At 64.7% G+C, this 97,447-nt stretch carries 78 protein-coding genes, 1 tRNA gene, 1 pseudogene and 1 riboswitch; of the genes and pseudogenes, 43 read left to right on the top strand and 37 right to left on the bottom strand.

What is annotated here, in order from left to right; all coding sequences use genetic code 11:
* Positions 1-216 precede the first annotated feature (216 nt).
* Both sucC and sucD read left to right on the top strand, forming a co-directional pair.
* The gene (gene sucC, locus RF638_RS10045) at positions 217-1,386 is read left to right on the top strand and encodes an ADP-forming succinate--CoA ligase subunit beta (protein ID WP_368841948.1); all 1,170 of its coding nucleotides are present in this window, start codon (positions 217-219) and stop codon (positions 1,384-1,386) included.
* Positions 1,387-1,418: 32 nt separating this feature from the next.
* Positions 1,419-2,336, top strand: a complete 918-nt coding sequence (gene sucD / locus RF638_RS10040) for a succinate--CoA ligase subunit alpha (RefSeq protein WP_095796908.1) — start codon at positions 1,419-1,421, stop codon at positions 2,334-2,336.
* A gap of 103 nt (positions 2,337-2,439) precedes the next feature.
* Here sucD and purU read toward each other — a convergent pair whose 3' ends face one another.
* The 6 genes and pseudogenes from purU to RF638_RS10010 form a co-directional block, all read right to left on the bottom strand.
* On the bottom strand, positions 2,440-3,312 hold the full coding sequence (gene purU / locus RF638_RS10035; RefSeq protein WP_368841947.1) for a formyltetrahydrofolate deformylase: 873 nt from the start codon (positions 3,310-3,312) through the stop codon (positions 2,440-2,442).
* Between the two features lie 707 nt (positions 3,313-4,019).
* Positions 4,020-5,189: a VIT1/CCC1 transporter family protein gene (locus tag RF638_RS10030; protein ID WP_095796906.1), complete on the bottom strand. Its 1,170-nt coding sequence runs from the start codon at positions 5,187-5,189 to the stop codon at positions 4,020-4,022.
* Positions 5,190-5,313: 124 nt separating this feature from the next.
* The gene (locus RF638_RS10025) at positions 5,314-5,670 is read right to left on the bottom strand and encodes a benzoate/H(+) symporter BenE family transporter (protein WP_368841946.1); all 357 of its coding nucleotides are present in this window, start codon (positions 5,668-5,670) and stop codon (positions 5,314-5,316) included.
* Between the two features lie 31 nt (positions 5,671-5,701).
* Positions 5,702-6,439: pseudogene (locus tag RF638_RS10020) on the bottom strand (benzoate/H(+) symporter BenE family transporter); the annotation flags it as partial.
* Positions 6,440-6,628: 189 nt separating this feature from the next.
* On the bottom strand, positions 6,629-7,174 hold the full coding sequence (locus RF638_RS10015; protein ID WP_368841945.1) for a hypothetical protein: 546 nt from the start codon (positions 7,172-7,174) through the stop codon (positions 6,629-6,631).
* A gap of 156 nt (positions 7,175-7,330) precedes the next feature.
* The gene (locus RF638_RS10010; RefSeq protein WP_368841944.1) at positions 7,331-10,324 is read right to left on the bottom strand and encodes a DEAD/DEAH box helicase; all 2,994 of its coding nucleotides are present in this window, start codon (positions 10,322-10,324) and stop codon (positions 7,331-7,333) included.
* 151 nt (positions 10,325-10,475) lie between these two features.
* Here RF638_RS10010 and RF638_RS10005 point away from each other — a divergent pair, with 151 nt between their 5' ends.
* From RF638_RS10005 to RF638_RS09990, 4 genes are all read left to right on the top strand, one after another.
* Positions 10,476-13,613, top strand: a complete 3,138-nt coding sequence (locus tag RF638_RS10005; RefSeq protein WP_368841942.1) for a hypothetical protein — start codon at positions 10,476-10,478, stop codon at positions 13,611-13,613.
* Positions 13,614-13,786: 173 nt separating this feature from the next.
* The gene (gene betT, locus RF638_RS10000; protein WP_095796902.1) at positions 13,787-15,949 is read left to right on the top strand and encodes a choline BCCT transporter BetT; all 2,163 of its coding nucleotides are present in this window, start codon (positions 13,787-13,789) and stop codon (positions 15,947-15,949) included.
* Complete coding sequence (locus RF638_RS09995; protein WP_368841940.1) at positions 15,946-17,439, top strand: aldehyde dehydrogenase family protein; 1,494 nt, start codon at positions 15,946-15,948, stop codon at positions 17,437-17,439. The genes betT and RF638_RS09995 overlap by 4 nt, the downstream gene beginning before the upstream one ends.
* Before the next feature lie 52 nt (positions 17,440-17,491).
* Positions 17,492-19,081 carry a GMC family oxidoreductase gene (locus RF638_RS09990; protein WP_254049269.1) on the top strand — a complete coding sequence of 530 codons (1,590 nt, stop codon included), beginning with the start codon at positions 17,492-17,494 and terminating at the stop codon, positions 19,079-19,081.
* A 60-nt stretch (positions 19,082-19,141) separates the two neighbouring features.
* On the opposite strand, the gene RF638_RS09985 is transcribed toward RF638_RS09990, so the two are convergent.
* On the bottom strand, positions 19,142-19,438 hold the full coding sequence (locus tag RF638_RS09985; protein WP_095796899.1) for a hypothetical protein: 297 nt from the start codon (positions 19,436-19,438) through the stop codon (positions 19,142-19,144).
* A 20-nt stretch (positions 19,439-19,458) separates the two neighbouring features.
* Positions 19,459-19,600, bottom strand: a riboswitch (SAM riboswitch).
* Positions 19,601-19,696: 96 nt separating this feature from the next.
* Entirely contained in the window at positions 19,697-20,851 is a 1,155-nt protein-coding gene (locus tag RF638_RS09980; RefSeq protein ID WP_259917401.1) for a glycosyltransferase family 1 protein, read from the bottom strand.
* A gap of 102 nt (positions 20,852-20,953) precedes the next feature.
* On the opposite strand from RF638_RS09980, the gene RF638_RS09975 reads away from it, so the two are divergent.
* The 3 genes from RF638_RS09975 (at position 20,954) to purH (ending at position 25,632) form a co-directional block, all read left to right on the top strand.
* Entirely contained in the window at positions 20,954-22,933 is a 1,980-nt protein-coding gene (locus RF638_RS09975) for a DUF6350 family protein (protein ID WP_368841939.1), read from the top strand.
* A gap of 444 nt (positions 22,934-23,377) precedes the next feature.
* On the top strand, positions 23,378-23,971 hold the full coding sequence (gene purN / locus RF638_RS09970; RefSeq protein WP_095797002.1) for a phosphoribosylglycinamide formyltransferase: 594 nt from the start codon (positions 23,378-23,380) through the stop codon (positions 23,969-23,971).
* Positions 23,972-24,021: 50 nt separating this feature from the next.
* Positions 24,022-25,632, top strand: coding sequence for a bifunctional phosphoribosylaminoimidazolecarboxamide formyltransferase/IMP cyclohydrolase (gene purH, locus RF638_RS09965; protein ID WP_368841938.1), 1,611 nt, complete (start codon positions 24,022-24,024; stop codon positions 25,630-25,632).
* A 99-nt stretch (positions 25,633-25,731) separates the two neighbouring features.
* On the opposite strand, the gene RF638_RS09960 is transcribed toward purH, so the two are convergent.
* A complete protein-coding gene (locus RF638_RS09960; RefSeq protein ID WP_368841937.1) occupies positions 25,732-27,378 on the bottom strand; it encodes a substrate-binding domain-containing protein in 1,647 nt (548 codons plus the stop codon).
* 250 nt (positions 27,379-27,628) lie between these two features.
* On the opposite strand from RF638_RS09960, the gene RF638_RS09955 reads away from it, so the two are divergent.
* Entirely contained in the window at positions 27,629-28,006 is a 378-nt protein-coding gene (locus tag RF638_RS09955; RefSeq protein WP_315277296.1) for a hypothetical protein, read from the top strand.
* Positions 28,007-28,100: 94 nt separating this feature from the next.
* Here RF638_RS09955 and RF638_RS09950 read toward each other — a convergent pair whose 3' ends face one another.
* Positions 28,101-28,652 carry a gamma carbonic anhydrase family protein gene (locus tag RF638_RS09950; protein ID WP_095796892.1) on the bottom strand — a complete coding sequence of 184 codons (552 nt, stop codon included), beginning with the start codon at positions 28,650-28,652 and terminating at the stop codon, positions 28,101-28,103.
* A 40-nt stretch (positions 28,653-28,692) separates the two neighbouring features.
* Positions 28,693-32,046: a beta-phosphoglucomutase family hydrolase gene (locus RF638_RS09945; RefSeq protein WP_368841935.1), complete on the bottom strand. Its 3,354-nt coding sequence runs from the start codon at positions 32,044-32,046 to the stop codon at positions 28,693-28,695.
* A gap of 282 nt (positions 32,047-32,328) precedes the next feature.
* Between RF638_RS09945 and glyA the strand changes: the two genes are divergently transcribed.
* Positions 32,329-33,615 carry a serine hydroxymethyltransferase gene (glyA, locus tag RF638_RS09940; RefSeq protein ID WP_095796890.1) on the top strand — a complete coding sequence of 429 codons (1,287 nt, stop codon included), beginning with the start codon at positions 32,329-32,331 and terminating at the stop codon, positions 33,613-33,615.
* 2 nt (positions 33,616-33,617) lie between these two features.
* Complete coding sequence (locus RF638_RS09935; protein WP_095796889.1) at positions 33,618-34,508, top strand: bifunctional methylenetetrahydrofolate dehydrogenase/methenyltetrahydrofolate cyclohydrolase; 891 nt, start codon at positions 33,618-33,620, stop codon at positions 34,506-34,508.
* Between the two features lie 108 nt (positions 34,509-34,616).
* Here the strand turns inward: RF638_RS09935 and RF638_RS09930 are convergent, their stop codons facing one another.
* Positions 34,617-36,074 carry an MFS transporter gene (locus RF638_RS09930; RefSeq protein ID WP_259917492.1) on the bottom strand — a complete coding sequence of 486 codons (1,458 nt, stop codon included), beginning with the start codon at positions 36,072-36,074 and terminating at the stop codon, positions 34,617-34,619.
* A 121-nt stretch (positions 36,075-36,195) separates the two neighbouring features.
* On the opposite strand from RF638_RS09930, the gene RF638_RS09925 reads away from it, so the two are divergent.
* The 5 genes from RF638_RS09925 (at position 36,196) to RF638_RS09905 (ending at position 40,582) form a co-directional block, all read left to right on the top strand.
* Positions 36,196-36,729, top strand: coding sequence for a hypothetical protein (locus tag RF638_RS09925; RefSeq protein ID WP_238663090.1), 534 nt, complete (start codon positions 36,196-36,198; stop codon positions 36,727-36,729).
* 72 nt (positions 36,730-36,801) lie between these two features.
* Positions 36,802-37,641, top strand: coding sequence for an exodeoxyribonuclease III (locus RF638_RS09920; protein ID WP_259917495.1), 840 nt, complete (start codon positions 36,802-36,804; stop codon positions 37,639-37,641).
* 111 nt (positions 37,642-37,752) lie between these two features.
* Entirely contained in the window at positions 37,753-38,781 is a 1,029-nt protein-coding gene (trpS, locus tag RF638_RS09915; protein ID WP_315277305.1) for a tryptophan--tRNA ligase, read from the top strand.
* Positions 38,782-38,832: 51 nt separating this feature from the next.
* A complete protein-coding gene (locus RF638_RS09910; RefSeq protein ID WP_095796886.1) occupies positions 38,833-39,390 on the top strand; it encodes a 2'-5' RNA ligase family protein in 558 nt (185 codons plus the stop codon).
* 16 nt (positions 39,391-39,406) lie between these two features.
* Complete coding sequence (locus RF638_RS09905; protein WP_368841934.1) at positions 39,407-40,582, top strand: YihY/virulence factor BrkB family protein; 1,176 nt, start codon at positions 39,407-39,409, stop codon at positions 40,580-40,582.
* Positions 40,583-40,784: 202 nt separating this feature from the next.
* Here the strand turns inward: RF638_RS09905 and RF638_RS09900 are convergent, their stop codons facing one another.
* The 4 genes from RF638_RS09900 to sdhC form a co-directional block, all read right to left on the bottom strand.
* Positions 40,785-41,561, bottom strand: coding sequence for a succinate dehydrogenase iron-sulfur subunit (locus tag RF638_RS09900; protein WP_095796884.1), 777 nt, complete (start codon positions 41,559-41,561; stop codon positions 40,785-40,787).
* Positions 41,561-43,312 (bottom strand): succinate dehydrogenase flavoprotein subunit, encoded by a 1,752-nt coding sequence (gene sdhA / locus RF638_RS09895; RefSeq protein WP_095796883.1) that lies wholly within the window; start codon positions 43,310-43,312, stop codon positions 41,561-41,563. Before sdhA ends, RF638_RS09900 begins: the two co-directional genes overlap by 1 nt.
* Positions 43,313-43,416: 104 nt before the next feature.
* On the bottom strand, positions 43,417-43,902 hold the full coding sequence (locus RF638_RS09890; protein WP_095796882.1) for a succinate dehydrogenase hydrophobic membrane anchor subunit: 486 nt from the start codon (positions 43,900-43,902) through the stop codon (positions 43,417-43,419).
* Between the two features lie 4 nt (positions 43,903-43,906).
* The gene (gene sdhC / locus RF638_RS09885; RefSeq protein ID WP_016996138.1) at positions 43,907-44,284 is read right to left on the bottom strand and encodes a succinate dehydrogenase, cytochrome b556 subunit; all 378 of its coding nucleotides are present in this window, start codon (positions 44,282-44,284) and stop codon (positions 43,907-43,909) included.
* Between the two features lie 329 nt (positions 44,285-44,613).
* Between sdhC and RF638_RS09880 the strand changes: the two genes are divergently transcribed.
* From RF638_RS09880 to RF638_RS09850, 7 genes are all read left to right on the top strand, one after another.
* The gene (locus RF638_RS09880; protein WP_259915209.1) at positions 44,614-45,729 is read left to right on the top strand and encodes a mannose-1-phosphate guanylyltransferase; all 1,116 of its coding nucleotides are present in this window, start codon (positions 44,614-44,616) and stop codon (positions 45,727-45,729) included.
* 64 nt (positions 45,730-45,793) lie between these two features.
* The gene (locus RF638_RS09875) at positions 45,794-47,047 is read left to right on the top strand and encodes an amidohydrolase (protein WP_129700409.1); all 1,254 of its coding nucleotides are present in this window, start codon (positions 45,794-45,796) and stop codon (positions 47,045-47,047) included.
* Positions 47,048-47,145: 98 nt separating this feature from the next.
* Positions 47,146-48,237 (top strand): BMP family protein, encoded by a 1,092-nt coding sequence (locus RF638_RS09870; protein WP_095796879.1) that lies wholly within the window; start codon positions 47,146-47,148, stop codon positions 48,235-48,237.
* Between the two features lie 31 nt (positions 48,238-48,268).
* Positions 48,269-49,837 (top strand): ABC transporter ATP-binding protein, encoded by a 1,569-nt coding sequence (locus RF638_RS09865; protein ID WP_095796878.1) that lies wholly within the window; start codon positions 48,269-48,271, stop codon positions 49,835-49,837.
* On the top strand, positions 49,834-51,042 hold the full coding sequence (locus RF638_RS09860) for an ABC transporter permease (RefSeq protein ID WP_095796877.1): 1,209 nt from the start codon (positions 49,834-49,836) through the stop codon (positions 51,040-51,042). The genes RF638_RS09865 and RF638_RS09860 overlap by 4 nt, the downstream gene beginning before the upstream one ends.
* On the top strand, positions 51,039-52,349 hold the full coding sequence (locus RF638_RS09855; protein ID WP_173674274.1) for an ABC transporter permease: 1,311 nt from the start codon (positions 51,039-51,041) through the stop codon (positions 52,347-52,349). The genes RF638_RS09860 and RF638_RS09855 overlap by 4 nt, the downstream gene beginning before the upstream one ends.
* 2 nt (positions 52,350-52,351) lie before the next feature.
* Complete coding sequence (locus RF638_RS09850) at positions 52,352-52,744, top strand: cytidine deaminase (protein ID WP_095796876.1); 393 nt, start codon at positions 52,352-52,354, stop codon at positions 52,742-52,744.
* Between the two features lie 188 nt (positions 52,745-52,932).
* Here the strand turns inward: RF638_RS09850 and RF638_RS09845 are convergent, their stop codons facing one another.
* A complete protein-coding gene (locus tag RF638_RS09845) occupies positions 52,933-54,741 on the bottom strand; it encodes a cholesterol oxidase substrate-binding domain-containing protein (protein ID WP_368841931.1) in 1,809 nt (602 codons plus the stop codon).
* A 476-nt stretch (positions 54,742-55,217) separates the two neighbouring features.
* Between RF638_RS09845 and RF638_RS09840 the strand changes: the two genes are divergently transcribed.
* The 6 genes from RF638_RS09840 (at position 55,218) to RF638_RS09815 (ending at position 61,920) form a co-directional block, all read left to right on the top strand.
* Positions 55,218-57,230, top strand: coding sequence for a hypothetical protein (locus tag RF638_RS09840; RefSeq protein WP_368629149.1), 2,013 nt, complete (start codon positions 55,218-55,220; stop codon positions 57,228-57,230).
* 3 nt (positions 57,231-57,233) lie between these two features.
* Positions 57,234-58,373, top strand: coding sequence for an adenosine deaminase (locus tag RF638_RS09835; RefSeq protein ID WP_368841930.1), 1,140 nt, complete (start codon positions 57,234-57,236; stop codon positions 58,371-58,373).
* Positions 58,370-59,140: a MazG nucleotide pyrophosphohydrolase domain-containing protein gene (locus RF638_RS09830; protein ID WP_368841929.1), complete on the top strand. Its 771-nt coding sequence runs from the start codon at positions 58,370-58,372 to the stop codon at positions 59,138-59,140. Before RF638_RS09835 ends, RF638_RS09830 begins: the two co-directional genes overlap by 4 nt.
* Positions 59,141-59,216: 76 nt before the next feature.
* On the top strand, positions 59,217-60,500 hold the full coding sequence (eno, locus tag RF638_RS09825; protein ID WP_129700421.1) for a phosphopyruvate hydratase: 1,284 nt from the start codon (positions 59,217-59,219) through the stop codon (positions 60,498-60,500).
* A gap of 188 nt (positions 60,501-60,688) precedes the next feature.
* Entirely contained in the window at positions 60,689-61,279 is a 591-nt protein-coding gene (locus RF638_RS09820; RefSeq protein WP_129700423.1) for a septum formation initiator family protein, read from the top strand.
* Positions 61,280-61,365: 86 nt separating this feature from the next.
* Positions 61,366-61,920 (top strand): DUF501 domain-containing protein, encoded by a 555-nt coding sequence (locus tag RF638_RS09815; protein ID WP_129700425.1) that lies wholly within the window; start codon positions 61,366-61,368, stop codon positions 61,918-61,920.
* A 130-nt stretch (positions 61,921-62,050) separates the two neighbouring features.
* Here the strand turns inward: RF638_RS09815 and RF638_RS09810 are convergent, their stop codons facing one another.
* The 9 genes from RF638_RS09810 to RF638_RS09770 all read right to left on the bottom strand — a co-directional run bounded on the left by RF638_RS09810 (position 62,051) and on the right by RF638_RS09770 (position 72,303).
* Positions 62,051-64,774, bottom strand: coding sequence for a cation-translocating P-type ATPase (locus tag RF638_RS09810; protein ID WP_368841927.1), 2,724 nt, complete (start codon positions 64,772-64,774; stop codon positions 62,051-62,053).
* A 72-nt stretch (positions 64,775-64,846) separates the two neighbouring features.
* Positions 64,847-65,383, bottom strand: a complete 537-nt coding sequence (locus RF638_RS09805) for a Na+/H+ antiporter subunit E (protein WP_259915181.1) — start codon at positions 65,381-65,383, stop codon at positions 64,847-64,849.
* Entirely contained in the window at positions 65,380-67,182 is a 1,803-nt protein-coding gene (locus RF638_RS09800; RefSeq protein WP_368841926.1) for a proton-conducting transporter membrane subunit, read from the bottom strand. Before RF638_RS09800 ends, RF638_RS09805 begins: the two co-directional genes overlap by 4 nt.
* A complete protein-coding gene (locus RF638_RS09795; RefSeq protein WP_368841925.1) occupies positions 67,179-68,753 on the bottom strand; it encodes a complex I subunit 5 family protein in 1,575 nt (524 codons plus the stop codon). Before RF638_RS09795 ends, RF638_RS09800 begins: the two co-directional genes overlap by 4 nt.
* Positions 68,747-70,387, bottom strand: a complete 1,641-nt coding sequence (locus RF638_RS09790; protein ID WP_259915169.1) for a complex I subunit 5 family protein — start codon at positions 70,385-70,387, stop codon at positions 68,747-68,749. The genes RF638_RS09795 and RF638_RS09790 overlap by 7 nt, the downstream gene beginning before the upstream one ends.
* On the bottom strand, positions 70,384-70,686 hold the full coding sequence (locus tag RF638_RS09785) for an NADH-quinone oxidoreductase subunit K (protein ID WP_259915167.1): 303 nt from the start codon (positions 70,684-70,686) through the stop codon (positions 70,384-70,386). Before RF638_RS09785 ends, RF638_RS09790 begins: the two co-directional genes overlap by 4 nt.
* The gene (locus tag RF638_RS09780) at positions 70,686-71,678 is read right to left on the bottom strand and encodes a hydrogenase subunit MbhD domain-containing protein (RefSeq protein ID WP_259915164.1); all 993 of its coding nucleotides are present in this window, start codon (positions 71,676-71,678) and stop codon (positions 70,686-70,688) included. Before RF638_RS09780 ends, RF638_RS09785 begins: the two co-directional genes overlap by 1 nt.
* Positions 71,675-71,983, bottom strand: coding sequence for a monovalent cation/H(+) antiporter subunit G (locus RF638_RS09775; protein ID WP_259915162.1), 309 nt, complete (start codon positions 71,981-71,983; stop codon positions 71,675-71,677). The genes RF638_RS09780 and RF638_RS09775 overlap by 4 nt, the downstream gene beginning before the upstream one ends.
* Positions 71,980-72,303, bottom strand: a complete 324-nt coding sequence (locus tag RF638_RS09770) for a hypothetical protein (protein ID WP_259915158.1) — start codon at positions 72,301-72,303, stop codon at positions 71,980-71,982. The genes RF638_RS09775 and RF638_RS09770 overlap by 4 nt, the downstream gene beginning before the upstream one ends.
* 224 nt (positions 72,304-72,527) lie before the next feature.
* Between RF638_RS09770 and RF638_RS09765 the strand changes: the two genes are divergently transcribed.
* The 5 genes from RF638_RS09765 to RF638_RS09745 all read left to right on the top strand — a co-directional run bounded on the left by RF638_RS09765 (position 72,528) and on the right by RF638_RS09745 (position 77,042).
* Entirely contained in the window at positions 72,528-73,478 is a 951-nt protein-coding gene (locus tag RF638_RS09765; RefSeq protein WP_259915155.1) for a Ppx/GppA phosphatase family protein, read from the top strand.
* A gap of 75 nt (positions 73,479-73,553) precedes the next feature.
* Positions 73,554-74,933 (top strand): S8 family serine peptidase, encoded by a 1,380-nt coding sequence (locus RF638_RS09760; protein WP_368841923.1) that lies wholly within the window; start codon positions 73,554-73,556, stop codon positions 74,931-74,933.
* A gap of 81 nt (positions 74,934-75,014) precedes the next feature.
* Positions 75,015-76,400: an NAD(P)/FAD-dependent oxidoreductase gene (locus RF638_RS09755; protein WP_129700430.1), complete on the top strand. Its 1,386-nt coding sequence runs from the start codon at positions 75,015-75,017 to the stop codon at positions 76,398-76,400.
* A gap of 69 nt (positions 76,401-76,469) precedes the next feature.
* A tRNA-Leu gene (locus RF638_RS09750) sits at positions 76,470-76,546 on the top strand.
* Positions 76,547-76,901: 355 nt separating this feature from the next.
* The gene (locus tag RF638_RS09745; protein ID WP_158222903.1) at positions 76,902-77,042 is read left to right on the top strand and encodes a hypothetical protein; all 141 of its coding nucleotides are present in this window, start codon (positions 76,902-76,904) and stop codon (positions 77,040-77,042) included.
* A 62-nt stretch (positions 77,043-77,104) separates the two neighbouring features.
* Here the strand turns inward: RF638_RS09745 and RF638_RS09740 are convergent, their stop codons facing one another.
* The 6 genes from RF638_RS09740 to RF638_RS09715 form a co-directional block, all read right to left on the bottom strand.
* Entirely contained in the window at positions 77,105-78,526 is a 1,422-nt protein-coding gene (locus tag RF638_RS09740; protein ID WP_129700432.1) for an FAD-binding oxidoreductase, read from the bottom strand.
* A gap of 253 nt (positions 78,527-78,779) precedes the next feature.
* The gene (locus RF638_RS09735; RefSeq protein ID WP_129700434.1) at positions 78,780-79,568 is read right to left on the bottom strand and encodes an enoyl-CoA hydratase/isomerase family protein; all 789 of its coding nucleotides are present in this window, start codon (positions 79,566-79,568) and stop codon (positions 78,780-78,782) included.
* Between the two features lie 210 nt (positions 79,569-79,778).
* A complete protein-coding gene (locus RF638_RS09730) occupies positions 79,779-80,978 on the bottom strand; it encodes an acyl-CoA dehydrogenase family protein (RefSeq protein ID WP_259915142.1) in 1,200 nt (399 codons plus the stop codon).
* Positions 80,975-82,735, bottom strand: coding sequence for a fatty acyl-CoA synthetase (locus tag RF638_RS09725; protein WP_368841922.1), 1,761 nt, complete (start codon positions 82,733-82,735; stop codon positions 80,975-80,977). Before RF638_RS09725 ends, RF638_RS09730 begins: the two co-directional genes overlap by 4 nt.
* A gap of 49 nt (positions 82,736-82,784) precedes the next feature.
* Positions 82,785-83,933, bottom strand: a complete 1,149-nt coding sequence (locus tag RF638_RS09720) for an acetyl-CoA C-acetyltransferase (RefSeq protein WP_259915138.1) — start codon at positions 83,931-83,933, stop codon at positions 82,785-82,787.
* A 51-nt stretch (positions 83,934-83,984) separates the two neighbouring features.
* Positions 83,985-84,743, bottom strand: a complete 759-nt coding sequence (locus RF638_RS09715; RefSeq protein WP_095796860.1) for an SDR family NAD(P)-dependent oxidoreductase — start codon at positions 84,741-84,743, stop codon at positions 83,985-83,987.
* 223 nt (positions 84,744-84,966) lie between these two features.
* Here RF638_RS09715 and RF638_RS09710 point away from each other — a divergent pair, with 223 nt between their 5' ends.
* A complete protein-coding gene (locus RF638_RS09710; RefSeq protein ID WP_095796859.1) occupies positions 84,967-85,770 on the top strand; it encodes a Bax inhibitor-1/YccA family protein in 804 nt (267 codons plus the stop codon).
* 126 nt (positions 85,771-85,896) lie between these two features.
* Here the strand turns inward: RF638_RS09710 and RF638_RS09705 are convergent, their stop codons facing one another.
* Positions 85,897-86,499 carry a nitroreductase family protein gene (locus tag RF638_RS09705; RefSeq protein ID WP_095796858.1) on the bottom strand — a complete coding sequence of 201 codons (603 nt, stop codon included), beginning with the start codon at positions 86,497-86,499 and terminating at the stop codon, positions 85,897-85,899.
* A gap of 75 nt (positions 86,500-86,574) precedes the next feature.
* On the opposite strand from RF638_RS09705, the gene RF638_RS09700 reads away from it, so the two are divergent.
* Together RF638_RS09700 and ilvA are read left to right on the top strand one after the other, a co-directional pair.
* Positions 86,575-87,933, top strand: a complete 1,359-nt coding sequence (locus RF638_RS09700; RefSeq protein ID WP_095796857.1) for an AI-2E family transporter — start codon at positions 86,575-86,577, stop codon at positions 87,931-87,933.
* A gap of 174 nt (positions 87,934-88,107) precedes the next feature.
* Complete coding sequence (gene ilvA, locus RF638_RS09695) at positions 88,108-89,340, top strand: threonine ammonia-lyase (protein ID WP_259915216.1); 1,233 nt, start codon at positions 88,108-88,110, stop codon at positions 89,338-89,340.
* An 11-nt stretch (positions 89,341-89,351) separates the two neighbouring features.
* Here ilvA and RF638_RS09690 read toward each other — a convergent pair whose 3' ends face one another.
* The 3 genes from RF638_RS09690 to RF638_RS09680 form a co-directional block, all read right to left on the bottom strand.
* Positions 89,352-89,567 (bottom strand): hypothetical protein, encoded by a 216-nt coding sequence (locus tag RF638_RS09690; protein WP_259915131.1) that lies wholly within the window; start codon positions 89,565-89,567, stop codon positions 89,352-89,354.
* 96 nt (positions 89,568-89,663) lie between these two features.
* Positions 89,664-90,161 carry a transcription elongation factor GreA gene (greA, locus tag RF638_RS09685; RefSeq protein WP_095796855.1) on the bottom strand — a complete coding sequence of 166 codons (498 nt, stop codon included), beginning with the start codon at positions 90,159-90,161 and terminating at the stop codon, positions 89,664-89,666.
* A 188-nt stretch (positions 90,162-90,349) separates the two neighbouring features.
* Positions 90,350-90,811, bottom strand: coding sequence for a DUF4307 domain-containing protein (locus tag RF638_RS09680; protein WP_095796854.1), 462 nt, complete (start codon positions 90,809-90,811; stop codon positions 90,350-90,352).
* A 142-nt stretch (positions 90,812-90,953) separates the two neighbouring features.
* Here RF638_RS09680 and mca point away from each other — a divergent pair, with 142 nt between their 5' ends.
* The 3 genes from mca (at position 90,954) to RF638_RS09665 (ending at position 94,432) form a co-directional block, all read left to right on the top strand.
* Positions 90,954-91,880: a mycothiol conjugate amidase Mca gene (mca, locus tag RF638_RS09675; RefSeq protein WP_095796853.1), complete on the top strand. Its 927-nt coding sequence runs from the start codon at positions 90,954-90,956 to the stop codon at positions 91,878-91,880.
* 12 nt (positions 91,881-91,892) lie between these two features.
* The gene (locus RF638_RS09670; RefSeq protein WP_238663095.1) at positions 91,893-92,255 is read left to right on the top strand and encodes a hypothetical protein; all 363 of its coding nucleotides are present in this window, start codon (positions 91,893-91,895) and stop codon (positions 92,253-92,255) included.
* 122 nt (positions 92,256-92,377) lie between these two features.
* On the top strand, positions 92,378-94,432 hold the full coding sequence (locus RF638_RS09665) for a thioredoxin domain-containing protein (RefSeq protein ID WP_368841920.1): 2,055 nt from the start codon (positions 92,378-92,380) through the stop codon (positions 94,430-94,432).
* A 35-nt stretch (positions 94,433-94,467) separates the two neighbouring features.
* Here the strand turns inward: RF638_RS09665 and RF638_RS09660 are convergent, their stop codons facing one another.
* The gene (locus tag RF638_RS09660) at positions 94,468-95,181 is read right to left on the bottom strand and encodes a hemolysin III family protein (RefSeq protein ID WP_368841919.1); all 714 of its coding nucleotides are present in this window, start codon (positions 95,179-95,181) and stop codon (positions 94,468-94,470) included.
* 144 nt (positions 95,182-95,325) lie between these two features.
* Between RF638_RS09660 and RF638_RS09655 the strand changes: the two genes are divergently transcribed.
* Together RF638_RS09655 and RF638_RS09650 are read left to right on the top strand one after the other, a co-directional pair.
* Positions 95,326-96,087, top strand: a complete 762-nt coding sequence (locus RF638_RS09655) for an isoprenyl transferase (RefSeq protein ID WP_095796849.1) — start codon at positions 95,326-95,328, stop codon at positions 96,085-96,087.
* A 123-nt stretch (positions 96,088-96,210) separates the two neighbouring features.
* Entirely contained in the window at positions 96,211-97,446 is a 1,236-nt protein-coding gene (locus tag RF638_RS09650) for a PhoH family protein (RefSeq protein ID WP_368841917.1), read from the top strand.
* Position 97,447 lies beyond the last annotated feature (1 nt).

The following is a 97,447-nucleotide window of genomic DNA, read 5'->3' as shown; positions in this document are numbered from 1 at the left end:
CCTGGAAGACCTCGACCCCTACCCGGCCAGCGACGCACCTCGACCGTCTACACCGTCAACTGCGATGAGCCAGTTATCTACTCAATGGACTAAAATCACCCTGAGGGCAGTATTGCCGTGCGCACGTGCGGCCTACCCCGATCTATCAGGTCGATCCGTTGAAGCACTGAGCTTGAGCGGACCGACACAACACCTCGACGCAAAGGACACTTATCCGTGGACCTGTTTGAGTACCAGGCACGCGACCTGTTCGAAAAGCACGGTGTTCCCGTGCTGGCCGGCATTGTCGCCACCACCCCCGAAGAAGCCAAGGCAGCAGCAGAGAAGATCGGCGGCGTGACCGTCGTCAAGGCACAGGTCAAGGTTGGCGGTCGCGGCAAGGCCGGCGGTGTGAAGGTCGCCAAGACTGCCGATGAGGCCTACCAGTACGCCAAGGACATCCTCGGCATGGACATCAAGGGCCACACCGTTCACCGCGTCATGATCGCTGAGGGTGCGGACATCGCCGAGGAGTACTACTTCTCGGTGCTGCTGGACCGCTCCAACCGCTCCTACCTCGCCATGTGCTCCGTTGAGGGCGGCATGGAGATCGAGCAGCTGGCCGTGGAACGTCCCGAGGCCCTGGCCCGTGTGGACGTGAACCCGGCGGAAGGCATCACCGAGGCCAAGGCCCGCGAGATCGTGGAGCAGGCCAAGTTCGACGCCGAGACCGCTGAGAAGATCGTGCCCGTTCTCGTGAAGCTGGGCGAGGTCTACACCAAGGAAGACGCCACCCTGGTGGAGGTCAACCCGCTGGTCAAGACCGGCAACGGCGACGTTCTGGCTCTCGACGGCAAGGTCTCCCTGGATGACAACGCTGAGTTCCGTCACGAGGACCACGCAGCCCTGGCTGACAAGTCCTCCGCCGATCCCCTCGAGGAGAAGGCCAAGGAGAACGACCTCAACTACGTCAAGCTCGACGGCGAAGTGGGCATCATCGGCAACGGTGCCGGTCTCGTGATGTCCACCCTGGACGTCGTTGCCTACGCCGGCGAGAAGCACGGCAACGTGAAGCCCGCCAATTTCTTGGACATCGGCGGTGGCGCTTCCGCAGAGGTCATGGCCGCCGGCCTGGACGTCATCCTCAACGACCCCCAGGTCAAGTCCGTGTTCGTGAACGTGTTCGGCGGCATCACCGCGTGTGACGCGGTCGCCAACGGCATCGTGAAGGCCCTGGAAATCCTGGGCGACTCCGCCACCAAGCCCATCGTGGTTCGTCTGGACGGTAACAATGTCGAAGAGGGTCGCCAGATCCTCGCCGACGCCAACCACCCGTTGGTCACCTCCGCGGAAACCATGGACTCCGGCGCCGACAAGGCCGCCGAGCTGGCCCACTCCGCCAAGTAATCGCCCACGCGTAGATCTATCAGGAAGAAGACATGTCGATCTTTTTGAACAAAGACTCCAAGGTCATCGTTCAGGGCATCACCGGCGGCGAAGGCACCAAGCACACCGCCCGTATGCTCGCAGCCGGCACCCAGGTGCTCGGCGGTGTCAACGCCCGTAAGGCCGGCACCACGGTGAACCACAAGGACAAGGACGGCCAGGACGTAGAGCTGCCCGTTTTCGGTTCCGTCACCGAAGCAGTGTCCGAGACCGGTGCGAACGCGTCCATCGTGTTCGTGCCGCCGGCCTTCTGCAAGGACGCCGTGATTGAGGCCATTGATGCCGAGGTCCCGCTCATCGTGGTGATCACCGAGGGCATCCCGGTTCAGGACTCTGCTGAGTTCTGGGCCCACGCCAAGGCGAACACCGGCGCGGACGGCAAGCCCAAGTCCCGCATCATCGGCCCCAACTGCCCCGGCATCATCTCCCCCGAGGAGTCCCTGCTGGGCATCACCCCGGCCAATATCACCGGTAAGGGCAAGCTGGGCCTGGTCTCCAAGTCCGGCACCCTGACCTACCAGATGATGTACGAGCTGCGTGACCTGGGCTTCACCACCGCCATCGGTATCGGCGGTGACCCGGTCATCGGTACCACGCACATCGACGCTCTGGAAGCCTTCGAGGCGGATCCGGAAACCGAGGCCATCGTGATGATCGGTGAGATCGGTGGCGACGCAGAGGAGCGCGCCGCTGACTTCATCAAGGCCAACGTGACCAAGCCGGTCGTCGGCTACGTTGCTGGCTTCACGGCTCCCGAGGGCAAGACCATGGGCCACGCGGGCGCCATCGTCTCCGGCTCCTCCGGAACCGCTCAGGCCAAGAAGGAAGCACTCGAGGCTGCCGGCGTGAAGGTGGGCAAGACTCCCTCTGAGACCGCCCAGCTCATGCGCGAGATCTTCGAAGGCAAGTAAGCGGCGCGCGGCCGGTTGACCCGGCCCGCACACAACGACGCCGCTCGCCCACCTTAGTGGGGGAGCGGCGTCGGCGTTTATGCGGAGACTTTGGGGGCCTGGGTCAGGCGAGCACGATGGTGCGGTTGCCGGAGATCACCACGCGGCCCTCCGCATGCCATTTGACGGCTCGCGACAGTGCCTGGGTCTCGGCGTCGGAGCCAACGGCCACCAGGTCACTGGGGGTGTGCGCGTGGTCCACGGGGATGACCCGCTGGGCAATGATGGGACCCTCGTCCAAATCAGAGGTGACGTAGTGCGCGGTGGCGCCCACCATTTTCACGCCGCGGTCGTAGGCCTGGTGGTACGGCTTGGCACCCTTGAACGAGGGCAGGAACGAGTGGTGGATGTTGATGCACTTGCCGGACAGGGCGCGCGTGAGATCGTCCGAGAGGATCTGCATGTAGCGGGCAAGCACGACCAGCTCGGTGTCGTAGTGATCCACGAGCTCCAACAGCTCGGCCTCCGCCTGGGGCTTGGTGTCCTTGGTGACCGGGACATGGTGGAACGGAATGCCGTAGAAGTCCACGAGCGGCTGGAGATCGGTGTGGTTGGACACCACGGCCACGATCTCGATGGGCAGCGAGTTGACCCGCTGCCGGTGCAGCAGGTCCGCGAGGCAATGCGAAACCTTGGAGACCATGATCAGTACGCGGGTCTTCTTCCGTGCATTGACCAGACGGAATCGCATGCGGTGTCGATCGGCGACGGGTTGGAACCCCTCGGTGAGAGATTCCGTGGTGACCGTTCCCGGGTCACTCATGGTGTGGCACCGGATGAAGAACTCACTGTTGTGACGGTCGGAGAAATGCTTGACGTCGAAGATGTCGCAGCCCTGATTCGTGAGGTTCGACGCCACAGCGCTGACCAATCCGTAAGCCTCGGGGCAGTGGACGGTCAAGATGTGTTCATCGGGTGTGGACAGCGGGGCGAACATCAGTGGGATCTCCTAGGACAACAGTGACAACGGCACGTGAGAGGGCCGTAGACGATCCTATCGGTGAGTCCGGTCCCCAAGCCATGCGGACGATGTCCGTGAGAGCGATATCTCGCGATTGATGCGCGGCGAGCGTGTGCCGCACGGGGGGGCGTTTACAACCGGTGGCCACCAGAGCGGACGGTAGGAGCCCGTCCGGCGCGGGGAGAGGTGCGCCTCTGTTAGAGAACCAGCAGCCACCGGCAGGCGTATACGCCTCAACGGGATGAAGCCGTGGGCTGAGCGGCTATCAACGCAGGGCATCAGCCACAAAGCACCCCCCAGTGCAAGTGTGGTGATTTATCCCGTGCGAAGTCTCCCGTTGTGGTGGTTTCGAGAACCACAGGTCAAAGAATATCGGAAATATGCGGTCACCAGTAACCTGCCGATCGATCTGTGCAGCGAACGCGTACGTTCTACCCCACCGGTGAATTGTTTGGAATGGACTTGTTACCAAGTCGTAACCATTCGCGGGCTAGGGCCAATGTCAGTCCTCGCCCGATGATAGGAGAGTTACTGCAGACCAGAGCATGAATATGCATATTACATCCGCGCAATTTGTGGGCCAAAGTGGGGACAAGTCATGTTGGGTCGTTTAATACAACGCGCGAGTTCGGAAGCTTGCGTTTCGTAAACCACCGGCCCAGACCCCTGCCAACCAAACCTCGTTATGCAACGGTGGTATTAAAAGCCATCCCCAGGAGGTACGTCGCGATGGCTGCGCCGTAGCCGATGGCCAGCTGTCGCAGTCCTCGCTTGAGCGGAGATGCACCGGAGAGCAGACCCACGCAGCCACCGGTGAACAGCAGCGCAAGGCCCACGAGGAACATGCCCACGAGCAACGCCATGCCTCCGCCCAGTCCGAAGAAATACGGGAGGATGGGAATGATCGCGCCGGATGCGAAAAAACAGAAACTCGAAGCGGCCGCTCCCAGGTCCGTGCCGAGAGCTTGGTTGTCGTCCGATCCCCTCGGGTCGTCGTATTCGACATTCTGGTCACGGCTGAGCGCGGCGCGCGCCTTGGCGTCCTGGAAGGACAAGGACGGGTCACAGTCGCACTCGAAGTGGCCGAGCCGCTCGGCAGCGCGGTGTTCCGCGGCTTCCTCGGTCATGCCCCTGGCCCGATAGATCAGGGTCAACTCGTTGGCGTCGAGATCGAGTTCCGGGGCGACCTCGAGGGTCACCTGCGTGGGGCGCGAGGCATCCAGGAGTTCGCGTTGTGAGCGGACGGAGACGAACTCTCCCGCACCCATGGACAGCGCACCGGCCAGCAGGCCCGCAATGCCCGAGACCATGACGATCGAACTGGACACACCCGTGGCACCAATGCCCATGATGAGGGCCAAGTTGGAGACCAACCCGTCGTTCGCGCCGAAGACCGCTGCGCGGAAGTTGCCGGACAACCTGGTGCGGCCGTCGGTGGCCAGGGCCCGAATGATCTCCTCGTGGACGGCCTCGTCCGCGGCCATCGCCTCCGAGGCGTCCGGGTCCTCACGGTACGGGGACCGGGATTCTGCCCGCTGCAACAGCGCGAGAACGAAGACCGTGCCAAAGTGCTTGGCGAGGAACATGAGCGCACTGGCGCGCAGTGACGGTCGCCCGGGTTTGTCAGCGTACGGACCCAGGAGCCTCCGCCAGTGCTCCGCGTGACGGCCCTCGGCCACGGCGACCTGGTGCAGAATCTCACCTTGCTGGCCGGATGCCCGATCCGCAAGGTGCTGGTAGATCGCCGCCTCCGCCAATTCGTCGGCCAGATAATGGCGCCAACGGCGGATTTGTGCGGATGTGGGTTCGGTGGACGGCGTGTGGTCGGAATGGGGTGATTCTGAAAATCCCATGGGGCAAGATCTTACGCCGCTGCCTCGATTCCGGGTTTCGGGAATCCGAAAACAAGCCAACCGCGACCGAAACCTGGGTCGCGGTTCGCACGTGGGCCTCATTCGGGCCACGTAGGCTGCGTGGTCAGCGCGGACGACGCCGCAGGATCGCGGAGGCGGCCACGCCCACCAGAATGCCCCAGAAGGCGGACACGATGCCGAACGGCTGGATGCCGGACACCGTGACGACCAGAGTGATCAGGGCGGCCTCGATCACCGCGGGTTGGTGATCACCCTGGTGCATGGAGTCGAACATGGAGCCCTGAAGCGCCCCGAGCAGTGCGACGCCCGCCAGTGCGGAAATGAGTCCGGGCGGGATCGCGGAGAACAGAGTGACGATCGTTGAGGCGAAGGCGCCGAACAGGATGTAGAAGGCACCGCACGCAATGCCGGCGACGTAGCGGCGTCGATGTTTCGGGGTGGGCCTCGGGGCTCGTGGCAATACCCGCGGTGACCGCGGCGAGGTTCAGCGCGTGCGATCCGAACGGCGCGAACAGGATGGAGGCGATCCCACTCGCGCCCAGGAGCGCACGGTCGTTGGGCGGGAAATCCGCGGTCTTCATCATGGCCAGGCCCGGAGCGTTCTGGCCGGCCGCGGTCACGATGAGCAGAGGGATGGAAATTCCGGCGATCGCGGCCCACGAGAACGTGGGCATGGTGAACTCCGGCACCGTCAATCCGAAGTCGGGGGAGACGGCGTTGATGGCTCCGGTCAGCCAGGCCACCAGGACACCCAACCCCATCGCGACGAACACGGCGTAGCGGGGAATGAAGCGCTTGCCCAGCAGGTAGCCGATGACCAGTGCGCCTGCGGGGGCGGGGTTCTCGACGACGGACGGTGCCACCTGAATGGAGAAAGGCAGAAGCACGCCGGCGAGCACGGCGGCCGTGATGGGCTTGGGAATCGCGTCCAGAATCTTGCCGAACCACCCGGTGACGCCCAGAATCAGGCCCAACACGGCGGTGACGATGTAGGCGCCGATGGCGTCCGAGAACGAGAAGTTGCCCAGCGATGTGATCAGTAGAGCGGCACCCGGGATCGACCATGCGACCATGACCGGTTGTCTGAACCACCAGCTGCACAGCACGCAGGTAATTCCCGACCCCACGGAAATCGCCCACACCCACGAGGCAGTTTGTTCGGAGTTCAGTCCCGCCGCTCGAGCGGCCTCCAGCACCACGAGGAGCGGACCCGCGTAGGAGACGACCACAGCCACGAACCCAGCGAGGGTCGCTGACAGGGACCAGTCCTTCCCGAGCGAATACTTCGGGGCGTTCTGCGACGGCCGGGTTGAGGTGCTCACGGTTCTCCCGCTGGTGAGGTGGTGTGCTGGGCTCAGCTCACCATATGGGGAAAATCACAGTGAGGGAAATATGAATGCTGCGTGACTTAATCTGAATTACATATCAGTGTCGGTGGGGCACTGCTCAGGATCGATCACGGTCAACGTGCCGGTGCGCCCCTCGGGGACGGGGAAGCTGCCCGTACCCCAGTGGAAGGCGTACGGATCGTCGCACGAGCGACCGTCGCGCAGCGCGGTCAATACGCGGTGGGCGGCCTCTTCGGGTTCGTGCGGTCCAGAAGTCCACGGCTGATCCGGGGCCAACGGAAGGTTCCAGCCGGCGTTCTCGAAGTATTCGGTGCGGTGGGGCCACTCCTCCGGCGGTAGCTGGTGCGCCGAGCTGACGGCGCATTCGGCGCCGCCTGGGCCGGTGCGGACCCAGGCGGCCGGCGTGTCAGAACCAGCGGGGGCGCCGTCGTATTCGAGGACGAGGAAATCGTTCCACAGGAGGTCGACAATGGCTCCGGCGAACAGCGCCTGGAGTTTCTCCCACTCGGCGGCCGAATGGCATGGTTCCGTGATGTCAACCACACCGATGCCGGCCCGCTCGAGTCTGTGACGGCCCACGGGGACTGGCGTCTCCGGGTTGACGGTGGGGCACATGAATTTCACTCCGAACGCAAGAAAACGGCGGCCGATCAGGGAGAACAATCCTTGAGGATCATTCGCAGCAAGGTGTGCTGCTGATGCTTACGGTAACTATCCACGTGTGCCCGGTCGATACCCCGCGCGATTATGACTCCACTGCCCGCGCACGAATCAGGGTGACAGGAGAGAACGAATGTCGTTGGCGGTGATGGCGGAGGAGAACGCGCGGTCGTCGTCGAGCACCGCGGCGAACAGATCGGCCTTGCGCTGCTTGAGTTCCATGACCTTTTCCTCAATGGTGTTCTCAGCCACCATCCGGTACACCATGACCTTCTTGGACTGTCCGATGCGGTGCGTTCGGTCCACGGCCTGGTTCTCCGTGGCGGGGTTCCACCACGGATCCAACAGGTAGCAATAGTCGGCCTCGGTTAGGTTGATACCGAAGCCACCGGCCTTCAGGCTCACCAGGAACACGGGCGCTCGGCCACTGCGGAACTTGTCGAGTGCTCCCGCGCGATCCCGCGTGGAACCGTCCAGGTAGCTGTACGGGATCTTGGCCTCGTCCAATCGCGCGGCAACCAGTTTCAGGAAGCTCGTGAACTGGCTGAACACCAGCGGGCGGTGGCCCTCGGCCACGATCTGGGGTAGCTGTTCGAACAGTGCGTCGAGTTTGGATGAGGACGCCGTGGACTCCGGATCCACGAGGGCGGGGTCCAGCGCGAGCATGCGCAGCGTGGTCAGCGACTGGAAGATCGTGAACCGGTTCCGGTCGAAGTTCTGCAGCAGACCCAGAATCTTGGCCCGCTCCCGCTGCAGGCGCCGGTCGTAGGCGGTGCGGTGAGCTTGATTCAGACCCACGTGCTGGGTGTGCTCGAGCTTGGGGGGAAGCTGCAGGTCGACGTCGTCCTTGGTGCGGCGGAGCATGAACGGTCGAATTCTCGAGCGCAGCCGTGACAGAACATCGGGGTCCTGTGCGCGTTCAATGGGCGTCTGATAGTGCTCCGTGAACTTCTTCTTGGACGGGAACAGGCCCGGAGCCGTCAGGGAGAACAGGGACCACAACTCGGAGAGGTTGTTCTCCATGGGGGTGCCGGTGATGGCCAGTTTGAACCGGGCGGAGAGATCTTTGACCGCCCGGTAGGCCTTGGTGCGCGGATTCTTGACGAACTGGGCCTCATCCATGATCACGCCGGCCCAGGGGAGGGACTGGTAGAGATCGGCCTCCAGCCGGAGCAGAGTGTAGGAGGTAAGCACAACGTGAGCGCCGCTGGCCGTCTCGGGCAAGTGCTGGCGCGTGGAGTTCATGGTCTCGATGGTCAAAGACGGCGCGAATCGCTTCAGCTCGGACGTCCAGTTGGCCACCACGGACGTGGGCGCCACCACGAGGAAAGGTGGTAGCTCGGGGTCCAGCTCGCGAGCTCGGAGGATCGCGGCAATCGTCTGGACGGTCTTACCCAGGCCCATGTCGTCCGCCAGGATGCCGCCCAGGGAGTGATCCCACAGGAAACTCAGCCAGCGGTAACCCTCGTACTGGTACGGGCGGAGGTTGGCCTGCAGCGACTCGGGCTTCGCGGGCGCGGGGATCTCCTGCAGGTTCGCCAGTGCTCGCACGCCGGTGCGCCACTGGTCGGCCTGCTGGGTGTCGGTGGCGATGTCCTCGAACTGTTCCCACAACCCGGCCTGGTACCGGTTCAGCGACAGCGGCGCGTTCTTGTCCTCCTGGAGCGAGCGGGCCTCGGCGATGAGCTGTTTGAGTCGCAAGAATTCGGGGCGGTCCAACGGGAAGTAGGAACCGTCAGGCATGAGCATGACGTCTTGGCCCACGTCCAGGGCCTGGAAGATGTCCGAAAACGGTACGTAGTGTTCGCCCACCTTGATGGTGACGCCCAGTCCGAACCAGTCACGGTGTTCCGTGGGTGCGGTGGACACGGTGATTTCCGGCGCGCGGGTCACTTCCTGGTACGCGGGGAGCCCGCCACTCTCCTCGATGCGCAGGTCCGGGACCTTACGCAGCAGGGGGAGCCACACCCGGATGAAGCGCAGTGCATCCGCAGCGGCATAGGAGCTGCGCTTGAAGTCCAGGTCCGGGATCCTCCTGTGCACGGCTTGCACCACCGAGGACTCCCAGCGGGACTCGCGGTTCACGGGTTCGTCAGCGAGCGGATTCAGCGGTCGGAACGGCAACCGGATCCGTTCGCGCCCCTTCTGATACTCCCACTCCCACTCCACACGCTCGGTGAGGTCGTCGTGGTGGACGGTCAACACCATTTCCGGGTCGGCCACCTGGGGTAATTCGAGGGAACGGTCCTTGGCGGTGACGTCCATGCTCTGGTGCAATCGCGGGAAGTACCGTTCGAAGAACTCGTCCACCCCGTCCCGTGGAATAGTCAGTTCTTCCGCGCGGTCCAGGAACGATCGTTGCTGTTGATTCAAGCGCGTGGCCAGCGGGACCATGTGCAACGGGAACTGGTTGAGGTCGTCCGCCAGCTCGAGTTCGGGGGGCTGGGCCTCGGGGAAGAACAAACCGTGCCCCGGTTGTCCGATGATCCGGGTCCAGTGCAACGGGACCTCGCTATCGCCCATGACCAGGTGCGGATACAGCTTGAGGGCGCCGTTCTCGTCCGAGCTGACGCTGACCTCGAACCGCCCGGCGGGGCCAACCTGGACCGGTTGGCCGGTGCCCTGGGACACGAGAGGAATGCCGAGTGACTCGGCCCGATTCAGAATGGGCCACAGCAGGGGAGAGGTGTAGCGCTCCATGTGCAACTGATGGCGGTCCACGGCATAGGAACCCCGGTGGGATTCGGAGAGCGCTCGCAGTTCCTCGAACCAGTCGAGCTGGTCCTCGCTGAGCCGCCCCGACCTGGCGTGGTTGGCCAGATTCCCCCAGTCGATGCCGGTGTGGATCCATCCGGAGCGTTGGCCGCGCAGCACCGGCCGGGCGGTCAGGGTGACCGGCACGGCGTTCTGGTCCTGCTGCCAGGCCCGAGGGCCGCGGTGTTGGACACGGGACAGGTTCAGTTCCAGCGCGACCGAGGGGCCGTTCTCCGGGTCCGTCACCACGCGATCGTGGTCGGAGCCGGGGACAATGCGGGACAGTTCGCTACGCCAGTCGGTTGTGAGCCCAGTGGGCCGAGCGCTCGCGAAATGTACGTCACCATCCATGCCAATTACCGTACCGCCCTCGGGCGACACGCAAAGTCCACGTGTGGTGAGGGCGACTGTCACACGGGCGTCCCGCAGCGGCGTCGGAAACCTATAATCAAGACGAACCTGATTTATTTTCACGGCGCCGTAGGGCGCAGACGGAGGATTTGTGGCAGACGCCGCCGGGCTCCACACGGGAGACCACGCCATTGCATCGGGACCCCAAGAAGTTGAGTATCTACGCTGGAACGACGCTGTGGCCAGGGCTTTCTTTGGCACACAGGCATCCGGTGAACTGGTCCACTTGGACCTGGACGACAAAACCCTCGAGAAGATCGGCGCGGAATTCGGCTTGGACGGGCCCTCCGCATTGCGGGCGATGGCCGATTCCGTCACACCATTGCTGGTGGCCGACGGATCTCGCCGTTCCATGTTCGACGCGTTCAACAAGCTAACGGAAGCCTGGTACCGCGCATCGCGGCGTCAGCTCAACGATCTCAACAGGATCGGCCCGCCGCCCGTGGTGGCCCTGCTGGCCCTGTTCTCGCTGGCCGGACGACACATGTCCGCGCTGGCCGCGCGCACGGGAAACAAGTCGGTGTCGGCGTTCTACCTACCGTTGGCCGTGCTTTTGCAGGCCGGTCAGGACAACGCGAAGGCACTCGAAACGGCCGTCCGCAAGGATTCCGAGATGTACTGGGACGCCCTGCGTTACTGGCTGGAACTGTTCGACGGTCAGGTCGGTCTGCCCTCCGCGTACGCCGTGAACCACCGCCCGGTGGGTCTCGCACTGTCGCAGACGATGTTCGGCGAGGCCGAGCTGCGTCAGCTGCACCGCATGTTCGAGGACCTCGAACTGACCACGGCGCAGGGAATGAGCGCGCAGGAGCTGGGCATCTACGTAGACTTTTGGCTCGACATCGCGGACACGGACGTGTCCAAGGGGATGCGCCGGATCTGGTCCAACCCGCTCACCCGCGACGCAGGCCTGCAGGTCGCGCTCGCCCAGTTGGGTGCGTGGGAATCTTCCCGCGACGACGACGCCACCATCGCGGTTGCCACCGAACGGCGAGCGTCTCGTCACCTGGGCCCACGTAGCGTCAGCCTGTCGATGACGGACGGCACGGACTACGTTGGCAACCCGATCTTCGAACTCGGATTCGTGGTGCCCAAGCGTCTGATCTCCGGGCGTGAGGTCGAGCTGGCCACCGAGGCCGGACCCCGCACCATGTTCCTGTCCTACATCGGGGACGCCTACCTGGGGATTTCCGCGTACAACTCGCGGATGTCCAGCGAAACACTGCTCTCCGGTGAGCTTGAGCTCAGCAACGGGGATACCGCCATCACCCGTAACCCGCGGCCGGTCGTGGTGTTCGCCAAGGACGCTTATTCGGACACGTTCATCTCGGTGGACCACATTCCCGCGGCGTGGCCCAGCCGCATCATGGTGCAGAACAAGCCCGAGTGGGTTGAGCAGATCACGGCGATCCTGGACGACTCGGCGTCCCCGGATTACCGCATCGTCGGTCCCGGCGAGAACGGTCTGCCGGAGGACTGGGTCCTGTTCGACGACGTTCAGGTGCTGCGCGCCGGTGATCCCATGCTCACGGTCAACGACAACTTCTCGGGGCTCGTCCCCCGACTGGTGCCGGCCGTAACACTGTCCGGTGGCCTGCGAATCCCGGGTGACGTGGACCGGTTCTCGGCGCTGCGCCCGCCGCAGATCACGGTGACCTCAGATTCGGACGCCCCGTTGTCGTTGGAATGCGAATGGCGCAACCCCCACTCGTTCAAGCTGATGTCCACCAAGCTCTCCGCGCCCAGGGTGCCACCGTTCCAGGTGAGCCTGGAGGGCTCGGACCTGATGCGGGACAACAAGACGCTTAAGCCCAACGATTACACGCTGGTTCTCAAGGCCGGTCGCACGGTGAAACAGCGACTGGAATTCCGGGTCCGTGACAGCTCCTTCTACATCACCCAGCGCTCACTGGGTTACGAGGGCGAAATGGTGCACGTGGCGCAGGAGCCCTTGTGGCCCGTCACGGCCACCACGTTGGACGAACTGCCGGACGAGTACGTGCAGGGTTCTTTCGACAACATGGACTCCGTTGAACTGGATCCCGAGTCGCTGAACGTCGAGGTCCCGGAGGTTGCGGGTTGGCATTCTGCCGAGGGACTCATGTTCCCCGAGCGCAGTAACGAGCTGCCCGCCCCGGAGGGCGCGTCCTGTCTGATCACCGGCAAGCACAAGGTGATTCTGCCGCCCATGGACCCCAAGGCAAAGGCACCGTGGATTTTCGGCCGCTGCCGCCACTGCGGGTTGACCAAGCGCTATCCCGGTCGACTCACCAAGCTCTCCGCCGTGGGTCAGACCGGTTCGGTGGAATCGCTGCAGTTCATCGGCCCCGATTACAGCGACTATCCCGAGTCGTGGGCGCCTCTCAAGGACGCCCTGACGTTCTTGGGTGGTGGCAAGCGGGGCAGTCTGTCGATCATCGCCCGTCAGTCCGAGGATTCCGAGCGGTTCGAGGAATGGTTCGTGGGCCACCTGCAGGCCCTGGGATTCCTGGAGGTCATCCGCGACGGCAACTGGACGGTGCGCCGTTGGCAGGTGTGTTCGCCCGCGCTGACCCAGTTGGTGGACGGCTCCGTTCTGCTCACCGGCGGGTGGCGCGCAGAGCAGGAAGAAACCGTTACTGTGGCGGCTGAGGCCCTCGGTGCCGAGGTCGTGGTGCTCTCGCCGGAGGACCACGCGACCACGCTGCTGCAGGACGTGGACCTGGATGCCCTGCGGGACAACCTCCCCGAGGGTATGTGCGACGTGGTCTACGAGGCCGGACCCATCATGCTCGACACCCTGCCCCCGCTGTCCTCGGTGGTGGATTCCCTGCCGCTGATCGAGATGCAGTACAACGGCGTGGCAGAGCACTTCGTGCCCGAGGATGCCACGTGGCAGGCCACGGAGGACCGCAACCAGGCGGGATTGTTCCGCATCAATCACCACCACCGCACCCGCTACGCCTACCGCACCGAGGCCGACGTCGCTTCGGGCCACGCGCGTCCGGTCTCGTCGGCTCTGGGTAAGCACCTGGCCGCGCGTGATTGCGGGACACCTTTGGTCAGCCACGACTCCGAGCTGCAGTTGCTGTCGGTGCCGATTGGCGCCGAACTGCCCGGACTCTACGCCCGCGCTGCGGTGCTGTGCTCGGGTTTGCTGCCGACCAAGGTGGACGAGGACTTCTCCCTGAACTACGGGGACATCTCCGACGAATTCGCGAGCGCCCTGGTGGCCAAGCTGCTGGCCTAGCCCAAACCACGGAGGATGATTGCGCCGCTCGGCCGGGTAGAAATGCCCGTCCGGGCGGCGCTTTCCGTTTCGAATTCGCTTAGAGTAGTGGCAGCTGTCACCTGATACTGAGTAGTAACAAGACGCCTCGATCCGGGTCGTTCCACGTCCGGCCCACACTTGCGAACATAACTATGAGTGATTCCTCGACCATGCCCTCAGCAAATTCCGGCTCCTCCGCGACCGAGCTCACCGATACTCCACCTGGTGCCCCTCCTCACCACCGAGACAAGATTCCCGTCAACTGGCGCGTCCTGATCGCCTCTGGCGTGCTGATCATTGCGCTGTCCGCGTGGGCCATGCTGGCCCCCGAGCAGGCCGACACCGTGATCGGTGGTGTCGTGGCGTGGGTGGCCAAATACCTCGGCTGGTTCTACATCCTCACCGCAACCCTGGTCATCGTGTTCGTGGTGATCGTGGCCGTGAGCAAACAGGGCAACATCAAGATGGGCCCTGACCACGCGAAACCGCAGTTCAACATGTTCACGTGGACGGCCATGCTGTTCGCGGCGGGTATCGGCGTGGACCTCATGTTCTTCTCCGTGTCCGAACCGGTCAGCCAGTACTACGCCCCACCTGTGGGCGACGGGCAGAACCTGGAGGCCGCACGGCAGGCCGTGGTGTGGACCCTGTTCCACTACGGCATCACCGGTTGGGCCATGTACGCGCTGATGGGCATGGCTTTCGGCTACTTCGCCTACCGGTTCGGTATGCCGCTGAGCATCCGCTCGGCTCTATACCCGCTGATCGGCAAACGCATTCACGGTCTCGCCGGCGACGCCGTGGACACCGCCGCGCTGCTGGGCACCATTTTCGGCGTGGCCACCTCCCTGGGTATCGGTGTGGTGCAGCTGAACTTCGGCCTGCAGTATCTGTTCGGGGTCCCCGAGAACCTCGCGGTGCAAGCAGCCCTGATCGCCTTGGGCGTGCTCATGGCGGTGGCCTCGTGCGTGTCCGGCGTGGACAAGGGCATTCGCCGGTTGTCCGAGCTGAACATCATCCTGGCCATCGGGCTCATGCTGTACGTGTTGATCGCGGGCCGTACGGCGTTCCTGCTGGACGCCATTGTCATGAACATCGGCGACTTCTTGGCGCGCTTCCCGGACATGACACTGAACACCTTCGCGTTCGAGGCGCCCCAGGAATGGCTGAGCGGTTGGACCCTGTTCTTCTGGGCCTGGTGGATCGCGTGGGCGCCGTTCGTCGGTTTGTTCCTGGCGCGCATCTCCCGCGGCCGTACCCTGCGCCAGTTCGTGGTCGGCACCATGACGGTCCCGTTCGCGTTCATCCTGCTGTGGATCTCGATCTTCGGTAACTCCGCGCTGGACCTGGTGGTCGGGGGCGACGCCGTATTCGGTGAGGTGGCCATGAGCACCCCCGAGCGAGCCTTCTATTCGCTGCTTGCCGAGTACCCCGGCGCAACGATCGCGGCCTCCATCGCGACGTTCACCGGTCTGTTGTTCTACGTGACCTCCGCCGACTCCGGCGCGCTGGTCATGAGTAATTTCACCTCCAAGATCGACGACCCGAACCAGGACGGCCCCAAGTGGCTGCGCGTGTTCTGGGCGGTCGGCACCGGCGTGCTCACCCTGGCCATGCTGTTGGTGGGTGGCGTCACCACGTTGCAGAACGCAACCCTGATCATGGGGCTGCCGTTCTCCGTGGTGATGTATTTGATCATGATCGGACTGTGGCGGGCCTTGCGCGTGGAAGCCAGCCGATCGGCGTCGTCCGCGGCGGCCAGTCGATCCGCAGTGGCTGGCCGCACCGGCCGCGAGACGCACTGGCGCTCGCGACTCACCAGGCTGGGCAACTATCCGGGCGGTCGCACCGCGCAACGCTACATCCACGACGTCGCGGCGCCCGCCTTGAAGACCTTGGCCGCCGAAATCCGGGAGACCGGCGCGGAGGTCACGGTCGAATGCACGCAGATCCCGGACAATCCCTCGGTCGACCAAGTCTGCATGCACGTGAATCTGGAACCCGAGCGTGATTTCACGTACCAGGTGTATCCCGTGGCGTTCCCCACGCCCGGCTTCGGCGGCTTCCGAACCAACCCCGATTCGGACCTGTACTACCGACTGGAAGTGTTCACCGCGACCGGTTCACTGGGCTACGACGTGCTGGGATACACCCCGGAGCAGCTCATCAACGACGCCCTGGACGGTTACGAACGCCACCTCGAATTCATCCGGCTCAACCATGAACACCCCGGAAGCACCCAGATTGGTCTGACCACTAGTGAGACCATTACCTGGAGCGAAGACTTCTCTGAACCCAAGGAGGAAACACGATGAGCAACACCCTGTACATCGACGGACAGTGGGTCCCCGCGATCGACGGTGGCACTCGCACCATCACCTGCCCCGCTGACGGCACCGAGGTGGCCGTGGTCGCCGAGGCCACGAGTGAGGACACCGAGCGCGCGATTGCCGCGGCCCGGGCCGCCGCGGACGACGAGCGCTGGGCGAGCGTGCCGGCTCCGGAACGCGGAAGCTTCCTGTTGCGGGTGGCGGCCACCCTGCGCGATCGTTCCGAAGAGTTCTCCCTGGCGGAGTCCAAGGACACGGGCAAGCGAATCGACGAGTCCCGCCAGGACATGTCCGACATCGCGAACTGCTTCGAGTACTTCGGCAAGATTGCAGCGGCGGATGCCGGCCGCATCGTCGATGCCGGTGATCCCGACGTGGTCAGCCGAATCGTTCACGAACCCGTGGGTGTGTGCGGCATGATCACCCCGTGGAACTACCCGCTGCTGCAGGCCGCGTGGAAGATCGCACCGGCGCTGGCCGCCGGCAACACCTTTGTGCTCAAGCCCGCCGAACTGACTCCGCACACCGCGATCCTCATGATGCAGGTGCTCGAGGACCTCGGGCTGCCCGCCGGCGTGGGCAACCTGGTGTTGGGCGCGGGCGCGCAGGCGGGTGCTCCGCTCTCCAGCGATCCTCGCGTGGATCTGGTGTCCTTCACCGGCGGCCTGGTGACCGGTCGCGTGATCGCGGCCGAAGCGGCGTCGACGGTCAAGAACGTGGCTCTGGAGCTGGGCGGCAAGAACCCCAACGTGATCTTCGCGGACGCCGAGTACGACGCCGCGCTGGACAACGCGCTCAACGGCGCGTTCATCCACTCCGGCCAGGTGTGCTCCGCCGGGGCGCGACTGGTGATTGAGGAATCTATCGCGGAGAAGTTCGTGACCGATCTGGTGCGCCGAGCCGAACAGATTCAGCTGGGCGGGCCGTTCGACGAGAAGGCCGAGACCGGCGCGCTGATCTCCGAGGCCCACCGTGACAAGGTGCACGCCTACGTGGAGCGGGCCCGCGAGCAGGGCGCTCGGGTGCGCTGCGGTGGCCAGTTCGCGGAAGGACCTTCGGCGGACGGATCGCTAGACCTCGGCAAGGGCGTGTTCTACCTGCCCACCGTGATCGACCAGTGCACGAGCGAGATGGACTGCGTGTACGACGAGGCCTTCGGCCCCACCGTGACGGTGGAAACCTTCCGTACCGAGGAAGAAGCCATCGAGATCGCCAACGACACCAACTACGGCCTGGCCGGAGCCGTGTGGACCCAGGATGCGGGCCGCGCTCAGCGCGTGGCCGGCAAACTGCGCCACGGAACCGTGTGGATCAACGACTTCGGTCCGTACCTGCCCCAGGCGGAGTGGGGCGGCATGAAGCAGTCCGGTGTGGGCCGCGAACTGGGCTTCCACGGACTGGCCGAGTACCAGGAGACCAAACACATCTACCAGAACACCCGCCCCGCGGTGACCGGCTGGTTCGCCGAGCACTGAGCGGCCCGACTGGACCTCACCGAGCACCGAAGAACGACCGATGGGAGAAACTGTGACCACTACTGAAAACGTGGCTACCTACGATTACGTTGTTGTCGGAGCGGGCTCCGCCGGCGCCGTGATCGCGGCGCGCCTGAGCGAGAACCCGAACGTGAGCGTGGCCCTGCTCGAAGCCGGCGCCCACGATGAGAACGTGCCGGAAGTCCTGACGCTCGACCGCTGGATGGAACTGCTCGAATCCGGCTACGACTGGGATTACCAGATCGAACCGCAGGAGAACGGCAACTCGTACATGCGCCTGGCCCGCGCCAAGGTGCTGGGCGGTTGCTCGTCGCACAACTCGTGCATCGCCTTCTGGGCACCCGCCGAGGACATGGACGAATGGGAGTCCAAGTTCGGGGCCGAGGGCTGGAACGCGGAGACGGCCTTCCGGTTGTACAAGAAACTCGAGAACAATGAGGACCCCGGATCCCACCACGGCCACGACGGGCCCGTGCGGCTGCGCCAGGTCCCCGCCGTGGATCCCTGCGGCGTGGCGGTTCTCGACGCCGCCGAACAGGCCGGGATTCCGCGCGCTGACTTCAACACCGGCAAAACGGTGACCCAGGGCGCGAACTTCTTCCAGATCAACGCGCGCGAGGACGGAACCCGCTCCTCGTCCTCGGTGAGCTACCTGCACCCGATCCGGGACCGTGAAAACCTCACGATCCTGACCGGCACCCAGGCCAAACGAATCGTGGTCGACGAGAACCAGCGAGCCACCGGCGTGGAGGTCACGGACAACGCTTTCGGTCGTGCGCACGTGATCTCGGCCAACCGCGAGGTCGTCGTCTCCGCCGGTGCGATCGACACGCCCAAGCTGCTCATGCTCTCGGGAATCGGTCCGGCCGAGCACCTCACCGAGGTGGGCGTGGACGTGCTGGTGGACTCCCCGGGCGTGGGCTCGCACCTGCAGGATCACCCGGAGGCCGTGATCCAGTGGGAGGCCAAGCAGCCCATGGTCGAGGACTCCACCCAGTGGTGGGAGATCGGCCTGTTCGCCCAGGTGGACGACGGATTGGACCGCCCGGACCTGATGATGCACTACGGCAGCGTGAACTTCGACATGCACACCTACCGCCACGGGTACGCCACGGCGGACAACGCGTTCTGCCTGACCCCCAACGTGACCCACGCTCGTTCCCGCGGCACCGTGCGGCTGCGCACGCGTGACTACCGGGACAAGCCCCGCGTGGATCCCCGGTACTTCACCGACCCGGAGGGTTACGACCTACGGATCATGACCGCGGGTATCCGCAAGGCCCGTGAAATCGTCTCGCAGTCCGGGCTCTCGGAATGGGCCGGTCAGGAGCTGTTCCCGGGTCAGGATGTGCAGACGGACGAGGAGATCGCCGACTACATCAAGCGCACCCACAACACCGTGTACCACCCCGCGGGTTCGTGCCGCATGGGGCCGGTCGAGGATCAGGATTCTCCGCTGGATCCGCAGTTGCGGGTCAAGGGCGTGAGCGGCCTGCGCGTGGCTGATGCTTCGGTGATGCCGGAACTGGTCACCGTGAACCCCAACATCACGGTCTACATGATTGGTGAGCGCGCCGCTGAGCTGATTGCCCAGGAGCAGGAGTCGCCCTCGGACAAGTAGCGGCACCATGACATGAATGAAGCCCGGCACCAGTGCCGGGCTTCATTCATGCGGTCCTGATCAGGCGCTGAGCGCCACCGGTTTCGGTTCCAGTTTGTAGAACGGAATGCCACCGGAGACGTTTGATGCTCCGGGAACGAGTAGCTGCTGGTACTTCTCGCACCATTGGGCGCGGCCGCGGTTGTGGGCGGCTGCGTGGGCCAGGGCGCGAACGTTGCTGCTCATGTATTCGTGGATGTCCCCATTGGACTCCATGAGACGCACCATGTGGTGGTCGGGGTCGATGTCGACGGTGACGTCAACCCATTGTTCTCGAGGGGACTCGGTCTTTGTGCGTAGTTGTTGAATGTTCTTCATCAGTATTGTGCTTTCGTACAGTGAGGTTCTTGCTGCGCCCGCGGTTGCGCCACAGCCGCTTCGTCATCCAAACCACCCCTGAACCAAGGGTTGGCGTGCGCCGGGTTGGAGCCCAGCAGGATCTCGGGTTTTACCCCGATTTCCAGAGCGCATCTCGTGAAGCTGGATTAGAGCGTAGCGGGTTGGGCGCATGACAAACCAGAGGGTGTCTCATAACGTCACCAAAAGTTAATCTACGAATGGATCGTGCACCACGGATCACGGCGCGGTTGTGGACAACCTGCGCGCACGAGATGCCACGGTGCGGGCTTGTGCATAGTGCTCCATGAGCTGGTCACACACGGCGTTCCACGTGCGAGTCTGCACGGTGGTGTAGGCGGTGCGGGAGAAGGCGGCGCGTTTGGCGTTGTCACCCACGAGATCCAGCACGCGATCGCGGAGCATCTCGGTGTCACCGGGCTTGTAGAGCCAGCCGTTGCGGGACGAATCAACCAGGTCCACGGGCCCGCCGCGGCCCACGGCCACGACGGGTACGGCGCTGGCCATGGCTTCCTGGATTGTCTGGCAGAACGTCTCGTGTTCACCGGGGTGCACGAACACGTCCAGGGAGGCCATGGCGGTGGCCAATTCGTCACCGTCCAGGAAACCCACGAAGTACGCATTGGGGAGCAGCATGCGGAGCTTCTCCTTCTCCGGCCCCGAGCCCACGATCACCAGTCGGGTATCGGGCAGCGAATCCAGGACCACGAGATCCTGCACCTGCTTTTCGGGAGCCAAGCGCCCCACGTAACCCACGAGCTTCCGGCCGCCGCCCACCCGTTCGCGCCATTCGTGATCGCGCCGAGCCGGGTTGAAGCGGCGGGTGTCCACGCCGCGTCGCCACATGCGCACGCGTTGCACACCGTGTTCATGCAGCGACGAGATGGACGCCGTGGACGGCGCCAAGGTCACAGTCGAACTGTTGTGCATGTTTCGCACGTGGCTCCACAGCACGTTCTCCAGGACCGGGGCACCGTAGCGGGCCGCGTATCCGGGAACGTCGGTCTGGTAAATGGAGACGCACGGTAAGCCCAGATTCTTGGCGGCCTGGATGGCCTGCCAGCCCAGGACGAAGGGGGAGGCCACGTGCACGACGTCTGGTTGGAAGCGGGTCAGGATGCGCTGCATGCGTGCCACCGTGCAGCTGGCGACCCGGACGTCGGGGTACCCGGCGAGGGGGATGGACGCGATGCGTTGAACTCTGATCCCGTCCATGGAGTCCACGGAGCCCAGGGCTCCGAGTTTTTCGTAGGTCGGTGCGATGACCATGGCTTCGTGACCCTGGGCCCGGAGGTACTCCAGGACTCGAACCACGGAATGCGTCACGCCGTTGATGTGGGGGAGGAACTGTTCGGCAACCACTGCGATTCTCACAATTAATACTGTGGCCGTCGCGGGTCACCGGTTCTTCACGCTAGGGTGACCTGTCGGTGAAGTCTGGGCCAACTCCGGTGGGGACGTGGAAAGATGGAGGTGATGAACTTCCCCACCTTTTCCAACACCCTGTCCAGGGCGCGCGAGCGGCTGCAACGCAACCGCCACGGTGACCCCGAGAGCTCGCCCGCCACATCGCCATCGGCCGACTCCAACCGGAGGGGCCCGGAGGACGGGTTCCCCATGCCCTTGTGGCTGCAGGGAGTCATTGAACTCCTGGCGGTGGCCGCCATCAGCTTGCTGCTCACGGGGTTGCTGATGGCAGCCGTCTGGCTGGCTGGTGGTTTTGATTCCTTGGGCGTCCTGGGCGGCCTTCAACTCGCGGGTCAGGTGTGGTTGGTGGCCCATTGCACGCCGTTGACCATGGCGGCCATCCAGGGCATCGACGTGTCCACCGGCGGCGGCACTCTCACCTTGGTGCCCTTGGGGCTCACGCTGATTCCGTTCGGGCTCGCGGTCATTGCGGGTCGCCGAATCGCGCGCGCGTGTTGGCGGGGGCAGTTCCTCAAACCATTCTTTGCCGGGATGATCACGTACGCGCTCGTCGGGGCGTTGGTGGCCCTGGTGAGCAGCACGGAACACGTCTCCGCGAGCGTGCTGGCGGGCGCGCTGTTCCCGTTGATCCCGGCCGGTCTGGGCACCCTGGTGGGCGGGTGGAGCGTCTCGCGTTCCTTGGCCGCCGTCTTGGGCGCCGACGCCGCATCATGGATCCAGCGCACCAGCCAGTATTCACGCTGGGCCGGTTCCTACGTGTGGGCCGTCGTCCGTGCCGGTTTCCTGTCCGCGGTGGCTGTCATAGCGGCCGCAGCGTTGCTCACCGTGCTGGCGCTGGTGTGGAACTGGGACGGCATCATCGCCGTCTATCAGGAACTGGGTACGGGCGCGGCCGGGGATACCGCTCTGAGCGCCCTGCAGTTCGGGTACCTGCCGAACATGGTCGTGTGGGCTGCGGCGTGGGCCAGCGGCGCGGGTTTCTCCGTGGGGGAGGGGACACTCACCTCACCCTTCGCGAACTCACTGGGTGCGCTACCGCAGTTCCCGCCGTTTGCAGCCCTACCGGAGGGCGATCCGTGGAGCTACGCGTCGGCCGTGGTGGTGCTGCCGGTCCTGGCCGGTGTGCTCGCGGGTTGGTGGTTCCTGCGCGAAGGTGAGAACCACCTGGACGACTGGATGGCCATCCGCTTGCCCATGCGATGGTTCACGTTCATCCTGTCCACGCTGCTGACGGTGGCGTTCATTGCGGCGATCGGCGCGGGTCTTGTGGCGATGTTGGCGTGGCTGTCTCACGGGTCATTGGGCCTGGGAAGGCTCACGGACATCGGCCCCGATCCCTGGCACGTGTTCTTGTGGACCGGCGCCGAGATCACCGCCGGTGGTGCCATCGGGTACGTCCTGGGGCCGTGGCTCGAACGCGAGGGTTACCGGAAGAACCCCTGGAACAGTTCCCTGGAGGATTCATCCGCCAGCGATACGGAAACGGAGGGCCCGGAAGGCCTCGACGGAGAAGCAACGGGATCCGCACGAGACGCCAAACGGGCCGCGAAGGCACAGGCCAAGCAGGCCAAGAAGGCGGAAGCTCGGGAGAAGCGGGCTGCCAAGAAATCAGCGAAACGCAAGGCCGTCCGGCTGGCAGTTCCCGGAGCGGACGATCAGTCGGCGCAGGATCCGGTGCGATCACCGGCTGAGCACCACGCAGGTGCACAGCCCGCATCGCGGGCGGAGCATCGGTCACGAGCCGTGGCGGACGGGACGGACCCAGCGACCGGGCCGAGCGGCGTCGTCGATCGGAACCAGACTGCTCCCTGGGGCGCGAACGGGTCGACCGCGGTGACCGCTCAGGAGGCGGGCGACGCAGACTCGGCCGTGACGGACGGTGACGGCGTGGCCGTGGTCGACGGGGCGTCGGTGGACTCCCGTGATCCGGACGGCGCGGGGGGCTCCGTGGTTGCCGGCGACTCGGACGGCGTGGCGGCCGGCGACGATTCCGCGGGACCGGTCTCCAACTCCGATCCGGAAAGGTGATTCCAGATATTGTCCGTGAGTTGTCGCTGACAGTGACTCGTTGACGAGAGCGTCAGGGCCGAATCCACGCACTCTTGGTACACCTGCGAGGCCGGCCACACGGCGAGCCGCGCGCCTCCTCCGAAAGCATTGAACGCGCCCCACACAATGGCCAGAATGGCCAGGAACGTGATGAAGAACCGCGAGGTGACCTTGCGGGACGTACTCAGGGCCACGATGCCCAGCACCACGCCCGCCAGTGCCATGATCACTCCCACGGCCGTGGACCACACGTGGCCGGTGACGAGTGCGGAGGACAGCAACGCGAGCGCCGCTGCCAGACCGGAAAGCCTCAAACGGGAGGACGCGTGTGCTGTGTCTGGGCTTTCGGAATCCTGCATGATCTCCACTGTAAGGCAGCGACCCGGTCGGGGCGGACCGCGGAAAATCGTTAGCATGATCGGTATGCGACTCGTGGTCATGGTTTCCGGTTCCGGGACAAATTTGCAGGCAATCATCGATGCGCTCCACAAGGGCGACGTGGACGTGGACATCGTCGCGGTCGGCGCGGACAAACCGTGCGTCGGCCTGGAGCGCGCGGAGGCCGCCGGGATCGACACGTTCCTGGTTCCGCTGGCGAATTACCCGGAGCGCGAGCAGTGGAATCGGAGCCTGGAACGAGCCATCGCCAACTACAACCCTGACCGTGTGGTGTTCGCCGGATTCATGCGCATCGTGGACGCCCAACTGGTGGAGCGCTTTGCCGGCAGAATCATCAACACCCACCCCTCGTTGCTGCCTTCGTTCCCGGGCGCCCATGCCGTGCGGGACGCCATGAACTTCGGCGTGAAAGTCACCGGTGCCACCGTGCACGAGGTCGTGGCGGACGTGGATGCCGGTCCTATCCTGGCCCAGGTGGCCGTGCCGGTGCAGTCCGAGGACACCGAGGAGAGCCTGCACGAACGCATCAAGTCCGCCGAACGCGGACTCCTCGTCAACGCCCTTGCGGCGCTGAGCCGTGAAGTTAACTTTGATCTGCCCATCGAGGAGCAGTCGTAGACTTTCTCGTGGCGTCGGCGCCATCCACCCCAACCTCTCCTGGAGTTTTTGTGAATTCGATTCAGCTGGACCGTGTACCCCTCAAACGCGCATTGATCTCCGTGTACGACAAGACCGGTCTGGAGGAATTGGCGCGCGGCCTGCACGAGGCCGGGGTGAGTATCGTCTCGACCGGTTCCACGGCCCAGCGGATCTCCCAGGCGGGTGTGCCCGTCACTGAGGTTTCCGAGGTCACCGGTTTCCAGGAATGCCTGGACGGCCGCGTCAAGACCCTGCACCCGCGTGTGCATGCCGGCATCCTTGCCGATCGCCGCAAGCAGGAGCACACCGACCAGTTGTCGGAGCTCGAGATCGAGCCTTTCGACCTGGTGGTCGTGAACCTCTACCCGTTCGTGGACACCGTGCGTTCCGGCGCTGCCCAGGACGACGTGGTTGAGCAGATCGACATCGGTGGTCCTTCCATGGTGCGCGCGGCGGCCAAGAACCACGCCGCAGTGTCCGTGGTCGTGGATCCCGCGAGTTACCCGGATGTGATCAATGCGGCGCAGGGCGGTGGCTACGACCTCGCCGCGCGTCAGAAGCTCGCGGCCACCGCGTTCGCGCACACCGCCGCCTACGACACCGCGCTGGCCACCTGGACCGCCCAGCAGTTCGAATCGGATTCCACCGCGAACTTCTGGCCGCCCTATGCCGGTCTCGCGTTCCAGCGCGCAGAGTCCCTGCGCTACGGCGAGAACCCCCACCAGAAGGCCGCACTGTACGTCGACGACGCCGCTTCGCCGGGTATCGCACAGGCCGAGCAGCTTCACGGCAAGGCCATGTCCTACAACAACTTTGTCGACGCAGACGCCGCCCTGCGCGCTGCCTACGACTACGACAAGCCCGCCGTGGCCGTGGTCAAGCACAACAACCCGTGCGGCGTGGCCGTTGCGTCCCCCGGGGCCACGGATCCCATTGCTGACGCCCACCGCAAGGCGCACGCGTGTGACCCGCTGTCCGCGTACGGCGGCGTGGTCGCTGCCAACCGCCCCGTGAGCGCCGCAATGGCCGAGACCCTCAAGGGCATTTTCACGGAAGTCGTTGTGGCCCCGAGCTTCGAGCCGGCCGCGCTGGAGATCCTGCAGGCCAAGAAGAACATTCGTTTGCTCGAACTTCCCGAAGGTTTCGGTCGCGATCCGCTTGAATACCGTGCCGTGTCCGGAGGGGCACTGTTCCAGCAGGCCGACCGCCTGGACGCACCCGGTGACGACCCAGCGAACTGGACCCTGGCCGCCGGAGAAGCGGCGGACGAGGAGACTCTGGCGGACCTCGAATTCGCGTGGCGCTCGCTGCGCGCGGTGAAGTCCAACGCCATCCTGCTCGCCCATGACGGCGCGTCCGTTGGGATCGGCATGGGCCAGGTCAACCGCGTGGATTCCTGCAAGCTCGCCGTGGAACGCGCCGACTCGCTCGCCGAGGACGGTGCCCAGCGCGCCCGAGGTGCCGTGGCGGCGTCGGACGCGTTCTTCCCGTTCGCGGACGGGCTGCAGGTGTTGTTGGACGCCGGTGTGCGTGCCGTGGTGCAGCCGGGTGGTTCGATCCGCGACGAAGAGGTGGTCGCAGCCGCCCAGGCTGCCGGTGTGACCATGTACTTCACCGGAGCGCGGCACTTCTTCCACTGAGCCGATTCACGGTAGTAGAGCCCAGGAACGGGCTCTGACGGACCGAGGGCGCGGCACCCGATCCGGGTGCCGCGCCCTCGGCGTCGATCGGCCTCGGGACTAGAAGACCGAGAGGGTATGCAGGTACCGTTCCTGAATGTCCTGCAGCGAACCACCAGCATGGGATGTGCCACCCGTGGCCTCCGAAATCTCCTTCAGGTCCTGCGGAGGCTCACCGTCGGTAATGGCCAGCGTCACGATGTAGACGGGCTTCTCCCGGTCCTGTTCCTGTTTGAGTGTGCGGACCAACTCGTTGAGGTCCTCTGCATCCCCGCGCGTGTCCGTACCGTCACTGATGAGCACCACGGTGTTCACCGCTCCGTCGCGGAAGTTCTTCTGCACCTCCCGGAACGCCGCCAGGGCGGTGGGATACAGCCCGGAGTCGGAGTCCTTCGTGAAGTCGGCGCCGGCCAGAGCGTCCTGGATCATTTGTCGTTGCGGGGATCCGTGCACGTACTCGTCCATGCGACGGATCGGGACCAGCTGCTGGTAGGGCTTGTCCGCGCCGTCGGCGGCCGGGGAGGTCCACAAACCGACCGAATCCCGGGTGGGGATGAACCGCGTTCGAATTACCGTGGAATCCACCGCGGTGCGCCAATACGAACGGTCGGCGTCCGGGTTCTCGCGCCCCATGCTCTCCGAGGCATCCAGCACGTACAACGCGTTGTGGGGAGACGTCTGCCGGGACCACGTGGTCATCAACCGCTGCCACGGCACGTCGTCCTCCACCTGTAGTCGATGGGAGGACGCAGCCGAACGTGCGTCCGGTAGCCGGCGCCCGTCGACTCCGCGCAGGTGGTGCTCCGACAAGACCTCTCTCCCACGCTCCGAGCCCAGGTACGTGGCGATCTCCTGGGCCGCCTGGGCAATCGTTTCATTGCGACGCGCGGCTTCCGAAGGAACCAGTAGGGGGTAGTCGAGCAACCACGCACCCGAGTCGGGAACCAGCGCTCGCACCTGATCACCCTGTGGATGTGTCTCGACGAAGTCCAGGAACCCCTTTTCGGACACCACCACGTTACGGGATTGGCTTACGGACGCCTCGAGCAGATCAATCTCGTTCGAGGTGGAGTGGCCGGATTCACCAGATACGGTGCGAGCGATCATGGCACGGTTCAACTGCTGCTTGGAGACCGTATTGTTCTGCACCTCGGCCACGGCGGAACGTGTAGCCGCGTGCGCCGCACTGTCATTCAAGGGATTGCCCATCACGACCGAGTTGTCGGCAATGACGTCCGTCCAGGTGGTGAAGTCCCTGGTGTGCTCGGGGGCCACGACGACCGGTGAAGACGTCGCCAAGGATTCGGTGTGGACCGTGAATCGATTGGTTTCCGAGGTGGTGGGGAAAACGGCACTCGAGGACGGGATCCATAACCCAGCCGACATGTCCTGGTGGGGTTCGGTGTGGCTGTCGGGATTCTCGCTCTGCTCAGTGGTGTCCAGGACGATGCACGATTCCGGGTCCACGGGCTTGTCCCGCAGGATCTGCGCCATGCTCTGGTCCGTGACGACCGGTACACGCTGGCTACTGTCGCATTCGACCGGCACGGTGGGACTCGTGGACTGTTGAGCGGTGTCGAAGACCACGAAGCCCAGGCCCATGCCACCCAGGAGCAGAATCGCCAACCCACCGGCCACGGCGGTGCGGCCACTACGACGGGTGCGTTCGGCGTCGCGCCGAGCACGGCGAGTGCTCTGGACGTTCATGCTGTCCCCCTCGGCCCATTGATACGACAACCCCATCGATTATTGCCTGTGCGCGTCATGCAGGAAGCTTTGTGTCCTAGTTGGGTAACAAGTGACCACCAAAGTGTGGACAGTTCTCCGAGTGGATGGTGTTCGGGCGTTGGCTACCTTTGAAGCTGAGCACCCGCGGGGTGTTCAGCCGGGGAGGGTGGTCTTGGGCGGACCGTTCGCCGCGGTATCAATATTGCTGCTTTAGGGGGCGCAAGATCTCATGAAAAATCGTTTTGCACGCGCGGGCGCTGCCGTTGTCGTCGCCGCTGGTTTGACCTTCGGTGCGGCCGCACCTGCCCAAGCCTTCTCGTGGTTCGGTCCGGGTTACACCTACCCTTCGCACTCGGAATGGTCGGTTCCCACTTGCCAGGGCACTGGTGAGTTCGGTTCATTCTTCAACCGGAACTTCAACAGCCACATTGGCGACTTGAACAACTTCTCCGCCACGGCGAACGACATCTACTCCAACACGTTCTCCAGCCCCAAGGGTTTCCTGACGAGCGTGGCGTACACAGTGACGCAGCCCATCAACTTCTTGGCGTACCCCACCCTGGACCTCGTGGGCCACGGCCAAGCCACGGCTCAGTCGAGCTGCTGATACCTCAACAATGCGAACGCGTTCAGCGTTCCAGACGAACGGGACCCCGCTTGCTCACGCAAGCGGGGTCCCGTTCGTTGCTGCTAACGGTCTGCTACTGGCCGTTGATCTTCCGGTGTTCGCGGGAGAGTTCCATGTAATGTTCGGCGTTCTGACGGACGGCTGTTCGCTCGTCCTCCGTGAGTTCGCGGCGGACCTTTCCGGGCACACCCGCGACCAACGAGCCGGGCGGAACCCGCGTGCCTTCCAGCACCACGGCGCCGGCCGCAATCAAGCTTCCGGTTCCGATCACTGCACCGTTGAGCACCGTCGCGTTCATTCCCACGAGCACCTCGTCCTCCAGGGTGCAACCGTGCACCACGGCGCCGTGGCCCACGCTCACGCGCTCGCCAATGGTGCAGGGGTGGCCGGGGTCGGAATGGACCGACACGTTGTCCTGGAGATTCGAGTTCGCACCCAGTCTCAGTGGGGAGCGATCACCACGCATCACGGCGCCGTAGAAGACTCCCGCACCATCCCTGACCTCCACATCACCGATCAGGGTGGCGTTGGGGGCAATGAAAGCGGTCTGGGCAACCGTTGGTTCGTGGTTACCGTAGGGGAGGCGGACGTGCGGTCCTGCACCGGTGGATTCACTGTGTGTCATGGCGCACAGTTTATCCACCGGGGGCGTGCGCTACCGGGACCTACCGTACGTCGTTACCGTCCGACACGGACTGCCGACGGAGCCGGGCCAGGGCCTTCTCGGGTCGGCGGGACGCGCGGTGCTTGAGGGACACGGAGATCTTCTGTCCGCCCTTGAGCACGTACTCGGCGCCGTTGACGTGGATGGTCACGGGGCCCGCCTTGGACGAGGTGCCCTCCAACTCCAGGATGTCCTGGTCGATGGAGACCTCGATGACCTGTCCCCGGTACAGCACCGTGAAGTCAACGGCCTGTAGCTCGCGCGGCAGGGTGGGTCGGAATTCCAGCCAGTCGCCACGCACACGCAATCCTGCGTACGCGCGGGTGATCACGTCCACGGATCCGGCCATGGCGCCCAGGTGGATGCCCTCGCCGGTTGTTCCACCCTGTGTGTCGTCCAGGTCGACCATGAGAGCGTCCTGGAAGGAGCCCCACGAGCGATCAGGGTCCAACCACGCGAGAACCGCGGCGTTGACCACGCGGGACAACGAGGAGCCGTTGGAGGACCGCGCGATGTAGTGGTCCACGGTGCGCTGCACGGTGTCGTGGTCGATCGAGTAGCCCATGCGCTCGAGCTCTTCGATCAGACCCTCAGGACCCAGCAGGTAGACCAGCATGATGGTGTCAGCCTGCTTGGTCAGCTTGTAGTTGTTGGTGAGGTCGCCCTCGTTCTCCAACAACAGGTCCAACCGGCCGATGTTGTGGTACTTGCTGCGGTAGAAGTCCCAGTCGAGCTCTGCCAACTGGTCGTAGCCCTCGAATTGGGAAATGGTGCCGTCCGCGTTGAAGGGAACGTACATGTGCTTGGCCATGTTCAACCACGTCTGCACCTCCTGGCCGGAGATCTCGAACCGGGATTCGAGTTCTTCACGCTGGTGCTCGACCATGTCGTTGAAGATGTGCGCCGAGTGCCGGAACAACCACGAGGCCAGAATGTTGGTGTACGCGTTGTCCTTGAGTCCTCCGCCGTGCTGACCCGCGGGGCCGTCGTGGTACTCGTCCGGACCCATGACACCGGCAATGTGGTATTTGCCGTCATGGGAGTCGTACTCGGCCAGCGATGCGAACAAGCGGGTGATGCCGATGATCAGCTCGGAACCGTGACCGGAGAGCCAATCGATGTCACCGGTGGATTCGTAGTACACCCAGGCGTTGTAGGCAATGGCCAGGCCCACGTGGAACTGGCGCCAGGAATTGTCCGGCAACCAGCGGCGCGAATGGTGGTTGTACAGTTCGGGCGGGGTTTCCTCGCTGCCGTCCGAGCCTGACTGCCACGGGAAGGCCGTGCCGTAGAGTCCGAGCTCCTGAGCGCGGTGCCGGGCCATGGCCAGGCGGCGCCACCGGTAGGACAGCAGTGAGCGGGTCACGTGCGGGTGGCGCATGTTGACCACGGGCAGGATGAACAGCTCGTCCCAGAAGATGTGGCCGCGGTAACCCTCACCGTGCAGGCCGCGCGCGGGAACACCGGCGTCACGCAGGGAGAGGTGCGGCGCGAGCGTCTGCGCAGTGTGGAACAAGTGGGTGCGCATGGCCAGCTGGGTACTGCGGGATTCGGCGGAGTCCTCGGCGGCATCGAGGGTCACCTCGTAACGGTCCCACAGGCGGGCCCATTCGATCTCGTGCGAAGCGAGCAGCTTGCGGACGCCAAACGGAGTGCGGTCCAGCTCGGACAGCGCGCCCTCCCGCGGGGAGCTAATGGCGGCGTCGCGGCTGGTGACAACCGCGGTCGTGCTGTCGATAACCACGGGTTGATCGGTCGTGACCTGTAGCAGGTGGCGTCGGAACTCGATGCCGCCGGGGCGAACCTCGCGGCGTTCGCTACTGGGCACGTCACTCTCGACCCGCGTGCGCTGGGCCATGGCGATCTCGATCTTCGACTGCGACGTGCGCGCCAGCGAGAGCAGGGTTTCGTGCTCGTCCGGAAGGGTGGTCGACTCGAGCAGCATGAGGTGGTGGGAGTTCAACTCCTTGTACTCCGCCACGCCGCTGTTGGTCACGGTGGGATCAATACCCGTGCGGACGTGCAATCGGCCCGAGTAGTTGCGGGGGATCAGAGTGGTCTCCTGAGCGCCCAGGTGGCGATAGCGCAGGGACACCAGACGCCGCTGCACCACATCCAGGCTACGGATGGAACCGTCCGGGCGGGGTTCGGGATCGCTCAGGGTCAGGGATCGGGTCAGCAGACCACGGCGCAAATCCAAGGCCACGTGCTCCTTGGAGGGGCGCAGGCCGCCCTCGGACCACCACTCGCCCTCGGCGAAGCGCAGGTCCAGGTGCAACCAGTTGGGGGTGTTGACCATGGATTCGTGTTCGGCATCTCGGCCGTTGATGTTGCTCTGCACCCGATTGAACACGCCGGCCAGGTAGGTGCCGGGGTAGTGAACGTCGTTCGCGGGAAATTCACTGGCCGCGCCGCGCACGCCCATGTAGCCGTTGGCCAGGGTCAGCATGGTCTCGCGGCGCGATTCGTTGGCGGGATCGAACCCCTCGAAGGCGAGGGTCCACGGGTCGTCACGCAGGGCGCCGAGATCCAGCTCTCCCACGTCGTTGAGCACAATGTTTGCCCCCGCGCGGTAGAGCCGATCGCGAGCGCTGTCTCGGTTGATGCCCACGACCAGGCCGAAACCGCCGGCGACACCCGCCTGCACGCCGGCCACGGCGTCCTCGACGACCACCGAGTTCTCGGCGGGAACGTTCAACAGACGCGCACATTCCAAGAAGGTGTCCGGGGCTGGTTTGCCGGGCAGGTTCTGCTGGGCGGCCATGTTGCCGTCCACGATTTCGTCGAAGATCTCCGACAGCCCGGCGGCCGCCAGGACCACGCCGCTGTTGCGGCTGGCGGTGACCAGACCCACGGGGACCCCCGCGTCCTGCAGGCGTTCGATGAGCGCCACGGTGCGGGGAAACACCCGTACGCCGTGTTCCTTGAGTTCAGCGTGGAAGAAGCCGTCCTTGGTGGCCGCCTGTCCCTGAACGGTCCAGTCTCCGGCCTTGGGCTCCTCGTCGTTGCGGGCTTCGGGCAGCATGGCACCGCGGGCCGCGAGCAGCGCGCGGACGCCGTCCTCGCGACGTCGTCCGTCCACGTAGGTGCGGTACTCACCCAGGGGATCGAAGGGGGAACGATCTACTTGGCCACCCGGTTCGGCGGGTTCCAGCCGCTCGTCGACCAGAATGGCGTCAAAGAGCTGTTGCCACGCGCGGGCGTGCACGCTGGCGGTGTCCGTGACCACGCCGTCCATGTCGAAGATGACGGCTGAGTAGCGGGTCCGCAGCACATCCACCGGGGCCGAAGGAGCGTGGTCCTCCGTGATCCGGGGCATGGAAGCGGTGAACGGGGCGGTGGGCAGAACGTTCACAGCGCAGTAACTCCTTGGACGGATCGAACTCGATCCGAGGTGGTGAAACGGGGGTCAGGAACATGTTAAGGAAACACTCGTCACGGTGAAATGGAAAGTAGCCCGCAAACAGTGTGTTCCTCACGTCGGTGTGCTAGGCAACCTCAAAAGTGTACGAGCATACCTGCCCGTGTACCAGTGGGTAGAGCGTGGTTTCTTACACAGTTGTGCACCGACATCCTTGCGAGCGGGCTCGGGGCTATGCTGGACGCGACCCCCTCCCGCGCCAATAGAAGGTGGAGCATGACGGAATCTCTGGGACAGTCAGTCACCAATCAGCCGCTGTCCGAGGTCGACCCGGACGTATCACGGGCCATTGACCAAGAATTGGGGCGTCAGCGCTCCACGTTGGAAATGATCGCTTCAGAGAATTTCGCGCCGCGCGCCGTTCTCGAAGCGCAGGGCTCCGTGCTCACCAACAAGTATGCAGAGGGCTACCCGGGCCGCCGCTATTACGGCGGCTGCGAATACGTGGACGTCGTGGAGAACCTGGCCCGCGACCGCGCGACCGCGTTGTTCGGGGCCGAACACGCCAACGTGCAACCCCACTCGGGTGCACAGGCCAACACCGCCGTGATGGCAGCTCTCATGCAGCCCGGTGACACCTTGATGGGCTTGTCCCTGGCTCACGGTGGTCACCTGACCCACGGCATGAAGATCAACGTGTCCGGCAAGCTCTACAACATTGCCGCGTACGAGGTTGATCCGGACAGCTACCGCATTGACATGGACAAGGTGCGAGAGACCGCACTGGAAGCCCGTCCCAAGGTGATCGTGGCCGGCTGGTCCGCGTACTCACGCCAGCTGGACTTCGAGGCGTTCCGTTCCATCGCGGACGAAGTGGATGCAAAGCTGTGGGTCGACATGGCCCACTTCGCCGGTCTGGTGGCCGCAGGGCTGCACCCCAACCCGGTGCCTCACGCCCACGTGACCACCTCAACCGTGCACAAGACGCTGGCGGGTCCGCGTTCCGGTGTGATTCTGTCCACCGAAGAATTCAAGAAGAAGATCGATTCCGCAGTGTTCCCGGGTCAGCAGGGCGGACCGCTCATGCACGCCATTGCAGGCAAGGCCGTGGCCTTCAAGATCGCCGCGTCCGAGGACTTCGCCGAACGTCAGCGCCGCACCATCGAAGGTGCCCAGATCCTCGCCGAGCGCCTGAACGCACCGGATGTCGCAGAGCACGGCGTGTCCGTGCTGACCGGCGGCACCGACGTGCACCTGGTGATCGTGGACCTGCGCAACTCGGAGCTGGACGGCAAGCAGGCCGAAGACCTGCTGCACCAGGCGGGCATCACCGTGAACCGCAACGCGGTTCCGTGGGATCCCCGCCCGCCCATGACCACTTCGGGTCTGCGCATCGGCACTCCCGCACTGGCCACTCGCGGTTTCGGCGCCAAGGAATTCGAAGAGGTCGCGGACGTCATCGCCGCAGCCCTCAAGCCCGGCGCGGACGTCGATGCCCTGCGCAAGCGCGTTGACGCCCTGACCGAGCAGTTCCCGCTGTACCCCGGCCTTGAGGAATGGTGAGGATGACCGCTCAGATTTTGGACGGCAGGGCCACCGCGGCCGCCATCAAGTCCGAACTCGCCGAACGCGTGAAGGTGCTGGCCGACAAGGGTCGCGTTCCGGGACTGGCCACCGTGCTGGTCGGTGACGACCCGGCGTCGCACTCCTACGTAGCGGGCAAGCACCGTGACTGCGAGCAGGTGGGGATCTCCTCGATCCGCAAGGAACTGCCCGCGGACGTCTCACAGGAGGACCTCGAGAAGGCCATCGACGAGCTGAACGAGGACCCGGCCTGCACCGGGTACATCGTGCAGTTGCCGCTTCCCGATCAGATCGACACGAATGCGATCCTGGAACGGATTGATCCGGCCAAGGACGCGGACGGTTTGCATCCCACCAACCTGGGGCGCTTGGTGCTCAACGTCAATGAGCCCATGACCTCGCCGCTGCCGTGCACGCCCGCCGGAATTGTTGAGCTGTTGGATCGGCACGGCGTGGAGCTCAAGGGCAAGCACGTGGTGGTGGTTGGCCGCGGTGTCACCGTGGGTCGCCCCATCGGGCTGCTCCTGACCCGCCGCGAGATCAACGCGACCGTCACGCTGGCCCACACCGGCACACAGAATCTGGGTGAGTTGCTCGCTCAGGCTGATGTGGTGGTGGCCGCTGCCGGTCGACCGCACATGATCAAGGCCGACCAGATCAAGGACGGCGCGGTACTGCTGGACGTGGGCGTCTCGCGCATCGAGGACCCGGAGACCGGCAAGAAGAAGCTCACCGGTGACATAGATCCCGCCGCGGCGGAGAAGGCCTCGTGGCTTTCCCCCAACCCCGGGGGAGTGGGGCCCATGACCCGCGCCATGTTGCTCGTCAACGTGGTCGAGTCCTGCGAACGCGCCGAGGGCATCCTGCAGTAAAAGAGGTCGGCCTCGCGTAACGCACGGCCCACCACACGCATAGCCCACCACACGCACGCCGACGCCGCGCCGCCCACGGGTAGCGCGGCGTCGGCGTGTGTGCGGTTCCTATTCGGTGGGAATCTGCTGGAGCGGACCGGTGGCGGGGCCGGGCGGCTTGGGGCGCCGGTGGTCGAGCAGAGCGATCACGAACGCGATCACCAGGACCCCCACGATGGCCAAGAAACTGGCGGTGAAGGCCGTGTCCCAGTCGGAGCGAGCCAGCACGCCGAAGGCCACGGCGGTGATCACGGCCGTGCCCACGGCGGTGCCCACGCGCTGGCCGGTCTGCATCACCCCGCCCGCGGCACCGGCGAACTTGAGCGGCACCTCCGAGAAGCTCAGGGTCTGGTTGGGCGGCATCACGGAGCCCTGGCCCACGCCCACCAGGACGAGGGTGAGGTAGAGCCACGCGATGTTCCAGTCGAAGTGCACCACGCCGTAGATCACGCCGATGGTCGTCAGCAGACCGGTCATCGCGCAGGCAATGCCGACCAGGATGACTCGGCGGCCGAAACGCAGTACGCCGCGTCCGGCCAGCGGTGCCACGACCGCGGACATCAGCGCCGCGGGCAGGCTCAACATGCCGGCCTCGAGTGCGGTGCGACCCAGCCCCTGCTGCACGTACATGGCCAGCACGACCCACACGCTGGTCATGCCCAGGAAGTACACGGTGATCATGGCGGAGCCGTAACTGAAACTGGCGATCCGGAACAGGTCCAGATCCACCATGGGTTCGTGGCCGCGGGACTTGTAGCGCGCCTCCCACCGGGTCCATGCGAAGAGCAGCAGCGCGCCCAGCAGCAGGGATAGCCACACGAGCGGTCCCAGGCGGGATTCCACGAACGGGAACAACAGCGCCAGGATCCCCAGACCGAACAGCACGACCCCAACGGGGTCCATGTCCACCCGGCCGGGCTTGCGTTTCTGCCGTGGCAGCCACAGGGCCGCGAGCAGGAGGGCCACCGCTGCGGTGGGCACATTGATGAGGAACGTGGCGCGCCACCCGGCACCGTCACCCAAGGCACCGATCAGGAAGCCACCGAACGCGGGGCCGATGGCCACGGCGACACCCACCACCGCACCGAGCATCCCGAAGGCCTTGGCGCGGGCGGGACCGTGGAAGTACTGCTGGATCATGCCCACGCTCTGCGGATTGATCAAACCGGAGCCGAGTCCCTGAGCCACACGCCCGATGTTCAGCACCGTGGTGTTCGGTGCCAACCCGCACACCAGGGACGCGACCGCGAACAAAATGATGCCTGCCATGAAGAGCTTGCGGCGACCGAAGATGTCGCCCGCCCGGCCGCTGGCCACGAGCAATACGCCGAAGGCCAGGGCGAAACCGGTGAGCACCCACTGCAGTGCGGAGGAACTGGCATGCAGGTCCGCCTGGATCGCGGGAAGTGCCACGTTCACGATGGACACGCTGACCAACGCCATGAACAGGGGGACCAGAAGGACCCACAGGATCTTGCTGCGCTCGCGCGGGGTCAAAGGTTCCGGCGCGGAAATGGGGCTACTCACTCGATCCTTGATACCCCATAACCGCCCAGGACACTAAGGCCCGGGCCGATGGGTGAGACGGGCGGGCAAAGTCTGAGGGGTCGATTCGTGCGCCGGGGTGGACTTTGAGACAATGTTGCCCATGCAGCCCATTGGATCTTCACAAGCTCAGTTCACGGTCGATCCGCAGAGTGCCAAACGTACTCGCGGTGCTTTCTGGGGCACGATCATCGGGCTCGCGGTGCTGGTGATCATTTTCGCCGTGGCACTGCTGCAGGCGGCCAACACCAACTCCGTGCTCGGCTGGATCCTGGCCGGTATCGCACTGGGGTGGCTCATGCTCGCGGTGTGGGCCCTGTCCATGGTTCGCAAGGCCGCCCGCTACGGACGTGATCAGGTCAAGCAGGCCCAGGATCGCTTCGACTCCCAGCACGGCCGCGCACCGGTTGCCGGCGGCGAGGCCGGGTCCGGACAATCTCTGCGTGATCAGAAGCTCGAGCACGGCATGCAGGTCATCCTGGTGCAGTCCAAGGTGGTCAAGGAACAGCTTGCCGAGACGAACCCGGACGCTGAGACCGTTCGGCGCGCACTGGAGACCATCGACATGACCGCGGCCAACGGGCTCAACAGCCTCAAGGAGTCGTCCAAGCCGGTCGACGGTACCGTGGTCGACTGAACCACTCCCACCACTTTTCTCACGACGAGTTTGCTCATCCCGAGTTCTTCCACAGCGAGGTACTGATCTTTCATGGCTGATTCCGCGTCCACGGTTCGCATTGCCACCGTCAACGTCAACGGCATTCGCGCCGCCTACCGCCGCGGCATGGCCGACTGGCTGCAGGGCCGCGACGTGGACCTGCTGTGCCTCCAGGAAGTCCGGGCTCCCGACAAGATCACTCGTGAATTGCTCGACGAGGACGTCTGGCACATTCACCACGCGGAGGCGTCGGCCAAGGGTCGCGCCGGTGTTGCCATCGCTACGCGCCGTGACGCCTTTGATGGTTCACTGTTACCCGTGGCCACCCGCGGTGGGATCGGCGACGAATACTTCGCGGATTCCGGCCGCTGGGTCGAGAACGACATCATCCTGCCCAACCGTGAGACCCTCACGTTGATCTCCGCCTACGTGCACTCCGGCGAGGTGGACACCCCTCGCCAGGTCGACAAGTACAAATTCCTGGACCTGATGATCGACCGTCTCCCCGCGCTGGCCGAGCACAGCGATCATGCGTTGATCGTGGGTGACCTCAACGTGGGTCACACCGAGCTGGACATCAAGAACTGGAAGGGCAACGTCAAGAACGCCGGTTTCCTGCCCGAGGAGCGCGCGTACTTCGACCGCTTCTTCGGTGACCTGGGCTACGTGGATGTGGCCCGATCCCTGGCCGGCGAGGTGCCCGGCCCGTACACGTGGTGGTCCTACCGCGGCAAGGCCTTCGACACGGACGCCGGTTGGCGCATCGACTACCACATGGCCACTCCAGCGCTCGCGTCCCGGGCTCAGTCGGCCGTGGTGGATCGCGCCGCGAGCTACGACGTGCGGTTCTCGGACCACGCACCGCTCGTGGTCGACTACAGCTTCGACTGATTCAGTATTTTTTCGGCGACGACGCCGCTCGGTGACCTTGGCCGCGCAGCCGACCGAGCGGCGTCGTCGCCCGTGACCAGCAATGATTCGCACTAGGTGAAAGAAGCACTCGTGAACGAGCAGACCACCCCCGTATCGACCAAGCCCCGCGTGGTGTCCGGCGTGCAGCCCTCGGCGGATTCCCTGCACCTGGGTAACTATGTGGGGGCGCTGCGTAACTGGGTGTCCATGCAGGACGAGAACGACTGCGTGTTCTTCGTGGCGGATCTGCACTCGATCACCGCGGGGCAGGACCCGGCCACCATGGCCGAGCGCACCCGCGTGACCGCTGCGCAGTACATTGCGGCCGGCATCGACCCGGAGCGTTCCACGCTGCTCATCCAGTCGCAGGTGCCCGAGCACACCCAGTTGTCGTGGGTACTCAACTGCATCACCGGTTACGGCGAGGCTGCTCGGATGACCCAGTTCAAGGACAAGTCTCTCAAGCAGGGCGCGGACAACACCACCGTGGGGCTGTTCACCTACCCGGTGCTGATGGCCGCGGACATCCTGATTTATCAGGCCAATCAGGTGCCGGTGGGGGAGGACCAGCGCCAGCACCTGGAACTCACACGCAACCTGGCCCAGCGCTTCAACGCGCGCTTCGGCGAGACCTTCGTGGTGCCGGACGCCAAGATCCTGACCAACTCGGCCAAGGTCTACGACCTACAGAACCCCACGGCCAAGATGTCCAAGTCCGCAGCCTCCGAGAACGGCCTGGTGCGCCTGTTGGACCCGGCCAAGATGAACGCCAAGAAGATCAAGTCGGCCGTGACCGATGACGGCAACGTGATCCGTTTCGACCGTGAGGCGCAGCCGGGTATTGCGAACCTGCTGACCATCTACTCCTCGCTCACCGGAGAACCGATCGAGTCCATCGTGGCGCAGTACGAAGGCAAGATGTACGGCCACTTGAAGGTCGGACTGGCCGAGGTAGTCACCGAGACCCTCGACCCCATTCAGCAGCGTGCCCAGCAACTGCTGGACGACCCGGCCGAGTTGGACCGACTCCTCGCCCGCGGTGCGCACAAGGCACGGGAGATGACCTCGGAAACCATCAAGACGGTCTACGACCGCATGGGCTTCCTGCCGGGTGTGTGATCCCATGATGGCCTCGACTAGGCTGAAACTCGCGTGAGACGAGGAGGCCCAGTGCAAAACCAACACAGTTCACCCACGGTCAAGCCGGGGCAGGTTTACGCGGGTGTGGTCATCGAGTTGCCCGAGCCCATGGGCAAGGAGCTCCAGGACTGGCGTGCCTCCTTCGGCGACCCCGTGGCCGGTAGCGTTCCCGCGCACATCACGCTCATGATCGCCGCGCGTGAGGACCGTTGGGAAGAACTGGTGGATCACGTGCGCACCGTGGTGAGCGGTTGGAAGCCCTTCCACGTCGAAATCAACGGGACCGGCACCTTCCGGCCCGTCACTCCCGTGGTGTTCCTGCGCATCGACAAGGGCTATGACGACTGCGTGGCGCTGCACAACCGTCTCAACGATGCCGAACTGGTATCCGCCTCGCCCTTCGAGTTCCACCCGCACGTCACACTGGCCCAGGCCGTTCCTGACGAGCACCTGGACCGAGCCCAGCAGATGCTGCGCACCTATCGGGCCTCGTTCCTGGTGGACCACATCGACCTCTACGAGGGCGACGAGAACGGCCAATGGCACGTGCGCGAACGCATTGCGTTCGCCGGCGATGGCCGCGCCTGACAACGCTCCGCCGCCGGTGGTCCCCCCGATCACCGACCGGCGGGGTCTCACTGCAGAACACCGGAGACTTGCCCGGGTACGGCAGCAACTCGCGGACGACGGCGCGCCGCTGGGTCAGCGACTGGGCGCCCTGGTGGGCTGGGCCTTCGCGCGGCTCATGTCACTTTTCCCCGCTCGGATCATCACGCATTACATGTTTCACGGTGGCCCGCTCATGGCGGCAGGGTTGGCCTATCAGCTGCTCTTCGCGTCCACGGCCTTGCTGGTCATCGGGTTCTCGCTGCTCGGGATGTTCCTGGGTAGGGACTCCGCCCTGCAACAGTCACTCGTGCAGAGCATTGGTCAGGCGGTTCCCGGTCTGCTGGACGTGGGTGACGGTCAAGGGGGAGTGATACCCCTGAGTCTCCTGCAGAACACGGCGCCGTTCACCGTGGCCTCGGGCATTGCGGCCGGTGTCCTGGTGTTCACCGCGTGGCGGTGGATCGCGGGAATCCGCCTGGCCACCCGTCGCATGTTCGAACTACCACCGGCTCCGGGGATTCCCATAGCCGCCGTGCCGCGCGATCTGGCGTGGTTGGCCGTGATCGGCGTTCTGCTGTTGTCGTCGGCCGCCATCAGCGTGTTCGCCTCCGGCGCCGTGGAGTCCGTGATGCGATGGCTGGAAAGTACGGGGTGGATCGAACCGCAGGAGTGGCTGGACAGCGGCCTCAACGTCGTGATCGCCATCGCCTTGGGATTCCTGGTCGACCTGCTCATGAGCTTCACCCTGGTCCGAGGGGTCTCGCAGCTCAAACTGCACCGCAAGGCGCTGCTGGTGACGGTTCTGGTGGGCGCGATCGGTTCGCAACTGTTGCGCTTTGCCGGCGGCGAGATCATCGCGCGCACCACCAACAACCCCTATCTCTTCTCCTTCGCGGTGCTGGTCGGTGTGCTGCTGTGGTTCAACCTGTACGGGCAGATCCTGCTGCTCGCGGCGGCCGCGGGGGCCGTGGTGCAGGCCGACATTCGCGGCGCGCGAGCACAACCCGAACGGGAGACACGCGCGGTGACCGTCGTGGCGGCGTCGTCCCTGCCGACCGCCTCGCGGGGCCTGGAGCCGTACGGCACGACGCCGGGCGGAGACACTGCCGACGACGCCGCCGAGAGCCTCGCGGGGCGCGAGGGCAGCAGCGCGTTCCGCTCGGACTCGTAGGTATTCCCCCCACCCGAATGCTCCGGTCTCGGGCGCTCCGTCGTCCCGGCGCGCGTTTACCGCAGAAGCCGAACCCGTTCGGTGTAGCGCACTGGAACTGTGACCTGGCCCAGGGGAGAAGGGCACGATTGGACCCAGGGATAGTGCACAGAGCAAAGTGGCCCGGATCCGAATGGATCCGGGCCACTTCACTGACCGTTGCTTACAGTGCGCTGGCGAAGACCGCCTTCTTGACCTCGGCAATGGCCTTGGTCACCTGAATGCCACGGGGGCACGCTTCGGTGCAGTTGAAGGTGGTGCGGCAACGCCACACGCCTTCCTTGTCGTTGAGGATCTCCAGACGCATGTCGCCGGCCTGGTCACGCGAGTCGAAGATGAAGCGGTGTGCGTTCACGATCGCTGCGGGGCCGAAGTACTGGCCGTCGGTCCAGAAGATCGGGCAGGACGAGGTGCACGCCGCGCACAAGATGCACTTGGTGGTGTCATCGAAGCGCTCGCGGTCCTCTTGGGACTGGTAACGCTCGTACGTGGGCTCGTGGTCGTCGTTCACCAGGAACGGCATGATCTCACGGTAGGACTGGAAGAAGGGCTCCATGTCCACGATGAGGTCCTTCTCGCACGGAAGACCCTTGATGGGCTCCACCATGATCGGCTTGTCGAGATCCAGGTCCTTCAGCAGGGTCTTGCACGCGAGACGGTTGCGGCCGTTGATGCGCATGGCATCGGAACCGCACACGCCGTGAGCGCACGAGCGGCGGAAGGACAGCGAGCCGTCCAACTCCCACTTGACCTTGTGCAAGGCATCCAACACGCGGTCGGTGCCGTACATGGTCAGCTGCCACTCGTCCCAGTGGGCGTCCTCGCTGAACTCGGGATCGTAGCGACGCACCTTCAGGGTGACGTCATAGGTGGGGATCGCTTCAGAGGATGATTCCTGCTGAACGTCCTGGTTCTCGTTCTCAGTTACTGCAGTGGACATTAGTACTTACGCTCCATCGGCTCGTAACGGGTAAAGATCACGGGCTTGGTCTCCTGGCGGATACCGGCCGTGGGCGAGGAGGGATCTTCGTAGACCATGGAGTGAAGCATGAACTTCTCGTCATCACGGTCGGGGAAGTCCTCGCGGAAGTGACCGCCGCGCGATTCCTCGCGGTGCAGGGCGGCCACGGACATGACCTTGGCCAACTGCAACAGGAAGCCCAGCTCAACGGCTTCGAGCAGGTCCAGGTTGAAACGCTTGCCCTGGTCCTGGATGGAGATATTGGCGTAACGCTCTTCCAAGGCAGCAATGTCAGCAAGGCACTGCTCAATGGTTTCCGCGGTACGGAACACCTGCATGTTCAGGTCCATCGTGTCCTGCAGATCCTTGCGGATGGCGCCGACCTTCTCGCTGCCGTGGCCACTGCGTGCGTTGTCGAGCAGTGCTTCGGTGCGCTCGGCGGCGTTGTCCGGGATCGGCAGGAACTCTGCGTCGCGAGCGTACTCGGCGGCGTAGATACCGGCGCGCTTACCGAACACGTTGATGTCCAGCAGCGAGTTGGTGCCCAAGCGGTTGGAGCCGTGAACGGACACGCATGCCACCTCACCGGCGGCGTACAGGCCGGGAATGGTGGTCTCGGAGTCCTGGAAAACCTCGCCCTTGATGTCCGTGGGGATGCCACCCATGCAGTAGTGCGCGGTGGGGAACACGGGAACGGGCTCGGTGTAGGGCTCCACACCCAGGTACGTGCGAGCGAACTCGGTGATGTCCGGAAGCTTGGCGTCGATGTGAGCCGGCTCCAGGTGGGTGAGGTCCAACAGGACGTAGTCCTTGTGCGGACCGCAACCGCGACCCTCGCGGACCTCGTTGGCCATGGAACGGGCCACGATGTCACGGGGTGCGAGGTCCTTAATGGTGGGCGCGTAACGCTCCATGAAGCGCTCACCATCAGAGTTACGCAGAATGCCACCCTCACCACGGGCTGCCTCGGACACCAGAATGCCGAGACCCGCCAGGCCGGTCGGGTGGAACTGGACGAACTCCATGTCCTCCAGGGGAAGGCCCGCGCGGAACGCGATGGCCATGCCGTCACCGGTCAGGGTGTGGGCGTTGGATGTGGTCTTGAAGACCTTGCCCGCGCCGCCGGAAGCGAAGATCACGGACTTGGCCTGGAACACGTGCAGTTCGCCGGTGGCGAGGTCGTAGGAGACCACGCCTGCGGGGCGACGACCCTCCGGGGTGTCCACCATGATCAGGTCGAGCACGTAGTACTCGTTGTAGAACTCCACGTTGTGCTTGATGCAGTTCTGGTAGAGCGTCTGCAAAATCATGTGACCGGTACGGTCAGCGGCGTAGCACGCACGGCGAACGGGGTTCTTGCCGTGGTCGCGGGTGTGACCGCCGAAGCGACGCTGGTCGATCTTGCCCTCGGGCGTGCGGTTGAACGGCAAGCCCATTTTTTCGAGGTCGAGAACCGCGTCAATGGCCTCCTTGGCCATGACCTCGGCTGCGTCCTGATCGACGAGGTAGTCGCCACCCTTAACGGTGTCGAACGTGTGCCATTCCCAGTTGTCTTCTTCGACATTGGCCAGAGCCGCGCACATGCCACCCTGGGCTGCGCCGGTGTGTGACCGGGTGGGGTAGAGCTTGGTCAGTACGGCAGTGCGGGCGCGCTGGCCGGATTCAATGGCGGCGCGCATGCCGGCGCCACCGGCGCCGACGATAACCACATCGTACTTGTGAACCTGCATACCAGATGCTCTTTCTATGTGGATGAGTAAGTGAAGTGAACGTGCCCGTTCCGGGTGATCAATAGATCAAGCGGCGAAGCCCTGAGGCTCCGCCGCCCGAGTTATCACACGGTGTGGCAGAAGGAAGCGAGCAGCTCCGGATCGGCACCGGCGGGGCAGGGATCGAAGGTGAAGATCACCAGGGTGCCCAGCAGGATGACGAAGCCCGATGCCAAGAACAGCAGGACCTTCAGCCAGAAACGGGTGACGTTACGCTCGGCGTAGTCGTCGATGATGGTGCGCACGCCGTTGGTGCCGTGGAGCATGGCCAGCCAAAGCATGACCAGGTCCCAGACCTGCCAGAACGGATTGGCCCACTTGCCACCCACGAAACCGAAGTCGATGGCGTGAACGCCTTCGCCGACCATCAGGTTTACGAACAGGTGACCGAACACCAGGACGACCAGCACAATGCCGGACAAGCGCATGAACAACCACGCGAGCATCTCGAAGTTGCTGCGGGAGGCACCGGAACGGTTGTACTTGACGCCGTTCACCTCGAGGTCCCGGCTACGGGGGACCTGGATTTTGGTCTTGAGAGGTGTGCTCACGGAATCAGCCTCCGAATACGATCGACAGGTGGCGGATGAGGAACGGAATCATGACGATGACCCACAGGGCGATGACGCCCCAGAGCAGGCCCTTTTGATTCTTGGTGCCGCCCTTCCAGAAGTCGATCAGGATGATCCGCAGGCCGTTGAAGGCGTGGTAGACGATGGCTGCTACGAGCCCCGCCTCGCCAAGGCCCATGATGGGGTTCTTGTAGGTTGCCATCACCGCGTTGTAGGCCTCGGGCGATACCCGGACCAACGCGGTGTCAAGGACGTGGACCAACAAGAAGAAGAAGATGGCTACGCCTGTAATACGGTGGGCAACCCAAGACCACATGCCGTACTGGCCGCGGTAAAGGGTGCCCCTGGATGAGTTCGCCACGGAATAACCTCCCTGTGTCGCTCGTCGTCGTGCGCACTGGTTTGAACTAAAAAAACGGGATTCGCGCTGCTACACGGCATAAGCGGAGCCCTGGCTGGCTCTGTCATGGATGATGCGCTATTTCGATCCAAAGATACCAGCCTGCGGGTGAATTCCTGACAACGTGTCGCTAACCGCACCGGGGCGTAATCCCGCACAATTACGGCACGTTTGTGTGCTCGAATTAACCGTCAGTGCGGGGTTGAAATCAGACCGTCCACAACACAGGCCACGTGTGTGATCACGGGGGATGTCCCTGAGCGCGCCGGGCGGGCCGTAAACTGGCGCTCGTGACTTCGCCATTACAACGATTCCATCCGTTCATCCCCGCCGGTGGTGTGGGTTCGCGGTTGTGGCCGCTCTCGCGAGCGGACGCTCCCAAGTTCCTGCTGGACCTCACCGGATCCGGCTCCTCTTTATTGCGCGCAACCTACGACCGACTCGCGGGACTGTCCGCGGGACCGGTGATGGTCGTGACCGGGCGAAGCCACGCCGGGGCAGTCCAGGAGCAACTGCCAGAGTTGACCGGTGATGACCTGGTGCTCGAGCCATCTCCCAAGGATTCCGCCGCGGCCATCGGTCTCGCGTGCACGCTGATCGCCCGCCGCGACCCGGACGCCATCATCGGTTCGTTCGCGGCCGACCACGTGGTTGAGCCGGCCGAGACGTTCCAAGCGGTCGTTAAAGAGGCGGTGGAAGCAGCAGCCACCGGTCGCATTGTGACGATTGGCATCACGCCGTCCTCTCCGGCCACCGGCTTCGGATACATCAAGGCGGGGGAGTCGCTGGGCCTCGAGCAGGCACCGCATGCACTCACCGTGGAACATTTCGTGGAGAAGCCGGACAAGGACACGGCGCGTGAGTACGTGGCCAGCGGCAACTACACGTGGAACGCGGGGATGTTCGTGGCGCCGGTGGGGCTCATGCTGCAGTACCTGCGACAGAGCGAACCGGAGCTCGCGGACGGGCTGAACGTCATTGCGGATGCGTGGGACACCGACCGCCGCGATGCGGTGCTGGACGAAGTGTGGCCCACCCTGACCAAGACGGCCATCGACTACGCCGTGGCTGAACCCGCAGCGGCCGCCGGCGACGTCGCCATGGTGCCCGGCGATTTCACGTGGGAAGACGTGGGAGACTTCGCCGCGATCAACCGCTTGAACCAGGTGGACCCCAGCGGGGACTCGGACGTTGCGATCCTGGGCAAGAACAATCGTGTGCTCTCTGATGAGTCCTCGGGCATCGTGGTCTCGGACACCGGCCGACTGATCGCCCTGATCGGTGTGCAGGACATCGTGGTGGTGGACACCCCGGACGCACTTCTGGTCACCACGGCCGAACACGCCCAGCGCGTCAAGGACGCCGTGAACTCCCTGAAGAAGAACGGCGACACGGACGTCCTGTAGTCCATGACACAGTCGACGGCGCTGCTCAGCCCAGATCGGGTCTCACGGCGGTACGCTGAAACCCATGTTGGATCTTCCGCTGCCGTCCGCCGATGACATCGGCCTCCCCCCGGCCATCGGGCCATTGCTGTCCCATTACCTTCCCGGGCTGATTGCGTTCCGGCGCGACATCCACAAGCATCCGGAGCTCTCGTACGAGGAGTACCGGACCACCGATCGCATTGTCACCGCGCTCGAGGCGGTCGGGTTGAACCCCGTGCGCTTCTCCGCAACCGGTTGTTACGTGGACGTGGGGCGCGGTCCCGTCATGGTCGGCCTGCGCGCGGACATCGACGCACTCCCCATCCAGGAGAACACCGGCCTCCCGTACGCCTCCGTGAATGACGGCGTGATGCACGCGTGCGGTCACGATGTCCACACGACCATCATGGTGGGCGTGGCCCAGGTGCTCTCTGACCTGCACCGATCCTCACCGTTCGCCGGAACCGTGCGCGTGGTGTTCCAACCCGCTGAGGAAAAGCTTCCCGGCGGTGCGTTGACCATCATCGATCAGAACGTGCTGGAAGGGGTGCCGCGCATGTTCGCGCTGCACTGCGAGCCCAAGGTGGACGTCGGCCACGTGGGAACGCGCATCGGGGCCATCACCTCTGCCTCGGACACCGTGCGGATCGAACTGTCCGGCCGCGGTGGCCACACGTCACGTCCGCACCTGACCGAAGACCTCGTCTACGCGATGAGTCAGATCGCCGTGAATGTGCCGGCCGTGCTCTCGCGCCGGATCGACGTGCGCTCCGGCGTGGCCGTGGTGTGGGGTCAGTTCCATGCCGGCGTGGCGCCGAATGCCATTCCCGTCTCCGGTTTCATGGCCGGGACCATGCGCTGCCTCGACGCAGAGGCCTGGCACCAAGCGGGCGGCTTGCTGGATGAGGTGGTCGAGCAGGTGGCCGCCCCGTACGGAGTCACGGTGGAGCTCGAGCACATCCGCGGTGTACCTCCGGTGGTCAACGGTGAAACTGAAACCACGCTGTTGGAGATCGCAGCGCGCGCGGAACTCGGTGAGGACAGCGTGATGCTCGTGGAACAGTCCATGGGCGGTGAAGACTTCGCCTGGTTCCTGCAGCACGTCCCCGGGGCCATGATGCGTCTGGGAACCCGTGCTCCCGGCGGTCCCACCTACGACCTGCATCAATCCGACTACGCTCCGCAGGAAGAAGCCATCAGCTGCGGAGTTCAAGTGATGGCCTCCACTGCGCTGCGAGCCATTCGCCTGCGCGTGCGAGAACTCCACGACACAACGGACTCGGCACTCGTCGAGTAATCCCGTGGCTACACTGAGACTCTCTAAAGTTTCTGGGGAGTAACTAAGTAGCCTCCCCACCCAGAGAGTCTCTTCTCTCGTATCACCGGAGGACAACGATGACCCCTCGTTACTCGCGCGCGTTGAGCGCCATTGCACTGACCGGCGCGGCCGGCCTGGTTCTCGCCGGTTGCGGCCAGGCACCCGAAGAATCCAACGGCGGCAACTCGCAAGCCAAGGATTTCAAGGGCTGCATCGTCTCCGACGACGGTGGCTTCCAGGACCGCTCGTTCAACCAGGCATCCTTCGAGGGCTTGCAGGCCGTCAAGGACAAGCTGGAAATCGACATGAACCAGGCCGAGTCCCAGTCCGAGACCGAATTCGAGCCGAACCTGACTTCCATGGCCCAGGAGGGCTGCGACCTGACCGTGTCCGTGGGCTTCTTGCTCGCTGACACCACCAAGAAGGTTGCGGAGGCGAACCCGGACAAGAACTTCGCGATCGTCGACGACCAGTCCATCGAGGCCGACAACGTCAAGCCCATCGTGTACAACACGGCTGAGGCCGCGTTCCTCGCCGGTTACCTGGCCGCGGGTGCTTCCGAGACCGGAAAGGTCGCGACCTACGGCGGCATGGACATTCCCACCGTCACCGTGTTCATGGACGGCTTTGCTGACGGCGTGAACTACTACAACGAGCAGAAGGACGAGAACGTGGAGGTGCTGGGGTGGAACAAGGAGTCCCAGAACGGCACGTTCCTGACGTCGTTCCAGGATTCATCGCGCGCCAAGACCATCACCCAGAACCTCATCGGTGACGGCGCAGATGTGGTTCTGCCCGTGGCCGGCCAGGCAGCCCAGGGCACATTGGACGCCGTGAGCGAGGCGAACAACGGTGGCGACAACGTGCGTCTGATCTGGCCCGATACCGACGGCTACGAGACCCTGGACACCGGCAAGGAATACGTCCTGACCTCCGTGCTCAAGGAAATGTCCACCTCGGTGGAGGACGTGGTGACCCAGGCGGTCGACGGTAACTTCGACAACAGCCTGTACGTGGGCACGCTGGCGAATGAAGGTGTGGGCCTTGCCCCGTACCACGATCAGCATGACTCCGTGAGCGAAGAACTCGACAAGGAAGTTCAGCAGCTGAAGCAGGACATCATTGACGGCAAGGTCAAGGTCGAATCCGAGAACGCGCCCCAGGCGTAAGTAGTCACCGCCCCCGGGCAGGAGTGAATCTGTGAAGTTAGAGCTACGTGACATCACCAAGAAATTCGGCGGTTTCACGGCCAACCAGAACGTGAATCTGACGGTTGAGCCGCATCAGATCCACTGCCTGCTCGGGGAGAACGGCGCGGGCAAGTCCACCCTCATGAACGTGCTGTACGGGTTGTACGAACCCACCTCGGGCAGCATCGAGATCGACGGTGAGCCCGTGACGTTCTCCGGGCCCGGTGAGGCCATGGCCGCCGGGATCGGCATGGTGCACCAGCACTTCATGTTGGTCCCGGTGTTCACCGTGGCCGAGAACGTGGCACTCGGTAACGAGGCCACCAAGGGCGTCGGCTTGGACCTGAACACCACCCGAAACAGGATCCGCGAGATTTCCGATCGGTACGGGTTCCAGGTGGACCCGGACGCGATCGTCGAGGATCTTCCCGTGGGAGTTCAGCAGCGCGTGGAAATCATCAAGGCCCTGGTACGCGAGGCGGAAGTGCTCATTCTCGATGAGCCCACCGCGGTGCTCACGCCCAAGGAAACCGATGAACTTCTTAACATCATGCGGCAGCTGCGCGACAACGGCACGTCCATCGTGTTCATTTCCCACAAGTTGCGCGAGGTCAAGGCCGTCTCGGATGTGATCACCGTGATCCGCCGTGGCAAGGTCGAGGGTCAGGTCGGCCCGGATACATCCACCGATGAACTCGCCGCACTCATGGTGGGTCGTGACGTCTCACTGACCGTGGACAAGGAACCCTCGAACGCGATCGGCTCCGCTCTCGAGGTCACCGACCTCACGGTGGTGGGGGAGAACGGCGTGGTGTTGGTCGACAACGTCTCCTTCGCCGTAGCACCGGGAGAGATCCTGGCTGTCGCGGGTGTGCAGGGCAACGGTCAGACGGAATTGACCGAGGCCCTCGTGGGGCTGGCCGACCATGTGTCCGGTTCCATCAAGCTCGAGGGACAGGAACTGGCCGGGCGGGGCGTACGCGAGGTGCTGTCGGCCGGCGTCGGGTTCGTTCCCGAGGACCGCTCGACCGAGGGTCTCGTGGCCCCGTTCTCGGTGTCCGAGAACCTCGTCCTGGACCGCTACAAAGACCGTGAATTCGCGTCGGGCCCGTCCCTGAAACTCGGCGCGATGCGTGAGAACGCGCAGCAGGCCGTGGACAGCTACGACATCCGCACCGGATCCGTGGACGCCCCGGTGTCCACGCTGTCCGGCGGTAACCAACAGAAAGTCGTCATCGCCCGGGAGCTGTCGCGCCCCCTCAAGCTGTTCGTCGCCTCCCAGCCCACGCGCGGCGTGGACGTGGGTTCCATTGAATTCATTCACAAACGCATCGTGGCCGAACGCGACAAGGGCGTCCCCGTGATCATCGTGTCCACAGAACTGGACGAGGTGTACGCGCTCGCGGACCGGATCGCCGTGTTCTTCCACGGCAGGCTCATGGGTATCGTGCCCGCGGACACTCCGAGGGAAACCTTGGGCCGCATGATGGCCGGTGAGACGGCAGACGAGGTTCTGCCGCCCGCACCCTGGGACGACAGCCATGACCAGCAACAACACGAGGGGACGCACACGGCATGAGCGCCACGACCACCTCTCCGGAATCGAACCAGGTCTCAGCACCTTCTCCGGTCGAACTGAATCCGGATGACTTCCGCCGTTCCCTGCTGGGCTCCACGCTGCAGTCGGTACTGGCAGTTCTGGCCGCACTTCTTCTGGGAGGCCTGCTGATCGCAGCTACCGATGAAACGGTGCGCGAATCCGCCGGGTACTTCTTCGCTCGTCCGGGGGATACCCTGACCGCCATGTGGGACGCCGCCTCCAGCGCGTACGTCGCCATGTTCCACGGCGCGGTGTACAACCCCGATGGCAGCGGCCTGACCGGCAAGTTGTATCCGCTGACCGAGACGCTGACCGTGGCGACCCCGCTGATCCTCGCGGGTCTGGGTGTCGCATTGGCCTTCCGCACCGGCCTGTTCAACATCGGTGCGCAGGGTCAGATCCTGATCGGCGCCACTCTGGCCGGTTACGTGGGCTTCGCGTGGCAGTTGCCCGTGGGCCTGCACCTACTGGTGGTCATCGTGGCCGGTGCGCTGGGAGGTGCTATTTGGGGCGGCGTCGTCGGCCTGATCAAGGCACGAACCGGCGCGCACGAGGTCATCCTGACCATCATGCTCAACTACATCGCGATCAACCTGGTGTCCTGGTTGCTGACCCTGTCGACCTTCCAGCGCGAGGGTTCGTCCAACCCCATCAGCCCGCCCATTGCCGAGACGGCGATGTTCCCGAAACTTCTCGGGGACAGCTTCCGGTTGCACTGGGGCTTTGTGGTGGCGGTCGTGGCGACCGTGGCCGTCGCGTGGCTGCTGAACCGCTCGACCATCGGTTTCGAACTGCGCGCCGTGGGCGCCAATCCGCGCGCCGCACGCACCGCGGGCATCTCCGTGACCAAGGGGTTCGTGGTGGTCATGCTAATTGCTGGAATGCTGGCGGGCTTGGCCGGTACCGCGCAGATCGCCGGAACCGAACACTCGCTCACAGTGGGTATCGCGGCGTCCTTCGGTTTCGACGCGATCACCGTGGCCCTGCTGGGTCGATCCAAGCCGTGGGGCACGTTCTTCGCGGGCATTCTCTACGGAGCCTTCCGCGCCGGTGGCGTGACCATGCAGACGGCCACCGGCACCAACATTGACATCGTTCTGGTCGTGCAGTCCCTGATCGTGCTGTTCGTAGCACTCCCCCCGCTGCTGAAACTCAAGTCCCGTCGCAAGGAGGTGGCAGCGTGAGCACCACGACCCCGGCCCCCGAGTCCTCGAACGCGCCCCAGGAGGAACTGTCCACCGCCGCCGCGAACCGGACGGTGGGTGTTCGCACCTTCCGGCCGGCCATCGGGTTGGCGATCCTGGCGCTGGTGGCCCTGATCCTCTTTGCCCTCAACGCCGCCGACGGGTCCGTGGAGTTCCGACTCTCCGACTCCGGGGACGCCATCCAGCTGCCCAATCTGTCCGTACCGGTCACGGCCTACGGCTGGGTGGTCACCGTTGCGCTCGCCGCGCTCGCAGTGTTCGCCGCGGTCCGGGCGCGCAGCTTGCCGCGCTGGGCGTTGATCCTGGCCGGCTTCTTCTTCGTCACGGGTTTCCTGGTGTGGATCGTGGGTACCGCGCAGACCCCGAGCATCTCGGTGACCGCATTGCTCGCCGGTTCGGTGGCCCTGGCCACACCGCTGATTTTCGGTTCCCTGGGCGGCCTGTTGTGCGAGCGCTCCGGCGTGGTGAACATCGCGATCGAGGCGCAGCTGCTGTTCGGCGCGTTCTCCGCCGCAGTGGCCGCAACGGTGGCCAACAACGTGTGGGTGGGTCTGCTGGCTGCCGTGATCGGCTCCATGCTGGTGTCCTTGGTGTTGGCGATCTTCTCGATCAAGTACCGCGTGAACCAGGTCATCGTGGGCGTGGTGCTCAACGTTCTGGTCTCGGGTCTCACGGGCTTCATCTTTGCCACCGTGTTGCAACCCAACGCGGCGGACTTCAACTCCCCGGCACGTCTCCCGCACATCACCATCCCCGTGCTGTCCGAAATTCCCGTGATCGGCCCGGTCTTCTTCGACCAGTCGATCATCGGCTACATCATGTACGTGACCGTGGCGATCGTCTGGTACGCGCTGTACCGCACCCGCTGGGGTCTGCGCACCCGCGCCGTGGGTGAGCACCCCAAGGCCGCCGACACCCTGGGCGTGTCCGTCAATGCACTGCGCGTGCGCAACGTGCTCATGGGTGGTGCCGTGGCCGGCTTGGGCGGTGCGTTCTACACGCTCGTGTCGGTCTCGGCATTCACCCGCGACATGACCTCGGGCGCGGGCTATATCGCACTGGCTGCCCTGATCTTCGGCCGTTGGAACCCCGTGGGTGCGCTGCTCGCGTCGCTGCTGTTCGGCTTCGCGTCCAACTTGGAATCGATCCTGTCGTTCCTGGGTACGTCCGTTCCCAGCCAGTTCCTGGCCATGCTGCCCTACATCGTGACCATCCTGGCCGTCGCCGGCCTGGTGGGGGCCTCCCGCGGTCCCGCCGCGTCCGGCGAACCTTACGTGAAGGAGTAACCATGATTGACGACGCCGCCTGGCGCAGCCTGCAACAAGCCGCCACCGATGCGCTCCAACACTCGTACTCGCCCTACTCGAACTTTCCGGTGGGTGCCGCGGCTCTCGTGGACGACGGCCGGGTGGTTACCGGCGCGAACATCGAGAACGCCTCGTACGGCGTCACGCTGTGTGCCGAGTGCTCGCTGGTCTCCGCCCTGTACATGTCCGGTGGCGGAAAGCTCGCGGCGTTCGTGTGCGTGGATGCTCAGGGTGACGTTCTCATGCCGTGCGGTCGATGCCGTCAGCTGCTCTACGAACACCGCGCACCCGGAATGGAGCTGCTGACCGTGAGCGGTGTCCGCAGCATGGACCAGGTCCTCCCGGACGCGTTCGGGCCGCAGCACCTGGAGTAAGGTTTCCAACTTCTCATGACGAACGACCCCCGGATCATCACTGATGATCCGGGGGTCGTTCGTTGTTCAAAGGACACTCTTGTTTTTGGTGTCGTTCAGGCCGTTTGTGGGCCGGCTGTACTGGATGTTGTTCGGGCGGTCCGGCGGGGCCGGTTTCCCGGGGCAATCGGACAGCGGGAGGTCTTCGCTTAGCCGCCGTTCGGCGGCATGAGGCGGTCGTGCAGGGGAGCGGCGTAGATCCGGGACGGATCCAATTTCTCCAGAATGCGCACCGCGGAGTCCCATTCCTGGTCCGCTGGCTGCCCCTGGCTGTACGAGCGGGGCACCTGGTTCTGCAGGATGTCCTGGTTCTGCCACGCGCCGTCTGCCGAGTAGCCCCAGCCCTTGGACCATTCCATCCGCACACCGGCGTAGGAAGCGTAGTTGTTGATGACCCACTGTTCGCACTCCTGGAAGAACTGCAGGGAGTACGGGGTGCCCGGGAAGGTGAGGATGTCCAGCCACACCACGGTGTCCCATTCCGGGTGATCAGCGAATTGCCGGGAGGGGGAGAGCGTGGGCGTGATGGCCCCCGGGATCTCCACGTCAGCGGGATTGTCCACGCCCGTGACGCGAATTTCCAGCGGGCCGTTGACGGGGTAGCGCCAGCGCTTGGCGTATTCGTTCAGGCTGGCCTTGTAGTAGTTGTGGAACTCGTACAGCACCCGCTGAACATCCGCCCGGCGGCAGTGGATCGCGTACCCGTTGGCGGTCACCTTGGGGGTGTTGGGCCGAACGTACAACTGCAGGTTCTTGGGCGCGCCCCACAGGTCGGAAACGAATGACGTGGTGAGTGAGGTCGCCGTGATCTTCTGCTGAGCAGGCCCCAGTTGAGTGGCGATTGCCGGAGTGCCGGTCTGAATCTTCTTGAAGAGATCCGAGATCTGCTGCGGGATGTTGTCCGAGAATACGTAGTTGTGAGGGAATGAAGTCCCTCGGGACAGCAGCGGCTTGTAGCGACTGAACTCCCAGGTCTTCACCCACGGGAACGAGGTGAACGGGAACAGGATGACTTCCACCCGGCCGCACGAGCGAAGGTACGAGTCCACCGACCGTCCCCACGATCCCGGCTTGGCGAACAATTCCCAGGTGGGAATGGTGATGTAACTGCGGCAACGCATGTTGCTCAGTTTGGCCACGCGCAACTGAACCGAGGTCACGATGGTGCGTCCCAGGTTGGTCAGCAAAGGGCCGATGTCCGGGTCGGTGCGTTCGAACCGTTTCACCGCGTAGTCACCGCTGGTTTCGTCCCAGACGACCGCGTCCATGGACACCACCAGATTGGACAAAGATCCGAAGGTTGCTCCGGCGGGGCGTGTTTCGCCTGAAGCGGGCACCGCGGTTCCGTGCCCCGCGATGGCCAACGCGCCGCCGATGGTGACGTCACCGGGAGCGGGGTGGTGCATGATGCTCAAACCGCGGTTGTTGGCGGCGTTGAGGACCGCCTCGAGCGAGGCTCCGCCCTGAGCGGTCACGGTCATCGCGGTGGGATCGACCGTGATCGCAGTCAGATGCTTGACGGTGTCGACCATGAGGACACGGGACTCCTGCGTACTACCCGACTCGACACTCAACGGAGACCAGTTGTGCTGGTATCCGCGGGCCCGCAACCTCCAGTCATTGGAGGAGGCCCATCGTGCCAGTTCAGCGACCTGGTCTGCAGATGTGGGTGCAACGGTCCACAAGGGTGAGGTGCGAGTTTCTCCGGACCAATTGACGAACACCTCGAGCCAGGGCGTCATCCCCGCGGGCAGAACCGGAGCAGGGCTGCCGGGGACGCGCACGGCGGCTTCCGCGGGGCTCAGCATGGCCGACAGGGTCCACCCGCTGCCAGCGATCGCGGCGGCCGCGAGGGCGGTGCGTCGGTTGATGCCCTCGTGCTCCACGATGGTGCCCTCGGATGTGGATGCGCGGTGACGCGGAGTCCCCAGCGGCGCACGGTCCCCGGTGGTTGCCATGGTTGATCGAGGAGTGAAGAAACGCCATAGCGACCGTGCAGATCGCGAAATTCCTTGTGACGTGGACAGTCTGTGTGCGGGCATGGTGAACTCCTACGCGCGCAAAGACCACATGAGAGCCCCCGAGCGCGAGCAAATTGGGCACCGGCGAACACGCGTCGCGTCGATCCAGCCCGATCAACGCTGTGCGACGGCAGCCCGCCATCGCCCCGCGACCCCTTGTTCCCCAGTGCTACTCAATGACCGGTTATCCGGTATGTCTCTTATTTTGCCAAGGCGGGTCAGTAGGCTATCGGTCAGACAGGTGGGAACTTTAGGGGACGAACGCTAATACCTGTGGGCGGGTTGGCCCACAGGATGTGCACCGGGGAAATGACTTCTCATGAACACCCGGGAGCTGAATTCCCACCGGGCGCTCGGCACGCGGCCCTATACTTTGGCAGAAGAGTAAGCGACGGTCCGGAAGGAAATTACACGTGGGTTTGAGAGACTTGTTCCGCAGTAAAAGCAGCACCCCCAGCACCCCGCAGCCATCACCCGGGGCCCCCGCTAATGATCCGCGCGCCAAGGATAGTGATCTCCGCGCGCAGGGCACCCAGAATGCAGACGAGCCGGGTCGCGGAGCTGTCGAAGCCAACGCCGCGCAGCAGGACCAGGTGAACGACCGCAACGTGGGCGAGGGTTCGAACGCTCTCGCCGTCGATCATGAAGTGCACGGCAACGACGCCGCTCGGGGCGCGAACACCCCGCAGGGCACCGAGGCGCACGGAACCGACACGCAGCAGTTGCCGGAGTCCGGGCCGCTGCGCAATCTGGTCGACATCCTGCTGTCCCGTGGCGCGGATCGCGCTCGCCTGACCTTGGTGCAGTCCGGCAACGTGATGACTCACCAGACCCGCCAGGCTCACGGCGAGGCCCAGGACGAGGTGGAGAACGGCACCGTGGATCAGGGATCCCCCCTGTTCGACGATGTTGCGGACCTGTACACCCAGGCCATGAACACCCCCGTTGGCCCGTGGCGTCAGTTGGACCTGACCGTGACTCCGGAGCAGAACGGCCAGCGTATGGTCACCGTTGATTACGCATTCCCGAGCGGCCAGTCCCGCAAGGAGAGCTACGTGCAGGGCCGCGCGCTGTCCGGCCACGGCACCGACCGCGCAGACGACGTGCGCACCGGTGACGCGCGCACCACCGACGTACGCGCCGATGAGGGACGCACGCATGGCGATTCGACGTCGTCGGCGGGCGCTGGCCTTGCCGGCGCGGGTTTGGGTGCGGCTGCCGGAGCCGGTGTGGCTTCGGGCTTGAACCGCGATGACAACGACCGGCGGACCGCGGACTCCGATCGCGCAGACGATGTGCGCACCGGAACCGACGCTCGCGATACCGACAACGTTGGCAGCACCGAGGTCTCAGACGAGCGTTACACGGAGGCCTCCGTCTCGGATCGCGACGGAATCCAGGACCGTTCCGAAACGGATATCGAGTCCGTGCGCGTGGTCGATGGCACCGATGCTTCTCCGGTGGCGAACGGCCAGATCGTGACCAAGGGCGATCCCGATCCCATCGTGATTACAGCGGACGACCAGTCAGATCGCGACCAGTCCCACCCCGAGGATTCCTTCCGGGCAGCCGCCGCGCAGAACGGTGAGCGCAACGACACCCTGCTGGCCGAGGATTCCCAGCGGGCTGATTCGGACGCCGCCTACGGCGAGTCGGCCGATCGCGATGCCCAGGATTCGGTGCTCGACGGCCGCGAAGCCGAGACCCACGCGGATGATCAGCGCGATTCGCTGCGCGATGATCGTGATGACCGTAATGACCGCGGCGACCTGCCCGAGCACGTGGATGAGTCCGAGTTCGGTGGCTTCAGCGAGCCCGAGTCCCCGGTTGCTCCGACCGGTGCGGGCGCCGCGGCACTGGCTGCGGACGCCGATCCCTCGGACGCTCCGCAGATGGCGCAGAGCACGGACGTGGCGCCGTCCTACACCGCACCCAGCGAGCAGCCCAGCGGTGATTCGCCGGCTACCGGCAACCTGGTGTTGACCCTGTCGGATGTGCAGTCGCGCTTGAACGAGGCGCAGCGCCACCTGTTCGGCGAGGGTGGTACGGCTCGCGACGTCTCGACCGTGCTCATTCGTGTTCGTGCCCTGGGCACCTACTACGACGCCCTGACCCACGTTCGGTTGAACGGTTTCTGGGATCAGCGCGGCACCTTTGATCTGGTTCCCGAGAACCTCCTGAAGGTTCAGGAGCTCAAGGACGATTCCTATGTGGAGGGCTCCGGCGCTCCGCTGGCCATGATGTTCCGCTTCCGCCCGGGCGTTCCCCCGGAGGTCTCCTTCGACTACTCGGACGAGGAAGCCTTTGTGCGCTACGAGCAGCGCCTGCCAGGTCAGAACTACCTGGAGGAGCTGCGCATGTTCCCGCGCACCGGCTCCAACATTCCCCAGCACATGAACGACGCTCTGCAGGATTGGAACTACTGATTCATGAGGCAGTCAACCTCCACCGAGGGCTCCGTCCGCGCTATGGACGGGGCCCTCGGGCCTATCCCAGCAGTGTGTCTCCACGACCACTTGGACGGCGCCCTGCGTCCGGCCACCATCGTGGAGCTCGCACGAGAGATCAACCATGAACTGCCGCAGACGGATCCCGTGGCTCTCGGCCGGTGGTTCGAGGACAGCGCGAATTCCGGCAGCCTGGAGCGCTACCTGACCACGTTCGAGCACACCACTGCGGTCATGCAGACGGCAGAGGCCCTGGCGCGCGTGGCCGAGGAGTACGTACTCGACTGCGCGGCCGACGGTCTCATCCACACCGAGGTCCGCTGGGCACCCGAGCAGCATCTGGTCGGTGGCCTCACGCTCGATCAGGCCGTGGACGCCGTCCAAGACGGTCTGGCGCGTGGCGTGGCCGAGGTCAAAGCCTCGGGCGGTCATATATCCGCCGTGCAGATCCTGTGCGCAATGCGCCACCTGGACAAGTCCGGTGAGATTGCGCAGTTGGTGGTCGATCGAGTGCGTGCGGCGGCCGGTACGACGTCGCCCGGTGACGTCCCCGGTGAACCCGCACCCGGATCGGTGGTCGCGTTCGACCTGGCCGGTCCCGAGAAGGGCTTTCCCGCCTCGGATCACCGGCAAGCACTGCACCTGCTGACCGAGAACTTGGTGCCCGTCACGCTGCACGCCGGTGAGGCGGACGGCGCGGAGTCCATCCGGGATGCGCTGGTTTCCGGGCGCGCCCTGCGCATCGGCCACGGTGTTCGCCTGCTCGAGGACGACCCGGAAGCCACCGGACCGCTGTCCCGGTGGGTGCGCGACCGCCACATTGCCCTCGAGGTGTGCCCGTGCTCCAACCTGCAGACCGGTGCGATCAGCCACTGGGGTGAGTCCATCAAGGATCACCCGATCACCCAGCTGCACCGGTCGGGGTTCACGGTCACGCTGTCCCCGGACAACCGGTTGATGAGTGCCACCTCCGTGTCCCACGAGATGTCCCTGTTGCTCTCGGAGGCCGGTTGGTCCAACCAGGATCTGGCGGACATCCAGCTCAACGCGGCGCGCGCGGCGTTCGTGCCCCGCGCCTACCAGGACTGGTTGGCCGAGCGGATCGAGGAGGCCTCCGCGTGAGTTCCCGAGACATCGCGCAAGCCGTCCCGACAGGAACGGGGGAGCGGTTCGAAGAACTCGTGAGCGTAATGAACCGTTTGCGGTCCCCGGGCGGTTGCGAGTGGGACGGCGCCCAGACCCACGAGTCCCTGCTGCGCTACCTGGTGGAGGAAGCGTACGAGGTGGTCGAAGCGGTCGAGTCCCCGAACACCTCGGCGAACGCTACGACGGACAGCACCGCGGCCGCCCGGGCAGAACTCGTCGAGGAACTCGGTGACATCCTGTTGCAGGTCGTCTTCCACGCGCGCATCGGCCAGGAACATTCCGGTGACGAGGCCTTCGACGTCACCGACATCATCGCATCCGTGACCGACAAGCTCGTGCGCAGGCACCCGTTGGTATTCGGCGACCAGGACGGGGCTGACTCGGCGGCTTCCACCGCGGACGGTCAGTCCGGCGACAGCAACGAGGAACTGTCCGCCCGCTGGGACGCCGTCAAACGCTCCGAGAAGCCACACCGCACCAACGTGTTCGACGGTATTCCGCCCGCACTCCCGGCGCTTGCGCTCGCGGAGAAGGCCTTGTCGAAGGCTCGCAGGCACGGCGTCGAAAATAAGCCGGAACCGTCGGAGACCAAGGACACCGCGGACCTGGAACGCGCCGAAGCCGAATTCGGTGATCGCCTGCTGGAACAGGTGCGAGCGGCGTCGGCGGAGGGACTGGACGCGGAACGCGCCCTGCGCGGGGCCGTGCGACGTTACATCCACACGAATAACCGGCCCATTTAGCCCGGAACCGACCGAGATCGGTAGGCTGAAGACAGGGCACCGCCCGATAGGTCAACGACCAGCAAGGAGATTATCCATGGCAATGATCATTGCTTTGCAAGCCCGTCAGATTCTGGACTCGCGTGGCAACCCCACGGTTGAGGTCGAGGCACTGCTCGAGGACGGCAGCTTTGGCCGCGCGGCAGTTCCCTCGGGAGCATCCACGGGTGAATTCGAAGCAGCCGAACGCCGTGACGGAGACAAGAAGGTCTACCTGGGCAAGGGCGTTCTGGACGCCGTCAACGCCGTGGACGAGGACCTGGAACAGGCCATCGTGGGCCTGGACGCCTCCGACCAGCGCGCTGTGGACCAGGCAATGCTCGACCTGGATGGCACCGACAACAAGTCCAAGCTCGGCGCCAACGCCATCCTGGGCGCATCCATGGCCGTGGCCCGCGCCGCCGCCAGCTCCGCGGACCTGCCGCTCTACAAGTACCTGGGCGGCCCCAACGCGCACGTGCTGCCGGTACCCATGATGAACATCCTCAACGGCGGCTCCCACGCTGACTCCAACGTGGACATCCAGGAGTTCATGATCGCTCCGATCGGCGCTCCCACTTTCGCAGAAGCCCTGCGCTGGGGCGTTGAGGTGTACCACTCGCTCAAGTCCGTGCTCAAGGAGCGCGGCCTGTCCACCGGCCTGGGTGACGAGGGCGGTTTCGCACCGAACCTCAAGTCCAACGCCGAGGCACTGGACCTGATCCTCGAGGCCATCAAGAAGGCCGGTTACAAGGCCGGTTCGGACATCGCTCTCGCGCTGGACGTGGCCTCCTCCGAGTTCTTCGAGAAGGGCAAGTACTCCTTCGAGGGCAAGAAGCGTTCCGCCAAGGACATGTCCGACTACTACGCGGACCTGGTCAAGAAGTACCCGCTGGTCTCCATCGAGGATCCGTTGGACGAGGACGACTGGGAAGGCTGGACCACCCTGACCCGCGCCATCGGCGACAAGGTGCAGCTGGTCGGTGACGACCTGTTCGTGACCAACCCGGAGCGTCTGGCTCGTGGCATCGAGGGCGGCGTGGCCAACGCGCTGCTCGTGAAGGTCAACCAGATCGGTTCCCTCACCGAGACCTTCGACGCCATGGAGCTCGCACAGCGCAACGGCTACCGCTGCATGGTCTCGCACCGCTCCGGTGAAACCGAGGACACCACCATCGCGGACATCTCCGTGGCGGTGAACGCCGGCCAGATCAAGACCGGTGCTCCGGCTCGCTCCGAGCGCGTGGCCAAGTACAACCAGTTGCTGCGCATCGAGGAAGAACTCGGCGACGCCGCTCGCTACGCCGGCGCTTCCGCGTTCCCGCGCTTCTCGGCCAAGTAAGACACACCGCCCACGCAGTTGGGTGAACGAACCGCCCGGTTCCCCTTGCGGGGGACCGGGCGGTGGCGTGTGGGGACGCGCACCAGGTTGCGTGCGGGAAACGACCACGTTCGGGTCGCTAGAATGATCCGCAGGATTGATGAGGGTGCGTCTCATGCCGAGACCACCGTGGAGCGCGGGAGGTGTGCATGGTTGGCCCCAGGCCCAGGATTCCTCGGTTCTCCGGGAAGAAGAAGGGCACGGACGGGAAGCCTTCGGCGTCCGAGGGCCGAGCCACCTCAAGCCCGCGAACCGGCACCCAAGGAGCAGGGCGCCCCGGTCACTCGGGCGGCGGATCGTCCACGGTCACCGCACCCACACCCGCGCACTCGTTCAACGGTCGACTCATTGCCTTGATCGTGGTGGCCACCCTGATTTTGTTCCTGGCCGCTCCCACCGCCAAGATCTTCTTCGACCAGCGGGCCCAGATCGCCGCTCTCGAAGAATCCATTGCGGCCAAGGAGCAGGAGCAGCAACAGCTCAAGCTGCAAGAGGAGCGCTGGGGTGACGACGCGTACGTGGAGCAGCAGGCCCGTGAGCGCATGTTCTACGTGATGCCCGGTGAACGGGCCTACCTGGTGCTCGGAGCGGAACAAACGGGACGTCAGGCCGCGGAGTCCTCCGCGGAACAGGTCGAAGCGGGTAAACCTGCCTGGGCTGATGGCCTGTGGCAGTCCGTGGTGGATTCGGCGTTCCCCCGCAGCGAGCCGGAAATCGCCCCTGTGGAGCCCGAGCAGTAACCTTTCTCTCCTGACGGATCGTGTTCCGATTGAATCCGTCTCCCTCGACGAACTGGCCCAGCAGCGCGCCGGAAAGTAGTACGCAAGTGACTGAAGCTCAGCCGACCCATGACCCCTCCGTGACCCAGCAGGATCTCACGGTGGTGGGACACCAGCTCGGCCGTCCGGCGCGTGACGTGGTGGAAATCGCCGCGCGTTGTGTGTGCGGTAACCCGCTGGTTGTTGCCACCGCACCCCGGTTGGCCAACGGCACTCCGTTCCCCACGGTGTTCTACCTGACGCACCCCGTCATCACCTCTGCGGTGTCCCGGCTCGAGGCCGAGGGCAGCATGTACGGCATGTCGGACCGGATCAAGGAGGACACCGAGCTGGCGGAGCAGTACCAGGCGGCCCACGAGCATTACCTGGGGGAGCGGCGTCGGATTGGCGAGAAGGCCGGAATCGGTGAGGTGTCCGAGATCGAAGGCATCTCCGCAGGCGGCATGCCCACCCGCGTGAAGTGCCTGCACGTCCTGGTGGGTCACAGCCTGGCCGCCGGCCCGGGCGTGAACCCGCTGGGCGACGAGACCCTGGGACTCATCGCGGACACCTGGACCACGGACCGTTGCGCATGCGACCCGGAGTGGCGCACCGCGGACTGATTGCGCCAACCGCACACGTCCTGCGTGCACCGCAGATGACGCAGACAACGACGCCCGCCTCACGGATCATCCGTGAGGCGGGCGTCGCACTGTCAGGACGGGCTGCCGCAGGGCCGCCGAAACCGGACCGCTAGCGCTGCACCGACGTGGGTGTGCCGCGTCCGCCGCGGTTCTGCACGGCCTTGATCAGCTCGACCAGCAAGAAGATCACCACGCCGTTGAGCAGCGCGAAGCCCCATTCCACCCAGCCCAGCGGCGCAGAACCGAACCACGCGTTCATGAACGGCGCGTAGGTGAAGACCAGCTGCACCGCCAGCAGGATGCCCGTGGAGATCCACGTGGCCTTGTTCCCGGTGATGGCGCGCGGGTGCAAGCTGGACAGGTGCAGGAAGCGCGAGTTGAACAGCACGAAGATCTGGCCAAGGACCAGCACGGAGACCGCCGTGGTGCTGGCCACGGCGTCCGAGGCGCCCGACTCGCTCATGACCCGGTAGGACAGCAGCGCGGCCGCGCCGATGAAGAATGCCACCCACACCACACGTAGCCACAAGGACACGGGCAGCAGATTGGCATCCCGGTCGCGGGGACGGCGTTGCATGATGCCCGGCTCGGCAGGCTCGTAGGCCAAGGTGATGGACAACGTGATCGCGGTGACCAGGTTGACCCACAAGATCTGCGTGGGCCGCAACGGCGGTTCTGCGCCCAGGAGTACGGAGGCCAGGACCACCAGGCCCATGCCGATGCTCGTGGGGAGCAGGAACACCACGGATTTGCGGATGTTGTCGTAGATCCGTCGGCCTTCGTGGACCGCACCTTCAATCGTGGCGAAGTTGTCGTCCGCGAGCACGATGTCCGCGGCTTCCTTGGTGGCCTCGGTGCCCTTGATGCCCATGGCGATACCCACGTTGGCACGGGTGAGGGCGGGGGCATCGTTGACGCCGTCGCCGGTCATGGCCACCACCTCGCGGCGGGCCTGCAGGGCGTCCACAATGCGGATCTTGTGCTCGGGGCTCGTGCGCGCAAAGACATCCACGTCCGTGACGCGCTCGACCAGTTCCTCCTTGGTCATGGCCTCGACCTCGGCGCCGGTCACCACCACGGGATCGTCGTTGGTGGACAGGCCCAGTTCGCGGCTGATGGCACGGGCGGTTTCCGCGTGGTCACCGGTGATCATCTTCACGTTGATCCCGGCCCCGTGACACGACGCCACGGCCGTGATGGCTTCTTCACGCGGCGGGTCGACCAGCCCCACGAGCCCAACGAATTCGAGCCCCTCGTCGAGGTCCTCGTGAGACAGGGTGGCGGTGCCCGCGGCCATGGTCTTGCGCGCGGCAGCCAGCACTCGCAGCCCCTGGGACGCCAGATCCGTGTTGGCGCGTTCCCACTCGTCCGGGTCGAAGTCCGTGGCGCCGTGCGCGTCCGGCAACTCGGTTGAGCAGCGCTGCAGGAGCCGGTCCGGGGCTCCCTTGACGAGGATCTCGCGCTCGCCGCCGGGAGCCTCGCTCAGCACCGCCATGTACTTGTTGGACGAATCGAAGGGGAGCGCGCCCACGCGACTGTATGGAGCGGCGTCGAACCCGGCCTTGCGTCCGAAGATCGCGAGCGCCGCCTCGGTCGGCTCGCCCACGATCTGGATGCGTTCGCCGGTCCCGCGCAGGGTGGCGTCATTGCAGAGGACGACGGCGCGCGCGAGCGTCCGCGCGTTGCGTGAGGCTTCGTCGGTTGCCTCGCCGGAGGCCACGACCGTGCCCTGATCCGTGTATCCCTCGCCGGTGATGGCGAAGCGACCACCGGGCACGGACGCGACGCGGGCGGTCATCTCGTTGCGGGTCAGCGTTCCGGTCTTGTCCGAGCAAATCGTGGTGACCGCGCCGAGAGTTTCCACGGCCGTCATCGTGCGGGTGATGGCCTTGTGACGCGCCATTTGTTGAACGCCCAGCGCCAGCGTGATGGTCACGAGCGCCGGTAGCCCCTCGGGCACCGTGGCCACGGCAAAGCTGATGAATGAGCTCAGCACGGTCTGCGTGGGCATCGAATAGATGAACCAGGCGACCAGCATCATTACGGCACTCACGACCAAGATGCCCAGCGCGAACTGCTTGCCCAGGCGGTCCATTTGTTCGGTCAGGGGAGTAGCCAGCTGGTCGATGTCGTCCACGAGGGACTGGATGCGTCCGATCTCCGTGTTCGAGCCGGTGGCGACCACCACACCCAGCGCGGTACCGCGGGTGACCACGGTGCCGGAGTGCGCGATGCTGGTGCGATCACCGATTCCGGCGTCCTCCGCCACGGCTTCCACGTGCTTGTCGCTGGGCTCGGATTCGCCCGTGAGCGCGGATTCGTCGATGGCCAGTCGATTGGCGTCCAGGAGGCGCAGATCGGCGGGGACCTTGTCGCCGGGACCCAGCCGAACGACGTCACCGGGCACCAGATCTTCGCCATCTACTTGCTGCCACTCGCCATCGCGCAGCACCGAAGCGTGCATCGAGAGCATGCCGCGGATCCCAGCGAGTGCCTTCTCCGCTTGCCCCTCCTGCACGAAACCGATCACCGCGTTGCCCACGGCCACCGCGATGATGACCCAGAAGTCGACCCATTCCCGGTAGAAAGCCGTGATGACCGCGGAAACCAACAGGATGTAGATGAGCACGTTCTTGAAGTGGGCCAAGAATCTCAGAATCGCCGGTTTCCGCTGGGCGGGTGGCAGCCTGTTGGGGCCCACCCGATCCCGGATCTCCGAGGCTTGCGCGTTGGTCAGCCCGGATTCCTGCGAACCCCACTCCCGCAGGGCTTCCGCCGGGCTGAGCGCGTGGAACGCGCGGGTGGATACGGTGTCGCCGATTTCTGAGGTCATCGTTGGTCTCGTTCGTGTTGTCGCGTATCAGGCAGGGAAATCGTTAGCTACCTTCAGTTTTTCACACGTTGGTCAGACCACGGGTGGTGATCCCACCGCTCGTTGTGCGCGTCGTTGCAGTTGTTCCCACTGGTCAGCGGGATGGAGTTCAAGCGAGAGGGTGTGCAACTCCACGCGGGTGGGGGACTGCGAACTGACATGGGCTGACTCTCCCTGGGTGGTGATCAACCGCTGAACCATGGAACCGGGCATCAAATTCATGAGAATCAGAGCGATCTGGCGAGCGGATCCCGGGGGCAGGTCGATCGGGGCCACTACTACACGGGGTGCCACATCGACCGTGGGTTTCAGAGCGCGTAACGCCACATCCACGCCACCGCGAACGGATTGCCACAGGAACCAGCCGAACAGGCCCAGGGTCCCGAAGATCCGGCTGACCCAGAGGCGAGGCCGCGGAGGCCGGGGCGGCATGAGTGCCAGGCTCATGCCGGTGGCCAGGGCGACACTGATCACCCCGTATAGGGCATAGTCAGCGCTCCACCCGGCCAGGGCGACCCACAACAGCGCTAATGCGAGCGCGCGCGAGCACACCGCGGTCAGCCACTTCACATGAACCACCTTCCAGCGAGGACCATGACGGCCAGGGGCCCGGCGAGCAATAACAGTAGGACTGATCCGGATACGCTCCAGTTTTCGAGCCTGCGTTCCACCACGTACACGGAATTCTTACCGTGCTCCGCCGCGGCGGACCAGAACCTGGCCCATCCTCGAGCCACGGTTTCGGTGCCGTGGTGGAGGGCGTTTCGGAACTGACCTCCAGTGCGGGCGGCATGGGATACGGCGTTTTCCTCCGCGCCCAGCACGTCTCCGGGCTGAATGGCTGTTCCGTCCGCTCGCGGTGCCCACCCCGGGAGTTTGTCCCGTGCCTGCAACCACCACACGGTGCCGCCTAGTGCGAGTCCCAGGAGGATGGGCCACACGGCGTTCCACACGACGTACGGTTCCCAGCCCGGCACGGGCACCGGTGTCCAGCGTTCTCCCACGAGCCACGGGACAACGATTCCGGCCGCGGCCACGAGCAACCACGAGACCAGTTCGCCGTCCGGCCGTCTGCGGGGGTCCCGGTCGGTGTTCCACAGCACCCACGCAAAACGCAGGAGGAGCAGGGTGGATCCGGTGGCCACCAGTGGCAGAATCGAGTCAAGGCCCACGCCCAGAACCGAGATGGGCGCCACGGCCTCCTTGGAAACGTACTTGCCGAAGGCACCCGAGGTCAGCGGGGCTCCCGCGACCGCAAGTCCTGCACCGATCATCCCGATGGCCACCACCACCCCGGTCGCCCCGCGGCCGTAATGCTTGACCACCGGAACTCCCAGGAACAGCGTGCCTTTGGCCAACCCGTGGTGCACGGCGTAGACCACCGCGGCCGCGGCGACGAGCGGGGCCAGCTCCGGTTCCAGGAGTCCCGCAGCCACGACCGCGGTGATGAAGCCCAATTGAGAAATGGTGGAGTAAGCGAGTACCACTTTGGGGTCTTTCTGAAGAATCCCCACGAGCACCGCCACGAACGCCCCGATCAGCGCGAGTGATAACAGGACCCATCCGAGGATCTCCACGGTGCGATCCTGATGTCCCAGGGGGAGGAACCTCAGCCAGCCCACCAGCCCAGCCTTGACCATAGCGCCGGAGAGCACCGCCGACGCCGCCGGGGGCGCCGCGGGGTGCGCCAGCGGCAGCCAGACGTGCAGCGGCACCAAGCCGGCCTTCACACCCAGGCCCACGAACAGAAGGACCACGGTGAGGCTCAGATGATCACCCGTGGCAATGGCCCGGGGGGCATCTGTGAGTGCCAGGCCTCCCGCGTGCACCGTGAGCATGAAAGCCGCCAGAATGGCCGTCTCGCTCAATACCGACATCACCAGGTACACGCGGGTGGCCCGGTGCGCGGCGCGAGAACGGTAATGGACCACCAACCCCGCCGCGGAGAAGCTCATCAGGGCGAAGAACAAATAGAAACTGACGGTGTCTGCGGCCAGGTACGTGCCGATGTTGCCCACGAAGGACATCAGCATGAAAGACGTGAGGGCGCCTGAACCACTTTCCACGTGGCGGAGCTTCAGCCAGGTGAGAGCCAGCAGGCCGCCGCCGTACAACAGGGCGGCAACCAACAACAGTGGCCGCGCCACAGGGTCAACGGTGAACTGCGCGCCGAACAACAGCCACGGAACGTGTAGTTCGTGCCCCGCCCCGAACAGAGCCAGTAACACCGCCGGAACCACCGCGGCCGGTGCGGACAGCGCCGCTGCGCGTCGTACCCCGAAAGCGATGCGGGTCGAGAGGATCCCCGCCGCCGCAGTGATCGCCACCACGAGCAACGGAACCAGGAACGTCGCGGACATCAGCATCATCCGAGTACCCCCTGGGCGATCTGGTGCGCTATCTGCAGCGGCGCGAAGTCTGCGGACGCGCCCAGACCCACGAGTACTGATACAGCCGCGGTGATCAGGGTTGGCACCAGCAGAGTGGCCGGTTCATGCGCGACCAGTGCGGCGACGTCGCGCTTGGCAGTGCTGCCCGCGGGACCCTGCGAGGAAGGTTCGGCATCCGGGTTCGGAGCGTCATGGAACCACATGCGATAAACCACGGGGAGGAAATACATGGCGTTGAGCAGTGAGGATGCCAGCAACACCGCAACCACCCAGGGGTGCTCCGAGTCCAGGGCACCCAGGCCCAGCATCCATTTGGAAATGAACCCGGCAGTGATAGGCAGCCCGATCATCCCGAAGGCGCCCACGGTGAAAGCGGCGGAGGTCCACGGCATGCGTCGGCCGATCCCGTGCATCTGGGCGAGTTTGGTGACACCCAGGACCTCGGCGAACAACCCCGCGCAGAAGAACAGTGTGATTTTCATGAGGCCCTGGTGCACCAGGTGCACCACACCGCCCGTGGTGCCCGCCAGACTGACCAGGGAGATCCCAACCACCACGTAACTGACCTGGGAAACCGTGGAGTACGCGAGTCGCTTCTTCAGGTCTTCCTGGCGCAGAGCCTGGTAGGAGCCGTACAGAATGGTGAAGCACGCGACCAACAGCAGCGGCGTGAGCACTCCCAACTCCGCCGCCACGTCAATTCCGAACACGTCGTCCACTACACGCACGATGCCGAACACACCGGCCTTCACGACCGCCACCGCGTGCAACAAGGCGGACACAGGAGCAGGTGCCACCATGGCGCCGGGCAACCACCCGTGCAGGGGGAACAAGGCCGCCTTCACTCCCAGGCCACCCACGAGCAGAGCGAAGATCAGGGACGCAACCCCCGGAGAATGCCGTGCCAGCTCCGTCACTCCCTGCGCGCCACCCTCCGAGAAATCCACGGGCCCGGCGTAAATGGTCAACCACACCACACCGATCAGGACCGCCAGACCACCGCCCAGGGCGTACCGTAAGTAGATCCGGGCCGCGTGTAGCGCCTTGGGAGTCCCCCAGTGCGCCACCAGGGGATAGGTGACCACGGTCAGTAACTCGTAGAAGACCAAGAAAGTAATGAGGTTCCCCGAGAAAGAGATCCCCACGGTGGCCGTGACGCACAGGCTGAAGAACCCGAAGAACCGGCTCCTGCTCGGTTTGCCCTCCAAGTAGCCCACCGCATACACGGTGGTGAGCAACCACAGGAAGGCGGAGAGCGCCGCGAAGAAGATTGACAATCGGTCGACCCGCAGCACCAGGTCGATTCCCGGCAGGAACGGCAACGAGAACTCCGGCTGCACTCCGCTGATGATCACCGCGGGCACAAGAGCAACCACGAGCCCGATCTTCAAAGCGGCGGCACCGATGTTCACGGTGGTGCGAAGTTTGACCTGCTTCTCGTGCATGGGGAAGATCGCCATCGCGGCACCCAGTGAGAGCAACAGCATGATCGGGGGGATCCAGGACAACAACTCGTCCGGGACGGGTCCTACGGCGGTATCGGTTACCACGGCGCGCCCACCTCCAACAGGTTGGTACTCCAGACGCCCAGCAACCCGGTCACCACGGTGAGAGTGCCCAGTGCAAAGGGCGCGAACTGGGGGAGGAGAGGTAAGGAATCCAGCTCCCGTTCGGGGAGATGGATCTCCGAATCGTCATCCTCGGCCTCCACGAGCAGGGGCGCCAGGGCCTTGAGCAGATAGGCCGCGGACAGCAGGGTCCCCAGCACGAGTACCACGGGCATCCAGTAATGACCGGAACCCACCGCGGCCGTGGCCACCTGCCATTTGCCGGCAAACCCCAGGGACACTGGCAGGCCGGCGAGCCCCACTGCGCACAGCCCCATAGCCATCACGAGCATGGGGTGGTTCTTGCCCACGCCACGTAGTTCGGAAATCTCATCGGTGCCGTACACGTCCTTGAGGAAACCGGCGGCCAGGAACAAGCCGGCCTTGGCCAGCCCGTGACCCAACGCGAGCGCCACGGTACCGCCCACGGCCCCGGCCAGCACAGCGTCGTCACTGAGGGTGGTGATGGCGCGTTCCTCGAGAGAATCCGAGGTCGGGTCCATGAGCATGGGAAAGAACAGGAACCAGTACCCCACCTGCGCCACCGTGGAATAGGCAATGAGGGGTTTCAAGCGTGACTGCTTAAGGGCCATGACCGAGCCCACCAGGATTGCCGTGGCCCCCAGCCCACCCAACAGCCACGTGAGGACGGTTAGCATGGCCAACGATTCCGTCGGAGCATCCGGCGCTGGATCCAAGGACGGTGCCATTCCGGGTGCGGCGAGCCACAGCCAGCAGCGCAACAGGACGAACAGGGATGCCTTGATCACCAGGGCCGAGAGCAGCGGGGAAACCGTTCCCGGTGCCCCCGCGTGGGCGGGAATCAACCAGCGATGCATCGGTACCAGGGCGAGTTTCAGCGCCAACCCCAGACTTGCCAACGTCAGTGCCAGCACCACCGCAGGATGAGTCTCAGACTCCCGGGCGATAACACCGGCAGCCTGGTTGATGTCGAGCGTTCCCGTGGCGGAGAGGACCAGTCCCACGGCCACGAGGAACATCAGGGAACCCAACACCGCGATGAACAAGTAACGCAGCGCCGCCGGCCACGAGTCCCCTCCACCCAGGGCGACCAGAGCCACGGCGGTGAGACCCACCAGTTCCAACCCCACGTAGGTGTTGAAGAGATCCCCGGACACGAACACGGCGTTGAGCCCGGACCAGCACGCCAACCACAGTGGCCAGAAACTCGGGTGCGCCCTCTGCTCACGGACCGCAGTGAGGGTCTGACCGACGGTCGGGTGAGTACTCACCAACTGTGAACCGGTGGCTCTGGGCAGCAGCGCGGCGTACAGGGTGATGATCGTCCCCACCGCGGTGGCCAGGCACAAGAAAACTGCCGAGAGCCCGTCCGCCCGGAGCATGATCCCCAGGGGGGCATTGAATCCGGACATTGCCAGCTCAACGGTATGACCACTCGAGACCCCCGCCACCACGGGAACTGTCAGTGCAGTGACCCCCGCGGCGGTGAGGGACCCCAGAATTCTGCGTGCCCGGTGAGGCAGCAGCACGGTGGCGCTCGCGGTGAGCAGCGGAAACAGGACTAGAGCACCCAGGCTGAACTGCGTGAACGTCATGATCCGTCACCACCGGGCGATTCGGGACTCTCAATCCGGCGAATCAGGATCGCGCCCACACCGGTGAACGCAACGGTGATCACCAGCCCCGTGATGACCAGAGCTGAAAGCACAGGATCCAGGGGGTCGGATCGAGCGGCCAGGGCCAACAGGATCAATAGCGACCCCACACCCACCACATTCATGGCGACCAACCGTGCCATGAGGTCCTGAACCACCAGCATGCGCACCATGCCTGCAACCACCAGAATGAGGCCCAGCACCGAATAGAACTGAGCAACGGACAGGAGGAGCTCCATCAACGGCCTCCCTCGGGCGGTGCGAGCTCGGCAGGACCGTAGGGATCTTCAAGACCGAGGAACAGCATGTACAACCCGGCGGTGATACCCGCGGTGAGCACTATCTCCACGCTCAGCATCGCGGCGAAGGACCATTCGGGATCCCAGCTCAGCCACGGCTGTCCCAGGAGCACCGCGAAAACCCCGGCGAGAATGAATCCGACCACCCCCGCGATCAGGAGTGGGCGCAGCCAGCGCATCGTCAACCGGCCCAGCTGCACGTCCACGGACCGCAACAGGATTAACACACCGGCCAGGACCGCACCTGATTGGAAAGCCCCGCCGGAATCCGAGCTACCCGCGAACAACAACCACAACCCGAGCACCACGAGGGCGGGGGCCGTCACACGCACGAACCAGCGCAGCGGTGGAGGCACCACAGGAACCCGGTAGCGGGCTACTGAGATACCGCCGTCCCGGCCCATGGCCATTGCGGTGACGCCCGCGATCATCAGCACCGCAGACTCCAAGAGGGTGTCGTAGGCACGGAATCCCAGCAGAACGGCGGTGACTTCATGACTGACACCCGTGTCCGAAAGATTCTGCGAGAGCGGTTGGTCCCACTCGGGCAACGTCTGTTCCACGCGTAACCACACGCTGGTGGCCACCGTGACGATGACTGCGCCGCACACCACTCCTACCGCGGGTTGGAACCACGCGGGATTGATGCGGGGGGATTTTCGTGCGCCGTTGTGTCTTCCTGGGGTTGCGGGTTGCGGGCTGCGCAGGGCCAGCCACACGAGCACGGCGCTGAGCAGCCCGCTACCAAGTGCAGCCTCGGCCAGGGCTACGTCCACGCTGCCAAGCCGCAGCCACACCAGTGACATGATCACGCCCAGACCGAGGAAAGACATGGCTTGGATACTGCGATGGCGAGGGATCAAAGCGGTTGCCGCGGTCACGAGTACGGCAGCTCCGAGTGCCAGGTCAATGAGTGTTATGGACTCGGTCATGAGGTGGGCCGCCCCTCGCCGTGGGTGTCGCGGTACTCGACGGCCTCGCGGCTGGCCAGTGCGTGGGCCGAGACCGAGGCCGAACCCAGGATGAGTAACCACGCAATGGCCAACAAGAGCGCCGTGGACCAACTGCCCAGGTACAGCGCCGCGCCGAGCATGATGAGTCCAAGACCCAGGTTGTCGGCCTTGGTGAGAGCGTGCAGTTGGCTGCGCACGTCCGGAAAACGAATGAGCCCGGTCGTACCGGCGGTGAAGAACAGCGCGCCGCACGTGATCAGGACGGCGCTGGCCACGGTGATCATGAGTGCTCACCGTTCTGGTGGGCTGCGGGGGACTCCTCGGTACCGTGGCTCGCCTTATTGGTGCCTGCGGCGGTCAGCCGGATTGCGGCCGTGAGCGCGGCCAAACCGATCAGGACCACGGCCACGTCCATGAATCTCGACGACGCCGCCGCGCCCAGGAGCAGGCTCAGCACGACCACCAGGGCGGCACCACTGGTACCGCTGAGCAACAGTGACAGCAGCCATCGGTCGGTGACCTGACGACGAGCGGTGACCACGAAAGCCACGACCACGTTGGTGAGGAGCAGCACGAATACAGCGGTGAGAAGGATCTCGAACACATCGGTTCCTTGGTTCGCTGGTCATGGGCGGCATGGCTGCTCGTGCAGGGGTCGTGGCGTGTACTCGTCATTGTCCCGGGGTGAACAGTGTGCTGTCCAACGCGTTCACTCTCAGAAAACAGCCGATCCGGGCCGCCGAGATCGGGTGGGTCGACGAACGTGGGTAAAGTGGGAGCGCGCTGACCACCCGGCGCACACCCCACCGAACCAAGGACCCACCACCCATGCGCGTTGCTGCCATCGACTGCGGTACCAACTCCATTCGTCTGCTGATCGCGGACGTGAAGGAGGACAACGGACATCCCGAACTCATCGACATCGTGCGTGAGATGCGCATGGTCCGGTTGGGGCAGGGTGTGGACGCGACCGGTTGGCTGGCCGAGGCCGCACTGGAACGCACGTTCGCCGCGACCGAGGAGTACGCCCGCCTGATCAAGAAGCACAAGGTGGACAAGATCCGCTTCGTCGCCACTTCCGCCACCCGCGACGCCGGTAACCGCCAGGTATTCGTGGACGGCATCAAGGAACGACTGGGCGTGATGCCCGAGGTCGTCACCGGAGATGAAGAAGCAGCCCTGTCCTTCCGCGGCGCCGCCAACGCTACCGGGCCTCTCAAACCCGAGGATCGCGTGCTCGTGGTCGACCTGGGCGGTGGCTCCACCGAATGCGTACTGGGCACCGTGGACGGCGTAACCGCAGCCAAGAGCGTGGACGTGGGATGCGTGCGGATGACCGAACGGCACTTGGGCTCCAACCCTCCCACCGACGAACAGCAGCGCCAGGTACTCCAGGACGTGGACGAGGCCATGGATTCCGTATCCCGCATGGTCCCGTTGTCACAAACCACCCATTTGGTGGGTGTCGCCGGAACGGTGACTACGGTGAGCGCTCACGCCATGGATCTCAAGAGCTACGACCCGGACAAGATTCACGGCTCCACGCAATCGGTGGACTCGATAGCCAAGGCCTGCAAGGACCTCACGGCCATGACCAAGAAGGAACGGGCCCGCTTGGGATTCATGCACGAGGGCCGCGTGGACGTGATCGGCGGCGGTGCCCTGGTGTGGCGGCGCGTGATCGAACGTGTTGTCTCCGCGACACAAGGCCGTGTGCAGTCGGTCACAGCCAGCGAACACGATATTTTGGACGGCATCGGTCTGTCCCTGGTGCACTGACCCCACAAACGTCCTGAACATTCAACCGCCAGGGACGTCCCCACCGGTGCGTTCCCAGTCGAGTTGAGGTTAGTAATGTCGGTTCACACCACGCGCCGCCGCGCACTCTCGGGTGCGGCCGCTGCCGCCATGGTCTTGTCCTTCACAGCAGCCCCCGCGGTAGCCATGCCCGACAACCAGCAGCCACCGGGAGCCCCCGCCCCCGCGCCGTCGATCCCCGTGGAAACACCCGTGGCGCCGCCGCCCCCGGACGGCAAGGTACCGGTGCCCGTGGACTCCATCCGCGAGCGGGAGTACTGGCTCGACGAATACGGCGTGCGCGATGCGTGGAAAGAATCCACCGGCAAAGGCGTGAAGATCGCCGTGATCGACACCGGTGTGGACGCGACACATCAGGATCTGAGCGGCACCGTCAAGGACGGCACGGACGTCTCCGGCAAGGGAGACGGCAAGGGGCACCGCGGACTGGGCTCGGAACCCGAACACGGCACCCTCGTTTCGTCCTTGGCCGCAGGAACCGGTCACGGTGCGGATAATCCCGACGGTCCCGGTAAGCAGGGTGGCGTGATCGGTGTAGCTCCGGAAGCCGAGATCCTGCCCGTGTCCCTGTGGCTCGGCAACGAGGAACCGGGCGTCAAGGACGTCAACGAACAGATCCCGAATGCCGTGCGCTGGGCCGTGGACAACGGAGCCGACGTGATCAACATGTCCGTGGGATCGGACTCCACGGAATGGCCGCAGTCCTGGGACTCAGCGTTCGCCTACGCGGAAGAGAAGGACGTGCTGGTGGTGGCGGCCTCGGGCAACCGCGGATCCGGGCTCAACCAGGTCGGTGCGCCGGCCACGATTCCCGGTGTGCTCACGGTCGGTGGTGTGAACAGGGCGGGCCAGGCAAGTTGGGACTCGTCCTCTCAAGGAATCTCGATCGCGGTGGCCGGACCCAGCGAAGACATGGTGGGGGCCATGCCGAATGACGGTTATGCCGAATGGTCCGGAAGCTCGGCCACCGTTCCCCTGGTCTCCGGGACCGCGGCGTTGATCAAGGCCAAAAATCCGGACCTGAGTGCGGCACAGATCGCCAATCAGATCATCCGCACAGCTCATGACGCCGGTGAGGAGGGTCAGGACCCGTTCTACGGACATGGGATCCTGGACGTGAAAGCCGCCGTGGAGGAGGACGTCCCCGAGGTGGACGAGAACCCCTTGGGCAGCATGAAGCACTGGATGAGCGTGCACCGACCGGCAGCTGTGGAACCCAGCGAGGCGGCGTCGTCGCCCGAAGTCTCCGAGACCCCGGACACGGAACAGGTGACAGAGGAGGCGACCCCGCCGGTGGCCCAGGCGCCGCTCAACGAGACCGGTGCACTGCCCGTGGTCATCCTGGCCGGATTCGGTCTGGTAGTGGCGGGACTCACGGTGGCCGCGGTACTGCACATCCGATCGATGAACCGCTGACGCCAACATTTCACGATCAGCGCAGTCCCACCCCCGCCTTTCGAAGCGGAAATTGGGGCGGCGATGAGTAGACTTTCAGGCATGGCTTTCAATCAATTGGCTAAAGACCGTCCGCGTCTTCTGATCGTCGGCGGCGGATACGTTGGTTTCACGCTCGCACAACAGCTGCAAACCCGCATCAAAGAATCGGGTGGCGTTGTCACGGTTGTCGATCCCAACCCGTACATGACCTACCTGCCGTTCTTGCCCGAAGTTGCTGCCGGCAACATCGAGGCACGTAGCGCCATCGTTCCGCACCGTCAGCACCTCAAGGACTGCGAACTCATCGCTGGCCGCGTGGAGAGCATTGACCACGCCAACCGTACGGTCAGTATCCGCGGCATCGATCAGGGTCCCGACTTCGATCTGCCCTATGACGAGATCGTCATTGCCGGTGGCTCCATGACCCGCACCTTCCCCATCGAGGGACTGGCCGAGAACGCGATCGGTCTCAAGACCATCGAAGAGGCTGTATCTCTGCGTAACTGGGTCCTGGAACGCATCGAGATCGCCTCGCTGACCGATGACGAAGCAGAGAAGCGCAAGGCTCTCACCTTCATCGTGGTCGGTGGCGGTTTCGCCGGTATCGAGGCCATTGGTGAACTCGAGGACATGGCGCGCACCGCAGTGGAGCGCAACGACCGTTTGAAGGTCTCCGACCTGCGCTTCGTGCTGGTCGAGGCCATGGGCCGCATCATGCCCGAGGTGACCGAGGAGCGAGCCGAGAAGGTTGTCGCCGACCTGCGTTCGCGCGGCATCGAAGTTCTGTTGAACACCTCCTTGGATTCCGCCAAGGACCAGTTGGTCAAGCTGATCAACATGAAGGACAAGTCTCCGGCCGGCGAAATGTACACCGACACGCTGGTATGGACCGCTGGTGTTCAGGCTTCGCCGTTCGTCAAGAACAGTGACCTGCCCGTGGACGAGCGCGGGCGCGTCCGTGCCGGTGCTGATCTGCGTGTGACCGGGGACGACGGCCCCCTCAAGGGTGCCTGGGCCGCCGGTGACATCGCCGCAGTTCCGGACCTCACGGGTGCCGGCCCCGGCGGTTTCTGCGTTCCCAACGCTCAGCACGCTGTGCGCCAGGCCAAGACCATGGCCAAGAACATCATGGCTACCCGCGAGGGCAAGCCGCTCGAGGACTACTACCACGAGAACCTCGGCGCTGTGGCGGGTCTGGGCCTGTACAAGGGTGCCGCCACCATTCGCGGTGTGGACTTCGGTGGTCTACCCGCTTGGGCCGCACACCGGCTCTACCACGGCTACGCGATCCCCACGATCGAGCGCAAGGTCCGCGTGTTCAGCGAATGGGGCATCAACATGCTCTTCGGCCGCGACACCACCGGCATGCGCCACGTGCGTGACCCGCGCCGTTCGTTCAAGATCGCCGCAGGTGACGAAGTGGATAAGGCCAAGGCAAGGCTGTAACCTACGTTTACTCGCGAAGCTACCGGTTCAGCTCCCTTCACGGGCGGTGAACCGGTAGCTTTTGCACTGGCCCCCATAGCCCAATTGGCAGAGGCAGCGGACTTAAAATCCGCGCAGTGTGGGTTCGAGTCCCACTGGGGGCACCACTTTCTTCTTTGCACGGCCTGCGTTCCGGCATGTTGGGCCACCGCTGACGACATCTGAGGCCGAAGTTCGCGGCCCATTACATTTATGGCTTCGGTTCGCGGCGTTCACCCCTGATCCGCTGCGGTCCGGAGCCTCAGATGTTCTGCCGTGCCAAACTCAGCCACAGATGTTCCCCGGTCGCGACAATCCTCAATGGACCGGTTCCGGATCCCCGCTACAGGGAAAATCTCATTCGACATCACGGAGACCCGTCATAGTCGCAGAGACCGTAGAGTGGATTCCCACAGGAGGACGGTGTAACCCATGGCGACGTTGAGAGCTTCTTCCGCTGGTGGCCGCAATGCGAGGACCAGGTTGACGGCTAAAACTGACAGCGCCGCTCGTACGGGCAAGGTCAACACGTACAGCGCCAAACAGCAGCAACGACTCCTGAAGCAGTCAGAGAAGCTACAAAAGGTGCTTGAGGAGCGTAAGAAGGAACTCGGTGTTAGCTAGCCAGCGCACCTGATCCGATTTCATCCCCCCGCACCACTCGCGTTCCATGATTCCGTGTTCGGTCAGCTGGGGTCGGGCACGATGTTGTGGTTCAGACGGAACAGATTCTGTGGGTCGTAGCGATTCTTCAGTTCCTTCAATCGGTCGTAGGTGCGTTGGCCGTAGGCCTGGCGGGCCGCGTGGGTCATGTCGTGACCGTCCTCTGCCCCCAGGAAGTTCACGTATTGCCCCTGCTCGGCGAAGGGCTGCATGCGTGCGTGAGCCTTTCGTGCAAAAGCGGTCAACCGCTCATCCTCGGCAGGATCGGTCCAGAATCCGTAGATGTTGAGCCAGAACCGGGCGGAGCGGTTGGGGAATGCGGTGTCGTCTTCCGCTATGCGACTAAACGCACCGCCTAAGCAATGGATGTCGATGCCCGTTCCGTGCCAGGTGACTTCCGAGGCGATGTCCGCAAGGACATCCACGACCTCACGATCCATCCGGGAGAAGGACACGTTTTTCCAGTACCCGCGTGAGCCTTTGGGGAAGAGACCGTCCAGACTCGACTGCCAGCCGATCCAGTCCGTGAGGTGGACGTCTTCACCATCCGGTGGCGCTATCTCCCGCAACTGCTGGATCAGCTCCAACCCCGAGGCCTGGTCCTCCGAAGCCCACGCGAAACCCACAATCATCCACGGGTCGTCGCCCATGCCGAACTCCGGTGGCAGCACCAGGATGGAGATGATGGGAGTCATTTCGTCGGGCAGGGATTGAGTCCAGTGTTCGAATGAAGTCAGGGCATCACGCCAGTGAGCCGGCTGGTAGAAGAAGTTTCCCGCCAATACGGGCGATGACAGTGACCGAGCGTGAAACGTGAAGGACGAAACCACACCGAAGTTGCCACCCCCGCCGCGCACTCCCCAGAAGAGGTCGGGGTTCTCCCCGGCGCTCGCCGTGAGATGCTCCCCGGAGGCTGTGACGATACGGGCGGATTCCAGATTGTCCAGACTCAGGCCGCAAGACCTGGTCAACCATCCCACGCCGCCGCCCAGCGTCAGCCCGGCGATCCCGGTCGCGCTGATCACGCCCATGGGAATCGCGAGTTGATGAGGCGCGGTCGCATGATCGACGTCCGAGAGAGTGGCTCCAGCTGCGACCGAGACCAGGCGACGTTCCGGATCAACCTCCACGGCCCGGAGTTGGCACAGGTCCAGGGCGAGCCCGCCCTCCACGGTGACGTGCCCCGCCACGTTGTGGCCGCCTCCGCGGATGGCAAGTGGCAGTCCCGTGTCTCGCGCGGCCTCCAGGACCACATCGATGTCAGAGTCTGATCCCACACGGATCACCGCGCAAGGGTAGACATCGATCATGCCGTTCCACACCGTTCGAGCACTGTCGTACCGGGAATCGTCGGGGGTGATCAGATCCCCGGACAACGAATCGTCCAGTTTGTTGAGCGCAGCCGTGATCTCGGGGCTGTTGGTGTGCGAAGTGTGCGTGCTCATGATGCTGCTGCTTCCCCGATGAGAGATCTGCATCTCTGATATGACGGTGAATGGTGGCTGCAGGGATCGGAATTTCTCCACGCCGCCACTGCAGAACTCGGGGAATGACATTCCCGGGCCTCGGAGCCTCCCAATGTGTCTCCGGGCTGGAACGGTACGACGCTGAACCAATTATAAGTCCACTTGGTAACCCGGTCTACGGCAGTGAGCCATCACGGTAGAAAATCTCGTCGTGATCAGAAAGAAGCAGCCCTCAACTGCGTTTCTTGCCGACGAACCGATCCACGCGCTGCACGGTCTCCGGATGCCCGGACAGTTTCGCGATGCTCGCTGATTCGTTGCGCAGGTGCTGCTCGTACCCCTCCAGCGTGGCGGCCCGCAGCAATTTCTTGGTCGACCCGTACGTCTGCGTCGCCCCGCTCAAGAAACGGTCCTCGACCTCGGTGAGCCGCTCCGCGAACGACGCCGCTGCGGTCACCTCGTTCGCAAGGCCCCAGTCCACGGCGTCCGCACCGCTCAGAACCCGACCATTGAGCGCCAGATCGGTGGCGCGCTGATGGCCCACCGCGCGGGGGAGCAGGTAGGCGACGCCCGTATCAGGGGACAGACCCATCTTGGAGTACGCCGTCAGCATGCTCGACTGATCGGAGGCCAATACCCAGTCAGAGTTCAACACCAACCCGAACCCCGCACCGGCCGCCGTGCCATTGACGCCAGCAATGATGAGCAGACGCGAACGCATCATGGCCAGCGCGACGTCGTGGGCGGCGTCGGCGAGGTCGCGTAAGAAAGCGGGACGACCCGCGGGCTCGTAAGAGGCCATGCTCGTGACGTCCCCGCCCGCGCAGAAGAAGCGACCCTCGCCCGTCAACGTGAGGACGTGGACGTCCGGGTCGGGCTCGGCGTCGCGCAGGGCGGCCAGTGCCTCACGCGCCATGTCGAGGGTGAAAGCATTGCCGTCCGCGGGACGGTTCAGCACGAGCCGAACCACGCCGGACCGGTGTTCGATCCGGACTGCAGAGGGGGTGTCGCTAGTAGTCACGGTGCTCCTGTTGGACTGGTCGGGGATGGTGAGGGCGCGGTCACGCGAAGGCGCTGACGCCGGTGAGGTCGCGGTCACGCGAAGGCGCTGACGCCGGTGAGGTCGCGGTCACGCGAAGGCGCTGACGCCGGTGAGGTCGCGGTCACGCGAAGGCGCTGACGCCGGTGAGGTCGCGGTCACGCGAAGGCGCTGACGCCGGTGAGGTCGCGGTCACGCGAAGGCGCTGACGCCGGTGAGGTCGCGGCCAAGGATCAGGGCCTGAACGGACTCGGTGCCCTCGTACGTGTGCAGCGCCTCCACATCGGTCATGTGGCGGATCACGTGATTCTCCAGCAGAATCCCGTTGCCACCCAGCATGTCCCGGGCCGCGGAAGCGATCCGGCGGGCGGCGCGCGTGTTGTGGTACTTGAGCATCGAGGCCTGCGCGGGCCTCATGGTGCCCGCGGCCTGAAGCTGCGTCACCGCCACGCACTGCAACTGCATGTTGGTCAGCTCCGCGAGCATCTGGGCCAGGCGCTCCTGCACCATTTGATGACCGGCCAGCGGTTTGCCGAACTGTGTGCGTTGCTTTGCGTAGGACAACGCCGCCTCGAACATAGATGTTGCGTGGCCCAGCGCGGACCAACCCACGTTCACGCGCGTCTCCACGAGAGCGCGGGACACGTCCTTGAAGGAGCTCACGTTAGGCAGTTGCGCCTCGGCGGGAACGCGCACATTGTCCAGCGTGATTTCAGCCTGATGAATGGCACGCAACGCGCCCTTACCCTGAATGACCTCCGCCGAATATCCCGGGGTGGCCTGCTCCACGATGAAGCCCTTGACCTGGCCGTCCGCCTGATCGCGGGCCCACACGATGGTGATCCCGCCGGCGGCGCCGTTACCGATCCACTTCTTGTGACCGTCCAGGACCCATTGGGAGCCTTCTCGGCGCGCGGTGGTTTCCAGCGACACCGAGTCCGAGCCGTGGTTGGGTTCCGTCAGCGCGAAACCACCGAGCAGCTCACCGCTGGCCACGGGTTCCAGATACCGCTGCTTCTGCTCGTCGCTCGCGAACAGCACCAAGCTGCGCAGCACCAGACCACCCTGCACGGCCGCGGCGGCGGCCAGGGAACCGTCCGCGCGGGAGATTTCCATGGTCACCAGGCCAGCCGCCAATGGCGACATAGTCCGATGACCGGAGACATCCAGCCCATCGGTCAGCAGATCGAGTTCACCGGCCCGGCGTACCAGGTCCGTGGGGTACTCACCGCGATCCCAGTACTCGTTGATCAGGGGCAGGATCTCCGCACCGTATTCGCGGGCACGGTCCCAGTGCGCCCGGTCCTCGTCGCTCATTCCGTCCAGCACCGAGAGATAGTCGGTGCCCAGAGCTTCGGCCAGGTCATAGCGCTGCGACGGCCCGGCGCTCACGCGCGATCCTCCGTGGTCCCGGTCCCGGTCCCGGTCCCGGTACCGGCCCCGGTTTCGCTCGCTTCCGCAGCCACCGACGACGACGCCGCTCCGCCACCTTCCGTACCGGACACACCCGCGTCACCCTGTCCGGACGATGCTCCGTTGGCGTCCTGAGTTCGCTCCGCCCGCAGCTCCCGCTTGAGCAGCTTGCCCGACTGGTTGCGGGGTAGTTCCGCGACGAAGTCCACCCGCTTGGGCACCTTGTAGTCGGCGATCCGCGACTTCACGTGCGCGCGCACGGTTTCCGGAGTCAGCGTGGTGCCCTCCTTGAGCACGATCACCGCGGTGATGGCCTCGATCCAGCGCTCGTCGGGCAGGCCGACCACGGCGACTTCGGCGACCTCGTCCAACTCGTAAATGCAGTCCTCGACCTCGCGCGGGGCCACGAGTACGCCGCCGGTGTTGATGACGTCCTTGATGCGGTCCACCACTTGGATGAATCCCTGCGCGTCCTGGGTGACCTGGTCACCGGAGCGGAACCAGCCGTCCACGAACGCTTGCTCGGTGGCCTCGGACTTGTTCCAGTAACCCGTCAGCAGTTGCGGGGAACGGTATTGGATCTCTCCTGGTTCACCGGGCGCAGCCAGCTCACCCTCCGAAGTGACCACGCGCGCCTCCACATAGAACACGGGCCGCCCGCACGAGGCCGGCCGCGCGTCATGTTCCTCCGGGCGCAGCACGGTGCACAGCGGACCCAATTCGGATTGTCCGAAACAGTTGAAGAACCCGATCTTCGGATATCGCGAGCGCAACCGCTGCAGCACGGTCACCGGCATGATGGACGCGCCGTACTGCGCTTTGGTCAGCGACGACAGGTCGCGGGTGTCCAGCTCGGGGGAGTTCGCCAGCGGTACCCACACGGTGGGGGCCAGGAACAGTGACCCGATGTGTTCCTTCTCGACGAGCTCAAGGATCTGAGCGACGTCGGGCTTAGCAATCACGCGCGCTGTGGCACCCAATGTGAGGTAGGGGAGTAGGAACACGTGCATCGCGGCCGAATGGTAGAGCGGCATGGCGATCAGTGGGCGGTCCTCGGCCGTGAAATCCAGGGCGATGATCGAGGAGACGTACTCGGCGATCAGCGCGGCGTGCGTCATCATTGCTCCCTTGGGCGCGGACGTGGTTCCGGAGGTGTACAGCAGCTGCAGCAGGTCGCTTTCGTCCACGGGTGCGTCCACGGGCTCCGACGACGCCGCCCGGTCCAGCGCCGTCTCCAGCAGCGAGACCTCTTCGGGCCGGGTACCGGAACTCGAGTCTGCGTTCGAAAACATCGACCACACCTGGCCGACACCCGCGGCGCGACCGGACGCGCGGACGTCGTCGACCAGCGGGAGCAGGGCTTTGTCGGCCACGAGCAGGTTCGCTCCGGAATCCTCCAGGATGTAGGCCAGCTCGTCACCCTTGAGGGCGAAGTTCACCGGAACGTGCACCAGACCAGCCTCGGCGCACGCGAGGTACAGCAGGAGATAGGCGTCAGAATTGGCGCCGTAGGCGGCAACCCGGGCACCGGATGGCAGCCCGGCATCCAGCAGGCGACGTGCCACGCGATGGACCGCATCGCCCAGTTCCGAATATGTCCAGCGCCGGTCCTCGAACAGGAGCGCGGTTGTGGGACCGTTGCGGGTGACCGTGCGGCGGAGCAGATCGCCAACCGTGTTGGACTGTGCCGTGGCCACCGCGTATTCGGTCTCGTGGTTCTGGGATGCTGCGTTCATGATGGGCGTGTCCTTAAAAGGGAGTGGTTGCGAAGGTCAGAGAGGCCGCTCAGAGTCGTTCGATGATGGTGACATTGGCCTGGCCGCCGCCCTCGCACATGGTCTGCAGCCCCCAGCGGACATCTCGGCGTTCGAGTTCATGCAGCAGAGAGGTCATGAGCCGCGCGCCGGTCGCACCGATGGGGTGGCCCAGGGCGATAGCTCCGCCGTTCACATTGACCTTGGACATGTCCGCGCCGGTCTCGCGCTGCCATGCGAGCACCACAGCGGCGAAGGCCTCGTTGATCTCGATCAGGTCCATGTCGTCCAGGCTCATGCCCGTGCGTTCCAGCGCGTGACGGGTCGCGGCAATCGGCGCGGACAGCATCATCACGGGATCGTCACCGCGAGCCGAGACGTGGTGGATTCGCGCTCGCGGTGTGAGCCCGTATTTCTCAACAGCACGCTCAGAGGCGATCAGAAGCGCCGCGGCGCCGTCGGACATCTGTGACGCGCTACCGGCCGTGTGCAGGCCACCCTCCACGATGGGCTGCAAGGAACGAAGCTTGTCGAGATCTGGCTCGCGCGGACCCTCGTCTGCGGACAGCCCGGCCAACGGTAGGATCTCCCGATCGAAGCGGCCTTCCCGCTGCGCGGTGAGCGCGCGTTCGTGGGATTCCACGGCGAAGGCCTCGAGCTCATCCCGGGTGAAACCCCAGCGGTGGGCCATCATTTCCGCACCCCGGAACTGGGATATCTCTTGGTCGCCGTAGCGCTCGGCCCACCCGGTGGATCCGGTGAAGGGATCCGGGAAACCGAATTTCTCCGCGGCCACGTTGGAGTACGTGAGCGGAATGCTGGACATGGACTGCACACCACCGGCGACCACCAGGTCACTTGTTCCGCTCATCACGGCCTGCGCCGCGTAGCTGATCGCTTGCTGACCGGAACCGCATTGCCGTTCGATGGTGCTACCGGGCACCGCCTGCGAGAGCCCGGCAGCGAGCCACGCATTGCGGGCAATGTCCATGGACTGCGGACCCAGTTGATCGATGCACCCCAGGATCACCTCGTCGTAGTCCTGGGAATCGATGCCCTGGCGGTTCACCAGCTCCCGCAACGGTGCGGCGGCCAGATCGAGCGGATGAACCTCCGCAAGTCCCTTGCCGCGGCGCCCCACGGGGGTGCGGACAGCATCAATGATGTAGGCCTCAGCCATGAGAAGTACTCCGAACAGTTGGTCGAGTGGGGTAGGGCAATACGACAGCGATCAGCGCGGGGCCATGCGCAGAGCGCCGTCCATGCGCAGCGTGGTGCCGTTGAGATAATCGTTGTCCACGAACGTGGTCACGATCTGCGCGTATTCCGAGGGGCGGCCCAGACGGCGGGGGAACGGAACACCTGCGGCCAGGCCGGCCCGGTACTCCTCGCTGACGGTGGCCAGCATGGGTGTCTCCACGATTCCGGGGGCCACGGTGTTCACTCGGATGCCCAGGCTCGCCAGGTCCCGGGCGGCCGTGATGGTCAGGCTGTGCACGCCTCCCTTGGACGCCGCGTAGGCCGCTTGACCCACCTGTCCTTCGAACGCCGCCACAGAGGCCGTATTGACGATGAGTCCGCGCTGGCCGTCCTCGTCCACGGGGTCGGTTTCCGCCATGGCTTCCGCTGCGAGGGTCAGCACGTTGAACGTGCCGATCAGGTTCACCCGGATCACGGTCTCGAACAGTGCCAGGTCGTGCGGTCCCTTCTTGCCCAGGATGCGGGCCGAGGGCGCGATGCCGGCGCAATTGACCACGGTGCGCAACGGACCGACTTCCGTGGCCATTGCCACGGCGGCGCGTACGTCGTCGGGCTGGGTGACGTCAGCTGCGTGGTAGGTGATTCCGTCCACCTCCGGGGCCTTCTCGATACCCGCGGGGAGGTCCACGCCGATCACGCGTACGCCGCGATCCGCCAGGGCCGCGGCGGTCGCCGCGCCCAGACCCGACGCCGCTCCGGTCACCAGGGCAGAAGTGTTGGAGACATCCATGGAATATTCCTCTCGGTGGGGTGCTTTAGTAGGATGCCCAACTATTTAACTGTTGTCCAGATCACACTGTCGATGATCGACAAAATGGTTCCGGCTCACGCCGCGATAGTTCGCAAACGCACGGTGAAATTCACTGTTCGCTGTGCACAAACTCCCAGCTCCGCATGACACGTCACTGCTACCCTTGACGAACAGCCCGTATACGTCATGAAAGGACGCACACATGGCCGGTGGAAACCCGCTCCTGCGCGACTTCAACAAGAAAAACGCGCAACAAGGCGCGCCCGGTTCCTACCAGGATCCGCGTTACTCGCCCGAACAACTCGAGCAGATGTACAACGCCCCGGCAGCTGGCCCCGCCCAGACCGGGCGCATGAGCTATGACGATGTCGTAGTGCGTACCGGCGTTCTGCTGGTCTGCATTGTCGTCACCGGCGTGCTCGGCTGGATGATGCCCATCCTGGCCCTGCCCGGCGCCCTCATCGGATTGGTCCTGGGCCTGGTCAACGCGTTCAAGCGCGAGCCCAGCCCCGTGCTGATCATTGCTTACGCCCTGGCCGAAGGCCTTTTCCTGGGTGGCATCTCCGGCATGTTCGAGAACATGTACCCGGGCATCGTGATCCAGGCCGTCATGGGCACCGTAGCGGTCTTCGTGTCCGTGCTGGTTCTCTACAAGGTGGGTGTGCTGCGTTCCTCGCCGCGCGTGACCAAGATCTTCATGGTCGCCATCATGGCGTACGCCCTGTTTGCGCTGATCAACCTGGGCACCTCGCTGCTCGGTGGCTTCAACATGCGCTACGACGTCACCCTGTTCGGCATCCCGCTGGGCCTGATCGTGGGTGCACTGGCCATTCTGTTGGCCGCCTACAGCTTTGTGCTTGACTTCGAGAACATCACCGACGGCGTTCGCCGCGGTATTCCGGAGAAGGCCGCATGGTCCGCCGCATTCGGCCTCACCGTGACCCTGATCTGGGCCTACGTCGAGATCCTGCGCGTGATCGCCATCATCCGGAGCATGTCCGAGTAATCCGCTGAGCTCTCCACGAGAGCTATTAACCGCGCCGCGGGCCTTGCGTTGTGAACGCGAGGCCCGCGGCGTCGTCGTAGGGTGTGGCGCCCCGGCTGCGGGTGGCGCCCCTCATATGGGCGGTTCCTACATGTAGGTGATCTCGAGGTCCTGCGGGGGGAGGTTGATCGCGCGATCTGGAACCGAATTGTGCGCGGGTCGTCCCACGAACAACCACCCGAGGATTTCTTCGTTGTCATTCAGCCGGTAGAAGTCGCGCAGCACCTGCTCGTCGCTGGGGGAGCGGCGGGACCACACGGTGGCCCACCCCTGCGCGTAAAACGCGGCCTCCAGCAGACCCCGGATCGAGTACGCGTCGAACCGCTGGACCTTCTTGGGTGTTTCGGACTCCGGGTCGAAGCGGAAGATGATGGCCAGTCCAGCGCCGCCGGTGGACGCCCACTGCAGACTGCCCCGGTAGGCGGCCAACCGGCGGATTTTCTTGCCCTTGAGACGTGGGATGGGGCCTTCCATGTTGGGCACGGAGGTGAGCCCGGCCATGGCGGCCGCGAGATCCGAAGCTGACTGGCGGTTGGTTACGGCCACCCGCCACGGCGTGAGCGAATCGTCGAAACGAGCACCCGCCACGGCGCGGAGGACGGTTTCCAACTCGGGGCGTTTCGGAGCCTCCTGTGTCAAAACACTTGCTGGGCGGCGCTGGGCCAGGACACGGAGCAAAGTAGCGGACATACCCCCTATTTTTGCACCGTTTGGACAGTGACCTGTGAAATAAGAATTTCCGGGCGGGCGTGCCATGATGTACGCATGTCTTCAACCGTGTCTATATCGCAGACGCATTCTCAGCCGGACCGCCCCGAACACGATTCCGGGCCGGTCTCGAACCCTGATCGTCACGGTCGCGAAATGGTGTCCGCCCCGGTGCGCATTGCGGCAGCATGGTCCTGGCGCGTCATCCTGGTGGTGGCCGCGATCGGCCTGGTGGGCTGGTTGCTGTCCAAGGTTTCCACAGTGCTCATCCCGGTCGCCATCGCTGCGCTGTTGGCAGGCCTGCTGACCCCGGCCGTCAAGTGGCTGCGTTCCAAGCGCGTGCCCGGGGGCCTGGCTGCGGCCATCGTGGAGATCGGTCTCATCGTTCTGGTGCTGGGGTTGTTGACCTTGGCCGGCCAGCAGATGATCTCCGGCTTCGCTCAGCTTTCGAGCAGCGCGGTGGGTGGTTTCCAGAAACTCACCGGCATGCTCGAGGACAGCCCCCTCAACGTCTCGACCGAAAACATCAACCAGTGGATCGGCGAGCTCGGCAATACCCTGCAGGAGAACTCCCAAGCGATTCTCTCCGGTGCTGTGACCTTCGGCTCCACCGCGGGCAACATTCTGACCGGCATCATCATCATGCTGTTCGTGCTGCTGTTCTTCCTGATGCAGGGTGAATCGATCTGGCTGTTCCTGGTCAAGTTGTTCCCGCACCGTGCGCGCACCGCCGTTAATGGCGCCGGTCGCAAGGGTTGGCTCTCGCTCGCCCAGTACGTGCGGATTCAGGTGTTCGTCGCATTCGTCGACGCCGTGGGCATCGGCCTGGGTGCCTTCCTCCTGGGCGTGCCGCTCGCGCTGCCGATCGGTGTGTTGGTCTTCCTGGCCTCCTTCATCCCGATCGTCGGTGCGGTGGCCACCGGCATCATTGCCGTGTTGGTCGCCCTGGTGGCCAACGGACCCGGTATCGCCTTGGCCATGTTGGGCGTGGTGCTGTTGGTCCAGCAGCTCGAGTCCAACGTGCTGCAACCGCTGGTCATGGGCAAGGCCGTGTCCCTGCACCCGGTCGCTGTGTTCCTGGCCGTGGCTGCCGGTGCCGTGCTGTACGGCATTGTGGGCGCGCTGTTCGCCGTGCCGCTGCTGGCCATTCTGAACACGATCGTCCGCTACCTTTCGTCGCGCTCCTGGGAGCAGGACGACCAGATCGCGTGGTCACCGTTCCTGTATCCCTGGGAGATCAAGAAGGAAGCCAAGAAGCAGGATCTGACCCGTGAGCAGGTCATGGAGCAGCTACAGCGCTTCCGTCTCAAGCGGCACAAGGATCGCGAGCTGGAAGAGAAGAAGCGCGAAGAAAAGCACAAGAAGGACACCGAACACGACGCCAGCATTGAGCAGGACAGCACCAACCGCGCGTAGTCGCACAATGAACCAGCGTCTGATCGCGTAATACCATGGAACGCGGCGCCCTTGAACGAGGGCGCCGCGTTTTCGTACGGCAGTGCAAGACCGTGGCTGACCGACCGACACGGTGACCGCCCACGGGCGGCGCACGTTGCAGAGTGAAAGAAGTTTGAAGTGGGCCTCAACGAAATGCCGGTGACTGCGGCGGACATCGAACACGCCTCGCACATGTTGGAAGACGTGATTGAGCGAACGCCCGTGGCCCACTCCCGGGCGCTGTCCCGTCTGCTCGGTTCCGAGGTTCACATCAAGTGCGAGAACCTGCAGCGCGCAGGCTCGTTCAAGATCCGCGGTGCCTACATTCGTATGGCGGAGCTCTCGGAGAAGGAGAAGGCCAGCGGTGTCGTGGCGGCGTCGGCGGGTAATCACGCGCAGGGCGTGGCGCTTGCGGCCAACAAACTGGGTATCAAGGCGCGCATCTACATGCCGTTGGGGGCGGCGCTGCCCAAGGTCGCCGCGACTCGCGACCACGGGGCAGAGGTCGTGTTGTTCGGCACCACCGTGGACCAGGCGCTGGCCGAGGCGCAGCGGTACGCGGAGGAAACCGGTGCCGTGTTCGTGCACCCCTTCGACCACCCGGCCATCATTGCCGGTCAGGGCACACTCGGGCTGGAGATCGTGGATCAGGTACCGGACGTGGACACCATCATTGCCGGCGTGGGTGGCGGTGGCTTGTTGGCCGGTCTGTCCGTGGCGGTGAAGGCCAAGGCGGAGGAACTGGGCCGGGACATTCGCCTGATCGGCGTGCAGGCGGAGAACGCCGCGGCGTACCCGCCCTCGTTGGCCGGTGACGCGCTCGTGACCCTCAACAAGGTCTCGACCATTGCGGACGGCATTGCCGTGGGCCGCCCAGGACAATTGCCGTTCCAAATCATCAAAGAACTCGCGGACGACGTCACCACGGTCAGCGAGGATTCCTTGGCGCAGGCGCTCATCTTCATGCTGGAACGCAACAAGATGGTCGTGGAACCCGCCGGTGCCGTGGGCGTGGCGGCCATCCTGGAGGGCAAGCTCAAGGAGTCCTACGGGGATCTGGGCAACACGGTGGTGTTGCTGTCCGGGGGCAACATCGACCCCATGCTCATGCTCAAAGTGATCCAACGCGGTCTCTCCGCGGCGGGGCGGTACATGACCATCAAGATGATGCTGACCGACCGCCCCGGCGAGCTGGCCTTGATCTCGCGCATCATCGCGGACATGGACGCCAACGTGACCGGCGTGGATCACACGCGCATCGGCGGTTCACTGTCGATGGGTGATGTGTCCATCACCATCGACATGGAGACCAAGGGGCACGCGCACTGCGACAAGGTCATCGATGCCCTGGAGGCCCAGGGTTTCCGGCCCGTGGTGGTGCACTAGCGAACCGTGCGTCAGCGGCGACGTCGGCCCCGGGCGGTGAAGTACGTGATGAACGCGGCAACGAACGTGGAGAACCACAGGATGTTGCGCAGGCCGCCGGTCGTGTTGAGCTCGGGGTTGGACTGACCCAGGAAGTGCACGACGATCGCGGAGATGGCCAACAGCGCGGTCAACGCGATCAGCGGGACGGTCCATTTGGTGGGCGAGCGGTTCCAATGGGTAACCACGAATACTCCTCGAGTAGGAAATGCGGGGGGAACGACCCGGGGCCGCCCTCAGTCATTGAGAACGGCCCCGGAACATTGCGTCAGATGACGTGACGATCAGTTGTGGAACGGCTTGGCGTCCAGGATCTTGACCTTGATGTTCTTGCCGTTGGGAGCCTTGTAGGTCAGCTCGTCGCCCACCTTGTGGCCCCTGATGGCGGCGCCCATGGGGGAGCGCTCGGAGAACACCTCGATGTCCTCGCCGCCGGTGAGGTCCTCAGCGACCTCGCGGGAACCCATCAGGAAGGTCATCTCGTCACCGGCGATGTCCGCGGTGACGACCATGCCGGCTTCGATCACGCCGTCGTCGGCGGGAGCCTCGCCCACCTGGGCGTTTTCGAGCAGCTGGGTCAGCTGATTGATGCGACCTTCGTTCTTGCCCTGCTCTTCGCGGGCAGCGTGGTAACCGCCGTTCTCCTTGAGGTCACCCTCGGAGCGGGCCTGTTCGATACGATCAACGATTTCCTGGCGGTACGGCCCGGAAAGGTGGTCGAGCTCTTTCTTGAGTCGATCGTATGCTTCCTGGGTCAGCCAGGCGCCCTCGTTAGTAGACACGCTATCTCCGTTCTCGGGTGCCCACCGGGGTGGTGAGCACGTGTGAAAAACCCCGCCCCGGTGGTGAGCCGTGGTGGCTCGCTGCCCATCCGGGTCGGGGATCGTACAAAGTTTCTAGTACACCAGTGTAAGTGAGGCCACGGGCTGGTCTCAAAGCGACTCAGCCGCGACGCCCGTCTGGAGGGGTGTCAGTCGACCTTCCAGCAGGAATCCACGCCTACCGAGTTGGCCTCGTTGGTGGTGCGCACGGGCACTCGGTGAGTGCTGGTGCGGCCGTTGAGTTCTTTGGGTGCCACCTCACCAATGGTGACTTCGTTCCATCCGACAATCGCGTACTGCTCGTTGAGCGCGCGCACCGCACACGTGACCGTTTGGTCCGGGTCCTTGGTGAGATCGAAGTCCGCGTAGGTGTTGCCGGCATCCTGCACCTGGAAGCTGACGTCCTTGGCGACCGGTGCACTGGATTGCCCCTGCACGATCCACACCACGAACAGCGCAGACAACAACGTGGCGATTGCGGCAATGACCACCCACCCCCGGAAGGAGGGGCCGCGGCGGCCGCGCGGAGACAACGTCCGGTGCCCGGAGCCATAACGCTGCGCCAGGACATCGCCCGAGGCGGATCCTGACGCGGGGGTGGAAGAACTCATGACACCACTGTATCCAGTACGGGTTGGGATCCCCTGAGAATGCGTGGTGCGGGTGACGGAGCCGACAGCATTATCCGGTGCACGGGCGTAAGATACCGGGGATTGTGTTTTGTCCGAACCCCACCCGGGAGGCTCCCGTTCCGTGACGGATTATTCGAAACTCCGGCTCTTGGCCATCCACGCCCATCCGGATGACGAGTCCAGCAAGGGCGCGGCAACCATGGCTCATTACGTGGGCCTGGGTGCTCGCGTCATGGTGGCTACGTGCACCGGTGGCGAGCAGGGCTCCATCCTGAACGCGCAGATGGAGGGCGTTCCCTGGGCCGAGCGTGACCTGCCGGGTCTGCGCCGCGAGGAAATGGCTCAGGCGGCCGAGGCCCTGAACCTCGAGCACCGCTGGATCGGGTTCGCGGATTCCGGGCTGCCCGAGGGCGATCCGCTACCTCCGCTGCCCGAGGGCTGCTTCGCCCTGCAGCCGCTCGAACGCGCCGCGGCACCGCTCGTCCAGCTGGTGCGCGAATTCCGTCCGCACGTGATCCTCACGTATGACGAGAATGGCGGCTACCCGCACCCGGACCACATCCAGACGCACAACGTGTCCATGGAGGCCTACCGCAAGGCCGGCGATCCCGACGCCTACCCGGGCACCGGCGAACCCTGGACCCCGCTCAAGGTCTACTACGACCGCGCCTTCAACGTGGAGCGCTTCATCGCGCTGCACGAAGCGCTGGAGGAGCGCGGATTCCAGTCCCCGTACGCCGAGCGCATCGCCGCATTGCAGGAGACCGATCCCGAGGGTCACCGTCCGCCGGTGCCTCGCCACGAAACCACCACCAAGATCGAGTGCCCGGACACCTTCTCCGCTCGTGACACAGCCCTGCGCTGTCACCGCACGCAGGTGGACCCGGACGGCCCGTTCTTCGCCGTGTCCTCGGACATGCAGGCCGAGGTCTGGCCGTGGGAGGACTACTCGCTGGCGGATTCGCGCGTGGAGACCTCCATTCCGGAGACCGACCTGTTCGCCGGTATCGATCCTGACGCCCAGATTTCTTCCCCTCGAAAGGCGTAACCAGCCGTGAACATGTTGACCACCGTGCTGCTCCAAGCGGCCACGGAAAATCCCGCGGGTGACCTCAAGCCCGGTCTGGAACCGAGCCAGGTTTCGCCGGGGATCGCGGGCTTCATCGCGACGTTCTTCCTGGTCGCCGTGGTGATTCTCCTGATCATTGACTTCAACCGTCGCAATCGCCGGTTGCGGTACCGTGCCCAGTACGCCGAGCAGCGCGCCGCGGAAGAGGGCGTGGGCGGGTACGCGCACGGCCGCGACGGTCAGGTTGCGTCAGCAGATTCCGACGCCGACGCCGCCGCTCGCGCACCCAAGCCTCGCACGGCACCGGATGCGGACCGCGGGGAGAACGGCGGAAGCTCCGCTCGTCGTGACTGATCGCTGAACCAGACCAGAAGGGGTCCGCTCCGATGCTGAGAACTTGATTCTCGGCTCGGGCGGGCCCCTTTTTTCTGGCCGATCCCCTTATGCGTGTGAGGGGCTCGTGACATCGTTGAGTCATGACCAACAGGCTCGCCGACTCCACCAGCCCGTATCTGCTGCAGCACGCCCAGAACCCCGTGGACTGGTGGGAGTTCGGGCCGGCTGCCTTCTCCGAGGCTCGCACCCGTGACGTGCCCGTGTTGTTGTCCGTGGGCTACGCCGCGTGCCACTGGTGTCACGTGATGGCGCATGAATCTTTCGAGGACCCCGCCGTGGGGGAGTACATCAACGAGCACTTTGTGGCCATCAAGGTGGACCGCGAGCAACGCCCCGATGTCGATGCGCTGTACATGTCCGCAACCCAGCTGCTGACTCAGCAGGGTGGCTGGCCCATGACCGTGTTCCTCACGCCGGAAGGCCAGGCTTTTCATGCGGGTACCTATTACCCGCCGCGTCCCATGCAGGGCAGACCCTCGTTCACACAGGTACTCCACGCGGTGAATGACGCGTGGACCGAACGCCGTGAGCAAGTGCTTCAGGGCGCGCAATCGGTCACGGATGCGCTGCAACGCCATCCGGAGGCGGTCGCCTCCATGCTTGGAACGGATCGGCACACGGCGGGGCCGGTGCAGATCGATGCTCCGGATCCCTCAGGGGACATCACCCACCAGGAATCGCAGCTGATTGGCCCGTGGTTGGACGCACTCGAGGTGGCCCGCGATTCCACGCACGAGGGCTTCGGCAACGGCCCCAAATTCCCACCGTCCCCGATGCTCGAAGCGCTGGTGCTGCTGGCATCCCGCGATGGTGACTTATCCGCTCGCGCGGCCGAACTGCTCACGGCCACTCTGGACGCCATGGTCACCGGAGCGCTCCACGATCACGTGGGCGGGGGATTCTTCCGCTACTCGGTGACCCCCGACTGGTCACTCCCGCATTACGAGAAGATGCTCTACGACAACGCCCAGTTGCTACGAGTACTGGCCCACACCGCCAGGTACCTCGAAAAGCGCGGCACCGATCCCGTTCGAGCCGCGAGGTACCGGAACGCGGCCGAGGGCATCGTGACCTGGCTGGCCCGCGAGATGATCACGGAACAGGGCGCGATCGCCGCCTCCTTGGACGCGGACAGCGACCCCGTCACTCCTGGAGCGGAGCGCGAAGGTGCGTTTTACACGTTCTCTCGCGGCGACGTCGGCGAACCGCAGCCAGCCGTGGCCGGCTGGGGCGAATCCGGGTCCGTCACGGGAATCCTGGATCAGAACGTGCGAGAAGAGCTGTGGGAGCAACGCGAGCAGCGCACACCTCCGGAACGCGATGACAAGGTGGTGACCGCGTGGAACGGCATGACCATCGAAGCGCTCGCTGAGGCTGCCGTGCTGCTGGATCGCCCCGAGTGGTTGGAGACCGCCGAATGGGCCGCTGAGTTCGTCTGGACGCGGCACTGGAACGCGGAGACCACGACCTTGGCGCGCACGTCCCGCCAAGGAACCGTGGATCCACACGATGGACAGCTCGAGGATTATGTGCGGGCGGGCTTGGCGTTTCTGGCCCTCTATCGGGCCACTGGACTCGAGCAGTGGTACGCCCGCAGCTTGGAGTTGGCGCGGGCGACGGTCGAGAAGTTCATGCGCGGGGACACCCCCATGGATTCGGCGGAACCGGATGCCGTTCTGGTCGCCGCGGGTGCCACGGGCCAGGCGGACCCGTTCGACGACGTCGCGGCGTCGGCCCAGTCGTGTCTGGCCCGGTGGCTCGTGCTGCTCGGCCAGCCCAAAGTCGCCGGGCGCTCGAGCGACGAGCTGGTGGATCTGCTGGTGAAACCGGCCCAGGGGTTGGCCACTCGTGCGGCGACCGCGGCCGGGGGCACCCTGCACGCGTGGTTGCTGCGTGCCCAGCCGCCCGCGCTGCTCGAGGTGGTGCACGCGAGCAACGCGGATTGGGAGCAGGTGCAGACCAGCGCCGGAAAACGTCGTGTCACGGATGTCCTGGTGCTGGGTGAGGACCACGCACCCTACGGTGTACCCGAAGCATCAAGCGATGAGTTCGCGGTGTGGCTGTGTCGCAACGGTCAGTGCGAACTGCCGGTGCGCTCGCCGGAGAAGGTGGGTGAGCTCCTGGACCGGGCGTAGCGGCGTCGTCGGGCGTGTTGATGAGGAAGGGCGCATCACTCCATGAACATGGCCAGCATGATCGCGATGTAGTGGCAGACAAAGCCCAGAATCGTGCAGGCGTGGAACACCTCGTGGAAGCTGAAGACCGTGGGCAGCAGGTGTGGGCGTTTGAGTGCGTAGCAGACGGCCCCGCCGATGTAGAAGACGCCGCCGACGATCACCAGGAGGGTGGCCGGGACGTTCGCGGCAAAATACGCCGGAAGATACACCAGCGACAGGCAACCCATGATGATGTAGAGCGGGGTGTAGAGCCAGCGCGGGGCGTGCATCCAGAAGACGCGGAAGATCACGAGGGCAGCGCCCAGGGACCAGATGATGATCAGCAACACCTGGGCCGCGCTCGGGGATAATAACGCAACGGCCAGGGGCGTGTAGGTGCCCGCGATGACCAGGGCGATGTTGGAGTGGTCCAGCCGGCGCAGCACCGCGTTCATGCGGGGGCCCCAGTAGAAGCGGTGGTACACGGCAGAGGTGCCGAAGAGCATCACGGCGGTGATCGAGTAGACCACGCACGCGATGCGCAAATCCGTGGTGGGTGCCAGGAACACCGAGATCAGGCCGAGGGCCAGCGCTACCGGGGCGAATCCGGCGTGGATCCAGCCGCGCCACGCGGGCTTCTTCTCGATGATTCGCTCCGCCGCCGCACTCAGGCTCTCCGTGGCCCGGTGCACTGTGGATCCGGTGCGGGTACTGTTGCCGCGCGTCATATCACCAGTCACTTTCTCCGCTGCCAGCCGGAGCGAACACGGGTGTGTTTGGGGATTCGCTTGACCACCGGCGGCTGCCCATACGGGTAGTTTAGAGGGCATGGTTGTGTGTTGGCCCAGTCGAAACAGGGGAGGATCTCTACGGTGAAACTGCCTCGTCCGCTGTACTCGCTGTACGAGTCGCGCCTGGCCAGCAGCCTGAAAGAGGACACCCTGCCGCATCACGTGGGTGTCCTGGTGGATGGCAACCGCCGGTGGGCTCGCCAGTTCGGTGCCTCAACCGCCGACGGTCACAAAGCTGGTGCCCAGAAGATCGTGGAGTTCTTGCGCTGGTGTGCGGATCTCAACATTGACGTGGTCACCTTGTACATCCTTTCGACTGAGAACCTGAAGCGGCCCCAGGAAGAGCTCACCGCTCTGATCGAAATCATTTCGGGGCTCGTGACTCAGTTGCAGGACGAGGCGCTGTGCCGGATACAACCGGTCGGAGCGTTAGATTCTCTGCCCCCTCGGCTACGGGACCAGGTCGAGTGCATTGCGGAATCGACCGCGAACATTCCCGGACCCCACTTGAACATTGCGGTGGGCTACGGCGGGCGGCAAGAAATTGTCGACGCCGTTCGCGAAGTCATCCGCGACACCCGCGACCGCGGGGATTCGGTAGAGGCGCTCGCCGAGACCCTCTCCGTGGACGACATTTCCGCGCGCCTGTACACCCGGGGCCAACCGGATCCGGACCTGCTGATCCGCACCTCCGGTGAGCAACGGCTCTCCGGGTTCCTGATGTGGCAGTCTGCCTACAGCGAGTTCTACTTCTGCGAGGCCCTGTGGCCGGACTTCCGCCGCGTGGACTTCCTGCGCGCGCTGCGCAACTATGCGACCCGTCAGCGGCGCTTCGGCAACTGAGTCCCCAACCCGAATTCACGCCCCGTTCACCGCGAGTGTGACTTGCGCATCCTTGGAGTCCCTACGTTGAAAGCAACCGGTTACCCCTCAGCAACCGGTTGAGCCCAACGTCGGAAGGTTTCCATGACCGTCAGCACCGAATCCGTAGTTGCACCGTCCACCCCGGCCACGGCCGAAACGGTACGGTCCTACGTGATTGATACGTCTGTCTTGTTGTCCGATCCCCGCGCCATCCTCCGTTTCGCCGAGCACCGTGTCGTGCTGCCGGTGGTGGTCATCTCTGAGCTCGAGGCCAAGCGCCACGATCCCGAACTGGGGTTCTTCGCTCGCAAGGCTCTGCGGCTGTTGGACGATCTGCGCGTGGAGCACGGGGGACTGGACCACCCCATTCCGTTGGGTACCAGTGGTGGTTGCCTGGTCGTGGAACTCAACCATGTGGCGGACACCGTCCTGCCGCAGAGCTTCCGGCTCAAGGACAACGACTCGCGGATTCTGTCCGTGGCCAAGAACCTGGCACAAGAGGGCCACGACGTATGCGTGGTGTCCAAGGACCTGCCGATGCGTGTGAAGGCTTCCGCGCTGGGGCTCGAGGCGGATGAGTACCGTGCCGAGTGGGTGGGCACCGATGACGAATACAGCGGCACGGCAACCCTCAATGTCACAGATGATGAACTCGAGCAGCTCTACGCCGAATCCCAGGTGCACTTGGAACAGACTGCCGGGATGCCCACGAACACGGGGCTGGTTCTGCACTCGTCCAAGGGCCACGCCTTGGGGCGCGTGCACGATGACGGCAGCACCCGTCTGGTGCGCGCGGACCGCGACGTATTCGGATTGCACGGCCGTTCCGCCGAGCAGCGCTTGGCGATCGACCTGCTCCTGGACCCCGAGGTGGGCATCGTATCCCTGGGCGGCCGCGCCGGCACCGGCAAGTCTGCACTGGCCTTGTGTGCCGGCCTGGAGACGGTGTTGGAGCGCCGTGAGCACCGCAAGATCATGGTGTTTCGCCCGCTCTACGCCGTGGGCGGTCAGGATCTGGGCTACCTGCCGGGCACCGAGGAAGAGAAGATGAATCCGTGGGGCCAGGCGGTCTTCGACACGCTCTCATCGGTCGTCTCGACCACGGTTGTCGAGGAGGTCGTGGCCCGCGGCATGCTCGAGGTGCTGCCCCTGACCCACATCCGTGGCCGCTCTCTGCATGATGCATTCGTGATCGTGGACGAGGCACAGTCCCTGGAACGCAACGTGCTCCTCACCGCGCTCTCGCGGATCGGGCAGAACTCCAAAGTGGCTCATCGCATCCGAGGGTGTAGCTGGTTTCTGAAGCCGCCTGATTCGAGGAGGCTGCGGGCGATGTAGT

Origin of the sequence: Kocuria sp. CPCC 205235 (assembly GCF_040980905.1) — a bacterium.
GTDB classification, from domain to species: Bacteria; Actinomycetota; Actinomycetes; order Actinomycetales; family Micrococcaceae; genus Kocuria; species Kocuria carniphila.
This window is presented reverse-complemented; position numbering and strand designations above follow the sequence as displayed.

Excerpts from the sequence above, each read along its gene's own strand:
- RF638_RS09875 (WP_129700409.1), top strand. The coding sequence starts at position 45,794 with ATGTTGGATCTTCCGCTGCCGTCCGCCGATGACATCGGCCTCCCCCCG.
- RF638_RS09775 (WP_259915162.1), bottom strand. The coding sequence starts at position 71,983 with ATGATCACCGTGGCCAGCGCCGTCCTGATCACGTGCGGCGCGCTGTTC.
- RF638_RS09660 (WP_368841919.1), bottom strand. The coding sequence starts at position 95,181 with ATGACGCGCGGCAACAGTACCCGCACCGGATCCACAGTGCACCGGGCC.
- purN (WP_095797002.1), top strand. The coding sequence starts at position 23,378 with ATGCGACTCGTGGTCATGGTTTCCGGTTCCGGGACAAATTTGCAGGCA.
- RF638_RS09700 (WP_095796857.1), top strand. The coding sequence starts at position 86,575 with ATGTCTTCAACCGTGTCTATATCGCAGACGCATTCTCAGCCGGACCGC.
- RF638_RS09975 (WP_368841939.1), top strand. The coding sequence starts at position 20,954 with ATGAACTTCCCCACCTTTTCCAACACCCTGTCCAGGGCGCGCGAGCGG.
- RF638_RS09665 (WP_368841920.1), top strand. The coding sequence starts at position 92,378 with ATGACCAACAGGCTCGCCGACTCCACCAGCCCGTATCTGCTGCAGCAC.
- RF638_RS09900 (WP_095796884.1), bottom strand. The coding sequence starts at position 41,561 with ATGTCCACTGCAGTAACTGAGAACGAGAACCAGGACGTTCAGCAGGAA.
- RF638_RS09785 (WP_259915167.1), bottom strand. The coding sequence starts at position 70,686 with ATGGAGCTCCTCCTGTCCGTTGCTCAGTTCTATTCGGTGCTGGGCCTC.
- RF638_RS09920 (WP_259917495.1), top strand. The coding sequence starts at position 36,802 with ATGGCTGATTCCGCGTCCACGGTTCGCATTGCCACCGTCAACGTCAAC.
- RF638_RS10030 (WP_095796906.1), bottom strand. The coding sequence starts at position 5,189 with ATGGGATTTTCAGAATCACCCCATTCCGACCACACGCCGTCCACCGAA.
- eno (WP_129700421.1), top strand. The coding sequence starts at position 59,217 with ATGGCAATGATCATTGCTTTGCAAGCCCGTCAGATTCTGGACTCGCGT.
- RF638_RS09810 (WP_368841927.1), bottom strand. The coding sequence starts at position 64,774 with ATGACCTCAGAAATCGGCGACACCGTATCCACCCGCGCGTTCCACGCG.
- RF638_RS09860 (WP_095796877.1), top strand. The coding sequence starts at position 49,834 with ATGAGCGCCACGACCACCTCTCCGGAATCGAACCAGGTCTCAGCACCT.
- RF638_RS10015 (WP_368841945.1), bottom strand. The coding sequence starts at position 7,174 with ATGTGCCCCACCGTCAACCCGGAGACGCCAGTCCCCGTGGGCCGTCAC.
- RF638_RS09720 (WP_259915138.1), bottom strand. The coding sequence starts at position 83,933 with ATGGCTGAGGCCTACATCATTGATGCTGTCCGCACCCCCGTGGGGCGC.
- RF638_RS09755 (WP_129700430.1), top strand. The coding sequence starts at position 75,015 with ATGGCTTTCAATCAATTGGCTAAAGACCGTCCGCGTCTTCTGATCGTC.
- sdhA (WP_095796883.1), bottom strand. The coding sequence starts at position 43,312 with ATGCAGGTTCACAAGTACGATGTGGTTATCGTCGGCGCCGGTGGCGCC.
- RF638_RS09985 (WP_095796899.1), bottom strand. The coding sequence starts at position 19,438 with ATGAAGAACATTCAACAACTACGCACAAAGACCGAGTCCCCTCGAGAA.
- RF638_RS09780 (WP_259915164.1), bottom strand. The coding sequence starts at position 71,678 with ATGACCGAGTCCATAACACTCATTGACCTGGCACTCGGAGCTGCCGTA.
- RF638_RS09955 (WP_315277296.1), top strand. The coding sequence starts at position 27,629 with ATGAAAAATCGTTTTGCACGCGCGGGCGCTGCCGTTGTCGTCGCCGCT.
- RF638_RS09845 (WP_368841931.1), bottom strand. The coding sequence starts at position 54,741 with ATGGCAACCACCGGGGACCGTGCGCCGCTGGGGACTCCGCGTCACCGC.
- RF638_RS09925 (WP_238663090.1), top strand. The coding sequence starts at position 36,196 with ATGCAGCCCATTGGATCTTCACAAGCTCAGTTCACGGTCGATCCGCAG.
- RF638_RS09710 (WP_095796859.1), top strand. The coding sequence starts at position 84,967 with ATGGCCGGTGGAAACCCGCTCCTGCGCGACTTCAACAAGAAAAACGCG.
- sucD (WP_095796908.1), top strand. The coding sequence starts at position 1,419 with ATGTCGATCTTTTTGAACAAAGACTCCAAGGTCATCGTTCAGGGCATC.
- RF638_RS09950 (WP_095796892.1), bottom strand. The coding sequence starts at position 28,652 with ATGACACACAGTGAATCCACCGGTGCAGGACCGCACGTCCGCCTCCCC.
- RF638_RS09765 (WP_259915155.1), top strand. The coding sequence starts at position 72,528 with ATGCGCGTTGCTGCCATCGACTGCGGTACCAACTCCATTCGTCTGCTG.
- RF638_RS09870 (WP_095796879.1), top strand. The coding sequence starts at position 47,146 with ATGACCCCTCGTTACTCGCGCGCGTTGAGCGCCATTGCACTGACCGGC.
- RF638_RS09760 (WP_368841923.1), top strand. The coding sequence starts at position 73,554 with ATGTCGGTTCACACCACGCGCCGCCGCGCACTCTCGGGTGCGGCCGCT.
- RF638_RS09725 (WP_368841922.1), bottom strand. The coding sequence starts at position 82,735 with ATGAACGCAGCATCCCAGAACCACGAGACCGAATACGCGGTGGCCACG.
- RF638_RS09995 (WP_368841940.1), top strand. The coding sequence starts at position 15,946 with ATGAGCAACACCCTGTACATCGACGGACAGTGGGTCCCCGCGATCGAC.
- RF638_RS10010 (WP_368841944.1), bottom strand. The coding sequence starts at position 10,324 with ATGGATGGTGACGTACATTTCGCGAGCGCTCGGCCCACTGGGCTCACA.
- purU (WP_368841947.1), bottom strand. The coding sequence starts at position 3,312 with ATGTTCGCCCCGCTGTCCACACCCGATGAACACATCTTGACCGTCCAC.
- RF638_RS09705 (WP_095796858.1), bottom strand. The coding sequence starts at position 86,499 with ATGTCCGCTACTTTGCTCCGTGTCCTGGCCCAGCGCCGCCCAGCAAGT.
- RF638_RS09835 (WP_368841930.1), top strand. The coding sequence starts at position 57,234 with ATGAGGCAGTCAACCTCCACCGAGGGCTCCGTCCGCGCTATGGACGGG.
- RF638_RS09935 (WP_095796889.1), top strand. The coding sequence starts at position 33,618 with ATGACCGCTCAGATTTTGGACGGCAGGGCCACCGCGGCCGCCATCAAG.
- RF638_RS09715 (WP_095796860.1), bottom strand. The coding sequence starts at position 84,743 with ATGGATGTCTCCAACACTTCTGCCCTGGTGACCGGAGCGGCGTCGGGT.
- RF638_RS09820 (WP_129700423.1), top strand. The coding sequence starts at position 60,689 with ATGGTTGGCCCCAGGCCCAGGATTCCTCGGTTCTCCGGGAAGAAGAAG.
- RF638_RS09670 (WP_238663095.1), top strand. The coding sequence starts at position 91,893 with ATGTTGACCACCGTGCTGCTCCAAGCGGCCACGGAAAATCCCGCGGGT.
- RF638_RS09960 (WP_368841937.1), bottom strand. The coding sequence starts at position 27,378 with ATGAACGTCCAGAGCACTCGCCGTGCTCGGCGCGACGCCGAACGCACC.
- RF638_RS09790 (WP_259915169.1), bottom strand. The coding sequence starts at position 70,387 with ATGACGTTCACGCAGTTCAGCCTGGGTGCTCTAGTCCTGTTTCCGCTG.
- RF638_RS09740 (WP_129700432.1), bottom strand. The coding sequence starts at position 78,526 with ATGAGCACGCACACTTCGCACACCAACAGCCCCGAGATCACGGCTGCG.
- RF638_RS09800 (WP_368841926.1), bottom strand. The coding sequence starts at position 67,182 with ATGATGCTGATGTCCGCGACGTTCCTGGTTCCGTTGCTCGTGGTGGCG.
- RF638_RS09650 (WP_368841917.1), top strand. The coding sequence starts at position 96,211 with ATGACCGTCAGCACCGAATCCGTAGTTGCACCGTCCACCCCGGCCACG.
- RF638_RS09680 (WP_095796854.1), bottom strand. The coding sequence starts at position 90,811 with ATGAGTTCTTCCACCCCCGCGTCAGGATCCGCCTCGGGCGATGTCCTG.
- RF638_RS09850 (WP_095796876.1), top strand. The coding sequence starts at position 52,352 with ATGATTGACGACGCCGCCTGGCGCAGCCTGCAACAAGCCGCCACCGAT.
- glyA (WP_095796890.1), top strand. The coding sequence starts at position 32,329 with ATGACGGAATCTCTGGGACAGTCAGTCACCAATCAGCCGCTGTCCGAG.
- ilvA (WP_259915216.1), top strand. The coding sequence starts at position 88,108 with ATGCCGGTGACTGCGGCGGACATCGAACACGCCTCGCACATGTTGGAA.
- betT (WP_095796902.1), top strand. The coding sequence starts at position 13,787 with ATGAGTGATTCCTCGACCATGCCCTCAGCAAATTCCGGCTCCTCCGCG.